The 112,281-nt window shown below is 70.2% G+C and carries 107 protein-coding genes and 4 tRNA genes (1 of these 111 cut by a window edge); 47 read left to right on the top strand and 64 right to left on the bottom strand.

Translation table 11 applies throughout. The features are described from left to right. A protein-coding gene (locus tag DEJ28_RS01330) for a helix-turn-helix transcriptional regulator (RefSeq protein ID WP_111114184.1) crosses the window boundary here: on the top strand, positions 1 to 264 show its final stretch. Its footprint begins 591 nt before the window's first position; the window shows 264 of its 855 coding nt (coding positions 592–855); the start codon falls outside the window, past its left edge; it ends in the stop codon at positions 262 to 264. A gap of 53 nt (positions 265 to 317) precedes the next feature. Here the strand turns inward: DEJ28_RS01330 and DEJ28_RS01325 are convergent, their stop codons facing one another. Beyond that, positions 318 to 1,262 (bottom strand): NADP-dependent oxidoreductase, encoded by a 945-nt coding sequence (locus DEJ28_RS01325; RefSeq protein WP_111114183.1) that lies wholly within the window; start codon positions 1,260 to 1,262, stop codon positions 318 to 320. Between the two features lie 95 nt (positions 1,263 to 1,357). On the opposite strand from DEJ28_RS01325, the gene DEJ28_RS01320 reads away from it, so the two are divergent. Further along, on the top strand, positions 1,358 to 1,861 hold the full coding sequence (locus tag DEJ28_RS01320) for a MarR family winged helix-turn-helix transcriptional regulator (RefSeq protein ID WP_111114182.1): 504 nt from the start codon (positions 1,358 to 1,360) through the stop codon (positions 1,859 to 1,861). Positions 1,862 to 1,882: 21 nt separating this feature from the next. Here DEJ28_RS01320 and DEJ28_RS01315 read toward each other — a convergent pair whose 3' ends face one another. Beyond that, on the bottom strand, positions 1,883 to 2,179 hold the full coding sequence (locus tag DEJ28_RS01315; RefSeq protein WP_181433583.1) for a Dabb family protein: 297 nt from the start codon (positions 2,177 to 2,179) through the stop codon (positions 1,883 to 1,885). A 164-nt stretch (positions 2,180 to 2,343) separates the two neighbouring features. Between DEJ28_RS01315 and DEJ28_RS01310 the strand changes: the two genes are divergently transcribed. Beyond that, on the top strand, positions 2,344 to 2,697 hold the full coding sequence (locus DEJ28_RS01310) for a VOC family protein (protein WP_111114180.1): 354 nt from the start codon (positions 2,344 to 2,346) through the stop codon (positions 2,695 to 2,697). Between the two features lie 9 nt (positions 2,698 to 2,706). On the opposite strand, the gene DEJ28_RS01305 is transcribed toward DEJ28_RS01310, so the two are convergent. Further along, entirely contained in the window at positions 2,707 to 3,594 is an 888-nt protein-coding gene (locus tag DEJ28_RS01305; RefSeq protein ID WP_111114179.1) for an SDR family oxidoreductase, read from the bottom strand. A gap of 179 nt (positions 3,595 to 3,773) precedes the next feature. Here DEJ28_RS01305 and DEJ28_RS01300 point away from each other — a divergent pair, with 179 nt between their 5' ends. After that, positions 3,774 to 4,232, top strand: coding sequence for a DUF4383 domain-containing protein (locus DEJ28_RS01300; protein WP_111114178.1), 459 nt, complete (start codon positions 3,774 to 3,776; stop codon positions 4,230 to 4,232). Positions 4,233 to 4,409: 177 nt separating this feature from the next. On the opposite strand, the gene DEJ28_RS01295 is transcribed toward DEJ28_RS01300, so the two are convergent. From DEJ28_RS01295 to DEJ28_RS01275, 5 genes are all read right to left on the bottom strand, one after another. After that, positions 4,410 to 5,375 carry an ROK family protein gene (locus tag DEJ28_RS01295; RefSeq protein ID WP_258367860.1) on the bottom strand — a complete coding sequence of 322 codons (966 nt, stop codon included), beginning with the start codon at positions 5,373 to 5,375 and terminating at the stop codon, positions 4,410 to 4,412. Continuing rightward, positions 5,372 to 7,066 carry a dipeptide ABC transporter ATP-binding protein gene (locus DEJ28_RS01290; RefSeq protein WP_111114177.1) on the bottom strand — a complete coding sequence of 565 codons (1,695 nt, stop codon included), beginning with the start codon at positions 7,064 to 7,066 and terminating at the stop codon, positions 5,372 to 5,374. Before DEJ28_RS01290 ends, DEJ28_RS01295 begins: the two co-directional genes overlap by 4 nt. Beyond that, positions 7,066 to 7,965 (bottom strand): ABC transporter permease, encoded by a 900-nt coding sequence (locus DEJ28_RS01285; RefSeq protein WP_111114176.1) that lies wholly within the window; start codon positions 7,963 to 7,965, stop codon positions 7,066 to 7,068. Before DEJ28_RS01285 ends, DEJ28_RS01290 begins: the two co-directional genes overlap by 1 nt. Further along, positions 7,962 to 8,921 carry an ABC transporter permease gene (locus tag DEJ28_RS01280; protein ID WP_111114175.1) on the bottom strand — a complete coding sequence of 320 codons (960 nt, stop codon included), beginning with the start codon at positions 8,919 to 8,921 and terminating at the stop codon, positions 7,962 to 7,964. Before DEJ28_RS01280 ends, DEJ28_RS01285 begins: the two co-directional genes overlap by 4 nt. Before the next feature lie 91 nt (positions 8,922 to 9,012). Then, entirely contained in the window at positions 9,013 to 10,809 is a 1,797-nt protein-coding gene (locus tag DEJ28_RS01275; protein WP_111114174.1) for a peptide ABC transporter substrate-binding protein, read from the bottom strand. Between the two features lie 217 nt (positions 10,810 to 11,026). On the opposite strand from DEJ28_RS01275, the gene DEJ28_RS01270 reads away from it, so the two are divergent. From DEJ28_RS01270 to DEJ28_RS01260, 3 genes are read left to right on the top strand one after another with little or no spacing between them, the layout of a single operon-like run. Continuing rightward, on the top strand, positions 11,027 to 12,211 hold the full coding sequence (locus DEJ28_RS01270) for an ROK family protein (RefSeq protein ID WP_111114173.1): 1,185 nt from the start codon (positions 11,027 to 11,029) through the stop codon (positions 12,209 to 12,211). Further along, positions 12,204 to 13,748: a M81 family metallopeptidase gene (locus DEJ28_RS01265; protein ID WP_111114172.1), complete on the top strand. Its 1,545-nt coding sequence runs from the start codon at positions 12,204 to 12,206 to the stop codon at positions 13,746 to 13,748. Before DEJ28_RS01270 ends, DEJ28_RS01265 begins: the two co-directional genes overlap by 8 nt. Next, a complete protein-coding gene (locus DEJ28_RS01260) occupies positions 13,745 to 14,485 on the top strand; it encodes a copper homeostasis protein CutC (RefSeq protein WP_111114171.1) in 741 nt (246 codons plus the stop codon). The genes DEJ28_RS01265 and DEJ28_RS01260 overlap by 4 nt, the downstream gene beginning before the upstream one ends. 13 nt (positions 14,486 to 14,498) lie before the next feature. On the opposite strand, the gene DEJ28_RS01255 is transcribed toward DEJ28_RS01260, so the two are convergent. Then, positions 14,499 to 15,158, bottom strand: a complete 660-nt coding sequence (locus DEJ28_RS01255; RefSeq protein WP_111114170.1) for a TetR/AcrR family transcriptional regulator — start codon at positions 15,156 to 15,158, stop codon at positions 14,499 to 14,501. Between the two features lie 262 nt (positions 15,159 to 15,420). Between DEJ28_RS01255 and DEJ28_RS01250 the strand changes: the two genes are divergently transcribed. Then, positions 15,421 to 16,851, top strand: a complete 1,431-nt coding sequence (locus DEJ28_RS01250) for a M20/M25/M40 family metallo-hydrolase (protein WP_258367859.1) — start codon at positions 15,421 to 15,423, stop codon at positions 16,849 to 16,851. Positions 16,852 to 16,858: 7 nt separating this feature from the next. Continuing rightward, a complete protein-coding gene (locus tag DEJ28_RS01245) occupies positions 16,859 to 18,091 on the top strand; it encodes an MFS transporter (protein WP_111114169.1) in 1,233 nt (410 codons plus the stop codon). Between the two features lie 31 nt (positions 18,092 to 18,122). Here DEJ28_RS01245 and DEJ28_RS01240 read toward each other — a convergent pair whose 3' ends face one another. From DEJ28_RS01240 to DEJ28_RS01225, 4 genes are all read right to left on the bottom strand, one after another. Further along, entirely contained in the window at positions 18,123 to 18,350 is a 228-nt protein-coding gene (locus tag DEJ28_RS01240) for a hypothetical protein (protein ID WP_111114168.1), read from the bottom strand. Positions 18,351 to 18,524: 174 nt separating this feature from the next. Further along, positions 18,525 to 19,379, bottom strand: coding sequence for a LamG domain-containing protein (locus tag DEJ28_RS01235; protein ID WP_111114167.1), 855 nt, complete (start codon positions 19,377 to 19,379; stop codon positions 18,525 to 18,527). Further along, positions 19,376 to 20,260, bottom strand: a complete 885-nt coding sequence (locus DEJ28_RS01230; protein WP_111114166.1) for a S26 family signal peptidase — start codon at positions 20,258 to 20,260, stop codon at positions 19,376 to 19,378. Before DEJ28_RS01230 ends, DEJ28_RS01235 begins: the two co-directional genes overlap by 4 nt. A gap of 106 nt (positions 20,261 to 20,366) precedes the next feature. Further along, entirely contained in the window at positions 20,367 to 21,020 is a 654-nt protein-coding gene (locus tag DEJ28_RS01225) for a COG1361 family protein (protein ID WP_111114165.1), read from the bottom strand. A gap of 208 nt (positions 21,021 to 21,228) precedes the next feature. On the opposite strand from DEJ28_RS01225, the gene DEJ28_RS01220 reads away from it, so the two are divergent. After that, entirely contained in the window at positions 21,229 to 21,675 is a 447-nt protein-coding gene (locus tag DEJ28_RS01220; protein WP_111114164.1) for a MarR family winged helix-turn-helix transcriptional regulator, read from the top strand. A 27-nt stretch (positions 21,676 to 21,702) separates the two neighbouring features. Here the strand turns inward: DEJ28_RS01220 and DEJ28_RS01215 are convergent, their stop codons facing one another. Beyond that, positions 21,703 to 22,434, bottom strand: coding sequence for an OBAP family protein (locus DEJ28_RS01215; RefSeq protein ID WP_111114163.1), 732 nt, complete (start codon positions 22,432 to 22,434; stop codon positions 21,703 to 21,705). A gap of 85 nt (positions 22,435 to 22,519) precedes the next feature. On the opposite strand from DEJ28_RS01215, the gene DEJ28_RS01210 reads away from it, so the two are divergent. Both DEJ28_RS01210 and msrA read left to right on the top strand, forming a co-directional pair. Then, positions 22,520 to 23,341: an aldo/keto reductase gene (locus DEJ28_RS01210; RefSeq protein WP_111114162.1), complete on the top strand. Its 822-nt coding sequence runs from the start codon at positions 22,520 to 22,522 to the stop codon at positions 23,339 to 23,341. A 134-nt stretch (positions 23,342 to 23,475) separates the two neighbouring features. Continuing rightward, positions 23,476 to 24,000 (top strand): peptide-methionine (S)-S-oxide reductase MsrA, encoded by a 525-nt coding sequence (msrA, locus tag DEJ28_RS01205; RefSeq protein WP_111114161.1) that lies wholly within the window; start codon positions 23,476 to 23,478, stop codon positions 23,998 to 24,000. A 27-nt stretch (positions 24,001 to 24,027) separates the two neighbouring features. On the opposite strand, the gene DEJ28_RS01200 is transcribed toward msrA, so the two are convergent. The 3 genes from DEJ28_RS01200 to DEJ28_RS01190 form a co-directional block, all read right to left on the bottom strand. Continuing rightward, positions 24,028 to 24,387 (bottom strand): UBP-type zinc finger domain-containing protein, encoded by a 360-nt coding sequence (locus DEJ28_RS01200; RefSeq protein ID WP_111114160.1) that lies wholly within the window; start codon positions 24,385 to 24,387, stop codon positions 24,028 to 24,030. Between the two features lie 21 nt (positions 24,388 to 24,408). After that, the gene (locus DEJ28_RS01195; protein ID WP_111114159.1) at positions 24,409 to 25,410 is read right to left on the bottom strand and encodes an aldo/keto reductase; all 1,002 of its coding nucleotides are present in this window, start codon (positions 25,408 to 25,410) and stop codon (positions 24,409 to 24,411) included. 107 nt (positions 25,411 to 25,517) lie between these two features. Beyond that, positions 25,518 to 26,630 (bottom strand): 5-methyltetrahydropteroyltriglutamate--homocysteine S-methyltransferase, encoded by a 1,113-nt coding sequence (locus DEJ28_RS01190; RefSeq protein WP_111114158.1) that lies wholly within the window; start codon positions 26,628 to 26,630, stop codon positions 25,518 to 25,520. A gap of 63 nt (positions 26,631 to 26,693) precedes the next feature. On the opposite strand from DEJ28_RS01190, the gene DEJ28_RS01185 reads away from it, so the two are divergent. Then, complete coding sequence (locus tag DEJ28_RS01185; RefSeq protein WP_181433582.1) at positions 26,694 to 27,500, top strand: alpha/beta fold hydrolase; 807 nt, start codon at positions 26,694 to 26,696, stop codon at positions 27,498 to 27,500. 140 nt (positions 27,501 to 27,640) lie between these two features. Here DEJ28_RS01185 and DEJ28_RS01180 read toward each other — a convergent pair whose 3' ends face one another. After that, entirely contained in the window at positions 27,641 to 28,639 is a 999-nt protein-coding gene (locus DEJ28_RS01180) for a GNAT family N-acetyltransferase (RefSeq protein WP_111114156.1), read from the bottom strand. Between the two features lie 246 nt (positions 28,640 to 28,885). On the opposite strand from DEJ28_RS01180, the gene DEJ28_RS01175 reads away from it, so the two are divergent. Then, on the top strand, positions 28,886 to 29,248 hold the full coding sequence (locus DEJ28_RS01175) for a cupin domain-containing protein (RefSeq protein WP_111114155.1): 363 nt from the start codon (positions 28,886 to 28,888) through the stop codon (positions 29,246 to 29,248). An 18-nt stretch (positions 29,249 to 29,266) separates the two neighbouring features. Here DEJ28_RS01175 and DEJ28_RS01170 read toward each other — a convergent pair whose 3' ends face one another. Next, positions 29,267 to 30,022 carry an SDR family NAD(P)-dependent oxidoreductase gene (locus DEJ28_RS01170; RefSeq protein WP_181433581.1) on the bottom strand — a complete coding sequence of 252 codons (756 nt, stop codon included), beginning with the start codon at positions 30,020 to 30,022 and terminating at the stop codon, positions 29,267 to 29,269. Between the two features lie 81 nt (positions 30,023 to 30,103). Here DEJ28_RS01170 and DEJ28_RS01165 point away from each other — a divergent pair, with 81 nt between their 5' ends. The 5 genes from DEJ28_RS01165 (at position 30,104) to DEJ28_RS01145 (ending at position 36,382) form a co-directional block, all read left to right on the top strand. After that, a complete protein-coding gene (locus DEJ28_RS01165; protein WP_111114153.1) occupies positions 30,104 to 30,553 on the top strand; it encodes a MarR family winged helix-turn-helix transcriptional regulator in 450 nt (149 codons plus the stop codon). 168 nt (positions 30,554 to 30,721) lie between these two features. Further along, positions 30,722 to 32,029: an ABC transporter substrate-binding protein gene (locus DEJ28_RS01160; protein WP_111114152.1), complete on the top strand. Its 1,308-nt coding sequence runs from the start codon at positions 30,722 to 30,724 to the stop codon at positions 32,027 to 32,029. Between the two features lie 29 nt (positions 32,030 to 32,058). After that, positions 32,059 to 33,021 carry a carbohydrate ABC transporter permease gene (locus DEJ28_RS01155; protein WP_111114151.1) on the top strand — a complete coding sequence of 321 codons (963 nt, stop codon included), beginning with the start codon at positions 32,059 to 32,061 and terminating at the stop codon, positions 33,019 to 33,021. Next, a complete protein-coding gene (locus DEJ28_RS01150; RefSeq protein ID WP_111114150.1) occupies positions 33,018 to 33,920 on the top strand; it encodes a carbohydrate ABC transporter permease in 903 nt (300 codons plus the stop codon). The genes DEJ28_RS01155 and DEJ28_RS01150 overlap by 4 nt, the downstream gene beginning before the upstream one ends. Then, complete coding sequence (locus tag DEJ28_RS01145; RefSeq protein ID WP_111114149.1) at positions 33,920 to 36,382, top strand: glycoside hydrolase family 31 protein; 2,463 nt, start codon at positions 33,920 to 33,922, stop codon at positions 36,380 to 36,382. Before DEJ28_RS01150 ends, DEJ28_RS01145 begins: the two co-directional genes overlap by 1 nt. 48 nt (positions 36,383 to 36,430) lie before the next feature. On the opposite strand, the gene DEJ28_RS01140 is transcribed toward DEJ28_RS01145, so the two are convergent. The 7 genes from DEJ28_RS01140 to DEJ28_RS01110 all read right to left on the bottom strand — a co-directional run bounded on the left by DEJ28_RS01140 (position 36,431) and on the right by DEJ28_RS01110 (position 44,690). After that, a complete protein-coding gene (locus tag DEJ28_RS01140; RefSeq protein ID WP_258367856.1) occupies positions 36,431 to 37,456 on the bottom strand; it encodes a LacI family DNA-binding transcriptional regulator in 1,026 nt (341 codons plus the stop codon). A gap of 70 nt (positions 37,457 to 37,526) precedes the next feature. Further along, positions 37,527 to 38,756: an MFS transporter gene (locus DEJ28_RS01135; RefSeq protein ID WP_284180764.1), complete on the bottom strand. Its 1,230-nt coding sequence runs from the start codon at positions 38,754 to 38,756 to the stop codon at positions 37,527 to 37,529. Between the two features lie 144 nt (positions 38,757 to 38,900). After that, the gene (locus tag DEJ28_RS01130; protein ID WP_146248774.1) at positions 38,901 to 39,305 is read right to left on the bottom strand and encodes a helix-turn-helix domain-containing protein; all 405 of its coding nucleotides are present in this window, start codon (positions 39,303 to 39,305) and stop codon (positions 38,901 to 38,903) included. A 219-nt stretch (positions 39,306 to 39,524) separates the two neighbouring features. Next, positions 39,525 to 41,459 carry a beta-L-arabinofuranosidase domain-containing protein gene (locus DEJ28_RS01125; RefSeq protein ID WP_111114145.1) on the bottom strand — a complete coding sequence of 645 codons (1,935 nt, stop codon included), beginning with the start codon at positions 41,457 to 41,459 and terminating at the stop codon, positions 39,525 to 39,527. Further along, positions 41,456 to 42,448 (bottom strand): carbohydrate ABC transporter permease, encoded by a 993-nt coding sequence (locus tag DEJ28_RS01120; protein WP_111114144.1) that lies wholly within the window; start codon positions 42,446 to 42,448, stop codon positions 41,456 to 41,458. The genes DEJ28_RS01125 and DEJ28_RS01120 overlap by 4 nt, the downstream gene beginning before the upstream one ends. Further along, on the bottom strand, positions 42,445 to 43,395 hold the full coding sequence (locus DEJ28_RS01115; RefSeq protein WP_111114143.1) for a carbohydrate ABC transporter permease: 951 nt from the start codon (positions 43,393 to 43,395) through the stop codon (positions 42,445 to 42,447). The genes DEJ28_RS01120 and DEJ28_RS01115 overlap by 4 nt, the downstream gene beginning before the upstream one ends. After that, positions 43,392 to 44,690 carry an ABC transporter substrate-binding protein gene (locus tag DEJ28_RS01110; protein ID WP_181433580.1) on the bottom strand — a complete coding sequence of 433 codons (1,299 nt, stop codon included), beginning with the start codon at positions 44,688 to 44,690 and terminating at the stop codon, positions 43,392 to 43,394. Before DEJ28_RS01110 ends, DEJ28_RS01115 begins: the two co-directional genes overlap by 4 nt. A gap of 176 nt (positions 44,691 to 44,866) precedes the next feature. Between DEJ28_RS01110 and DEJ28_RS01105 the strand changes: the two genes are divergently transcribed. Both DEJ28_RS01105 and DEJ28_RS01100 read left to right on the top strand, forming a co-directional pair. Next, entirely contained in the window at positions 44,867 to 45,847 is a 981-nt protein-coding gene (locus DEJ28_RS01105) for a LacI family DNA-binding transcriptional regulator (protein ID WP_220034580.1), read from the top strand. Between the two features lie 45 nt (positions 45,848 to 45,892). Further along, positions 45,893 to 47,059 (top strand): N(5)-(carboxyethyl)ornithine synthase, encoded by a 1,167-nt coding sequence (locus DEJ28_RS01100; RefSeq protein ID WP_111114140.1) that lies wholly within the window; start codon positions 45,893 to 45,895, stop codon positions 47,057 to 47,059. 152 nt (positions 47,060 to 47,211) lie between these two features. Here DEJ28_RS01100 and DEJ28_RS01095 read toward each other — a convergent pair whose 3' ends face one another. Genes DEJ28_RS01095 through DEJ28_RS01080 form a run of 4 tightly spaced genes read right to left on the bottom strand, consistent with a single transcriptional unit; the run spans position 47,212 to position 52,377 of the window. Further along, positions 47,212 to 48,678: a glyceraldehyde-3-phosphate dehydrogenase gene (locus DEJ28_RS01095; RefSeq protein WP_111114139.1), complete on the bottom strand. Its 1,467-nt coding sequence runs from the start codon at positions 48,676 to 48,678 to the stop codon at positions 47,212 to 47,214. Continuing rightward, positions 48,675 to 50,537: a phosphoenolpyruvate carboxykinase (GTP) gene (locus DEJ28_RS01090; RefSeq protein ID WP_111114138.1), complete on the bottom strand. Its 1,863-nt coding sequence runs from the start codon at positions 50,535 to 50,537 to the stop codon at positions 48,675 to 48,677. The genes DEJ28_RS01095 and DEJ28_RS01090 overlap by 4 nt, the downstream gene beginning before the upstream one ends. Next, positions 50,534 to 51,490 (bottom strand): transketolase family protein, encoded by a 957-nt coding sequence (locus DEJ28_RS01085; RefSeq protein ID WP_111114137.1) that lies wholly within the window; start codon positions 51,488 to 51,490, stop codon positions 50,534 to 50,536. Before DEJ28_RS01085 ends, DEJ28_RS01090 begins: the two co-directional genes overlap by 4 nt. Continuing rightward, positions 51,487 to 52,377, bottom strand: a complete 891-nt coding sequence (locus DEJ28_RS01080) for a transketolase (RefSeq protein WP_258367855.1) — start codon at positions 52,375 to 52,377, stop codon at positions 51,487 to 51,489. The genes DEJ28_RS01085 and DEJ28_RS01080 overlap by 4 nt, the downstream gene beginning before the upstream one ends. A gap of 106 nt (positions 52,378 to 52,483) precedes the next feature. On the opposite strand from DEJ28_RS01080, the gene DEJ28_RS01075 reads away from it, so the two are divergent. Beyond that, positions 52,484 to 53,269, top strand: a complete 786-nt coding sequence (locus DEJ28_RS01075; protein WP_111114135.1) for an IclR family transcriptional regulator — start codon at positions 52,484 to 52,486, stop codon at positions 53,267 to 53,269. After that, entirely contained in the window at positions 53,262 to 54,032 is a 771-nt protein-coding gene (locus DEJ28_RS01070) for an IclR family transcriptional regulator (RefSeq protein ID WP_111114134.1), read from the top strand. The genes DEJ28_RS01075 and DEJ28_RS01070 overlap by 8 nt, the downstream gene beginning before the upstream one ends. A gap of 15 nt (positions 54,033 to 54,047) precedes the next feature. Here the strand turns inward: DEJ28_RS01070 and DEJ28_RS01065 are convergent, their stop codons facing one another. The 10 genes from DEJ28_RS01065 to DEJ28_RS01020 form a co-directional block, all read right to left on the bottom strand. After that, positions 54,048 to 55,535, bottom strand: a complete 1,488-nt coding sequence (locus DEJ28_RS01065) for an NAD-dependent succinate-semialdehyde dehydrogenase (RefSeq protein ID WP_111114133.1) — start codon at positions 55,533 to 55,535, stop codon at positions 54,048 to 54,050. Continuing rightward, a complete protein-coding gene (iolD, locus tag DEJ28_RS01060) occupies positions 55,532 to 57,448 on the bottom strand; it encodes a 3D-(3,5/4)-trihydroxycyclohexane-1,2-dione acylhydrolase (decyclizing) (RefSeq protein WP_111114132.1) in 1,917 nt (638 codons plus the stop codon). The genes DEJ28_RS01065 and iolD overlap by 4 nt, the downstream gene beginning before the upstream one ends. A gap of 23 nt (positions 57,449 to 57,471) precedes the next feature. Continuing rightward, positions 57,472 to 58,311, bottom strand: coding sequence for a 5-deoxy-glucuronate isomerase (gene iolB / locus DEJ28_RS01055; RefSeq protein ID WP_181433579.1), 840 nt, complete (start codon positions 58,309 to 58,311; stop codon positions 57,472 to 57,474). A 91-nt stretch (positions 58,312 to 58,402) separates the two neighbouring features. Next, the gene (locus DEJ28_RS01050; RefSeq protein ID WP_111114130.1) at positions 58,403 to 59,290 is read right to left on the bottom strand and encodes a sugar phosphate isomerase/epimerase family protein; all 888 of its coding nucleotides are present in this window, start codon (positions 59,288 to 59,290) and stop codon (positions 58,403 to 58,405) included. Continuing rightward, complete coding sequence (gene iolG, locus DEJ28_RS01045; RefSeq protein WP_111114129.1) at positions 59,287 to 60,297, bottom strand: inositol 2-dehydrogenase; 1,011 nt, start codon at positions 60,295 to 60,297, stop codon at positions 59,287 to 59,289. The genes DEJ28_RS01050 and iolG overlap by 4 nt, the downstream gene beginning before the upstream one ends. 86 nt (positions 60,298 to 60,383) lie before the next feature. Beyond that, positions 60,384 to 61,412, bottom strand: coding sequence for a Gfo/Idh/MocA family protein (locus DEJ28_RS01040; RefSeq protein ID WP_111114128.1), 1,029 nt, complete (start codon positions 61,410 to 61,412; stop codon positions 60,384 to 60,386). Next, positions 61,409 to 62,311, bottom strand: a complete 903-nt coding sequence (locus DEJ28_RS01035; protein WP_111114127.1) for a sugar phosphate isomerase/epimerase family protein — start codon at positions 62,309 to 62,311, stop codon at positions 61,409 to 61,411. Before DEJ28_RS01035 ends, DEJ28_RS01040 begins: the two co-directional genes overlap by 4 nt. Beyond that, positions 62,308 to 63,525 carry a Gfo/Idh/MocA family protein gene (locus DEJ28_RS01030; RefSeq protein ID WP_258367853.1) on the bottom strand — a complete coding sequence of 406 codons (1,218 nt, stop codon included), beginning with the start codon at positions 63,523 to 63,525 and terminating at the stop codon, positions 62,308 to 62,310. Before DEJ28_RS01030 ends, DEJ28_RS01035 begins: the two co-directional genes overlap by 4 nt. An 85-nt stretch (positions 63,526 to 63,610) precedes the next feature. Beyond that, positions 63,611 to 64,633 (bottom strand): LacI family DNA-binding transcriptional regulator, encoded by a 1,023-nt coding sequence (locus DEJ28_RS01025; RefSeq protein ID WP_258367852.1) that lies wholly within the window; start codon positions 64,631 to 64,633, stop codon positions 63,611 to 63,613. Positions 64,634 to 64,654: 21 nt separating this feature from the next. Continuing rightward, positions 64,655 to 66,133, bottom strand: coding sequence for a sugar porter family MFS transporter (locus tag DEJ28_RS01020; protein ID WP_111114125.1), 1,479 nt, complete (start codon positions 66,131 to 66,133; stop codon positions 64,655 to 64,657). A 254-nt stretch (positions 66,134 to 66,387) separates the two neighbouring features. On the opposite strand from DEJ28_RS01020, the gene DEJ28_RS01015 reads away from it, so the two are divergent. Genes DEJ28_RS01015 through DEJ28_RS01005 form a run of 3 tightly spaced genes read left to right on the top strand, consistent with a single transcriptional unit; the run spans position 66,388 to position 69,313 of the window. Next, on the top strand, positions 66,388 to 67,380 hold the full coding sequence (locus tag DEJ28_RS01015) for a substrate-binding domain-containing protein (RefSeq protein ID WP_502866939.1): 993 nt from the start codon (positions 66,388 to 66,390) through the stop codon (positions 67,378 to 67,380). Beyond that, complete coding sequence (locus DEJ28_RS01010) at positions 67,377 to 68,417, top strand: ABC transporter permease (RefSeq protein ID WP_258367851.1); 1,041 nt, start codon at positions 67,377 to 67,379, stop codon at positions 68,415 to 68,417. Before DEJ28_RS01015 ends, DEJ28_RS01010 begins: the two co-directional genes overlap by 4 nt. Next, entirely contained in the window at positions 68,417 to 69,313 is an 897-nt protein-coding gene (locus tag DEJ28_RS01005) for an ATP-binding cassette domain-containing protein (RefSeq protein WP_111114123.1), read from the top strand. Before DEJ28_RS01010 ends, DEJ28_RS01005 begins: the two co-directional genes overlap by 1 nt. A gap of 120 nt (positions 69,314 to 69,433) precedes the next feature. On the opposite strand, the gene DEJ28_RS01000 is transcribed toward DEJ28_RS01005, so the two are convergent. Beyond that, the gene (locus DEJ28_RS01000) at positions 69,434 to 70,711 is read right to left on the bottom strand and encodes an MFS transporter (RefSeq protein WP_111114122.1); all 1,278 of its coding nucleotides are present in this window, start codon (positions 70,709 to 70,711) and stop codon (positions 69,434 to 69,436) included. Positions 70,712 to 70,978: 267 nt separating this feature from the next. Here DEJ28_RS01000 and DEJ28_RS00995 point away from each other — a divergent pair, with 267 nt between their 5' ends. Both DEJ28_RS00995 and DEJ28_RS00990 read left to right on the top strand, forming a co-directional pair. After that, positions 70,979 to 73,951 (top strand): glycosyl hydrolase, encoded by a 2,973-nt coding sequence (locus DEJ28_RS00995; protein ID WP_111114121.1) that lies wholly within the window; start codon positions 70,979 to 70,981, stop codon positions 73,949 to 73,951. A 47-nt stretch (positions 73,952 to 73,998) separates the two neighbouring features. Further along, positions 73,999 to 74,499 (top strand): MarR family winged helix-turn-helix transcriptional regulator, encoded by a 501-nt coding sequence (locus DEJ28_RS00990; RefSeq protein ID WP_111114120.1) that lies wholly within the window; start codon positions 73,999 to 74,001, stop codon positions 74,497 to 74,499. A gap of 123 nt (positions 74,500 to 74,622) precedes the next feature. Here the strand turns inward: DEJ28_RS00990 and DEJ28_RS00985 are convergent. After that, positions 74,623 to 74,712: transfer RNA gene (locus DEJ28_RS00985), tRNA-Ser, on the bottom strand. A 142-nt stretch (positions 74,713 to 74,854) separates the two neighbouring features. Here DEJ28_RS00985 and DEJ28_RS00980 point away from each other — a divergent pair. Next, positions 74,855 to 75,832 (top strand): SGNH/GDSL hydrolase family protein, encoded by a 978-nt coding sequence (locus tag DEJ28_RS00980; protein WP_111114119.1) that lies wholly within the window; start codon positions 74,855 to 74,857, stop codon positions 75,830 to 75,832. 10 nt (positions 75,833 to 75,842) lie between these two features. Continuing rightward, positions 75,843 to 77,204 (top strand): DNA repair protein RadA, encoded by a 1,362-nt coding sequence (radA, locus tag DEJ28_RS00975; RefSeq protein ID WP_111114118.1) that lies wholly within the window; start codon positions 75,843 to 75,845, stop codon positions 77,202 to 77,204. A 59-nt stretch (positions 77,205 to 77,263) separates the two neighbouring features. Here radA and DEJ28_RS00970 read toward each other — a convergent pair whose 3' ends face one another. Then, positions 77,264 to 77,647: an SseB family protein gene (locus DEJ28_RS00970; RefSeq protein ID WP_111114117.1), complete on the bottom strand. Its 384-nt coding sequence runs from the start codon at positions 77,645 to 77,647 to the stop codon at positions 77,264 to 77,266. A gap of 303 nt (positions 77,648 to 77,950) precedes the next feature. On the opposite strand from DEJ28_RS00970, the gene cspE reads away from it, so the two are divergent. Continuing rightward, positions 77,951 to 78,157 (top strand): transcription antiterminator/RNA stability regulator CspE, encoded by a 207-nt coding sequence (cspE, locus tag DEJ28_RS00965; protein ID WP_065963953.1) that lies wholly within the window; start codon positions 77,951 to 77,953, stop codon positions 78,155 to 78,157. 119 nt (positions 78,158 to 78,276) lie between these two features. Beyond that, complete coding sequence (locus DEJ28_RS00960; RefSeq protein ID WP_111114116.1) at positions 78,277 to 79,008, top strand: DUF3800 domain-containing protein; 732 nt, start codon at positions 78,277 to 78,279, stop codon at positions 79,006 to 79,008. Positions 79,009 to 79,100: 92 nt separating this feature from the next. Here the strand turns inward: DEJ28_RS00960 and DEJ28_RS00955 are convergent, their stop codons facing one another. Next, the gene (locus DEJ28_RS00955; RefSeq protein ID WP_181433578.1) at positions 79,101 to 79,820 is read right to left on the bottom strand and encodes a hypothetical protein; all 720 of its coding nucleotides are present in this window, start codon (positions 79,818 to 79,820) and stop codon (positions 79,101 to 79,103) included. A gap of 64 nt (positions 79,821 to 79,884) precedes the next feature. Further along, the gene (locus DEJ28_RS00950; protein ID WP_181433577.1) at positions 79,885 to 80,427 is read right to left on the bottom strand and encodes an amino-acid N-acetyltransferase; all 543 of its coding nucleotides are present in this window, start codon (positions 80,425 to 80,427) and stop codon (positions 79,885 to 79,887) included. A 56-nt stretch (positions 80,428 to 80,483) separates the two neighbouring features. Between DEJ28_RS00950 and DEJ28_RS00945 the strand changes: the two genes are divergently transcribed. The 6 genes from DEJ28_RS00945 to DEJ28_RS00920 all read left to right on the top strand — a co-directional run bounded on the left by DEJ28_RS00945 (position 80,484) and on the right by DEJ28_RS00920 (position 85,094). Next, positions 80,484 to 81,482: a phosphotransferase family protein gene (locus DEJ28_RS00945; RefSeq protein WP_111114372.1), complete on the top strand. Its 999-nt coding sequence runs from the start codon at positions 80,484 to 80,486 to the stop codon at positions 81,480 to 81,482. 82 nt (positions 81,483 to 81,564) lie between these two features. Further along, positions 81,565 to 82,017 (top strand): SRPBCC family protein, encoded by a 453-nt coding sequence (locus DEJ28_RS00940; RefSeq protein WP_111114113.1) that lies wholly within the window; start codon positions 81,565 to 81,567, stop codon positions 82,015 to 82,017. Positions 82,018 to 82,241: 224 nt separating this feature from the next. Beyond that, on the top strand, positions 82,242 to 82,685 hold the full coding sequence (locus DEJ28_RS00935) for a hypothetical protein (RefSeq protein ID WP_111114112.1): 444 nt from the start codon (positions 82,242 to 82,244) through the stop codon (positions 82,683 to 82,685). Then, entirely contained in the window at positions 82,682 to 83,140 is a 459-nt protein-coding gene (locus DEJ28_RS00930; RefSeq protein WP_111114111.1) for an SGNH/GDSL hydrolase family protein, read from the top strand. The genes DEJ28_RS00935 and DEJ28_RS00930 overlap by 4 nt, the downstream gene beginning before the upstream one ends. Further along, entirely contained in the window at positions 83,137 to 84,087 is a 951-nt protein-coding gene (locus DEJ28_RS00925) for a hypothetical protein (protein ID WP_111114110.1), read from the top strand. The genes DEJ28_RS00930 and DEJ28_RS00925 overlap by 4 nt, the downstream gene beginning before the upstream one ends. Next, positions 84,084 to 85,094 (top strand): alpha/beta fold hydrolase, encoded by a 1,011-nt coding sequence (locus DEJ28_RS00920; RefSeq protein ID WP_111114109.1) that lies wholly within the window; start codon positions 84,084 to 84,086, stop codon positions 85,092 to 85,094. Before DEJ28_RS00925 ends, DEJ28_RS00920 begins: the two co-directional genes overlap by 4 nt. A gap of 278 nt (positions 85,095 to 85,372) precedes the next feature. Here DEJ28_RS00920 and DEJ28_RS00915 read toward each other — a convergent pair whose 3' ends face one another. Further along, on the bottom strand, positions 85,373 to 87,889 hold the full coding sequence (locus DEJ28_RS00915) for an ATP-dependent Clp protease ATP-binding subunit (protein WP_111114108.1): 2,517 nt from the start codon (positions 87,887 to 87,889) through the stop codon (positions 85,373 to 85,375). A gap of 225 nt (positions 87,890 to 88,114) precedes the next feature. Then, entirely contained in the window at positions 88,115 to 88,591 is a 477-nt protein-coding gene (locus tag DEJ28_RS00910; protein WP_111114107.1) for a Clp protease N-terminal domain-containing protein, read from the bottom strand. A 69-nt stretch (positions 88,592 to 88,660) separates the two neighbouring features. Between DEJ28_RS00910 and DEJ28_RS00905 the strand changes: the two genes are divergently transcribed. Both DEJ28_RS00905 and DEJ28_RS00900 read left to right on the top strand, forming a co-directional pair. Continuing rightward, positions 88,661 to 89,605 carry an NAD(+)/NADH kinase gene (locus DEJ28_RS00905; protein ID WP_111114106.1) on the top strand — a complete coding sequence of 315 codons (945 nt, stop codon included), beginning with the start codon at positions 88,661 to 88,663 and terminating at the stop codon, positions 89,603 to 89,605. Between the two features lie 48 nt (positions 89,606 to 89,653). Further along, positions 89,654 to 90,625, top strand: coding sequence for an SLAC1 family transporter (locus tag DEJ28_RS00900; protein ID WP_111114105.1), 972 nt, complete (start codon positions 89,654 to 89,656; stop codon positions 90,623 to 90,625). 201 nt (positions 90,626 to 90,826) lie between these two features. On the opposite strand, the gene DEJ28_RS00895 is transcribed toward DEJ28_RS00900, so the two are convergent. The 14 genes from DEJ28_RS00895 to tilS all read right to left on the bottom strand — a co-directional run bounded on the left by DEJ28_RS00895 (position 90,827) and on the right by tilS (position 103,542). Beyond that, positions 90,827 to 91,900, bottom strand: coding sequence for a sigma-70 family RNA polymerase sigma factor (locus DEJ28_RS00895; RefSeq protein WP_111114104.1), 1,074 nt, complete (start codon positions 91,898 to 91,900; stop codon positions 90,827 to 90,829). A gap of 341 nt (positions 91,901 to 92,241) precedes the next feature. Continuing rightward, on the bottom strand, positions 92,242 to 92,439 hold the full coding sequence (locus DEJ28_RS00890; protein WP_146248772.1) for a hypothetical protein: 198 nt from the start codon (positions 92,437 to 92,439) through the stop codon (positions 92,242 to 92,244). Positions 92,440 to 92,528: 89 nt separating this feature from the next. Continuing rightward, on the bottom strand, positions 92,529 to 92,732 hold the full coding sequence (locus tag DEJ28_RS00885) for a hypothetical protein (RefSeq protein WP_111114102.1): 204 nt from the start codon (positions 92,730 to 92,732) through the stop codon (positions 92,529 to 92,531). A gap of 42 nt (positions 92,733 to 92,774) precedes the next feature. Next, entirely contained in the window at positions 92,775 to 94,277 is a 1,503-nt protein-coding gene (lysS, locus tag DEJ28_RS00880) for a lysine--tRNA ligase (protein ID WP_111114101.1), read from the bottom strand. Positions 94,278 to 94,332: 55 nt separating this feature from the next. Beyond that, complete coding sequence (locus DEJ28_RS00875) at positions 94,333 to 95,025, bottom strand: Rossmann-like and DUF2520 domain-containing protein (protein ID WP_111114100.1); 693 nt, start codon at positions 95,023 to 95,025, stop codon at positions 94,333 to 94,335. Beyond that, positions 95,022 to 96,809, bottom strand: a complete 1,788-nt coding sequence (locus tag DEJ28_RS00870) for a PH domain-containing protein (RefSeq protein WP_111114099.1) — start codon at positions 96,807 to 96,809, stop codon at positions 95,022 to 95,024. Before DEJ28_RS00870 ends, DEJ28_RS00875 begins: the two co-directional genes overlap by 4 nt. Before the next feature lie 8 nt (positions 96,810 to 96,817). After that, positions 96,818 to 97,339, bottom strand: a complete 522-nt coding sequence (locus tag DEJ28_RS00865) for a PH domain-containing protein (protein ID WP_111114098.1) — start codon at positions 97,337 to 97,339, stop codon at positions 96,818 to 96,820. A 76-nt stretch (positions 97,340 to 97,415) separates the two neighbouring features. Then, positions 97,416 to 97,907, bottom strand: coding sequence for a DUF3180 domain-containing protein (locus tag DEJ28_RS00860; RefSeq protein WP_111114097.1), 492 nt, complete (start codon positions 97,905 to 97,907; stop codon positions 97,416 to 97,418). Further along, complete coding sequence (gene folK / locus DEJ28_RS00855; protein WP_111114096.1) at positions 97,904 to 98,464, bottom strand: 2-amino-4-hydroxy-6-hydroxymethyldihydropteridine diphosphokinase; 561 nt, start codon at positions 98,462 to 98,464, stop codon at positions 97,904 to 97,906. The genes DEJ28_RS00860 and folK overlap by 4 nt, the downstream gene beginning before the upstream one ends. Continuing rightward, positions 98,461 to 98,859, bottom strand: coding sequence for a dihydroneopterin aldolase (folB, locus tag DEJ28_RS00850; protein ID WP_111114095.1), 399 nt, complete (start codon positions 98,857 to 98,859; stop codon positions 98,461 to 98,463). The genes folK and folB overlap by 4 nt, the downstream gene beginning before the upstream one ends. Continuing rightward, on the bottom strand, positions 98,856 to 99,830 hold the full coding sequence (gene folP, locus DEJ28_RS00845; RefSeq protein WP_111114094.1) for a dihydropteroate synthase: 975 nt from the start codon (positions 99,828 to 99,830) through the stop codon (positions 98,856 to 98,858). The genes folB and folP overlap by 4 nt, the downstream gene beginning before the upstream one ends. A 6-nt stretch (positions 99,831 to 99,836) precedes the next feature. Next, a complete protein-coding gene (ftsH, locus tag DEJ28_RS00840; protein ID WP_111114093.1) occupies positions 99,837 to 101,822 on the bottom strand; it encodes an ATP-dependent zinc metalloprotease FtsH in 1,986 nt (661 codons plus the stop codon). A 121-nt stretch (positions 101,823 to 101,943) separates the two neighbouring features. Continuing rightward, the gene (gene hpt, locus DEJ28_RS00835) at positions 101,944 to 102,495 is read right to left on the bottom strand and encodes a hypoxanthine phosphoribosyltransferase (RefSeq protein ID WP_111114092.1); all 552 of its coding nucleotides are present in this window, start codon (positions 102,493 to 102,495) and stop codon (positions 101,944 to 101,946) included. A 24-nt stretch (positions 102,496 to 102,519) separates the two neighbouring features. Continuing rightward, entirely contained in the window at positions 102,520 to 103,542 is a 1,023-nt protein-coding gene (gene tilS / locus DEJ28_RS00830; protein ID WP_111114091.1) for a tRNA lysidine(34) synthetase TilS, read from the bottom strand. Between the two features lie 50 nt (positions 103,543 to 103,592). On the opposite strand from tilS, the gene DEJ28_RS00825 reads away from it, so the two are divergent. Continuing rightward, positions 103,593 to 104,084 (top strand): inorganic diphosphatase, encoded by a 492-nt coding sequence (locus DEJ28_RS00825; protein ID WP_111114090.1) that lies wholly within the window; start codon positions 103,593 to 103,595, stop codon positions 104,082 to 104,084. A gap of 91 nt (positions 104,085 to 104,175) precedes the next feature. Here DEJ28_RS00825 and DEJ28_RS00820 read toward each other — a convergent pair whose 3' ends face one another. Both DEJ28_RS00820 and DEJ28_RS00815 read right to left on the bottom strand, forming a co-directional pair. Beyond that, positions 104,176 to 105,606 (bottom strand): C40 family peptidase, encoded by a 1,431-nt coding sequence (locus DEJ28_RS00820; RefSeq protein WP_111114089.1) that lies wholly within the window; start codon positions 105,604 to 105,606, stop codon positions 104,176 to 104,178. 32 nt (positions 105,607 to 105,638) lie between these two features. Continuing rightward, positions 105,639 to 106,904, bottom strand: coding sequence for a M23 family metallopeptidase (locus DEJ28_RS00815; RefSeq protein ID WP_111114088.1), 1,266 nt, complete (start codon positions 106,902 to 106,904; stop codon positions 105,639 to 105,641). 301 nt (positions 106,905 to 107,205) lie between these two features. On the opposite strand from DEJ28_RS00815, the gene DEJ28_RS00810 reads away from it, so the two are divergent. From DEJ28_RS00810 to DEJ28_RS00800, 3 genes are all read left to right on the top strand, one after another. Then, positions 107,206 to 107,278, top strand: a tRNA-Glu gene (locus DEJ28_RS00810). Positions 107,279 to 107,375: 97 nt separating this feature from the next. Continuing rightward, positions 107,376 to 107,452 (top strand) — tRNA-Asp (locus DEJ28_RS00805). Position 107,453: 1 nt separating this feature from the next. Continuing rightward, a tRNA-Phe gene (locus DEJ28_RS00800) sits at positions 107,454 to 107,526 on the top strand. Between the two features lie 206 nt (positions 107,527 to 107,732). On the opposite strand, the gene DEJ28_RS00795 is transcribed toward DEJ28_RS00800, so the two are convergent. After that, a complete protein-coding gene (locus DEJ28_RS00795) occupies positions 107,733 to 108,743 on the bottom strand; it encodes an aldo/keto reductase family protein (protein ID WP_111114087.1) in 1,011 nt (336 codons plus the stop codon). Positions 108,744 to 109,067: 324 nt separating this feature from the next. On the opposite strand from DEJ28_RS00795, the gene DEJ28_RS00790 reads away from it, so the two are divergent. From DEJ28_RS00790 to DEJ28_RS00780, 3 genes are all read left to right on the top strand, one after another. Then, positions 109,068 to 110,120, top strand: a complete 1,053-nt coding sequence (locus tag DEJ28_RS00790; protein ID WP_111114086.1) for a DUF262 domain-containing protein — start codon at positions 109,068 to 109,070, stop codon at positions 110,118 to 110,120. Then, complete coding sequence (locus DEJ28_RS00785) at positions 110,107 to 111,114, top strand: nucleotidyltransferase family protein (RefSeq protein ID WP_146248771.1); 1,008 nt, start codon at positions 110,107 to 110,109, stop codon at positions 111,112 to 111,114. Before DEJ28_RS00790 ends, DEJ28_RS00785 begins: the two co-directional genes overlap by 14 nt. A 122-nt stretch (positions 111,115 to 111,236) precedes the next feature. Then, on the top strand, positions 111,237 to 112,229 hold the full coding sequence (locus DEJ28_RS00780) for an SDR family oxidoreductase (protein WP_111114084.1): 993 nt from the start codon (positions 111,237 to 111,239) through the stop codon (positions 112,227 to 112,229). Positions 112,230 to 112,281: the final 52 nt, after the last annotated feature.

Here is a 112,281-nt window from a genome sequence, read left to right as displayed (position 1 = left end):
GTGGCGGGGCTCGTCGACGACCTGCGGACCGGCAACACCCGGTTCGCCGAGCTGTGGGAGCGGCACGACGTCCAGACGGCGCCGATGCTCACGAAGACGTTCCGGCACCCGGCGGTCGGCCCGGTGACGGTGGACTGCGACAGCCTCGCCCTCACCGACCGCGACCAGTCCCTCGTGCTGTACACCGCGCCGTCGGGGTCACCGGATGCCGACGCGCTCGCGCTCCTCGGGGTCCTCGGCGTGGAGCAGGCCCACAGCCGCTGAGGCAGGTCCGAACCGGACGCCGGCCACCCTGGCGCCGGCTGCGCGTCCCGCCGTCACGACGCGGCGACGGTCACGACGACCTTGCCGGAGACCCCGCCGGTGGCGGCCTCGGCGTGCAGGGCGGGCAGCTCCTCGAGCGTGATCCGGCGGCTCACGTCGATGCGCAGCTCGCCCCGGTCGACGGCGGACACCAGCTCGGCGAGCTGCGCGGCGTCGCTCCGCACGAAGACGTTCTCACCGCGGACCCCGCGCGCCTCGTCGCTCGGCGCCTGCTGCCACACGGTCGTGTTCACGACGACCCCGCCGTCACGGACGAGTGCGGCCTGTGCGACGAACTCGACCGGGTCGATCGGTGCGAGGTTGAGCAGCAGGTCGACCGGCTCGTGGACGGCGTCCGTGACCGGGGTGACGGTGTGGTCGACGACCTCGTCCCCGCCGGCGGCACGGACCCGGTCGGCACTGCGCGGGCTCGCGGTGGCGATGACGTGCGCTCCGGCCCGCTTCGCGAGCTGCACGGCGTAGCCGCCGACCGCTCCCCCGGCGCCGGTGACGAGGACGCGCTGCCCGGCGGTCAGGCCGCCGAGCTCGAACAGCGCCTGCCACGCGGTCAGCCCCACGATCGGCATCGCGGCGGCGTCGGCGAGCGGCACCGTGGTCGGTGCTGCGGCCAGGGCGTCCGCCGGGGCGATCGCGTACTCGGCCGAGGCTCCGTCGCCGACCATCGGCAGGAACCCGATCACGGCGTCACCGACCGCGACGCCGTCGACCCCGTCCCCGAGTGCGTCCACCGTGCCGGCGACGTCGATGCCCGGGGTGTGCGGGAACGCGATCGGGAACGGCTGCTGCAGGCCGCCGGAGCGGATGCCGGCGTCGACCGGGTTGAACGAGGTCGCGGCGACGCGGACGCGGACCTCGCCCGCGCCGGGGGTGGGGACCTCGACGTCCTCGAGGCGGAGGACGTCGGCGTCGCCGTACTGGTGGAAGCGGATGCTCTGCATGGTGTGCTCCTGTTCGGGATGGCAAGTGCTTCGAATTCGAAGCACTTGCCATGACCGTAACACTGCTTCGAATTCGTAGCAAGTAGGATGGGCACATGACCGCAGACGAGTCCGCACCGCCGCTCGACCCCGCCGAGCTCGGCGCGTACTTCGCCCTCATCGAGGTGAGCAGCCTGCTCCGGCACACCGTCGAGCAGCAGCTCCGCGACGCCGGCGACCTCAGCTACGTGCAGTTCCAGCTCCTCGCCACCCTCGGTGACGCGGCGGACGGCAGCCGGCGGATGACCGACCTGGCCGACGGCGTGGTCTACAGCCGGAGCGGTCTCACCTACCAGGTCGGGCTGCTCGAACAGGCCGGACTCGTGGCGCGGAGCCAGTCGGCCGACGACGAGCGCGGCGTGACGGTCACGATCACCGACGCCGGGCGCGACGTGCTGGCACGGGTGTTCCCCGGGCACGTCGACGTGCTCCGGAAGCTGTTCCTCGAGCCGCTCTCCCACGACGACGTGCAGGGGCTCGCGACGGTGCTCACCCGGGTCCGCGACCACATGCGGACGATCCCGCCCCGGTCGGCCCGCCCGCGGCGGAAGCAGGCCTGAACCGGTCTGAGCAGCGCCGGCTCAGTCCCCGAGGTCGAAGACCACCACGCGTTCGCTCCCCGCGCCGATGAACTCGGCGACCGGCCGGTGTTCGGGGTGGGGCAGGTAGCCCTCGAGCGCCGCACGGTCTCGGAAGCGGACGACGAGCATCCAGTCGAAGCCGTCCTCGAGGCCCTCCGTGCTCACGCTCGTCCCGGAGCGCACCGACTCCACGCCGCCGATCCGGGCGAGGTGCTGCTCCACGACCGCGTCGGCCTCGGCGGACCGATCCGTCCCCGGCTCCCACGCCACCAGGACCACGTGCGTCACGCCTGCCATCTGCTGCTCCCGTCGCGCTCCGGACCCCGCGTCGGGCCCGCGCCTCGATCGTGCCAGCTGCGGGCGTTCCGCGTTCGGGGACACCACCACCCCTGTGTCCCGGCACATCCCCGGCCCCTAGCGTCGCTGGTCACGACGAAACGGCACGACGGAGAGGAATCACCATGGCAAGCGGAGTGGCAGCGGTCTGGGTCCCGGTCAGCGACATGCAGCGAGCGGTCGCGTTCTACCGCGACACGTTGGGGCTGACGGTGGCGAGCGAGTCCGACGACTGGAGCGAGATCGACGCGAACGGCCTGCGCATCGGCCTGAACGGCCGGGAGTCCGCATCACCGTCGAGCGGCGGGGCAGTGGTCTCGTTCCAGCCGGACGGCTCGATCGAGGACGAGGTTGCCGATCTGCGGTCCCGCGGTGCCGACTTCCAGGGCGAGGTCAGCGAGCACCCGTGGGGGAAGATCGTCCCCTTCAAGGACAGTGAGGGCAACGACCTGCAGCTCTACTCGCCCCCGCAGGGCTGACGCGGCCGTCTAGAACGCGGGAGTCCCGCCCGCGATGGTGATGGTCGAACCGGACTGGTAGCTCGACTCCGGGCTGACGAGGTGCACGTAGGCGGCACCGAGCTCGGCCGGTTGTCCGGGACGGCCGAACGGCGAGCTCTCCCCGAAGTGCGACACCGTCTCGGCGTCGTCGGAGCCCGGCTGGAGCGGCGTCCACACCGGCCCCGGAGCGACCGAGTTCACCCGGATCCCCTTCGGGGCGAGCTGCTGGGCGACCGCCTCGGTGAAGAGCTTGATCGCCCCCTTCGAGACGGCGTAGTCGATCTTGTCCGGCGACGGCGTCGAGGCCTGGATCGAGCCGGTGGTGACGATGGTCGAACCCGGCTCCATGTGCGGCACCGCGGCCTTCGTCAGCCAGAACAGCGAGTAGATGTTCGTCTTGAACGTGGAGTCGAACATCGAGGTGTCGAGCGTCAGGATGTCGTCGTTGCTGTCCATCCGGCCGGCGACCATCACGAGGGTGTCCAGACCGCCGAACTCGTCGACCGCCTTCTGCACGAGGTCGCCGCAGTACTGCTCGTCGGAGATGTCGCCCGGGAAGAGCACCGCACGGTGCCCCTCGCCCTCGAGCAGGTCGCGCACCTGTTCGGCGTCCTCCTGCTCGTCGGGCAGGTACGACAGCACGAGGTCGGCGCCCTCGCGGGAGAGCGCGATCGCCGCAGCACGGCCGATGCCCGAGTCGGCGCCGGTGACGATGCCGCGGAAGCCGGTCAGGCGCTCCTTGCCGACGTAGCTCTGTTCGCCGTGGTCGGGCTCCGGGTCCATCTTCCACGCGGCTCCGGGCAGCGACTGCTCCTGCTTCGGGAACGGCGGCTTCGGGTAGAGGGTGTTCGGGTCGCGCTTCTCGTACTGGCTCATGTCCCCACAGTGCTCGCGCACTCCTCCCCGTCGGCACAGCCCACCCGGTGCGCAGATCGGATACGAGCGGCACGCACCTGCGAACCAGCACGAGGACTGCTCCGAATGCGCTGTGGGCGACACGAGCGCCTGGATCGACGCAGTGGTGCGGCGGTCCCGTCGAGAGAGAGGTCGCGATCATGACCACCAGCGCAGCGAACAACCGCATCGGGTACGGCTCGACCTGGACGCAGAAGGGTGCCGTCGTCTTCGGCGTCGTCTTCCTCCTCGTCGGCATCGCGGGCTTCGTCCCGGGGCTGACGATGGACATGGGCACGATGTCGATGGCCGGACACGGATCGATGGCGATGCTCGTCGGCCTGTTCCAGGTGTCGGTCCTCCACAACATCGTGCACCTGCTGTTCGGCGTCGTCGGACTGCTGGCCGCACGCAGCGCACGCGGTGCCCGGCTCTACCTGGTCGTCGGCGGCATCGTGTACGCCGTCCTGTTCGTCTACGGCCTGTTCACCGCGGGCATGGCCGACCCGGCGAACTTCGTCCCGCTGAACAGCGCCGACAACGTGCTGCACCTCGTGCTCGCCGTCGCGATGATCGTCCTCGGCCTGCTGCTGCCGCGGATCGGCGCACGCCGGGCCTAGTCCGCACGACGTCCGGCGCCCGTCACGGGTACCGGCGCACAACGCAAGTCGGTCCGAACCGCGAGATCAGGCGGTTCGGGCCGACTTGTGTTGTGCGGAGCGCACGCACGGCGTTCGCCCGGCACGTGCCCGGCACGCACGGTGCACGGCACGCCCGACACGCACGGTGCACGCGCGTCAGCGCGCCGGGGCCCCGCCGAGCACGAGGTCGCGCACCTGTGCGGCCGCGCCGAGCGCCACGGCGTCTGACCCGAGGGTCGACTGCGCCAGGCGGATCGACGCCCCGCTCACCGGGGGCTCCAGCGCGATGGCGGCGCTGATGGCCGGTTCGAGCAGGTCCCACGACCGCGCGATCCCCCCGCCGACGACCATGGTCGTCACGTCGAGGATCCCCGCCGTCAGCAGAGCCGCGCGGGAGAGTCCCCACCCGGCGATCTCGAACACCCGGGCGGCGTCGGTGTCCCCGGCGCGCGCTGCCTCGGCGACCTCGCGGACGGACAGGCGACGGCCGGTCCGTTCGGCGTAGCGGTCCGCGATGCCACGGGCCCCGGCGATGGTCTCGAGGTGTCCGATCTGTCCGCAGGTGCACAGCGCGTCGCCGAAGCCCGGCACGTGGCCGATCTCCCCGGCAGCACCACGCGGCCCGGCGAACAGGCTGCCGCCGAGCACGAACGCACCACCGACACCGGTGCCGAGGGTCATCCCGAGCACGTCGGGCTCCCCCGCGACCGCTCCGGTCGCGACCTCGCCGAGGAGGAACGCGTTCACGTCGTTGTCGAGCGTCGCGGGCACCCCGAGGGCCGCGGTCACCGCGTCGGTCACGCCGTACCCGGCCCAGCCGGTGAACGAGTTGCCCGTCACGAGCACCGTCCCCGTGGCCCGGTCGACGACGCCGGCCGCGCCCACCCCGACACCCGCCAAGGAGGCCCGGTGCCGGTCGAGCAGTTCGCGCACCGCGCCGAGGGCGGCCGTCACGATCGCGGCGCCGCCCGCGTGGGCGGGCGTCGGCAGGTCGATCCGGTCGATCACGTCGAGGGTCGGCGTCGCCAGGAGCACCTTCGTGTTCGTCCCGCCGACGTCGACGCCCGCGACGACGGTGCCGGTGTCCACGGCGGCGGTCGCCGCGGTCTCGGCGGCGATCACGCGGTCACCGCCGCGAGGGTCGCGAGCCGCTCGGCCCGGCGTTGCCGCTGCACGATCGGGTCGGGGACGGGGACCGCCGCCAGCAGCCGACGGGTGTAGTCGGTCGTGGGGTGCAGGAGGGTCGTGCCCGTGGTGCCCTGCTCCTCGATGACGCCCTGGCGCATCACGACGACGCGTTCGGCGAACTGCTGCACGACGGCGAGGTCGTGCGAGACGAACAGGCACGCGAACCCGAGCTCGCCCTGCAGTTCACCGAGGACCTCGAGCACGGTCTCCTGCACGCTGACGTCGAGCGCACTCGTCGGCTCGTCGGCCACGAGCAGCCGCGGCGAGAGCACGAGCGCCCGGGCGAGGGAGACACGCTGCCGCTGGCCGCCGGAGAGTTCCCGCGGCGCACGCGACGCCAGGGTCCGGGGCAGGCGGACGGCGTCGAGCACCTCGTCGATGCGACGACGGCGGTCGGCGGAGGACATCCCGCGACGGTGCACGGCGAGCGGCTCGGCGATGCACTCGGCGACCGACATCCGCGCGTCGAGCGACGCCACCGGGTCCTGCAGCACGACGCCGATGCCCGAGCGGAGGGCCCGACGGTCGCGGCCCTTCGCGGTGCGGAGGTCGGACCCGAACAGCCGCACGCTGCCGGAGGTCGGCTTGACGAGACCGAGCGCGACCCGTGCCGCGGTGGACTTGCCGGAGCCGGACTCGCCGACCAGGCCGACCGTCTCGCCCGCATGCACGGCGATGTCGATCCCGCTCAGGGCGTGGACGGCGCGCGCCCCGCGCCCGAACATCACCGAGACGTCCCGCAGGTCGACCACCGGGGGTGCGTCGCGCCTCCCGTCCGGTTCGTCGGTGCCCGTGGACGTGACCCGGGCTGCCGGAGCCGGAACGACCGGGGCCGCTCCCGCGACGGCGAGGCGCGGCACCGCGGCGAGCAGCCGCTTCGTGTAGTCGTGCTGCGGCCGGAGCAGGACGTCCTCGACGCCCCCGGTCTCCACGATCTCGCCCTGCAGCATCACCGCGACCCGGTCCGCGAAGTCCGCGACGACGCCCATGTTGTGGGTGACGAGCAGGACGCCGGTGCCGGTGTCGGCGGCGAGCTTTCGGAGCAGCTCGAGGATCTCGGCCTGCACCGTCACGTCGAGCGCGGTCGTCGGCTCGTCGGCGATGAGGAGGGCCGGCGAGTTCGCGATCGCCATCGCGATGACGACGCGCTGCCGCTGCCCGCCGGACAGCTGGAACGGGAAGGCCTTCGCCCGTGTCTCCGGCGAGGGGATGCCGACCCGGCGGAGCAGCTCGACGGCCTCGGCGTGCGCGTCCGATGCGCTGAGGGTCCGGTGGTTCCGGATGACCTCGGCGATCTGGGCACCGATGCGCGTGAGCGGGTCGAGGGCCGTCGCCGGTTCCTGGAAGACCATCGAGACGGTCTTCCCGCGGAGGCCGCGCAACGACTCCTCGGACGTGCCGACGATCTCGTGCCCGTCGACGATCGCGCTGCCGGTCGCGGTCGCGTTGCCGGACAGCAGCCCCATCGCGGCGAGCGCCACGGTCGACTTGCCGGAGCCGGACTCGCCGACGAGCGCCAGGGTCTCGCCCGGCTCGACGTGCAGGGAGACGCCGCGGACGGCGTCGACGGTGCCGGACTCGGTGCGGAAGGTGACCCCGAGGTCGGTGGTGGTCAGGATGGACATCAACGGCCCCTCACGTCGAAGGCGTCCCGGAGCCCGTCGCCGACCGCGTTGAACGCGCAGACGACGAGGATCACGGCGAGACCCGGCGGCACGATGAGCCACCAGCGTCCCGAGTAGGCGGCGGTGAGTCCCGCCGAGAGCATGCCGCCCCAGTCCGTCGCGGGCGCCTGCACGCCGAGCCCGAGGTACGAGACGTAGGCGACGAGGAGGATCGCGTCGGCGACCTGGAACGTGGCGGCGACGACGATCGTCGACACCGAGTTCGGCAGCAGGTGCTTGCCGATCGCGCGGGCGTGGGAACCGCCGATCGCACGGAGGGTGAGCACGTAGTCGCGGTTCTTCAGCGTCAGCGTCTCGGCGCGGATGAGTCGGGAGGGCACGAGCCACGACACGAAGCCGAGGATCACGATGAGTCCCCACACGCCCGGTGTCGTGATCGCCGAGATGACGAGCAGGATGAAGAGTGCGGGGATCGCGATGCCGGCGTCGACCACGCGCATCATGACGGCGTCGACCCAGCCGCCCAGGTACCCGGCGACGGAGCCCCAGAGCGTGCCGACGACGGTGGCGAGGACACCCGCCGCGATGCCGACCATGAGCGACACCTTGCCGCCGAACATCAGGCGGCCGAGGACGTCGTGTCCGACCGCGTCGGTGCCGAACCAGTGCGCGGCGCTCGGGCCGAGGTTCGCCTGGGACAGCTGCGTGTGCGTCTGGTCGGTCGGGTACACGAACGGGCCGACGAAGCAGAACAGCACGATGACGACGATGACGACGAGGCCGATCACCGCGAGGGTGTTGTGGCGGAAGCGGCGGACGGCGAGCTTCCAGCCGGTGGCCGCGACCGGCTGGACCAGGGACGCGGCGCCGGGGGCTTCGGGAGCGAGCTGTGCGGTCATGCGCGGTCTGCCTTCACACGAGGGTCGATCAGTGACTGTGCGACGTCCGCGAGCAGGGTGCCGACGACGGTCGCGATCGAGATGACGAGGACGCACCCGAGCAACGTCGGGTAGTCCGAGGTCTGCGCGGCGTTCCAGAACAGGAGCCCCATGCCGGGGTAGTTGAACAGCTGCTCGGTGACGAGCGCCCCGCCGAAGAGCACCGGCAGGTAGTACCCGAGCATCGCCACCACGGGGGTGAGCGAGTTCCGGAACACGTGCCGCCGCAGGATCGTCGCGGTCGACGCCCCACCCGCGCGGGCGGTGCGGACGTAGTCCTCGTGCAGGTTCTCGAGTGTCGAGGCCCGCATGTACCGGCTGAACACGGCGATCATCGCGAGCGCACCGGTGACGACGGGGAGCACGAGTCCGGCGGGATCCTGGAAGACCTCGGCGAGGGTGTTGCCGCTCGGTGCCTGGGACGGCAGCCACGGCAGCTGCTGGCTGAACACGATGATGAGGATGAGCCCGAGGAAGAACGCCGGCGTCGAGTAGAAGACGAACGCCAGGGCGGTGGCCGCGTAGTCGACCGCGCCGTTGCGACGGACCGCCTGCCACATGCCGACCGGGATCGCGATGACGATGCCGAGCACGGCGGACATCCCGGTGAGGACGAGGGTCTTCGGGAGTCGCTCGGCGATGAGCTGCGAGACCGCTTCGTTGAGCGTGTACGAGGTGCCGAGGTCGCCGGTGAGCAGCCGTCCGAGGAACCGGAGGTACTGCACGGGCAGCGGCTGGTCGAGCCCCTGCGCCTGGTTGAACGCCGTGATCTGCGCGGGCGTCGCCGAGACGCCGAGGACGCCGCGGGCGGGTCCGCCCGGCAGGGCGTGCAGCAGGCAGAACACGACGATCGTGACGATGAGGATCACCGCGAGCGCCTGGAGCACCCGCCGGGTGAGGTAGAGGGCAGTGGTCATGCTGCTTCCGTTGGTCGGATGGGGACGTGAGCCGGACTGGAGGCGCGGTGCGCGTCGGACGCGCGCCGCGCCTCCAGGCGGTGTCATCTGGTTACTTCGACCACTTCCACTGGGCGGGGTGGAAGTTGGCGAGCGAGTCCTGGTCGAACCCGGTCAGGCCCTTCTTGACCACCGAGATCTGGTAGTCGGGGCTCGGCAGCCAGATCACCGGCAGGTCCTTCGCGACCGCGGCGCTGTAGTCCTGCACGGCGCTGGCGTCGGGCGAGGTGGTCGTCGCGTCGATGAGGGCGTCGACCTCCTTGTTGGAGTAGCTGCCGAAGTTCGCCGAACCCGCGGTCGAGAAGAGCGACTCACCGGTCGGGTAGGCCGGGAAGTACCAGCTGCCCGCGGTGCCGAAGAAGGACAGGTCCCAGTCGCAGCTCGCTTCGTCCGAGGTGCAGGTCGGGGTCTGCGAGAGGACGCTCGACACCGGCGCGGTCTTGATGGTGAAGCCGATCCCCGTCTTCTGGAGCGAGGACTGGATGGCGCTCATCATGTTGTCGGTGACGGTCGAGCCGGACTGCGAGAGCACCTGCATGGTGAACTTCGTGCCCTGCTCGACTCCCTCGCCGCACTGGCTGGCCGACGTGCCCGGGTCGGTGCAGACCATCGTGCCGCCCTGCTCGGCCCAGCCGTGGCTGGTGAGCAGGTCCTTCGCCTTCGAGGTGCTGAACGGGTAGGGGTTCGACTTCTGCACGTCGGAGACGTAGTCGGACTCCTGCGCCTGCGGGATCGGCCCGTAGGTCGAGGTGGCGGTGCCGTTGAAGACGACCTTCGACAGCGACTTCTGGTCGATCGACATCTGGACGGCCTGGCGGGCGTACAGCTGCTTGAAGACGGCGCCCATGTCCGGGTTGTTGAAGTTGTAGGGCATGTACGTGATCGCCCACCCGGTCCACGGCTCGACGGAGTACCCCTTCGACGTGAACGACGACTTCTGGTCCATGTCGGTGGCGTTGATGTAGCCGTAGTCGACCTCGCCGGAGCGGACCGCGTTGACCTCGGCGTCGCTCGTGGTGAACGGCAGCAGGTTGACGGTCGTGATCGACGGCTTCTCCCCGCCGTCGTACTTCTTGTTGGCCGTCAGGGTGACCTTGCCGGCGGTGGTGAAGGACTGCACGCCGTACGGGCCGGAGATCGTCTTCCACAGGTCGTCGCTCGCGTAGTCCGAGATCTTGCCGGCCGCGGTGTTGAGGTACTTCCAGACCTTCTTCGCACCGTCGGCGGTCTCGTCGGCGTCGGAGACCTTGGCGCTCGCGCTCGTCTTGTCCCAGGTGTGCTGGGGCAGCGGGATGATGTGGCTCAGCTGGTTGGCGAGCATCCAGTCCGAGTTGTAGGCCTTGTCGAACGTGATCGTGAAGTGCGTGTCGTCGACCGTCTTGAACGAGGTCCAGTTGTCGGGAGCCTTGCCCTCGGAGTACGAGCCCCACTGGTCCTTGTTCGCCTTGATCAGGTTGAACCAGAACTCGACGTCGCGGCTCGTGATCGGCTTGCCGTCCGACCAGTGCCGGTCACCCAGGGTGACCGTGGCGCTCTTGCTGTCCGAGGCGAAGGAGACGTCGGTGGCGACGGAGCCGTCCTTGTTCCACGCGATCTTGCCGGTGGAGCCGTCGTACGCGATGAGCGGCTCGTACAGCGACTGCGCGATCGAGCCGTTGTTCGTGTTGAGGTGCGCCGCCGTGCCGATCGGCAGGATCCAGTTCGGCGTGAAGTTGGCGGGCAGTGCGTAGTTGATCTCGTCGGAGTCGGAACCGGACGCGGTCGAGCCGCCTCCGGAACATCCGGCGAGCAGGGCACTCACGGCGATCGCCGCTCCGGTGAGGAGCGCCCAGCGACGGGGCTTGGACATGCGGTGTCTCCTTGTGCGAGGGACTTCGGGGAGGTGGAGCACGCGTGCCGGATCGGCACGAGGACAGTCAAGGACCAAAGCGATTGGAAAAACAAACATCTCGATGTAAAAACTGCGTTACTGCGGAACGGACGAAAGGGTCGACCGCCCGTTCCGCCCCGTAGGCTCGCCGCAGATCGGGACCGCCGGTCGCCTTCCGCCCGGATTGGAGAAAGTCGTGCCGGACCTCAGCGCCCGCGTCCTCGAACTCGTCGCGTCCGGGCAGGCGACCAGTCGCACCGAGATTGCCAGCCTGCTCGGCGCCGCCCCGTCGACGGTGTCGCACGTGGTCGCCCAGCTCCTGTCGCACGGGCTGCTGGCCGAGGAGGGCACCGACGTCTCCACCGGCGGTCGCCCCCGCAAGGTGCTCCGCATCGGCGGGGTCGACGAGTACGCGGTCGCCGCGGACGTCGGTGGCGGGCACGCGCGCATCGGCATCGTGCTGCCAGGAGGCGCGCTCGAGTCGGTCGCGAACGTCCCGTTCGCGCTCTCCGACGGTCCGACCGCGGGGCTCCAGCGCCTGGCCGCGTTGCTCGAGCGGCTCGCCGACGACCGTGGTCGCGACGGCCTCCGGGGCGTCGGGCTCAGCCTCCCCGGACCCGTCGACGTCGAGGCCGGCGTCGTCGACCTGCCGAGCCGGATGCCCGGGTGGAACGGCTTCCCCGTGGCCTCGTGGCTGTCCGAGCGCTTCGGGCTGCCCGCGATCGTCGACAACGACGCGAACTGCATGGCCGCAGGCGAGCAGACCGTGCAGGACCCGAGCCGCCGGCAGACCATCACGATCAAGGCCGGGTCGGCGATCGGGGCCGGGATCGTCATCGACGGCCGCCTGTACCGCGGCTCGACCGGCGCCGCCGGGGACATCACCCACGTCCGGATCGACGCCGCCGGGGACACCCCGTGCTCGTGCGGCAACACCGGGTGCCTCGAGACCGTGGCCTCCGGTGCCGCCCTCGTGCGGATCCTGTCGACCGCCGGTGTCGACGTGTCCTCGACCGCCGACGTCGTCCGGCTCGCGTCCGACGCGCACCCCGAGACCACCAGGGCCGTCCGGCTGGCCGGCCGGTACCTCGGCGAGGTGCTCGCCGCCAACGTCAACTTCTTCAACCCGGATGCCGTGTACCTCGGCGGCATCCTGTCCACCCTCGACCCGTTCATCGCCGCCGTGCGCAGCCAGCTGTACGAGAGCTGCCACCCGCTCATGACGCAGCACCTCGCCATCGAGCCGGTGTCGCTCGGCGCCGACGCGGGCCTCGTCGGGGCCGGACAGTTCGCACTGCAGCGGGGCCTCGCCGCCTCGCTCGAGGAACTGTCCGCCCCCATCCCGCAGTCCACCACCAGGAACAGGAGCGTCCGTGTCTGACACCGAGTCCGCCGTCCCCACCACCCGCCGCCCGGTCATCGCGATCGCGGGCCTCGCCATCGAGACGTCCACCTTCACGCCGACCAGGACCCTCGCAGCGGCGTTCCACCCCGACCGCGGGGACGACGTGGTGGCGCGGTACGACTTCCTCGGGCCGCTGTCGTCGCGCGCGGACTTCCGCGGGGCGCTCATCGGTCACGCGCTGCCCGGCGGCATCGTCGATCGCGGCTCGTACGAGGAGCTCGCGTCCGAGATCGTCGCGCGCCTGCGTTCGATCGTCGAGGCCGAGCACGTCGACGGCCTCTGGTACGACATCCACGGGGCGATGGTCGTCGAGGGGCTGGACGACGCCGAAGCCGACCTCCTCGGCCGCATCCGTGCGGTGATCGGCCCGGACGTGATCGTGTCGGCGTCGATGGACCTGCACGGCAACGTCACCGCCGAGCTCGCCCACCAGGTCGACCTCGTCACCTGCTACCGGATGGCACCGCACGAGGACGCCCTCGAGACGAAGGAGCGCGCCGTCCGGAACCTGGTCGACGTGCTCACCACCCGGCCGGTCGGGGCGCAACGCCCGGTCAAGGCGTGGATCCCGATCCCGGTACTGCTGCCCGGCGAACAGACCTCCACCCGCATCGAGCCGGCGGCGTCGCTGTACGCGCAGGTGCCACTCGTCGAGCAGACCGCCGGCGTGCTCGACGCCGCGATCTGGGTCGGCTACGCCTGGGCGGACCAGCCGCGCGACCGCGCCGTCACGGTCGTCACCGGCTGGGACCAGGCCGCCGTCGCGGCCGGCGCCGCGCGACTTGCCCGGTCGTTCTGGGACGTCCGCGAGGACTTCGTGTTCGTCGCACCGACGGGAACGTTCGACGAGTGCCTCGCCGCCGCGCTCGCACCGGGTGCCGCGAAGCCGTACTTCATCTCCGACTCGGGCGACAACCCCACCGCGGGCGGCTCGGGCGACATGACGTGGGGTCTGACCCAGGTGCTCGCGCGTCCGGAGTTCCAGGACCCGACCGGTCCGATCGTCATCTACGCGAGTGTCCCGGGCGCCGCCGCCGTGGCGACCGCGGTCGAGGCCGGCGTGGGCGCGACCGTCACGGTGACCGCAGGTGCGTCGGTCGATGCCGTGCACGCGGGACCGATCACGATGACCGGCCGGGTGCACGCGATCAAGCACGGCGACCGCGACGCCGAGACCGAGGTGGTGCTGCAGGTCGGCAGCGTGTTCGCGATCCTCACGAAGCTCCGGAAGCCGTACCACCACGAGCACGACTTCACCGACCTCGACCTCGCGCCGCGGCAGGCCGACGTCGTCATCGTGAAGATCGGGTACCTCGAGCCGGAGCTCTTCGACATGTCCGCTGACTGGATGCTCGCGCTGACGCCGGGTGGTGTCGACCAGGACCTCGAGCGACTCGGGCACCACAGGATCGAGCGGCCGATGTTCCCCTACGATCGGGAGTTCCCGTCGGCGCCGGACCTCCGCGCCCGGATCATCCCCGCCTCCAACGAACCGCTCGGAGCCACTGCATGAGCCACACCCCCGTCAGCCTCGAGATCGCCGTCACCTCGCCCGCCGGGGCGATGGTCGCGCGCGACGGCGGCGCGGACCGGGTCGAGCTCTGCGTCGGACTCGAGCTGGGCGGCCTCACCCCCTCGCAGGCGCTCGTCGAGATGACCCACGAGACCGGCATCCCGGCGCACGCGCTCGTCCGGTGCCGTCCCGGTGGCTTCGTGCACGACCGCGACGAGGTCGAGCTGATGGAACGGGAGGTCCGCACGGTCCTCCGCTCGGGCGCCGCCGGCGTCGTGGTCGGGGCCCTGCGTCCGGACCGCACCCTCGACGTCGAGGCCCTCCGCCGCTTCGTGGACGCTGCCCGCTCGGTGAGCGCGACCGCCGAGGTCACCCTGCACCGGGCGATCGACCACGCGGTGGACCCCGTCGCCGCCGCCGCGTCGCTGGCCGACCTCGGGTTCACCCGCGTGCTGACGTCCGGCGCTGCGCCGACCGCACTGACGGGCGCGGCGACGATCGCCCGCATGGTCGAGGCCGCCGGGCCCGTGCAGGTGATGGCCGGCGCCGGGGTCATCCCCGCGGACGTCCCCGCACTCGTCGCCACGGGGGCCGCCGCGGTGCACCTCTCCGCGAAGCGCCCCGCTGCGGACAGCGCGCACGCCGGGGTGCCGATGGGCGGCGCGGACGACGGTTCCGCGCACTTCGTCACGGACGCCGAGGTGGTCGCGGCGGCGCGCGCAGCACTCGACGCCTGATCTCCGGCTCGACCTACTCGACGGGGTGGGACACCTCGTACCGGAAGACGCGGTGGAGGTCGTCCGTCCCGATCGGACCACCCGGGAGCGGTCGCCGCGCCCCATCGGCTCGCAGGCCGTCGAGCACGATCCCGACCTGGCGTCCGATGATCCGGTCGGCCTCGTCCGGGGGCAGGTTCGAGTAGCTCCCGATGCGGAACGCGGCGAAGGTGACGTCGTTCGACGTGACGTCCGGGCGGAGGGATCCCTCGGCCTGTGCGACCGCGATGAGCGCGTCGAGCTGCGCGGCCCACCCCGTGCTGAGCTGCTGGTCGTCGTCGAGCGCCACCATCTTCCGGTTCAGCCGGGGGATCGCGGGGTGCGCCTGCAGGACGTCGATGATCGTGGTGACGAGGGCGACGACGCCGTCCCAGCCGGAGGTCTGGGCGGCGACGGCCGCCTCGACGCGCCCGAACTCGGCGATGAGTCGAGCGTGGAGTGCCCGGACCACGTCGTCGATGCCGGGGAAGCGGCGGTAGAGGGTCGCCGTCCCGACGTCGGCCAGGTGCGCGAGCTGCACCATCGTGGGATCGGCGTCGTGCGCGGCGTAGTGCCGTTCGGCCGCCGCGAGGATCGCTTCGCGGCTGCGGCGCACCTCGACCCGCTCGGCGCGGACGCGCTCGCCTGGGGACATGAGAGAACCCTAATGCGGCCCCTTAAGTGGTCGCTTGACTCCACATAACGATCTGCCTAGGTTCGTGGATGCGGCCGTGGGGGCCGCTCGCGGTCTGGACCCTAGCCAGATCGCCCAGCAGTGCGGTGATGCCGGCGAACCCGAACGACGGCATCACCGGCACCGCGGGGCGGAGCCGCGCCGCGCCTCCAGGCCAATCCCCGACCACTCGGAGGGGCGTGCTCCTACCGTCCTCGGTACCACGCCACCGAGAGGAGCCCCCGTGCCCGCCGTGAACTCCGAGCCGGACCGCCGCCGCGCAGTCGAACGTTTCCTCGACGAGGAACGGGACCAACTGGTGCGGCACCTCTCCGAGTGGGTGCGGATCCCGTCCGTCGCGTCCCAGCCGGAACGCGCCGTCGACGTCGACCGGTCCGCGCACTGGCTGGCCGGAGCGATGCGCGACGTCGGCCTCTCCACCGAGATCCTGCACGCCGGTCCCGCACCCGCCGTCTACGGCGAGCTCCTCGTCGATCCCGAGCTGCCGACGGTCCTCGTCTACAGCCACCACGACGTCCGGCACGCGAAGCCCGAGGAGTGGGTCGAGACCTCGCCGTGGGAGCCGGCGCTCCGGGACGGACGACTGTACGGACGGGGGGCGTCCGACGCCAAGGGACAGGTGCTCGCCCACCTCTGGGGTCTCCGCGCGCACCTCGCGACCCGGCCCGACGGCACGCCGGCGGTGAACCTCAAGTTCCTCGTCGAGGGCGAGGAGGAGCTCGGGTCCAGCCACTTCGCCGACCTGCTCGACGCCGAGGGCGAGCGACTGGCGTGCGACGTGGTCGTGTTCTCCGACACGCTGCAGTGGAAGGCCGGGAACCCCGCCGTCGTCACCTCGATGCGCGGGATGACCGGCGCGACGCTCACCGTCACCGGGCCGGCCAGGGACGTGCACAGCGGAGCGGTCTCCGGACCGGCACCGAACCCGGTGCACGCGCTCGTCACCGTGCTCGCGGCGATCCACGACGACACCGGCCGCATCACGATCCCGGGCTTCCTCGACGACGTCGACGAACTCTCCGACGAGCGGCGTGAGCAACTGCACGCGCTCGACTTCGACCCGGACGTCTGGGTCGAACGCACCGAGACCCGGTCGACCACCGGGGAAGCCGGGTACTCCGTCGAGGAACGCCTCTGGGCGCGCCCCTCGATCGAGGTGCTCACCCTGCTGGCCGGGGACCCGACCGGGTACCCCCGAGCCGTCATCCCCCGCGAGGCCACGGCGGAGATCAGCATCCGGACCGTCCCGGGCCAGCGGGTGCAGGCCGTCGCCGAACAGCTGCGCCGGTTCGTGGCGGACACGATGCCCGACGGGGTGACGTACGAGCTCGAGATCCCGGAGGAGACCGGGCAGGACCCGTACGTGACGCCGAACGGACCCGCACTGGAAGCCCTCGTGCGGGCGATGGAGCTCGGCCACGGCACGGAGACGTCGGGGCGGATGGGCAACGCCGGCGGTGGCCCGGCGGAGTTGCTCGGCCGGGTGTTCGACGCACCGGTGCTGTTCGTCGGCACGGGGCTGCCGGAGGACCACTGGCACGCGAGCGACGAGAGCGTCGACCTGCGGACGCTGCTCGACGGCGCCGCGTCGATCGCGCACCTCTGGCACGAACTCGGAGCCGACGGGAATGGAACGGAGCACGACGGGGCTTGACGTCCCCATGACCTCGTCAGCAGAGCGCCGCGGGTGGCTCAGTGTCACATCCGTCGCACTCGGATCGTTCGTCCTCGTCCTGTCCGAGTTCCTCCCGATCGGCCTGCTCCCGGCGATCGCCTCCGACCTCGACGTCGGCATCGGCACCGCCGGCCTGATGGTCGTCGCCACCGGTCTCGTCGGCGCGGTCGCCGCGCCCGTCGTCACGGTCCTGACCTCCAGGATCGACCGCCGCGTCGTCCTCGTGTCGCTGACCGTCCTGCTCGTGCTCGCCGACGGACTCGCCGCCATCGCACCGTCGTTCTGGGTCCTGCTCGTCGCCCGGATGCTCCTCGGTGTCGGCATCGGCGGGTTCTGGGCGATCGGCGCCGGGATCGCCGGCCGTCTCGTCCGGTCCGACGCCGTGATCCGGGCGACATCGCTCATCACGGCGGGTGTCTCCGTGGCCACCGTCGTCAGCCTGCCCCTCGGTGCCCTGGTGTCTTCGCTCGCGAGCTGGCGTCTGGCGTTCGTGATCGGCGGCGTGCTCGGCCTCGTCGCGCTCGGCCTGCAGCTCGCGATGCTCCCGAAGATCCCGGCGCTGCAGCAGGTCCGGTTCGCGACCCTCGGGTCGCTGCTCCGGGTCCCCCGCGCCCGCGTCGGCCTCATCGCCGCCGCGTTCCTCTTCGCGGCGCAGTTCGCCGCCTACACCTACATCGCGCCGTACCTGCAGGAGCTCGTCGGCGTGAGCCCCGAGACCATCACCCTCGCCCTGCTCGTCTTCGGCATCGCCGGGATCGTCGGCAACTTCGCCGCCGGCGCCACGCTCGGTCGGAGTGTCCTCGGCACCATCGGCACCGCGAAGTTCGTGCTCGCCGGAGCCGTCGTCCTGCTGCCGCTGCTCGCGCACTCGGTCGTGGGGGTCTTCATCCTGCTCGTGGTGTGGGGCCTCGTCTGGGGTGCGCTGCCGCTCGGGATGCAGACGTGGATGTCCACCGCGTCCCCCGGTGGTTCGGAGACCGGACTGGCGCTGTTCGTCACCACGATCCAGCTCGCCATCGCTGCCGGATCCGTCCTCGGTGGCGCAGCGGTGTCGTCCTTCGGTCTCGCGGCGGACTTCTGGCTGGCCGGGGCGGTCGCCGTCGTCGGTGCCGTCGTGCTGGTGTCGATGGGGCTGCGGCGGTCGAACGCCGCGCCGAGCAGCGAGCCCGTGGCGGTCGAGACGACGGCCACCGGATCGGTCGCGGTCGCCTGCCCCTGAGGTCGGTGCGGGCTCGCCCTCGATCGCACCATCAGCCCCGGCGTCCGGCGCGCACCGCAAAGGCGTCGAGTGCCTGCAGGACGTCGTCATTCTGGTACAGCACACCGTGGCGGTACTCGTTCTTCGACACGAGGACGCCCGCTTCGACGAGCTTGACGATGTGCGGGTAGGCGTTCCGTGGCTCGACGCCCATCTCGTTGGCCAGGACCATCGCGTTGAGGACCGGCTGACGAGCGACGACGTCGAGCGCCCGCCACACTCCGGAGTCCGCGCGCGCCGTGACCTCATCGCGCCAGCGCTGGCGGATCTGGCGGATGTCCGCGATGAGTTCGCGAAAATCCTGGAAAACGCTTCTGATCTGGACCGCGGAAGACAGAGGACTGGAGGCGCGGTGCCAACTGGCACCGCGCCTCCAGTCCGCGAGCGGGTGCGGTCAGCGCCCCGCCGCGGCGTGGTTCGCGACCTGCGTCGCGGACAGGACCGTGCTGTACACGGCCGCGTACCGCATCGATCCGGTGAAGGCGAAGTTCGCCGGCTGCCCCGGCCACCCGGAGACGGTGTCGTACCCGACGCGGAAGTAGCCGGTGTAGGGCTCCGCGGCGGTGAACGCGGTGTTCGACGCGACGAGCGACCCGTCGACGTAGAGGCGCATCCCGGTGCCGGCGGACTGCGTCGCGACGACGTGGTGCCAGGTGCCGTCGGTGTACGCCTTCGGCGAGGTCACGACCTGCGTCGTCCCGCTGTAGGTGCCGAAGACGAGCTGGCCCCCGGTGTTGAGGTACACCTGGCGGTCGTGCTGACCGGAGGCGGTGACCTGGTTGCTCCCGAAGCCGATGAGCATGCCGCCCGCGACGGTGGTCTTGAACCAGACCTCTTCGCTGTAGGTGGCGGGGCTCGCGTACGACCGAGGCGTGCTGACGAAGTTCGTCGAACCGTTGAGCAGCCAGGAGCTCCCGGTGTCCCGCGGGCAGGCGTTGGGGCTCGGCGTCGTGGCCGCCATCGTCCCCTGGTAGGTGCCGTTCAGCCCCTTGCCGGACCAGTCCACGGCAGTCGACGCGCCGGATGCCTCGGTCAGACGGTACGCGAAGAGCGCGTTCGCGGTGTCGGCCCCGACCGCCGCCGTGCACGTGAAGTACGGGGCGGTGGCGGCGGTGTTGCCGCTGGTCGCGATGCGGGCGCTGTAGGCGGAGCGGGTCGGCGAGAACGCGTTGAGGAGGGCCACGACGACGAGCCCGACGATGAGGACGAGGGCGATCACGCGGCCGTCGCGGAGGTGCTGCAGTCTCACGAGGGACGCACCGCCTCGACCCGGCCGACGGCCAGGCAGAGCACGAGCGGGACGAGGCACGCCGCGATGAGCAGCGCCCACCCGACCGGGCCGAGGTCGATGTTCGACGTCAGCTGGTAGTGGCCGTTCTTCGCCAGCTCGTGGATGACCATGTGCCCGACCTGGCCGTCGACCAGGTGCACGCTCGCCGCGCCGTCGGACTCGACCCGGACGGGGAAGATGCCGGAGGACACGATCGTGACGTCGACGCCGGACGGGCTCGAGGTGTTCGTGATGGTGGTGACGTCGACGAACGGCTTGAGGATGAAGGCGGCGTAGGCGACGGTGAGTGCGCCGCCCGCGATGCGGAGACAGGTGCGGGTGACCCGGTCGGTGAAGACGCTGGTGAGCGTCAGGATGACCAGGGTGCCGATGAGCAGGAGCGGGGCGGCGCGGAAGAGCCAGCCCAGGTGCGGGACGAGGAGCGCCGGCGTGCCGGCCACATCGTCCTGCGTGAGCGTCCAGGGGTCGGTCGCCCCGTTGATGTCGCCGCGGGTGTGCAGGCCGCCGTCGGCGTCGATGTCGATGATGCGGTGCGTGTAGACGACGCCCGGGTTCGCGGCGGTCTCGAAGGAGACGATCTCGCCGACGTGCAGGGTCGACACGTCGACGGGGAGGTCGAGGACCAGCGTCCCGACCGGAGCGGCTTCGCCCATGGACGGGGTCTCGACGACGAACCATCGACCGCCGGCGGAGAGGAACAGCACGGCACCGGTCAGGAGCACGGCGGCGACCAGCGCGACCGACCAGGCGAGGACGGTCTCGAAGCGGGTGGCGGTGTGTCCGCCGAGCAACGGGCGGTCGAGCGTGCCGCTGAGCGGGATCGCTGCGGTCTGGCTCATGTGCTGCTCCGCTCGTGTCAGGCGTGATCAGGGTGGGGGACGGGGTGGAACGGGAGGCGACGCTCGGCCGGAAGGGGGTCGGTCGAGCGTCGCCGGTCTGGGCGGATCAGGCCGTGAAGGTCCAGGTCATCGGCACCGATGCGGCGAGGCCCTGGTAGGTGTTGCCGGCCGAGGAGTCGAGCGTCACGGCGAAGTTGAACGGGACGCTGGCACCGGCGGCGGGGGCGGTGGGCATCGTGAAGGCCGAGGCGGCGGCGCCCTTGAAGCTCGCGAGGGTGCCGTTGAAGACGGTCGTCGCACCGGAGGTGATGACGAGGTTCATCTTGGCGCAGAGGTCGGTCGCGGTGCCGTTCGCCGAGCCGTTCACCGACTGGGTGCAGGTCGCGCCCGGGGTCAGGGTGAAGGTCGCGGCGTTCGCGGTGCCGGTGTTCTTGATCGAGATCGCGGTGTTGACCGTGTTGCCCGGGGTCATCGTGGTGCTGCCACCGAACTTGTTGATGGTCGAGCAGGTCGCGGCGTTGGTGGAGACCGAGCCGCCGTCGGTGCTGAGACAGGTCACCGTGGCTCCGGCGTTCTGCTCCTGCATGATCAGCGTGCCGCTCGCGGCGGTGTTGCTGCTGTTGGTGATGCTCGCGGCGAACCCGGACAGGGTGCCGGTCAGCGAGAGGGAGAGCAGGACGGCCGCGAAGATGCCCGCGAGGAGCGCGACGGGGGCGAAGCGGATCCGCTTCAGTGCGGAGGTGCGGAGCTTGTCGGACACGGGGTACCTCTTCGGTCAGGGATTGTGGGGGTGGAGCGGAGCAAGAGATTCGGGCTCACTTGCTTCACTGATTAAGATAGTTAATGCTTGACCAAGTTGACCACTCATACACTTACCCCAGTGCGAGGGGTACTCACCCACGCGGCTCGCTCACACGCCGTCGACACGGGATCATGAGACGGAACACCGAAGCGGAAGAGGACCACCTGTGACCCGGACCGGGCAGACCGACCCAGCGGACATGCTGACGGCCTTCGACGCGGTCGTGCGCGCGAACGCGAGCCTGGTGCGCCAGCTCAGCGCCCGCGCCGGGGTGCACGAGAACGCCCTCCGTGCGCTCGTGCTCGTGCGGGACACGGGGTACTCCACCCCGACGGAGGTCGCCGGGTTCCTCGGGCTGACGTCGGGCGCCGTCACGAACATGATCGACCGGATGACGAGCGCCGAACTGCTCGAGCGCGCGCCGAACCCGAACGACCGACGTGGATCGCTGCTGCGCTTGCTCCCCGCTGGCGAAGCGGTCGTCGAGGACTACCGACAGCGTTACGCCGCGGTGCTCAGCGCGGTCGACACGTCCCACGGGGGCGACCTGCTCGCGGTGCTCGACGAACTGGCGACGGGCCTCTACGGATCTGCCGGCGAGGCGATGGCCTGACCGACGCCGCGGCAGCAGACGCCGCCGTCAGGGGCGCCCGTCGTCCGCGTCGACCACCCCCGGCGTCGGCGTCGTCCCGCTGAACGCGTCCCGCATCGCGCCGACGCCGTACTGCGGGTGCGCCTCCGGCAGGTACTTCGCCCGCGACGCCTTCCGCGGCTCCGGATCGGTGTGCATCGACCGGTTCCGGTCCTGCTGCAGGGCGCTGTCCACCTCGCCCTCCCGGTTGAACGACCACATGAGCATCGGGTCACCGAGGGGCAGCTCGTCGGCCGGCTGCGACCCCATCGGCGTGCTGTGCCAGGTGTGCCACGTCTTGCCGTAGGAGTTCACGAGGTGGCCCATCAGCTCGGTCTCGATCGCGATGGGCAGGCCCGGCGCGACGAGCTCCCCGGAGAAGACCTCGTGGTTGTGCGGGTGCCAGGACCCGCGTTCGTCCTCGGGGAGCGACGCGTACAGCCGCTCCGACACGATGTACTCGATCCCGATGAGGTTCGCGTCCGCGGTGTTGCCGTCGAACAGGACGCACTGCAGCATCTCCGCGTTGACCACCTTGCAGAAGTGGTGCGCCTCCATCTGCACGTCGGGCTCCCCCTGCACGCAGTGGAAGCCGACCACGTAGACGTCGAAGCCCCGGAGTGGTGCCGTGGTCTGCAGGAGGTCGGCACCGCGGTCGAGGAGCGCGAGTCGGAACCCACCGGCCTCGCCCGGCGGGGTGACGCCGGTCTTCCGGTCGTGCACGGTCGGGTTGAGGGGCATGGTCGCGTCCTTCCGCTCGGTGTGCGCGTCATGCAACCCGCGCCCCGCTGGGTCGCCGTGGAGGCACCGGCGTACTGTCCGGGTCATGCCCGCTCTCATCGACACGTTCACCCTGTCCAACGGCCTGCACATCCCGAAGATCGGTTTCGGCACCTGGCAGATCCCGTCCGGCAGCGACGCCTACGACGCCACGAAGACCGCGCTCGACCTCGGGTACCGGCACATCGACACCGCCCTGGCCTACGGCAACGAGGCCAGTGTCGGCGAGGCCGTCCGCGACAGCGGCGTCCCTCGCGACGAGGTCTTCATCACCACGAAGCTCCCGGCCGAGGTGAAGACCGCGGCCGGCGCACGCGACGCCTTCGAGGAGTCGTCGCGGAACCTCGACCTCGGCGTCGTCGACCTGTACCTCATCCACGCGCCGTGGCCGTGGGGCGACATCGGCTCCGACCACCGGGACGGCAACGTCGAGGTGTGGAAGGTCTTCGAGGAGCTCTACGACGCAGGCCGCACGAAGAGCATCGGTGTCTCGAACTTCGCCGTCGCCGACCTCGAGGACCTGCTCGGCCGCACCGACGTCGTCCCGCACGCGAACCAGATCCGCTGGTTCATCGGCAACACGCAGGACGAGACGACCGCGTTCGACCGCGAGCACGACATCCTCACCGAGGGGTACTCCCCGCTCGCCACGGGTGGTCTGCTCGAGAACGCCGAGATCCGCGACATCGCAGCGAAGTACGACAAGAGCGTCGCGCAGGTCGCGATCCGCTACCTCCTCGAGAAGGACGTGCTGCCGCTGCCGAAGTCGACGACCCCGTCGCGCATCGCGGAGAACGCCGACGTGGACTTCGTCCTGTCGGCCGACGACGTGGCCGCGCTGGACGCGCTGCAGGACACGACCAACTGACGGCCTGGAGGCGCGGTGCCAGCCCGCACCGCGCCTCCCGTCCGTCTGCCGGTTCCGTCGGGAACAGGACGACCCCGTCACCGGTTGCACAGAACGGTGCCGCAGCCAGCGGCACGAGAGCCCAGGAGGCCACCATGACCACCACCACCGAGACCGCCATCCTCGCCGGCGGCTGCTTCTGGGGAGCGCAGCAGCTCCTCCGCCGTCGCCCGGGCGTCATCAGCACCCGCGTCGGGTACTCCGGCGGCGAGGTCGCGAACGCGACCTACCGCAACCACGGCGACCACGCGGAGTCCGTCGAGATCGTCTTCGACCCGTCCGTGATCTCGTACCGTGACCTGCTCGAGTTCTTCTTCCAGATCCACGACCCGTCGACGAAGAACCGCCAGGGCAACGACGTCGGTCGCAGCTACCGCTCGGCGATCTTCTTCACCTCGGACGAGCAGAAGCAGGTCGCCTTCGACACGATCGACGACGTCGACGCCTCGGGCATCTGGCCGGGCAAGGTCGTGACCGAGGTCACCGCCGCGGGCCCGTTCTGGGAGGCCGAGGAGGAGCACCAGGACTACCTGGAGAAGTACCCGGCCGGGTACACCTGCCACTTCGTGCGTCCGGGCTGGAAGCTCCCGCACCGCGACGAGGCGACCGCGGCCGTCTGATCCCGGTGGTCGCGCTGACCGCTCCGGTCAGCGCGACCCGCCGAGCAGTTCCAACCAGTCCCCGGGCAGGCGTTCAGCCGGCCCGGGGACTGTCTGCGTGGTCGGGTGACTCGTCGGGGCAGCGAGTTCGACACCCTCGAAGGTGGTGCTGTCCCGGTAGTCCCACGCCCAGGTCTCACCCGGCTCGAAGCTCTGGATGACGGCGTGGCCGGTGTCCTCCCAGTGCCGTGTCGCGTGCGTGTTCAGGGAGTCGTCGCAGCAGCCCACGTGACCGCACGCGGCGCACCGGCGCAGGTGCACCCACCACGAGCCGGTCGCGTCGCACTCGACGCAGCCGTTCCCGCTCGGAGCGACCTCGGGGTGGATCATCTCGTCCTGGTCCGTCATGGCACCATCATGGCCTGCGGTTCAGCCCCGCGGCACCAGCGCGTCGATCGCCGCGAGCTCCTCGTCGGAGAGCGGCGCACCGGCCAGGGCGTCGAGCGTGCCGTCGAGCTGCCGGACGCTCGACGCCCCGACGAGCGCGGACGTGACGGCCGGCTGCCGGAGCACCCACGTGATCGCGAGCTGCGCGAGCGTCTGACCGCGAGCCGCCGCGATGTCGTTGAGCGCCCGAGCGGTCGTCAGGTACTCGTCGTCGATCCGGTCCGCGCCGAACCAGCGACCCTCCGCCGCGCGGGACCCGACCGGCACCGACCCGTCGAGGTAGCGGTCCGTCAGGAGCCCGCCGGCCAGCGGCGAGAACACGATCGCCCCGGTCCCCAGACGGAGCAGCTCGTCGAAGAGCCCGTCCTCGGGGACCCGGTCGAACATGTTGTAGCGCGGCTGGTGGATGAGCAGGTGGATGTTCTCGGCGGCGAGCGCCTCGGCCGCCGCCGCGGTCTGCTCCGGGTCGTAGTTCGAGATGCCCGCGTAGAGCGCCTTGCCCGAGCGGACAGCGGTCACGAGGGCGCTGACCGTCTCCTCGATGGGGGTTTCGGGGTCCGGGCGGTGGGAGTAGAAGACGTCGACGTAGTCGAGCCCGAGGCGGCCGAGCGACTGGTCGAGCGACGCGAGCATGTACTTGCGCGATCCCCAGTTGCCGTACGGGCCCGGCCACATGTCGTAGCCCGCCTTCGTGGACACCACGAGCTCGTCGCGGTACGGGCGGAGGTCCGACTCGAGGATGCGGCCGAACTGCTCCTCGGCGGCGCCGTACGGCGGGCCGTAGTTGTTCGCCAGGTCGATGTGCGTGATCCCACGGTCGAAGGCGTGCAGCACGATGTCGCGCTGCGTCGTGAGCGCACGGTCGGCGCCGAAGTTGTTCCACAGCCCGAGGGAGATCCGCGGCAGCAGGAGGCCGCTCCTCCCCACGCGCTGGTACGGGAGCCGCTCGTAGCGGTCGTCGGCAGGGAGGTGGACGTCAGGCATCGTTGCTCGATCCGGGTCGGGGACAGGCCGTCGAGAACGCTACCGGACGGCGGACGGGAGGCGCGGGTCGGGCCCGCCCCGCGCCTCCCGTCCGCCCGCTGGTGGTTCTAGGACCACACGCGGCTCGCGATGTCGACCACACTCCGGACCTTCGCCCACTGCTCGTCCTCGGACAGGACGTTGCCCTCCTCGGTGGACGCGAACCCGCACTGCGGGCTGAGCGCGAGCTGCCCCAGCGGGGCGAACGCCGCGGCGTCGCGGATGCGCTGCTCGACCACGGCCGGGTCCTCGAGCTCCCCGGTCTTCGAGGTGACGAGGCCGAGCACGACGACCTGGTCGCCCTCGGGCAGGAACCGGAGCGGCTCGAAGCCGCCCGCCCGGTCGCTGTCGTACTCCAGGAAGTACCCGTCGTAGCCGGTGTTGCCGAGCAGTTCCTCGGCGACGGGCTCGTACCCGCCCGACGTGATCCACGTCGACCGGAAGTTCCCACGGCACACGTGCGTGGTGACGACGAGGTCCTCCGGACGGCCGTCGAGCACACGCCGGATGATCGACGAGAACCGGGCCGCGATGCCGTCCGTCTCGATGCCCCGCTCGCGTGCCTTCACCATCTCGGCCTCCGAGCAGGCGTACGCCCACGCGGTGTCGTCGATCTGCAGGTACCGCACTCCGACGGCGTACAGGGCTGCGATCGCGTCGCGGTACGCCTGCACCAGGTCGTCGGTGATCGCGTCGCGGTCGGCGTAGTGGTCCGTGCGGATCTGGTCGGCGTCGAGCCGGAAGTCGAACACGGTCGGCGACGGGATCGTGAACTTCGCGGTGACCCCGCGCGCCGCGGCCTCGGCGACGACGAACGCGGCGTCGGCGACGAAGGGGTGGTCCGCCGGGAACGAGACGGGACCGGTGACCCGCATGCCCTTCGGAGTGGTGGTCACACCGTGGAACGCGATGCCGTGGTCGAGTTCGACCACCTCGACGCCGTCCAGACCACCCCAGAAGTCGAGGTGCCACCAGGCACGGCGGGCCTCACCGTCGGTGGCGAGCTGCAGACCCGCTGCCTGCTGCGCGTCCATGAGGTCGCGGATCGCGTCGTCCTCGACCGCGCGGAGCGCCACGGCGTCGACGGTGCCGTCGGCGTGGGCGATGCGCGCCGCCTGCACAGCGGCGGGGCGGAGGAAGCTGCCGACGACGTCGGCTCGGAACGGCGGGTGCTGGCGCATCCGTCGATGGTACCGGGGCGGAATCACCGGGACCGGGAGCGCGACGGGGAGGACCATGGCGGCATGACCAGCCACGTCCACGTCGGCCCGTCCGCGTCGCTCGCGTACGAGACCGCGAGGAGCGGCATCCCGCTCCTCGCCGTCCACGGCGCGTACTCCTCGCGCGTCGAGGTGCGCGGGTTCCTCGAGCCCATGCTCGGCGAGCGGGACGTCCGCCGGGTCTACCTCGACCTGCCGGGACACGGTGGCTCCCGCCCGTCGAGCGGGTTCCGGTCCCCCGACGACGTGCTCGACGCCGTCGACCGGTTGCTCGCCACCGAGGTCCCCGAGGGACCGTTCCTGCTCCTCGGGCACTCGTACGGCGGACACTTCGCCCGCGCCGTCGCCGCCAGGCACCCGGACCGGGTCGCCGGCCTCGCCCTGATCTGCCCCGTGGTGCCCGGCGAGCTCCGTCCGGCGGCCTTCGAGGTCGTCCGCGACGACGGCGTCTCCGCAGCGCTCGACGACGACCAGCGCGCCGAGTACGAGGGGTACTTCGTGGTGCGGACGTCGGCGACGCTCGAGCGGTTCCGGCGCGTGGTGGTGCCCGCGGGCGGCGACGTCGACGACGAGACCCTCGAGCGGGCGATCGGCACCGGCCCGCAGGCGGTCGATCCGGACGACGTGCGGATCGACGCACCCGTGGTCGTGCTCTCCGGGCGACGCGACCACTGGGTCGGCTGGGAGCTGCAGGAGCGACTCGGCGACGGTGCCGCCTACCCGCACGCCACCGTCGTGACGGTCGCCGACGCCGGACACGCGCTCCCCCACGAGCGACCGGAGCTCGTGGCTGCCCTGCTCGGCGACTGGCTCGACCGCGTCGGGGTGTGACTCGGCCGCCGCCGTTCCTGCCGCTCGGTCGATTGTCATTGCCCACGTTGACCGGAGGGGTGCGCAATGACGCACCGCTTCGCGATTCCTCGGACGGACGATCGGAGTCGGCTGTCGCGCCCTGTCGGCCCCTTGCAGGCCTAGCTGGCTGCGTTGTGGTGCTGTGTCGTCTGCCAGAGACGCACCGCGACGTCGCGCGCGGCGCGCGGGAGCGGAGACGACGTGATCCTGGTGTAAGGCTTCTCGATGCCGCCGAGCGCGGTCTTGAACCGGGCGATCCCGTCGTCGACCCGGCCGACGAGGTCGGCGGCAGTGTGTCCGCGATCCAGCGACCAGCGCAGGACGTCGTGGTAGAGGGAGGTGCTGGGGTTCGCGGCGCGGTGCTCGCGGAGCGTGCCGCCGGCCCAGACCGACACGACCGGGTGGCTCCCCAGTGCCACGATCACCCCCGAGGTCTGACCGGCAACGACCGCGGCGGCGATGTAGACGTCATCGCGGTCCACTGCCCACCGCTCGATGCGTTCGCCGATGTCCTGCGGGTAGGGCGAGGGCACGCCGCGGCTCGTGTACGACTCGCTGAGCACGCGGGGCAGGAACGTGGTGGTCTCTCCGGGTCGTGCCGGTCGAACCTCGACTCCGTTCGCCGCGGCCGCTCGGAGGGATCGCTTCGCGTTGCGGTGCATGCCGGCGACGAGCTGCTCGGAGGAGGAGTCGGCGAGGTCGACGACGTACGTCCGGTCACCGGACCACTCCACACCGGCGTCCGTCAGTTCGGCGCCGCTCACGGCCACTGCGGGTCCGAGGTCGAACCGACTGATCGGGACACCGTGACGGAGCTGCCAGGAACGGAACGCCCGGAGGGTGTCGACCAGGAGGTCGTCGGGCACGAGTGGTCCGACGTACGGGAACGGCGGGTCGGCCGGTCGCGGGATCCGGCCCGGCCGCACGAGCACCGGGAAGACGCCGACTGACGTGCTGCCGTGGCTGATGATCAGCGGGATGAACCGCCAGCCGAAGAGTTCGCTCTGCAGCTGCAGCCAGGACCAGTCGTGGAAGCCCGTCGCGCCGGGGCTCGAGGCAACGAGCGCATCCCACTCCCGCGCTTCACTCGTCGCGCTGAACCGAATGGATGCACCCACGCTGGTCTCCCGCCCGAAGCGCTCCGAGACGCTTTCCTCGTCAGACTAATGAGCATCCGAGGAGGGTCGCGCGCCCGGCGACGCACTTTGCGGGATACCGCTGCGGGCTGAAACACGTCGTCATGCGGCGCGAGCAGGACGATCCCGATGATGAGCTGCGGGTAACGGTTGACCGGTACTCGTCCGAGCCGCGGGGACCGGAGCATCATGGTGGCCACACGCTCCCTCGACGAAAGCGAGTACTTGATGCCCACGGACGACCCACTGACGACGGACCCTCGGCACTACCGGCTGCTGTGGGAGAACGAGCACGTCCGCGTCCTGGACTACACCGATGCGCCCGGCGACGAGACCCACCTGCATCACCACCCGAACAGCGTGATGGTCACGCTCACCGACTTCGAACGTCGGCTGACCGTGGACGACCGGAGCCGTGACGTCGCGCTCCCCGCCGGCACCGCCGTGTGGCTCGCAGCGCAGCGGCACTCCGGTCGGAACACGGGCACGACACCGACCCACACGATCCTCATCGAGCTCAAGGACGCGCCCGGCGAGGCCGACCAGCCCGGCACGCTGGGCCCCACCGGTCACCGAGCAGGCGGGCTCTGACCGGCGGGTCCGGTCGCCCTAGCGGCCCGCTGCAGCGACGGGTGTGACGAGGGAGGCGAGGAGCGACTTCGCGTCGTCGGGCGTCGCGAGTGTGATCGTCCGGCTCGTGAACGTCTCGGCGGTCGAGGTCGCGACGGCCACAGCGCCGATGTCATCGCTCGACACCCAGTCCTCGGTGCCGGCTGACCGCGTGCGCACCGGGCCGAGGACCATCGCGTGGATGCGCTTGTCGGGCTCCTCGGCGGCGAGGACCCGCTGCATCATGAGCACCGCCGCCTGCTCCATGCTCACCAGGCCGCTCCCCGGGACCGGGTACTCGGCCGACTGCCCCACGACCACGGTGTAGGCGCCGGCCCCGCTCAGCCGTGGCACGATCGCCCGGGCGAGCGCCATGTGCGTCGTGGCGAGGTCGGTGAAGGCGGTGGACCAGTCGGCGTCGGTGATTTCCGTGAGCGTCCTGCCCTGCCACCAACCGCCGACCGGGGCGACCACGTCGTCGATGCCGCCCATGCGTTCGGTCATCTCCTGCCCGAGCGCTTCGGCGCCGGCGAAGGACGTGTAGTCGTGGGTCGGCAGGTGCAGCAACGGGGAGTGTCCGAGGGCGCCGAGCGCGTCTCGCAGTTCAGCGCCGCGGGCGTCCGAGCGCGTGGGGACGACGACGTCCGCGCCGGCGTCGAGGAACGCACGCACGACGCCTTCTCCGACTCCGCCGGTCCCGCCGGGGACGAGGACGCGACGTCCGGACAGACGAGTGTGGGCACTGATGGTGGTCATGATGACTCCTTGTCGAGGTAAACGTTGGTGATGCCAACGATAACATCGTTCGTTGGTTCTGCCAACCGTTAGACTCATCGCATGACGGAATCCAGGCGCCCACCGGCCGCACTGCGGCACCTCGTGAGCTGGCAGGCCGGACGAGTGGCGACGATCGGTGCGCGTCTCACCGCGCAGCAGATGCCGCTCGAGGCCCGTTCCGACTTCGCCGTCCTGGCAAGCCTCGACGAACACGGGTCGCTCAGTCAGGCCGACCTCGGCCGCCTCCTCGGTCTCGACCGGAACAACGTCAACGCCATCGCGGTCCGGCTGGACGCCGATCGCCTGGTCACGCGGACGCCCGACCCGGAGGACCGTCGCCGGAACATCGTGACGATCACCGCCGCCGGGGACGCCCGGCTGCGCGACCTCCGGGAGCGCGCAGCCGTCGTGCAGCGCGAACTCCTCGCCGGGCTCACTCCCGCAGAGCGGGACGAGCTCGTCCGGCTGCTCGACACGGTCCTCGCGAACCACCCGGCGCAGCCCGCCTGACGGCCGGCCGGCCCCTCCGGCGCACCGCGGGATCGAGACGTGACCGCACCGCGGACGAGAGTCGCGGGGCGGGGCTGCACCGCGCCTCCAGTCTGATTACAACGTTGACTTGCGGTTTCCAGCGCTGTAAACATGACCACGCGCGAGGGAGCGCACGAGGGAGCAGCAATGGTCGGTAGCAGGACAGGGATCAGCGGGACAACGCTCGGACGGCGGGGGTTCCTCGCCGGTGCGGCGGGCGGGATCGCACTCGGGACGTTGGCGTTGGCGGGGTGTGCGACACCCGGCCAAGCCGCGACGGGCGGCACGACACTCCGCTTCTACGAGCAGAAACAAGAGGTGATCGCCTACTTCGACAAGCTGCTCCGACGGTTCGAGCGGGAGCACGGCGGCACCTCGGTGGTGCACGACAGCACGACGGCCATCGCGCCGCAGTTCGTCCGCGGGCAACCGGCCGACGTCGGGTGCTTCAACGACAACCTCGAACTCGCCCGCTACGTCGAACGCGGCGTCCTCCGTGACCTGAGCGGACTGCCGTCGGCGGGGCGGATCCGGCCGAGCATCGCCGAACTCGGTGACCAGTACGCGAAGTACCCCGGGCGCGTCAGCGTCCTGCCGTACTCGCTGGCCGCCGCTGGTGTGATCTACAACAAGAAGATCTTCGCCGACCACGGCCTGCCGGTCCCGACGACGTGGCACGAGTTCGTCGACGTCTGCACGGAGCTCGACAAGGCCGGCATCACGCCCGTCTACGCCACCGACCGCGACACGTGGACGCTCTGGCAGGGCCTGTTCGACTACTCCGTCGGCAGCCTCGTCGACACCGGGGACTTCTTCCGGAAGATGAAGACCATCGGCGCCGACGTCGGACCGGACTCCGAGGTGTCGTTCGAGAAGACCTTCGCCGTGCCGATGGAACGCGCGAAGACGATCTCGACGTTCTTCAACCCGGACCACGCCACCCGGTCCTACGCCGACGGCAACCTCGCCTTCGGCCAGGGCAAGGCGGCGATGTACCTGCAGGGGCCGTGGGCGCTCAGCCAGATCGCGCTCATCGACGAGAAGCTCGAGGTCGGCACCTTCGCGCTCCCGGTGTCGAACGACCCCGCCGACCGGAAGGCCCGCGTGAACGTCGACCTCGGCCTCTGGATCCCGGAGGCCAGCACGCACGTCGACCAGGCGCAGGAGCTCGTCGAGTTCCTCATGCAGGACGAGGTCATCGACGCGTACAACCGCGACAACCTCGCCTACTCCACCCGGAAGAACGCGCCGGCGCAGACCGACGAGCGACTCGCGGGCCTGCAGCAGTACGTCGACGACGCCGCGTTCTACCAGGGCGCCGGCACCTTCATCCCGACCTCCATCCCGCTCGGCAACTACCTGCAGTCGGCGATCCGGAGCGGTGACTTCACCTCGATGCTGCGGCGACTCGACGCGGACTGGCGGCGTCTCGCCGGCCGGTCGGCGACCGTCTGAGCCGGGCGACCAGGACCCCAGGAGCGATCATGACCATGCAGACCCCACTCGCCCGCGCGACCGAGACGGATCCGGCCTCGCCCGGCCCTGTCACGGCGGCCGCCCGGGTGCACCGCCGCGTCGGCTCGTTGCGCCGCACCGAGCGGATGTACTACTTCTTCGTCGTGCCGGCCCTCGTGCTGTTCACCGCGTTCGTCGTCGCCCCCGCGTGCGTCGGCATCTTCTACAGCTTCACCGACTACCTCGGCTTCGGGTCGTGGCACTTCCTCGGACTCGAGAACTACAAGGCCCTGGTGTCCGACCCGTCGATCCTCGCCTCGTACGGGTTCACGCTCGGCTTCGCGCTCGTCACGGTCGTCGTCACCCAGGTCATCGCGCTCGCCCTGGCGATCGGCCTGACGAAGAAGGTCAAGTACGCCGCCGGCCTCCGCTCGGTGTTCGTCATCCCGATGGTCGTGTCCGGGATCGTCGTCGCGTACGTCTTCAACTACCTGTTCTCCAACACGCTCCCGGCGCTCGCCACCTCGGTCGGCTTCGGGCCGCTCGAGCAGAGCATCCTCGGTGACCCGAACCTCGCCTGGCTGTCCATCGTGATCGTGTCCGCCTGGCAGACCGTGCCCGGGGCGCTCCTCGTCTACACGGCGGGGCTCACCTCGATCCCGAACGACCTGTACGAGGCGAGCGCGCTCGACGGCGCGGGCGCCTGGAAGCAGCTCCGCTCGATCACGCTCCCGCTCATCAGCGGGTTCATCGTCATCAACACGGTGCTCGGCGTGAAGGGCTACCTCGGCGCGTACGACGTCATCGTCGGCCTCACCGGCGGCGGCCCCGGCACCGCGACGAGCAGTGTCGCGATGACGATCTTCGGTGGCTTCACCGGCGGCGACTACGCGTACCAGATGGCCAACGCGACCGTCTTCTTCATCATCACCGTCCTCATCTCCGTGCTGCAGCTCGCGGCGACCCGTGGAAGGAACCTGCGACTCGCATGACCACCGTCGACACCCGCACCCCAGCACCCCGCACCACGCCCACGGGGCCCGATCAGCCGCCCCGTCGACGTGGACGCCTCGGACGGGTCAACTGGCCGCTGACGATCCTGCTCGCCGTCGCGTCCCTGACCGTCCTCGTCCCGCTCTACGTGACCGTCGCGATGGCGTTCAAGACGAGCGCGCAGTCGGTCGACGGCAACGCCCTGTCGCTGCCGGCGCCGTTCAACCCGGCGAGCTTCGTCGAGGCGTGGCAGCTGACACGCTTCCCGGTCTCGTTCTCGGTGTCCGTCGGCGTCGCCGCACTCACGGTGGTCGCGACGCTCCTGCTCAGCTCGTTCGCCTCGTACGCGATCGTGCGGAACTGGCACAAGCGGTTCTTCCGCTTCTCGTTCGTCTACCTGCTCGCCGCGATGTTCCTGCCGTTCCCGGTCATCGCGCTCCCGCAGATCAAGCTCACCGCGCAGCTCGGGCTCGACAACCCGATCGGCGTCGGCATCCTGCACGCCATGTTCCAGCTGTCGTTCAGCGTGCTCCTCTACTCGGCGTACCTCCGGTCCATCCCGGTCGAACTCGAGGAGAGCGCCCGCATCGACGGAGCGAGCACGTGGCAGATCTTCTGGCGGATCATCCTGCCGCTGCTCGCGCCGATGAACGCCACGGTCGGCATCTTCGCGTTCCTGGCCTCGTGGAACGACTTCATGCTGCCGTCGCTCATCACGGCCGACCCGACCATGCAGACGCTGCCGGTGGTGCAGAACATCTTCCAGAGCAAGTTCGGCACGAACTACAACGTGGCGTTCGCGTCGTACCTGATGGCGATGGCGCCGACGATCATCGTGTACCTGTTCGCCCAGCGCTGGGTGATCTCCGGTGTGACGCAGGGAGCGGTGAAGAACTGATGGCGTCGACCGAGACCCACACCACCGCGGACGTCATCCGCCCGTTCCCCGGCACCGCGCCCCGCGCCGACCCGGCAGCCACGATCACCGGCGACCACTGGCGCGTGACCGTCCTCGCCGACGGGGTGTTCCGCGTCGAGTGGAGCGATGACGGCGGGTTCGAGGACCGCGCGTCGACGTTCGCGCTGCGCCGCGACCTGCCGGTGCCGTCGTACACGGCGGAGCGCACCGGCGGCACCGGCACCGCCGGCCCCGCCGACAGCACCGCCGACCCCGGCACCGCCGGCGGCGGCGTCGTGGTCACCACCGCCCGCGCCCGCCTGCACTACGACGGCCGTCCGTTCTCCCCCGGCGGCTTCACCGTCGAGACGTTCGGCCCGGACGCCAACCGGTGGCGCTGGGGACAGGAGCCGCGCGACCTCGGCGGCACCGGTCGCACCCTCGACGACGTCGACGGTCGGATGCCCCTGGAGCCCGGCATCCTCGCCCGCGACGGCATCACCGTCCTCGACGACTCGGAGTCCTTCCTGTTCGAGGGCGACGGCTGGATCGGCACGCGCGTCCCCGGTCGCCGCGACGTCACGGTGTTCGCGTACGGCCGCGACTACGACGCCGCGCTCCACGCCTACCACGCCGTCTCCGGGGCGCCGTCGCTCCTGCCGCGGTGGGCGCTCGGCAACTGGTGGAGCCGCTACCACCCCTACACGGACACCGAGTACCTGGCCCTGGTGGACCGGTTCGCCGACGAACGTCTGCCGTTCTCGGTCGCCGTGATCGACATGGACTGGCACCGCGTCGGGTCCGTCCCGGAGCGGTTCGGCAACGGCTGGACCGGGTACTCGTGGGAGCCGTCGCTCTTCCCCGACCCGGCCGCGTTCCTCGCCGAGCTGCACCGCCGCGGCATGCGCACGACGCTCAACCTGCACCCGGCTGACGGGGTGCGCGCGTTCGAGGACGCCTACCCGGCGATGGCCGAGGCGATGGCCATCGACCCCACGACCGGCACACCGGTGCCGTTCGACCCCACCGACCCGCGGTTCCTCGAGGCGTACTTCGCCGTGCTGCACCGTCCGCTCGAGGAACAGGGCGTCGACTTCTGGTGGATCGACTGGCAGCAGGGCCGGACCACGAGCCTGCCCGGTGTCGACCCGCTCTGGCTCCTCAACCACTTCCACCACCTCGACTCGGCGCGGGACGGCGGCGCGGGCATGACGTTCTCGCGGTACGCCGGCCCCGGCAGCCACCGCTACGCCGTCGGGTTCTCCGGCGACGCGGTCGTGTCGTGGGCGTCGCTGGCGTTCCAGCCGGAGTTCACCGCGACCGCGGCGAACATCGGCTACGGCTGGTGGAGTCACGACATCGGCGGCCACACGCGTGGAGTCCGCGACGACGAGCTGGCGACGCGGTGGGTGCAGTTCGGCGTCTTCTCGCCGATCATGCGCCTGCACTCGGCGAACAATCCGTTCATCCGGAAGGAGCCGTGGGCGTTCCCGGCCGAGTCCCGCGCGGCGATGGGCGATGCCCTGCGCTTCCGGCACCGCCTGGTCCCCTACCTGCACACGATGAACCACCGTGCCGCCGCGGGCACCGCGCTGGTCCGGCCCGTCTACCACCTCGAGCCGCACCGCGAGGAGGCCTACGGCGTCCCGAACGAGTACGCGTTCGGCAGCGAACTGATCGTCGCGCCGATCGTGGAGCCGCGGGACCCGGAGTCGCTCCTCGGTCGCGCCCGGGCCTGGCTGCCGCCCGGCACCTGGACCGACGTGTTCACCGGCACGACCTACGCCGGGGACCGCCGGGTCGAGCTGCACCGCGGCATCGAGGGCATCCCGGTGCTCCTCCGCGCCGGCGGGATCCTGCCGCTCGCCGCCGAGGACGAGGTCGACGCCACCGTGAACCCGACGTCGCTCGAGGTGCTCGTCGCGCCCGGGTCCTCCGGCTCGTTCACCCTCGTCGAGGACCGCGAGGACGACCCGGACTCGGTCTGCACCACGCACCTGTCGTGGGACGCCGACGGAGCCGCCTTCCGCATCGGCGCCGCCGAGGGCGACCACACCTCGGTGCCGGAGCGTCGGCACTGGCGGGTCACCTTCCTCGCCGCACCGGCAGCCGGACAGCGGGTCGCCGAGCAGTCGACCGACCGTTTCTCGGTCGACCTGTCGGTCGACTCCGCCGACGGTGCCGTGCTCACCCTCGCCGGCCCACCGCGCGTGGGCGTCGACGCACGCGGCGGCGCGCGCCGCCTGCTCGAGCGCGCGCAGACCGGCAACCCCGAGAAGCTGGAGGCGTGGACCGTCGTGGCGCGGGACGCGTCCCGAGCGGACCGCATCGCGGAACTCGAGAGCGTCGACCTGCCGGTCGCGGTCCGCTCCGCACTGGTCGAGCTGCTCGGTGCTGTCCACCCCAGCGCCGTCCAGCCCAGCGACGTTCGCCCCGGGAGCGTCCAGCCCGGTACGGACTGACGGTGTGACGGCCTGGAGGCGCGGGGCGGGTCCGCCCCGCGCCTCCAGTCAGTCGACGGAACCGTCCGCGTACGGTGCGCTCTCCCCCACCACGAGACGGTGGCCCACCGTGACCAGGCGGCCGGCCGCGTCGTCACCGTCGATGCGACCGAGGAGGAGGTCGAGCGCGGACTCGGCGAGGGCGACCGTGTCCGGTGCGACGGACGTGAGACTCGGGGCGAGGCTCGCGGCGAGCCCGAAGCCGTCCCACCCGACGACGGCGACGTCACCAGGGGCCTCCAGTCCGCGCAACCGCATCGCGCGGAGGGCGCCGATGGCTGCGAGGTCGTCGCGACAGAGCAGGGCGTCGATGTCGAGTCCGGCGTCGAGGGCCGCCCCGAAGGCGGTCTCCGCACCCGCCGCGTCGCCGACCTCGCGCGCGACGAGGAGTGCGTCGTCCGCGACGAGACCCGCTCGCTCGAGCCCGGCACGGTAGCCCTCCAGCCGGAACGTCGACGTGCGCGACGCCGGACCGACCTCGTGCCCGAGGAACCCGATGCGCCGGCGACCGAGTGCGACGAGGTGCCCGACCGCCTCGGCCGCGGCGCCGACGTTGTCGATCATCACCTGGTCGGAGCACTCCGGCCGGACGTCCTCACCGAGGAACACCACCACGGTGTCGCCCCGGATGCCGTCGATGTACTCCGGGGTGAGCACCTGCGGGTGGATCACCACACCGTCGACCACGCCGGCCTCGCGCCCCCGCACCGCCGAGCGCTCCCCATCAGCCGTGCCGCCGGTCTCCTCGAGGAGCAACTGGTAGCCGCGGTCCGCGCAGACGCGGGAGAACACATGGGCGAGCTCCGCGAAGTAGGGCCGGCGGAGGTCCGGGAACGCGAAGGCGAGCATGTTCGATCGGCCCGTGGCGAGGCTGCGGCCGGAGACGTTCGGGCGGTAGCCGAGCTCGTCGACCGCGGCCTGCACGCGGTCGCGCATGCCCACGCTGACGTGCCGGTAGCCGCGGACCACGTTGGACACGGTCTTCATCGACACACCGGCGTGATCCGCGACGTCCTGCAGTGTGACCTTGCCCACGTGGCCACCGTACCGGGCCGGGCAGGTGATTCCGGGTTCTGTCACGCCCTGCCCTCCTGCGCTCCGGCCGTCATGCACAGTCCGCGGACGTGGCGAGCGTACGGGCGCTCCGTCTGGACACATCGGCGACGACGCTCACGACCGTGAGGACCAGCATCACGGCGATTCCAGCCCCGATCGCCGCTGGGGCGCCCGCGCCATCGAGCACAGCAGAAGCCAGGACCGCGCTCGCCGCATAGCCGGCCCCCTGCACGGAGTACATGAAGGTGAACCCGCTGGTGTGCAGTGCGGGTGGCAGTTCGTCACGGAGCGAAAGGTTCCTCGTGATCATCACGACCGATTGGCACACGCCGGCGAGCACGAGCGCGATCCCGATGAAGGCCATTCCCGTCGACAACGCCATCGCCCCGAGTGCGACAGCCGTCGCGATGAGGAACACCGTCGATTGCGCGCGAACGCTTCCGAACCACGTCCGCAACCCGTAGACGATGGACGCGAGCGCGCTTGCACCCGCGAACACCGCCAGGAGCAACCCGGACCACTCAGCCCGGAAGCCGCGCTGTTCGAGCAACGACGGCAGCACGAGTTCGGCGACCGCGAGCAACGACAGAGCAGCCGCGCTCGTCAGGTAGATGGGCCAGGCGTGGATCAGCGGGCGTCTCGAGGTCGAGATCTGCGCACCTTCGGTCGACGACCCTGCGGCGAGGAGCTCCCCTCCTGCCGTCGCGGCGAGAACCGTCCCGACGACCAGGAGCGCAGCGCTGAGGGCGAGTACCGCGTACGGCGACACGATCACGGCGGCGGCGACGACCAGCGCCGGTGCGATGAGCCAGACGAGCTCGCTGATGAGGGAATCGACACTGTAGGCACGCGCGAGGTCCTTGTCTTCGACGATCCGACCGAGCGCAGCGCGCAGGGCGCCCCCGCTCTGCGCGGGTCCGGCGCCGGCAAGGACGGCGGCACCGACCAGCAGCCAGTACGGGATGACGCCACCAACGGCGAGGAGGCCGAACGCGACGGCGCCGACCGCGAGACCGATCGACACGTCGCGCCGGACGTTCTTCTCTCGACCGAGCCAACCGAGGAGAGCGGCTCCACCGACTTCGCCGACGACGAAGGCAGCAGCGAGTGTTCCCCCGGAGGCGTACGAACCTGTGGCGCCGTGGCCGAGGAACACCATCGCCAGCGGAGCACTTGCGTTCGGGATCCGGACCACGACCGCGAAGAGCGCCCAGACCGTGAAGCGTTTCCGGACCAGGAAGCGGTATCTGTTCGTCATGTCGTATTCAGGTCCTCTCACGTCGGCTCACCGTGGCCAGGTGAGCGCTCGGGACGGCGGGAGACGCTCCGAGCGCGCCATCGCATGCAAGGTCGCGCAACGAGCGCCGCGAACACCCACATCACAGCAGCAATCGGAGCGTGGATGCGCCCGAGGGAGAACGGACTAGATGATCTTCTCAACCTGGACGAATGCAGCGGCCGTGACGGCAGCAGACCGGGCGGAGTGATCAGGCGCGAAGTGGGTGGGATCCGCTTGATCGGCACCGGCCAGCGCATGGGGCGTCCACAGCGGCGACGCGCGGTCCCATGACTGCTCGCTCGGCGCCACATCGAGGCGCCCCGTGCCCTGAACCGGGAGCTGATCGCTCGTCAGGATCCCCGCCACGGACGCCGCTGCGACCAGTGACGGCAGAGACTGTGCGCCGAAGATCCGCCGGAGACGCCCGAGGTGGTAGTTCACCGTCGCAGCGCTCAGGTACAGCTCCTTCGCGATGCAACGAACCGGTTCGCCCCACGCGAGCAACACCAGGATCTCGACCTGCCGTTCAGTCAGAAGTACGCGATCCATCCTCGATGCCCCCTCCGCCGCCTGGTCAGAAGCGTAGGTCCTCTCCGACTCCCCACCCCGTGCACGCTGCAACGCTGAACGATCCGCGCGGCCGGAGTACACCGCACCCGCTCCTCGAGATCCGTTCGGACGACGTGCAACCGAGCCCTACGCTGCACTGCACGAACGGCACGAGCCGGAAGCGCATGTGCCTCCGGCTCGTGCTGGGACATCCCGCCCTCAGTGCCTCGCCGGCTCGTCCGGGTCGTCGACGTCGCCCCAGCTCCCGATCACCGGGAACTCCGTCACCCGCACCCGCGCCGATCCGTACGGCACCAGCCGCAGGTCGTCGTCGGGCCCGTGGTCGAGCACCGGACTCGGCGGCGGCACGTCTGCCTGGGCGCCCGCCTTCCGCCACTCGGTCGCCCGGGCACCGCTGGCGTGGAGGACCACCGGAGCACTCCGCCCCGTGAGCGACCACGGTGCATCCGGCACCCGTCGGCGGTCGATCCGCCACCCGGGTGCCGAGTCCACCTCGGCGAGCGCTACGTTCCACGACCCGCGGGGGTGGACCTCCCACTCCCCGATTCCGGGGGCGCCCTCGTGCTCGATCCACCGTTCGCCGGAGGTGTGCACCATCGTGAGCGGTCCCAGCCGGACGCTCGCAGCTTGACGGTCGCGGCGGATCACCCGTGCCTGCATGGGCAGCACGAGGACCACGTCGCCGGCCGTCGACCAGTCCCGTTCGACCGTGACGTACCCGTCGACGGGGACCAGCCCGTCGGCTGCACCGCCGGACGCGATCGCCACGGGTGCACCGCCGACCGTGAGCGTCACCCCGGCCGCCCCGGCAGCCCACTCCGGGATCCGCAGCCGGATCGCGAAGGGCTCGGTGCGGTCGGTGTCGACGCGGATCGTGACGGTCTCGTCGAAGGGGTACTCGGTGTCGACGACGAGCGAGACGGGGTCGCCGTCCACGTCGGACTCGATCGCGGCCGGTGCGTACGCGACCACGCGGAGCCCGTCGTCGTCGCGGAGCCACAGGTGCGACACGAACTTCGGCCACCCCTGGTGCAGGTTCGCGGTGCAGCAGCCGAAGTGCGGCTCGAGGCCGAAGAGGTTCGCGTCGTCGGACGAGAACGACCACTCGCGGCGGGCGACGGACACCTCGACCTGGTTGGCCTGCTGGTGGTACTGGTGTCCGCGCATCGTCGGGTCGCTCGAGGCGGGCAGCAGGTTGTAGGCGAGCGACTCGAGCCGGTCGCCGTCGATCCCGCGGCCGTACACCTGGGCGTGCACCTCGGTGGTGAACATCATCTCGACGACCTGGCAGGTCTCGATGCCGGCGGTGGCTTCGCGGCCGCCGAGCCACTCGTCGCCGGAGAACCAGCCGTGCGCCTGTCCGTGCCAACGGTCGAGGTTGCCGAACGAGGACTCCGTCCGGCGTCCGTGCCGCTCGAACTGCTCGTCGCGGAGGGCGTCGACCGCGCCGGTCTTGAGCCCCATCGCCACGTTGGGGCCGTGCGTCCGGTGCGAGAATACCCGCGCGGCGCCGGTGATGAGGCCGCCTGCCAGGTAGTCGTCCCAGTCGGTGGTCTGCGATGCGATGAGGTCGACGAGCTCCAGCAGCCAGTCCTCCCCCGTGCGCTCGTACAGCCACCACACCGACAGGGCGTTGTCGGCGCCACGGGCACGGCCCCACGACGTCAGCGGCCGCGTCGGCAGGTGCTCGAGCTGGTGGCGGAAGTACCGCTCGGCGAAGGGCTCGACGCGCTCGTCGCCGGTCGCGTCCGCGTGCTGCGTCAGGACCTTGAGTGCGACCATCCGCGGCCACCAGTCGTCGTTCGCGGCGGGACCGAAGAACCCGTCGTCCCGCTGGGAGCCGAGGATCCACTCGATCCACGGCGTCGCGAGGCCCTGCAGCCGCTCGTCGTGCAGGACGTGGGCGAGCGGGACGAGCCCGTCGAGGTAGTACGGCCCGCGTTCCCAGTTCTCCCCCGGGCCGCCCAGCCAGCCGCTGTCCGGTCCGACGTCGGACCAGACTGCCTCGAGCTGCCCGGTGATCCCGTCTGCCTGCAGCCGGAGTTGGTCCAGCAGCCACCCGCGTGGTGTGATCCTGCCGAGCGGGATCGGCCGGTGCTTCCGGCCCTGCGCCGTGGTGGTGTACTCGATCATTTGATTGACCCTCCGATCAGGCCTTTTGTGTAGTAGCGCTGCAGCGCGAGGAACAGCACGACCACCGGGACCGTCGCGACGCACGCCACGGCGGTGAGGAGTCCGGGGTCGATCACGGGGACGCCCGGGATCTTGAACGAGGTGCTGATGCTCGAGAGTGCGAGCGGGAGTGTGTACTTGCTGTCGGTCGACAGGAAGACGACCGAGCTGAGCAGGTCGTTCCAGCCGGCCATGAAGCCGAACAGGCAGACGGTCACGAGACCGGGCCACGAGAGCGGGAGCATGACTGACCGCAGGATCCGGCCGGTGCCGGCCCCGTCGATCTGCGCCGCGTCCTCGAGCTCCGGCGGGATGCCGTCGAACGTGTTCCGCATCACGAACACCGAGAACGGGAGTTGCAGGGTGACGAGCACGAGGACCACGCCGGCGAGCGAGTCGAGCAGTCCGAGCTTGCCGAGCACGATCGACAGCGGCGTGAGCAGACCCTGGAACGGCACGACGAGCGGCGCGAGCAGGAGCACGAACACGATCGTCGAGCCGCGGAACCGGATCTTCGAGAGCGCGTAGGCCGCCAGGGTCGACACGATGCCGACGAGGACCGCGACCGAGATCGCGACGACGAACGAGTTGACGACGTTCTGCCGGAGGTCGACGGACGGGTCGAACACCTTCGTGTAGTTCCGGAGCGTCAGTGTCGCGATGGAGTCGAGGCCGATGCCGTCCGCGTCCGCGGACGGCGGCAGGAACGACCGCAGCAGGATGTAGAGCACCGGTGCGATGAAGAGGAGCGCCAGCACCGTCCCGACGACGACGTAGGCGATGCCGGCGATGCTCGGCCGTCGACGGCGGGTCCGGCGGGGGCGCACGTCCGGTGCATCGGTCCGGTCGTCGTGCTCCGGCCTGGAGGCGCGCCCCGCGTCGCGTCGACCGGCTGCGGTCGTGCTGCGCGCCGGCTCCACCCCGCTCCGGCGCACGTCCGTCCCGCTCATCGGTCGTCCTCCGCGCCCGTGGAGCGGAGCGCCCGGAGCTGCACGACGGCGATGGCGAGGATGACCACGGTGAGGATCATCGAGAGCGCGGCACCGTAGCCGAGGTCGTACCGGACGAACGACTGCTGGTACGTGTACATCACCGTCGTCGTGGTCGACCCGCTCGGGCCGCCCTTGGTGAGGACGTAGAACTGGTCGAACACCAGGATCGACCCGGACACCGCGAGCAGCAGGCAGAGCGCGAACTGCCGTCGGACGAGCGGGAAGACCACGGAGGCCTCGCGCCGCCACCACCCGGCCCCGTCGATCTTCGACGCCTCGATGACCTCGGTCGGCACCGACTGCATGCCGGCCATGAGCAGGATCATCGCGACGCCCATCGACTTCCACACGGTGAGGACGACGACCGCCCAGAACGCCGTCGTCGGGCCGGTGAACCAGGCGGTGTCTCCGTCGGTGATGCCCACGGCGTGGAGCAGGACGTTGATGATGCCGGTCCCGGGGACGAGCAGCACGTTCGCCATGTACGCCGCCGCGGTGAACCCGATGACGACGGGCATGAAGAACGACGTCCGGACGAAGGACACGAACCGGCCCTCACCGCGGACCATCGTCGCCGCCGCGTAGCTCACGGCGATGCCGAGCGGGACGGACACCACGGTGAAGAGCAGCGAGAACCAGAGCGAGCGCCAGAACGCGGCGTCCTGGAACGCCTGCACGTAGTTCGCGATCCCGGCCGGCGTGACCCGGCCGAGCAGCGGCCAGTTCGCGAACGACATCCCGACGAGCAGGACCATCGGCACCACGAAGAAGACGAGGGCGAGCACGAGCGCGGGTGCGACGAGCAGCCACGCGAGGAGCTGGCGGCGGCGCGCGCCGGGCCGCGGCCGGGAGCGAGTGCTCCTGACCGCGGCACCGGCGAGCACCGCGGGTGCGGCGACGGTCACTGTCCGACCTGGCTGTACGCCTGCTCGATGAGGCCGTCCGCCTGCTTCTGCGCGGACTGCAGTGCGGCCTCGGGGTCGGCGCCCTGGAAGATGACCTTCTGGGACTGCTGCGCCCACGGCCCGTTCGGGTCGTTGATCACCGCGTTGTAGGCGATGCTCTTCGGGAGCTTGCCGATCGCGAGCGTCGCGACGATGTCCTTCGACCAGTCGTCGGTGGCGAGTTCCTTCGCGATCGCGAGGTCCGGCGCGATCCACCCCTGCGAGAGGTCGATCTTCGCGGCGTCCTCGGAGCTGACGAGCCACTTCATGAGCTTCCAGCCGCCGTCGGGGTTCTTCGCCCCGGCGGTCATGCCGATCTCGTCGCCGCCGAGGAACGACCCAGAGCCGCCGTCCACGCCCGGGATCCCGACGTTGCTGCCGAACTGGTCCTTCTTCGCCGTGAGCACGTTCGCCCCGCTGAAGACGATCCCGACCTTGCCGTTGAGCGCGTTCTCGGAGCCGACGTTGCCCGGGTCCTGGTTCGGCTCGTCGGTCTTCTGCATGAGGCCCGACTTCCACATGTCCTGGTACCAGCCGACCATGCCGACCAGTTCGGAACTCGTGAAGTCCGCCTTCTGCTTCTTCCCCGCGGCGGTGAGGACGCTGCCGCCCTTCGCCCACGCGCTCGGGAACCCGGTCCACGCCTGCCCGACGCCGCCGATGGTGGAGAACCCGCTGACACCGCCGCCGAGCGCCTGGATCTTCTGCGCCGCGGCCTTGACCTCGGCGAGGGTCGTCGGCGGCTTCTCGGGGTCGAGCCCCGCCTTCGTGAAGAGCGACTTGTTCCAGAACATCTGCGAGCCGGTCAGCGCCACGGGCAGGCCGTAGTTCTTGCCGTCGAGCGTCCCGATCTCCACGCCGGCCGGTGCGAGGTCGCCCTTGTCGGACAAGCTCTTGACCTTGCTCGTCACGTCGGCGAGCAGCCCCTGGGTGGCGAGGAGCGGGGTGTTCACGATGTCGAAGCTGACGAGGTCCGGCACGGAGCCCGCCCGGGCCGAGTTCGCGAGCTTGGTGAGGTACTGGTCCGCCTGGATGGTCGAGACCTTCACGGTGACGCCGGGGTTCGCCTTCTCGTAGGCCTTCACCTGGTCGGTGAGGTCGACGCCGCCGTCCCGCTGCCAGAGCGTGATCGTGCCCTTGCCGGAGCCGCCACCGTCGTCGGCGGTCCCGCTGGACGAACAGCCGGCGAGCGCCAGCGCGGCGATCGTCAGTCCGGCGGTCGCGACCGCGACCCGCCGCATGGTCGATGTCTTCATCGTCATCTCCTCGACGTCCTTGCCGCATCGTTGCGGCAAGTTTTGCTGTTGTTGCCGACCATACGTGCGCCGGGAAGCGCGTGTCAATGCTGGACATGGCGACCGCGGTACGGCAAGGTTTGCCGAATGGAACACACAGCGCTGCGGAGGCGACCCCGATGGTGATGCGGCGGCAGGTGACACTCGCGGACGTCGCGGCCCAGGTGGGCGTGTCCGTCGGCACGGTGTCGAAGGTCCTCAACGGCCGGGGCCAGATCGCCGAGGACACGCGACGGCGCGTCGCCGCAGCGGCGACCGAGCTGGGACTGGCCGTGCGCACCGGGACGCGGGGCGCGCCTCCAGGCCGGTCCTTCCTCGTCGGCGTGCTCTCCACCGACGCCTACGGCCGGTTCACCATCCCGATCCTCACCGGAGCCGAGGACACCTTCGGGCCCGGCGAGGTCTCGATGCTGCTCGCCGAGAGCCGTGGCGACCCGATCCGCGAGCAGCACTACGTGCAGACGTTCCTCAACCAGCACGTCGACGGCATCGTCGTGACCGGGCGCTCCAGCGACCCGCGCACCTCGATCACCGAGCTCCTCAAGGTGCCGGCCGTCTACGCGCTCTCCCCCTCGACCGACCCGGACGACGTCTCGATCGTCCCCGACGACGAAGCCGGGGCCGCGCGCGCGATCGACCACCTCGTCGGCTCCGGGCGACGCTCCATCGCCGTGATCGCCGGAGCGCGCCGGCACACGGCGACCAGGCACCGCGTCGACAGCGCGAAGCGCGCGATCGCCGCCGCCGGCGCCACCCTCGCCGGTGGCGACGCACTGTACGGCGAGTGGAGCGAACGCTGGGGGTACGAAGCCGCCGCGCGCCTGCTCGGGACCGAGTTCGACGGGGTCTTCTGCGCGAGCGACCAGATCGCCCGCGGCGTCGTGGACTGCCTGCGCGACAACGGGATCGTCGTGCCGACCCAGGTCGGCGTCGTCGGCGTCGACAACTGGAGCGTCATCACGGACGCGGCGCGGCCGAGCATCACCTCGGTGGACCTCAACCTGCGGGAGGTCGGGCGCCAGGCTGCCGACCTGATGATGCGGATCATCCAGGGCGAACACGTCGAGGGCGGCGTCCGGACCGTGGACTGCTTCCTGGTGCCGCGGCAGTCCACGTGAGCTGAGCGGGACTCGGACACGGATCGTCCCGCCGTAGAGTGCACCATGACCGAAACTGCACCAGCACGCGACCTGCTCCACCTCGGCGTGCTGGCGGACTCCCGGAAGGCCGACGAACGTCGCCTGCCGATCCACCCCGCGCACCTCGAGCGCATCGACCCGGACCTGCGGGCGGCGATGACCTTCGAGCGCGGGTACGGCCGCCACTTCGGCCTCACCGACGACCAGCTCGAACCACTCGTCGGCCCCCTGGCCGGGCGTGACGAGATCATCGCCAGGTCCGACGTCGTCCTCTTCCCGAAGCCCCAGACCGAGGACCTCGCCGAGCTGCGCGACGGGCAGGTGCTCTGGGGCTGGCCGCACTGCGTGCAGAACCCCGACCTGACGCAACTCGCCATCGACAAGCGCCTGACCCTGATCGCGTGGGAGTCGATGAACCACTGGCGCGAGGACGGCGGGTTCGGACTGCACGTGTTCCACAAGAACAACGAGATGGCCGGCTACTGCTCCGTCATCCACGGCCTGCAGCTCTGCGGGTCGACCGGTGACTACGGCCGTCGACTCACCGCCGTCGTCATCGGCTTCGGCGCCACCGCCCGCGGCGCCGTCACCGCGTTGAACGCGCACGGGATCCACGACGTGCGCGTCCTGACCAACCGCGACATCGCGGCCGTCGGTTCTCCCATCCCGTCCGTCGACATCCTGCAGTTCGGGCACGACGACCACGAGCCGTTCGACTCCACGGTCAAGACGGAGGACGGCCCGGTACCGCTGGCGCCGTACCTGGCCGAGAACGACATCGTCGTGAACTGCACCCTGCAGGACCCGAACGCACCCCTGACCTACCTCCGCACCGAGGACCTCGGCGCGTTCCGGCCCGGCAGCCTCATCGTCGACGTCTCCATCGACGAGGGGATGGGCTTCGAGTGGGCGCGACCCACGTCGTTCGCCGAGCCGATGATCACCGTCGGGGACTCCACCAACTACTACGCGGTCGACCACAGCCCGTCGTTGCTCTGGAACTCCGCCACGTGGGAGATCAGCGAGGCGCTGATGCCGTTCCTCCGCACCGTGATGGCGGGCCCGTCGTCGTGGGCTGACTCCGACACGATCCGGCGAGCGATCGAGATCGAGGACGGTCACGTCCACAACCGCGCGATCCTCGAGTTCCAGGGACGGGCTGCCGAGTACCCGCACCCGTTGGGCGCCTGAGGCGGAGCCCGCCGGAGCGCGTCGCCGTCGGTGCGCGTCGCCGTCGCTGGTGGGTGTGAGGGAGGAGGCGGACTGCGGGGCGCTGCCCCCTCCCTCGGAGCGCGCCCTTCCCCCACCACAGGAGACTCCGCAGAGGGACGCGCTCGTCGCGATCAGGTCGTGATCGCGAGCTCTCGTGGCCCGGGCACGGGCACCGGACGCGCGCGGCTCATCGTCTCCAGCACCCGGACCACCTGGTAGGAGTACCCGAACTCGTTGTCGTACCAGACGTAGAGGACGACGTCCTCGTCGTTCGCCTGCGTCGCGAGACCGTCGACCACGCCGGCGAACCGCGACCCCAGGACGTCGGACGACACGAACTCCGGTGACTCGACGTAGTCGACCTGCGAGCGGAGCGCCGACGTCAGCGACACGCTCCGGAGGAAGGCGTTGACGCCGTCACGATCGGCCGGACGCCCGAGGCGCAGGTTCAGGATCGCGAGCGACACGTCCGGCGTCGGCACACGGATGGCGCTCGCGGTCAGCTTGCCGTCCAGTGCCGGGACCGCCTCCGCGACGGCCCGCGCGGCACCGGTCTCGGTGATCACCATGTTGAGCGGCGCGGCGCGACCGCGTCGGTCTGCCTTGTGGAAGTTGTCGGTCAGGTTCTGGTCGTTCGTGAACGAGTGCACGGTCTCGATGTGCCCGCGCACGATCCCGTACTCGGCGTCGAGCGCCGCGAGGACGGGTGCGACGGCGTTCGTCGTGCACGAGGCCGCCGCGACGACGTCCGCGTCCTCGGCTGCGGCGCCGTTGATCCCCTGGACGACGTTCGGGACGGATCCCGTGCCGGGTGCGGTGAGGAGCACGCGCGATGCGCCCGGCGACACGAGGTGTCGTCGGAGCTGCTCGTCGGTCCGCCAGCGGCCGGTGTTGTCCACGATGACGGCGTCGTCGATGCCGTACGCGGTGTAGTCGATCTCCGCTGGGTCGGACGCCCGGATCACGACGATCCTGGTGCCGTTGGCGATGATCGCCTGGGCGGCCTCGTCCACGGTGATCGTCCCGTCGAAGGGACCGTGCACCGAGTCCCGGCGGAGCAGGCTCGCACGCTTGACGAGGTCGTCCGGCCCGGTCGCCTCGCGCACCACGATCGCACGGAGCCGGAGGCCGCTCGCCTGGGACCGGTGCGAGATGAGGATGCGGGCGAGCAGCCGGCCGATGCGCCCGAAGCCGTAGAGCACGACGTCCGTCACCGGCAGCGGACCGCCCTCGCCTGCTGCTCGCAGCTGGGCCGCGATCCGATCGGCCGTGGGCGCTCCCGACGGCGTCCGGACGTGCGCCGCCAGCGCGCCGAGGTCCAGTGCCGCCGGCCCGCTGCCGAGGGCGTCGATCACCCGCAGGATCGCGAGCGACTCCGTCAGGGGCAGCGGTTCGCCGTCGACGTGCCGGGCGAACCGGTGGGCCTTGACGATCTCGATGGCGGAGCGGTTGACGAGTCGGCGGCCGTGGATGCCGGCGACCACGCCGTCCCGGCGGTGCAGTCGGCCGATGATCGGGATCATCTCCTCGGCGAGCTCGAGCTGCGCGTTCCAGTCGTCCCAGAGCTCGGCGTCGGTGTGTTCGGCCTCGGTGCTCACGCCGCGTCCTCGAGTCGCCGGACGAGCTGGTCGAGTCGGGCACGCAGCCGGGCCGGGACGCGGTCCCCGAACCGGTCGTAGTGCGCCCGGAGCTGCTCGGCCTCTGCGGACCAGGCGGCCGGGTCGACCGCGAAGAGCTGGTCGAGTGCGAACCCGTCGAGGTCGAGCCCCGTGAGGTCGAGCTCACCCACACCCGGCAGACCCCCGACGGGACTCCACCGGACGTCGGCGTCACCGTCGAGACGAGCGGCGATCCACTCGAGCACGCGGACGTTCTCACCGAAGCCCGGCCAGAGGTAGCGGCCGTCGGACGACTTCCGGAACCAGTTCACCCGGAACACGCGGGGCGCCTTCGATCCCAGGCGGTCGCCGATCTCCAGCCAGTGCGCCCAGTGGTCCGCCATGTTGTACCCGCAGAACGGCTGCATGGCGAAGGGATCGAGCCGGAGTTCGCCGACGGGCCCCTCGGCGGCAGCGGTCTGCTCGCTCGAGATCGTCGAGCCGAAGAACACGCCGTGTTCCCAGTCCTCCGCCTCGGCGACGAGCGGCACGTTGGTGGCTCGTCGTCCGCCGAACACGATCGCGTCGATCGGCACGCCGTCCGGGCTGTCCCAGTCGTCGGAGATCGTCGGGCACTGGTCGGCCGCCACCGTGAAGCGTGCGTTCGGGTGCGCCGCCGGCGTCGCGCTGTCCGGCGTCCAGGGCTGCCCGCGCCAGTCGATGAGGTGGGCGGGCGGCTCGTCGGAGGCGCCTTCCCACCAGACGTCGCCGTCCAGCGTCATCGCGACGTTCGTGAAGACCGTGTTCGACCGGACCGTCGTCATCGCGGCCGGGTTGGTGTCGGGTCCGGTGCCGGGAGCGACCCCGAAGAAGCCGGCCTCGGGGTTGATCGCCCAGAGGCGACCGTCCGCACCGGGGCGGAGCCACGCGATGTCGTCGCCGATGGTCTCGACCTTCCAGCCGGGCAGGGTCGGGGTCATCATCGCGAAGTTCGTCTTGCCGCACGCCGACGGGAACGCGGCCGCGACGTGCAGCACCTTGCCCGCCGGTGTCGTGACGCGGATGAGCAGCATGTGCTCGGCGAGCCAGCCGTCCTCGCGGGCCATGGCCGAGGCGATGCGCAGCGCGAAGCACTTCTTCGCGAGCAGCGCGTTGCCGCCGTAGCCGGACCCGTACGACCAGATCTCCCGCGTCTCCGGGAAGTGCGCGATGACCTTCGTCGCGTTGGACGGCCACGGCACGTCCTCGATCCGGGTGTCGGCACCGGTGACCAACGGCATCCCCACTGTGTGCAGCGCCGGGACCCAGACGGAGTCGGGCCCGATCTGCGCGAGCGCGTCGGCGCCCATGCGGGTCATGATCCGCGTCGAGACGACGACGTACGGCGAGTCCGTGACCTGTACGCCGACCTGGGAGATCGCACCGCCGACGGGACCCATCGAGAACGGTACGACGTACATCGTGCGACCGCGCATCGAGCCCTCGAACCGTGTCGTGAGCTCCTCGCGCATGGCGGAGGGATCGCGCCAGTTGTTGGTGGGCCCGGCGTCCTGCTCCGTGGCGGAGCAGATGAACGTGCGGTCCTCGACGCGGGCGACGTCGGCCGGGTCGCTCCGCGCGAGGTAGCTGGCCGGCCGCAACCCGCTGTCGAGGGCGACGATCGAGCCGGAGGCGACCATCTCGTCGAGCAGCCTGCGGTTCTCGGCGTCACTGCCGGAGCACCAGACGACCTGGTCCGGTTCCGTCAGGGACGCGACCTGACCCACCCACCGGTGCAGGGCCTCCAGGCCGGGTCCCGGGGCGACCACCGGGCGGGCCGACGCAGCGTGGGCGGCGGTGTCCGCGTCGACGATGCTCATGACGGCACCCGCTCCCCCAGGACGTCACGGATGCGTCCGGCGACGCGTTCGGCCGACAGGCCGTACTTGTCGAGCAGGAAGTCGTTCGAGCCGGACTCGGCCCACGCGTCGGCCAGGCCGACCTTCGTCAGTCGGGCACCGCTCGCGTGGCCGGCGAGGACCGCGGCGACGACGTCACCGAGTCCGCCGACGACCGAGTGCTCCTCGACCGTGACGACCTCGGACGCGCCGTCGAGGGACGCCCAGAGCGCGTCCTCGTCGAGCGGTTTGATCGTCGGCAGGTGCACGTGCCGGACACGGCGACCATCGGCTTCCACCGCGGCCACGGCCTCGACGGTCCGTGAGGTCTGCACGCCGGTCGACACGACGGTCACGTCCGCGGTGCCCGCTCCGTCACCGTCCCGCAGCAGCACCGGCGCGCCGAGCGTGAACTCGTACGTGCTGTCGAAGACGTCCGCGACCGGGTCCCGTGCGATCCGGAGGTAGACCGGTCCGTCGTGGTCGGCGGCCCAGCGGATGACCGCCACCGCCTCGGTCTCGTCGGCCGGTGCGAGCACCGTCATGTTCGGCAGTGCACGCATCACCGACAGGTCCTCGATGTCCTGGTGCGTCTTGCCGCTCGCGCCGTTGAGGAGACCGCTGTAGGAAGCCGCGAGCCGGACGGGGGCCTTCGTCTGCGAGACCAGCATCCGGACCTGGTCGAGCGCCCGGTTCGTCAGGAACACGCCGAAGGACGACAGCCACGGTCGGTACCCGAGCGTCGACATCCCGAAGGCGATGCCGACCATGTTCTGCTCGGCGATGCCGGCCTGGATGAAGCGCTCGGGGTGCGCGTTCGCGAAGGTCACCGCCATGGTCGAGGTGGCGAGGTCGCCGTCGACCACGACGATGCGGTCGTCGGTGCCGGCGAGTTCGGTGAGGGTGTCGCCCCACACTGCGCGCTGAGCCTTCATGCGAGGGCCTCCGTCTTCTGCTCGATGAGGAGTTCCGTGCGAGCGAGGTCGAGCTGCTCGTCGGTCGGGACCCCGTTGTGCCACTTGAAGGTGCCGCGGGTGAAGGAGACGCCGTTGCCCTTCACCGTGTGGGCGATGATCGCGGTCGGCTTGCCGCTCGTGCCGCGGGCGGCGTCGACCCGGCCGTAGGCGTCGAGGATCTCCTCGTAGTCGTGGCCGTTGATCTCGATCACGTCCCAGCCGAACCCGCGGAACACCGCAGGCAGGTTGACGTGCCCCATCGGCTCGCTGCGGTCGTACCGGTCGTGGTCGCCCGACGGCCACCCGTACTGCTGCAGGCCGTTCAGGTCGATGATCGCAGTGAGGTTGTCGAGGCCGTACCGGGGAGCGCAGATCACGGTCTCCCAGACCATGCCCTCCTCGATCTCCCCGTCTCCGAGCACGACCCAGGTGTGGAAGTCCTTGCCCTGCATCTTCGCTGCGATGGCCATGCCGGAGCCGGCGGAGAGCCCCTGCCCGAGCGAGCCCGTCGACGAATCGACGCCGGGGGTGAGCTTCATGTCCGGGTGGCCCTGCAGCCGGGAGTCGCCGTGGTCGAACGTGGCGAGCTCCTCGACCGGGAAGTAGCCCCGGAGCGCGAGGACGGAGTACAACCCGATGGCCGAGTGCCCCTTCGACAGGATGAACCGGTCACGGTCCGGGTCCTGGGGCTGTTCCGGGTCGATCCGGAGCTGGTGGAAGTAGAGGGCCACCATGAGGTCCATCGCGGACATCGGCCCACCGATGTGTCCCGCCTTGCTGGTGGCGACCGTCTCGAGGACCCGCCACCGCCCCTCTCGGGCAACGGTCTCCAGGTGCTCGACATCTCTCGCGTCGTTGCGTGTCACGGCCGACTCCTTCGTTCTGCGGTGGAGTTCACAAACTATCACTCCGTGAACGAGGTGTCTACTGAGTGAGATTCTGGGAACACTGCCGACATGGAAGGATGGCTCCATGGCAGACGAGGCCGCCGACGACGGCGGGATCGAGATCCTCAGCAAGGCGGGTGCGATCATCGACGCGCTCACGGAGACGAAGGTCTTGACCGTGAGCGCGATCGCCGATGCGGTCGAGGAGCCGACGAGCTCGACGTACCGCCTCCTGCAGAGCCTCATCGCGATGGGCTGGGTCGACCCCGCCCCGGCACGCGGCACCTACCGCCTCGGACTGGCGTGCATGCAGATCGGCGGCGTCCTCGAGGACTCGCTCGACGTGCGCGGGCTGGCGCTCCCGCGCATGCGCGCGCTCCGCTCCACGGCCGGCGTGGCGGCACTCCTCTGCTACCGCCGCGGCACCCGTGCCGTCTGCGTCGAACGCATCGAGGGACACGACGTCCGGTCCGTCGCCATGCAGGTGGGCGACTCGCTCCCGCTGCACGTGGGTGGCGCGCCACGGGCACTCCTCGCGTCCCTGCCGACGGGGGAACGGCGCGCCGTGGTCGACGAACTCCTCGCCGGCGGCGATCAGCAGTACCCGGTGCCGCCCGCGGCAGACCTGGACGCCGAACTGCGCGCGACGCGGGACCGCGGGTACGCACGTTCCGACCAGGACGTGACGATCGGCATCGCGGCCTTCGGCAGCCCGGTGTTCAACCACCGGGGCGAGCTCGTCGCGGCGGTCTCGATCAGCGGGCTCCGGGAACGACTCGTCGGGCGCGAGGACGAGCTCGCCGCCCTCGTCGTGGCGACCGCAGCGGACATCAGCGCCGACCTGGGGTTCGAAGGAGCAGGACGTGGCTGACCGCAAGCCGATGCGGGTGCTCGCGAACTCGATGGCCGTCGTCGAGGCGCTGGCCGAACGCGGCGACCTGTCCCCGGCGGAGCTCGCCGAGGCGACGGGGCTCCCCCGGCCGAGCGTCTACCGGTTCATCGACGGGTTGAAGGCGGTCGGCATGGCGACCACCACGGACGAGAACCGCGCGCGCCTGAGCGTGAAGTGGCTGCACCTCGCCGATGCGGCCCGCGATGCCATGACCGAGTGGTCGTCGGCACGCCGGGTCCTCGACGACCTCGCCGAGCGCACCGAGCAGACGGCCTTCCTCACCGTGCCGCGCGGCGACGAGGCGGTCTGCATCGACTGGGCGCCAGGACGCGGGATCGGGGTCCTGACGCTGGCACCGGGTCGCTCGCTGCCGCTGTACGCCGGCGGAGCCGGTCGCCTCGTGCTCGCGTTCGCCCGGGACGTCGACGACTACCTCGCGAACGGGCCGGATCGTCGGCCGCTCACGACCGAGACGATCGTCGAGGCCGACGCACTGCGGGCCGACGTCGAGCGGACACGCGAGCAGGGACACACCCTCTCGCTCGACGACGCCACGATCGGCATCGGAGCCCTCGCGTTCCCCGTGCTCGGCACCGACGGGACACTGCTCGGGTGCCTGTCCGTGGCGGGACGGTCGGTCGACATCCGCGAGCGCCGGCGGGAGTTCACCGATGCCGCACGCGCCGCCGTGGCGGAACTGACGAGCGGGGCCACCAGCGAACTGGCGACCCCGCTCACCTAGCGGCCCCGTCCCGCGCTACCAGGTCACCGCGATGTACTGCGACTCCATGTACTCGAGGAGTCCCTCGGCACCGCCTTCACGGCCGATCCCGGACTCCTTCATGCCGCCGAACGGTGCCGCCGGGTCGGACACGAGCCCGCGGTTGAGCCCGACCATGCCCGAATCGATCCGCTCGCTGATCCGGAGCCCTCGTCCGATGTCCCGCGTGTAGACGTACGACACGAGCCCGTACGGGGTGCCGTTCGCAAGACGGACGGCGTCGTCGTCCGTCCGGAACGTCACGATCGGCGCCACCGGACCGAAGATCTCCTCCCGGAGGATCCGGGCGTGCTCCGGGACGTCACCGAGCACCGTCGCCGGGTAGAACCACCCCGGACGGTCCGGCGTCGCACCCCCGGTCAGGACCGTGGCACCCTCAGCCCTCGCGCCGTCGACGAGCGCCGCGATGTCGTCCCGGGCCCGCTCGTTGACCATCGGGCCGAGCTGGACGTCCGGGTCGAGCCCGTCACCGGTCCGGAGCGCCCCCATCGCCTCGGCGAGGCGGCGCGAGAACTCCGCCGCGATGCCCTCCTGCACGTAGAAGCGGTTCGCGGCGGTGCACGCCTCGCCTCCGTTCCGCATCTTGGCGATCATCGCGCCGGCGATGGCGGTGTCGAGGTCGGCGTCGTCGAAGACCACGAACGGGGCGTTGCCGCCGAGCTCCATGGACGTGTTCACGACGGACTCCGCGGCGAGCTTCATGAGCGTCACACCCACCTCGGTCGATCCGGTGAACGAGAGCTTCCGCACACGCGGGTCCCGCACCATCTGCTCGACGACGGTGCCGGAGGAACGGCTCGGCAACACGTTGAGGACGCCGGCGGGCAGACCCGCCTCCTCGAACAGCTTCCCGATTGCGAGGGCGGTGAGCGGAGTGTCGCTCGCGGGCTTGAGGACCGCGGTGCACCCCGCGGCGAGCGCCGGTCCGATCTTCCGGGTCGCCATCGCCGCGGGGAAGTTCCACGGGGTGACGAGGACGGCGATGCCGATCGGCCGGTGCTCGACCAGGATCTTGTTCGCACCGCCCGGCGCCGTCTGCAGCGTCCCGGGGATCCGGACCGCCTCCTCGGCGTACCAGCGGAGGAACTCGGCGGCGTAGAGCACCTCGCCGCGAGCGTCGGCGACGACCTTGCCGTTCTCCGCCGTGATGAGCCGGGCGAACCAGTCGGCGCGCTCGACCATCAGGTCGTACGCACGCGACAGGATCTCCGACCGCTTGCGGGGCGGGGTCGACGCCCATCCGGTGGCGGCGTCCGCGGCTGCGTCCACCGCCGCCTGTGCGTCGTTGCGCGTTCCGCTCGCGACGGTCGCGAGGACGCTGCCGTCGACGGGGTCGTGGACGTCGAAGGTCGCGCCGTTGGACGCCGCACGTTCCACCCCGCCGATCAGGAGGCCCGTGGGGACCCCGTCGGTGAGGCCCGCCCGGTCGGTCGCCGCGTCGCGGACGTCGGTCACGTCGGTCATGAGTGCTCCAGTTCTCGGACGCGGGGCGCGGACTGCGCCAGGTAGAGACGCTGCTCCTGCTTGTGCTCGTCGTAGGCGGCGCGGGCGTCCTTCGTGCTGTCGAGGGTCGAGACCTCGGCGACCGGCACGTCCCACCAGGCGCCGGAGCCACCGAAGCGCCCCTGCGCGTCCACCCGCACGTAGACGACGCTCGTGCCGTCGTACGCGCGGGCCTGGTCCAGGGCCGACCGGAACGTGCCGGCGGTGTCCGCGGAGAACACCTCGGCGCCGTAGCTCGCCGCGTTCGCGACGAAGTCGACCTCGAGGCGGCGGCCGTCGTGACGGAGCGCCTCGCCGCGCTCGTTGAACCGCGTCCCGAAGGTCTGCGAGCCCAGCGTCTCGGACAGCGCCGCGATCGACCCGTACCCGAAGTTGTCCACGATCACGATCGTCATGCGGAGGTGCTCCTGCACCGCCGTCATGATCTCCTGCGACATCATCAGGTACGACCCGTCACCGACGAGCACGTGGACGCGCCGCTCCGGCGCAGCGAGCTGCGCCCCGACCCCGCCCGCGATCTCGTAGCCCATGCACGAGTTGCCGTACTCGATGTCGTAGCCCTTCGGGCTGCCGGGACGCCACAGGCGGTGGAGGTCTCCCGGCATCGAGCCGGCGGCGTTGACGACGACGTCGTCGGCCTCGGCAGAGGCGTTGAGGAGTCCGAGCATCTCGGCCTGGGACAGCGTCGGGCTGTCCTGCACCTCGATGATGCGGTCGACCTCGGCGCGCCAGTCGGCGGCGGCACGCTCGTTCGACGCGACGACGTCATCCGGCAGCGCGAACCCGTCGAGGGCAGCGCGGAGCTCGGCGAGTGTCTCGCGGGCATCGCCGACGAGCGGGACCCCGGACTCCTTGAAGGCGTCGATCTCCGCGACGTTGATGTTCACGAACGCGACGTCCGGGTTCTTGAACATGGTGTTCGACGCCGTCGTGAAGTCGGTGTAGCGGGTGCCGATGCCGATGACCACGTCGGCGTCGTTCGCGATGGCGTTGGCGTACGCGGAGCCGGACGACCCGAGTGCACCGAGTGCGAGCGGGTGTTCCCAGGGCATGCCCGCCTTGCCCGCCTGCGTCACGCCGACGCCGATGCCCGTGGCCTCGGCGAAGCGGACGAGCTCGTCCGTCGCGTCGGAGTAGACGACGCCACCGCCCGCGATGACCACCGCGGTGCGCGCGGAGCGGATGAGCTCGGCGGCGCGCTGGATGGCCGCACGGTCGGGCCGGTTGCGAGCGATGTGCCAGGTCCGGTCCGAGAACAGCGCCTCGGGGAAGTCGAAGGCCTCGGCCTGCACGTCCTGCGGGACGGCGATGGTCACGGCTCCGGTGTCGGCCGGGCTCGTGAGGACGCGCATCGCCTCGAGGAGTGCCGAGGCGAGCTGTTCCGGACGACTGACCCGGTCGAAGTACCGCGAGACCGCACGGAACGAGTCGTTCGCGGTGACGTCCGTGGCGTACGGGTGCTCCTGCTGCTGCAGGACCGCACCGGTGGACCGGGTGGCGAAGGCGTCCGACGGGAAGAGCAGGACCGGGATGTGGTTGACCGTGGCCGTCCCGGCGCCGGTCACCATGTTGGTCGCCCCCGGGCCGATCGACGTCGAGACGGCGAGCGCCCCGAGACGGTTCCGCATCTTCGCGTACCCGGTGGCGATGTGGACCATGCCCTGCTCGTTGCGGCCCTGGTAGTACGGGAACTCGTCCTGGTACTGCAGCAGGGCCTGACCGAGGCCGGCGACGTTGCCGTGGCCGAAGATGCCGAACGCGCCGCCGAAGAACGGGACCGTGGTCCCGTCGCGCTCGACGTGCTGGGCCTGCATGAACTCGACGATCGCCTGGCCCACCGTGAGGCGGCGGGTCGGCTGAGGGTGTTGCGCCATTGCGAACTTCCTTCTGTGGTGGGTCAGGGGCGGACGGGGACGAACGGGACTCGAGGGTCGGCGCCGAGGTCGTCCCACTTGGCACGAGCGGGTGCGAGCGCCGGGTCCTCGGCTGCCTGCAGGGTGCGCTTCGACGCGGGCCCGGCGAGGACGTTGAGGTAGTAGAGGTCCTGGTCGTGGGCCGCGACGGTGGTGTGGTACCCCCACGGGATCAGGCAGATGTCGCCGTCACGGACCGGGACGTCGAGGTCGAAGTCGCGCTCGGGGCTGTACACCCGCTGCAGCGCCCACCCGTTCTCCGGATCGCGGAGGCGGTAGTAGTAGACCTCTTCGAGCTGCGACTCGCCGTCGACGTCGTGCTCGTGCTTGTGCGGCGGGAAGCTGGACCAGTTCCCGCCGGGCGTCCACACCTCGACGATGTGGAGGCGGTCGGCGGGGAAGTCGGGCGACATCGGCGTCGAGACCTGCCGCGTCGCGTTCCCGCCACCGCGCGTCGCGGACCCGACGTCGTCGGGCGTGACGAGGACGACCTCGTGCTGCTCCGTCGCCGGTGCCGTCGCGATGGCGAGCTCGGCACCCGGTGTCGCGGTGATCGTCACCGCGGTGTCGCGCGGGACGTACAGCGTGTGCCCGAGCCCGTCGAAGACGGTGTCCCGGCCACCGATCCGGTGCTCGGCGCCACCGACGGTCAGGACGAGGTCACCGTGCAGGTTCACGAACGCCCGCTCGTTGCCGTCGGCCGGCAGCTCGACCGTCTCGCCGTCGCCGAAGGTCTTCACCTGGAAGGTGACGAACTGCCACCCGGCGATCTCCGGGGTGATGACGTCCCATGCGCCGTGCTTGAGCACCTGCGGGTCGACCATGTTGTGATCCTCTCTGCGTCGTTGCGTTCGGATTGGTTGAGCATACCGCTTTTCTCGCTTGCTGGACGAGATGTCCGCTGTGAGAAAGCGCTCAAACCGGTTGGAGGCCCGCCTCGGCGAGTCGGATGCACCGGAGCGTCGTGTCGCGTGCTGCGTCCAGGGCATCGGCGAGCGACTTGGCGCGGTGCTCGATCGACAGCATCTCCACGCCCCACGGCCCCGACCAGCCGATCTCCGCCATGGTGCGGAGGAACCCGACGACGTCCTGCGCCCCCTCGCCGGGGTAGCGCCGGTTGTCCCGCGTGTCCTCGAAGAGGGTCCGGTCGGCCTGCGGCAGCGCGTCGGCGTCGTTCACCTCGACCCCGACCACGGTCGACGGGTCGAGCGTGCGGCGGAGCTCGTCGAGCGAGGTCCCGGCGCGGAAGACGTGCCAGGAGTCGACGACCAGGCCGGCATGCGGGTGATCGACCGCACGGACGAGTTCCGACCCCTGCGGCAACGAGGAGATCCCCGCGAACGGCAGCGGCTCGAGCGCGAGTCGCGTGCCGATCGCCGCGGCCTCGTCGGCGAGCCGACGGAACGGCTCGACGTAGGGTTCGATCGATGCGACCGTCGGTGCCGGTGGCGGCGCGATCTTCACCATCGGGGCATCGAACGCCCGGGCGGCCTCGCGGAGCAGGTCCCAACGGCCACGCCACGGAGCAGCCTGCGGATCGCGCCACCAGTCCTTGACCAGCTCGACCTCGAGGTGGCGGATGCCCACGCGGTCCGCGTGGGTGCGGAGCGCGTCGAGACCGATGGTGTCGCGCACCACCTCGAGGTCGTCGACGACGAACCCGAGGCCGACGAAGCCCGCGCCGGCAGCGGCACTGATCCGCTCACGCGCCGAGAACGAGCTCCGCTCGGACGGCCCGTCGGGTTGCGCCGTTCCCGCCGTCGTCCAGCACGTGGCGACGAGGTCCCGGCTGATCGAGCTCATCGCGACAGGTCCACCGCGACGGACTCGCCCGTGCGGGCCGAGCGGTCGGCGGCGTCGGCGAGCACCAGCGCGGCGCGGCCGTCCTCGAACCCGGGGCTGCGCGACGGCTCGCCCCGGACCGCCTTGAGGAACTCGACGACCTCGAGCCGGTAGGCCTCGGCGTAGCGCTGCAGGAAGAAGTTCTGGTACGGCTCGAGCGACTCGACGGCATCGGCGCCCCAGTGGCGGACGAGGGTGTCGGTCTGGTTGCCCACCTGCAGCAGACCCTCGGAGCCGAAGACCTCGAACCGCTGGTCGTACCCGTACGCCGCGTGCCGTGAGTTCGTGATGCTGACGAGTTCGTCGTTCGCTCCGCGCAGCGTGACGACCGCGGAGTCGAAGTCGCCGAGCTCACGGGCGGTCGCACTGAACGCGTTCGCACCCCGCGCGGTGACCTCGACGATGTCCGGCACGAAGAAGCGCGCCATGTCGAGGTCGTGGATGGTCATGTCGCGGAAGATGCCCCCGGACGACGCGAGGTACGCCGCCGGCGGCTCGGCGGGGTCGCGGCTGGTGATGAGCACCTGCTCGAGCGTGCCGATCTCCCCCGCCGCCACCCGACGGTGCAGTTCGGTGAAGTGCCGGTCGAACCGCCGGTTGAAGCCGAGCACGATGGGCACCGTCGCGGCCGCGGCCTTCGCGCGGAGCCGGTCGACCCGGGCCAGGTCGAGGTCGATCGGCTTCTCGCAGAGCACGGGGACGCCGGCGTCGATCGCGGCGTCGATGAGGTCGACGTGGGTGGCCGTCGGCGCAGCGATGATCACCGCGTCGACCGCACCGGAGGCGAAGACCTCGGTCGGGTCCGTGCTGACCGTGCCGCCGTACTCGGCTGCCGTTCGCTCGGCACCCTCGACGAACGGGTCGCAGACCCACGAGAGTTCCGCGCCGTCGATGGCGGCCACGCTCATGGCGTGGACCTGTCCGATGCGCCCGGTGCCGAAGAGGCCGATCCGGATCTGTTGCGTCATTGCAATCTCCAGGTGGTGGGTTGTGGTTGCTCGCGTGGTCGACGCGGGCTGTGTTCGTCCCCGCGGTCGACGCGGGCTGTGTTCGTCTACGCGGTCGTGCGTGGCCGGACGGGGCGTCCGGTGTGGAACGACTCGGCAGCCGCCTCGGCGAGCGCCGTGGCGACGAGTCCGGCAGCCGGAGGGGTGAGGCTCTCCGACTCTCCGCGGATCATCCGCACGAAGTGGGCGATCTCCTCCTCGAACGCCGGCACGAACCGGTCGCCGAAGGTGTCGTACGGATCCGCGGGCGCACTGCCACCCGGCTCCGTGGACGTGATCGGGGTGCGCGGACCGGAGCCCGCCCCGAACGCACCGTTCGTCCCGGTGACCTCGAGCCGGACGTCCTGACCCGCGTCGCTGCGACGGAGGGCACCGATGCTGCCGACGGCACCCGAGGCGAACCGGAGGGTCACCATGGCGGTGTCCGTGTCGTGGTGGTCGCCGTAGACCGGCTCGTCGAGGACGGACCCGATCATGGAGACCTCGACGACGGGGTCGCCGACGACCCACGGGATGATGTCGAAGTCGTGGATCAGGAGGTCGAGCCACATGCCGTGCGACTGCGGGATGTAGTCCACCGGCAGTGCGTAGTGGTCGTTCTCGGTCGCCTGGACGAGGCGCAGCGTGCCGACGTCGCCGTCGAGGACGTGCTGCCGCAGGCGCTGGTAGCCGGGGTCGTACCGCCGGTGGAACGCCACCATGATCGGGGTCCCGGTCGCCTCGAGGTCGCGGGAGAGGTCGGTGAGCTCGTCGACGCCGAGTGCGAGGGGCTTCTCGATGAGCAGCGGCGTGCGCGATCCGGCGACGACGCGCGCCAGGTCGGCGTGCGTGTCCGTCGCCGATGCCACGAGGATGCCGTCCAGCGACGGCAGGACGTCGGCGAGCGGGTCGACGGTGCTCGACACGGACGCCCAACCGCTCTCGGTGGCACGCTGCTCGTCGAGACGCGTGCGGACGGCCTCGGTCCTGCCGGCGTCGCGGCCGATGAGCACGACCTCGTCGACGCCGCCGGTCCTGGCGAGGTTCCGGGCGTGCATGGCTCCGATGCGTCCGAGGCCGGCGACCCCGACCCTCATCGGGCGACCTCGGCGGCTTCGAGTTCGGCCACGAGGGCGCGGACGAACTCGACGCTCGCGCGCGCGTCCTCGATCGGGCCGGAACCCGGAGCGGGCTCCTCGAGCACGACCTTGTCCTGCTCGAGCACGATCCACCCGTCGAACCCGGCGCGCACCATGCTGGTCAGGATCGCGCGGATGTCGACGTCGCCCTGGCCGACCGGGCGGTAGAGCAGGTCTGCCTTGATCGCGTCGAAGTAGCTGATCTCGCCGTCCGCGACGCGGCGCATGCCGTCGAGGGACACGTCCTTGAGGTGCATGTAGGCGATGCGGTCGGTGTGCTCGGCGGCGAAGCGGACCGGGTCGGTCCCGCCGAGGAACAGGTGTCCGGTGTCGAAGCAGAACGGGATGGTCGATCCGGCGAGCACCGCGTCGACGTCCTCCTTCGTCTCGACGACCGTCCCGACGTGTGGGTGCAGCGTCGCCGTGACGCCCACTGCCGCCGCCGCTTCGGTGATCCGGTCGAGGTTCGTGAACAGCGTCGCCCACTGCTCGTCCGTGAGCGGCTCGCGCTGGGCGTCGTACCCGGTCTGCTCACTGTCGGCACAGACGACGAGGACGCTCGCTCCCGAGGCCGCGTAGTCCGCGAGTTCGCGTTCGATCCGGGGTAGCGGGTCGGTGCCGGGCTGGTGTGCGATGACCGGCACGAAGCTGCCGATCGCCGTCATGCCGAACTCGGCGAGCCGGGCCGCCTTGTCCTCGGGGGCGGGCGGCAGGAATCCCTGGGCACCGAGTTCCGTGGCTGCGAAGCCGAGCGACGTCATCTCGGCGAGGACGCGCTCGGGCGGCAGCTGGTGCCCCCAGCCCTCGACCTCGCTGACTCCCCAGGAGATCGGTGCGGTGGCGATGCGGAGACTCATGCGTGCGCTCCCTCGGCGGTGCGCGTGTTGGCGGTGGTGCCCGCTTCGACGGGCAGGTCGACCCACTGGCCGGACTCGGCGGACTCCTCGGCGGCGCTCAGCACCCGGGCCGAGGCGACGGCGTCGTGGATGTTCGAGCCGGTCGCCTCGCCACCGGTGGCCGCGGTGAGGAACTTCGCTGCCTCGATGACCTTGAGGTCGTCGTAGCCCATGCTCGTGCCGGAGCTCGGCTGGAAGCGGGAGTAGTCGGGGAAGTAGCCGTCGGCGAACGCACGGGTGTAGCCGACGTGCGGCCCGGTGCGGGCGAGGGCGACCTCGAGCTCGTTGAGCCGTTCGAAGTCCCACCGGAGCGAGCCCTCGGTGCCGAACACCTCGAACGCGTACTCGGACCGGGGCCCCACCGCGATGCGGGATGCTTCGAGGTTGCCGATCGCTCCGGCGCCCACCGCGGAGTCACCGAACCGGACGAGCATGGTGGCGTAGTCCTCGTTCTCGACCGCGAGCATCTTGCCCGCGTCCGGCGTGCCGGGGAGGCCCGGCCGCTCGGTGAGGTACGTGCCGGTCGCGGCCGATATGGAGCCGATCGGCCCGAGGACGTAGTGCATGAGGTCGACGAGGTGACCCATCAGGTCGCCGAGGACGCCGCTGCCCGAGGTGGCGCGGACGAAGCGCCAGGTCAGCGGGTCGTCCGGGTTCGAGGAGAACCCGCCGAAGAAGCGGCCACGGACGTTGGTGATCCGTCCGAGCGACCCGTCGAGGATGAGCTGGCGTGCGTGCTGGACCGCCGGGACGTGACGGTAGTTGAAGCCGATCGTCGTCGCGACACCGGCCGCATCGGCGGCGGCGGCGACCGCCTCGGTCTCCTCGGCGCCACGGCCGACCGGCTTCTCGATCCAGAACGGCTTGCCGGCTTCGGCAGCCGCGATGCCGATCTCGGCGTGCAGCGAGTTCGGGGCGCAGATCGACACGACGTCGACCTCTGGGTCGTTCAGCACGTCCCGGTAGTCCGAGACGACCTTCTCGTACCCGAGGACGTCCTTCGCGTGGTCGCGGCCGGCCGGTGCGACGTCGGCGGCGACCACGAGGCGGGGGCGGATCCCGAGCTCCGGGTACACGAGCGGGAGGAGGGCGTAGGAGCGCGAGTGCAGGCGCCCCATCCAGCCGACACTGATGAGCCCGACTCCGACCGAGCGGGGCGCGCTGTTCTCTGCCACGGGTGCTCCTTTGCTTCCTGGCGAGGATTTTGAACCGGTCCAAAATCTTGGACCGGTTCAATGTACGACCGCGATCTCGTCGGTGTCAACCGCTGGGCGGCACCGAGGAGGACCGGACACGCAGCGTCGGCGCGATGAGCACCTCGCCGGGGTCCTGGTCCGAGAGCAGGAGTTCGGCGGCGCGTCGTCCGATGGCCGCGTTGTCCGGGTCGACCGACGTCAGGTCGACCGCACCGAGGGCAGCCAGGTACGTGTTGTCGTACCCGGTGACCGCGACGGAGGCAGCGCGGCCCCGCTGCCGGACGGCCGCCATCACACCGATCGCGGACAGGTCGTTCACGGCGGTGATCGCCGTCGGCGGGTCGTCCCGGTCGAGCAGCTCCTGCGCCGCACGGAAACCCGCCGCTTCCGAGAAGTCGCTCTCCGCGACCACGCTGCCGTCGAGTCCGCGCTCCCGCATGGCCGCGCCGAAGGCCGACGCACGGCCGGTGGCCACGCGTCCCCCGGCGCCGCCGACGTGCCCGATCCGCTGGTGCCCGAGCCCGACGAGGTGCTCGATGACGAGCCGGATCCCCACCTCGTCGTCGCCCCGGACCGTGGCGGCCCCGGCGAGCCGGCCGGGGCGCGCGCTGGCGATCACGATGCGCGCGGCCCCCATCGCCTGGACCACGCGGTCCATGCTCGGCACCGAGCCCACGACGATGAGTCCGGAGGGCTGCAGGTCGCCGAGCATCGCCACCGCGTCGAGGTCCAGACGAGGGCGAGACGAACCGTCGGGCAGTACCGCACTGGTCATCAGCCCGAGTCGGCCACCCGCGGCCAGCGACACCCGAGCGGCGTCCACGACCTCGGCCAGCACGGGGTTCCGGGAGTCCGCGACCAGGATGCCGACGAAGTCGTCCCGTGCGCCGTTCAACGACCGGGCGACCCGGTTCGGTCGGAAGCCCAGGGCCTCCGCCGCTTCCAGGATGCGGCGGAGGCGCTCCGGACCCACCGAACCCGGTGAGCTGAACGCGAGGGAGACCAGGGACTTGGAGACGGCCGCGCGGTCGGCGACGTCGCGCATGGTCGCTCGACGCGTCGCCGTGGTGGACCCGTCGTCAGCCATGCTCCACATCTTGCAGCACGGTCAGCGCTCGACGCGACCGGCCCGCTTCGCCTTGCCCTTGATGGTGTCGATGTAGATCGCGCCCGTCGTGACCTCTTCCTCGAGCTTCTCGAGCGACCATCCGCGGGTCTCGGGGACCTGCGTCACGATGAACACCAGGGCGATGGCTCCGATCAGGGCGAAGAGGAAGAACGTCCCCGTGATGCCGACACCCTCGATGAGCGACGGCACGTAGAGGGCGAGGACGCCGTTCATGAGCCAGCCGGCGAACGCCGCGATGCCGGTGCCGAGACCGCGCATGTTCAGCGGGAAGATCTCGGCGAGCCAGACCCAGACGGCGATGTTGAGGCACGACTGCATGGACAGCACGAACGCGCAGATCAGGAAGAGCAGCACGTACGGACGGATCGGGCTGCCGTCCGGGATGACGACCGACGACACCCCGATCAGGATGTGACACGTGGTCGTGAGGGAGAGGCCGAGGATGAACGTCTTCCGACGGTCGACCCGGTCCATGTTCCGGAGCGCGATCAGTCCACCGACCACCGCGAGGATCCCCGGTGCGATGTTCGCGATCAGGGCAGCGTTGGCACCGAACCCGGACTCGATGAGGATGCGCTGGCCGTAGTACATGATCGAGTTGATCCCGGTCACCTGCTGCGCGACGGCGACACCGCACCCGATCAACACGATCCGGATCAACCAGCGGCTCGACAGCAGGGCCTTCAGGCCGTTGAGCCGCGTCTCGCTCGGCTCCTCGGACGTGACGCGACGGATCTCGGCGAGCTCGGCCTCGGCACGGTCCTCGTTCCGGACGGTCTTGAGGATCTCGAGCGCGCGCGCCTCGTGACCGTGCTCGACCAGCCAGCGCGGCGACTCCGGCATCCGGAGCATGCCGATGAACAGTGCGGCGGCGGGGATGGCGCAGATGAAGAACATCACTCGCCAGACGCCGCCCTCGTCACCGAGCACGATGCCGATGACCGCGTTGACGACGAACGCGGCGAGCTGGCCGCTCACGATCGCGAGCTCGTTCCGACCGGTGATCATCCCGCGGATCTCGAGCGGAGCGAGCTCGGCCAGGTAGACGGGCACGACGATCGACGCGGCTCCCACCGCGAGCCCGACGGTGATGCGTCCGGCGAGCAGGACCTCGAAGTTCGGGGAGAACACCGCCAGCAGGGTGCCGCAGAAGAAGAACACCGCCATCGCGATGATGGTCGATCGACGTCCGATGCGATCGGACACCGGACCGCCGACGAGGCCGCCGACCGCCGCCGCGAAGACGAGCGACGAGATCACCACCCCGAGGCCGATGTCGTCGAGTCCGAGCTGCGACTGGATCGAGATCTCGGCGCCGTTGCTGACGCCGGTGTCGTACCCGAACAGCAGACCGCCGAGGCAGGCCACGACCGAGATCAGGCCGATGCGCTTGCGATGGGGTCCGCTCGTGAGGCGCGGGAGCTCGGTGGCTTCGCGCGATGGGATCTGTCCGGACATCAAGACTCCTTCGTCATGGTCGGGAACGTCTGGCGCTTCTTCTCACACACCGGACGAACTGTTCAGAGTGTAACAGAGGGCACGCAATTCGTTCCAGATCGGTCCCATCCTTGTGGTGCGCGGAGATCCGCTATACCGTCAGCCGGACAGACACGCCATCAGGTGAGAATTGACGCGGATGTTGATACTCGTCAACCTGACCGGCCCCTGCAACCCGAGCACCACAGCGGAACCACTGGACAAAGGAGTCTTCCGTGAAGCGCATCTCTGCAGTCATGGGCATCACCGCCGCACTCGCGGCCAGTGCCCTCGTCCTCGCCGGTTGTTCCTCGCAGGGGGGTCGTGTCGCGTCGAGTGACGACGACTCGGCCGGCGGGACCAGCAAGGACTCCGGCCTCACCATCGCCCTCGTCACGCACGCCGCCCCCGGGGACACCTTCTGGGACATCGTCCGGAAGGGTGCCGAGGACGCCGCGAAGAAGGACGGCGTCAAGCTCCTCTACGCCTCCGACCCGGACGGCTCGAAGCAAGCGCAGCTCGTCCAGCAGTACACGGACCAGAAGGTGGACGGCATCGCGGTCTCCCTCGCGAAGCCCGACGCCCTGAAGAGCTCGGTGCAGGCAGCCGAGAAGGCCGGCATCCCCGTCGTCTCCTTCAACTCCGGCAGCGACGCCTACTCGGCGCTCGGGATCCTGGCGCACTTCGGTCAGGACGAGTCCGTCGCCGGCGAGGCGGTCGGCAACGAGCTCAAGGCGCAGGGGCTCTCGAAGCCCGTCTGCGTCATCCAGGAGCAGGGCAACGTCGCACTCGAAGCCCGCTGCGGCGGCATCAAGAAGATCCTCCCCGACACCGAGACCCTCTACGTCAACGGCACAGACAACAGCGCCGTGCAGTCGACCGTGACCGCGAAGCTCCAGGCGGACAGCAGCGCCGACGTGATCGTCGGACTCGGCGCCCCGTACACCGCGGTGATCCTCAAGGCGGTGAAGGCCGCAGGCAGTGACATCAAGGTCGCGTCCTTCGACCTCAACGCCACCCTCGCGAAGAGCATCAAGTCCGGCGACGTCCTGTTCACGGTCGACCAGCAGCCGTTCATGCAGGGCTACGAGTCGATCGACTCGATCGTCCTCTACAAGCAGGGCGGGTTCGTCCTCGGCGGCGGCAAGCCGACGCTCACCGGGCCCGCGATCGTCGACAAGTCGAACATCGGCAAGGTCCTGCAGTACGCCGAGGACGGTCTCCGGTGACGGCCGCCAGCATCGTCCCCGCCGGGGACGAGCGACTCGCTGCACGAAGCCCCGTCCGGAAGCTCCTCGGCCGCCCGGAGGTCGGTGCGGTCGTCGGTGCGATCGCGATGTTCGCGTTCTTCGCGATCATCGCCCCCGTCTTCGTCCAGCCCGACTCGATCTCGACGATCCTGTACGGCTCGTCGACCATCGGGATCATGGCCGTCGGTGTCGCACTCCTCATGATCGGCGGCGAGTTCGACCTGTCCGCCGGTGTGGCCGTGATCTCCTCCTCCCTCACCGCGAGCCTGTTCGCCTGGTACTTCTCCACGAACGTCTGGGTGGGCGTCTTCCTCGGCCTGGTCTTCTCGCTCGGCGTCGGGTTCGTCAACGGGTGGATCCTCGTCCGCACGAAGCTGCCGTCGTTCATCGTCACCCTCGCCACGTTCCTCATGCTCACCGGTCTCAACCTCGCGGTGACGCGCCTGGTGTCCGGCTCGGTCTCGACGCTCGACGTGTCCCAGCTCGACGGGTTCTCGGTGGCCGAGCAGATCTTCGCCGCGGACGTCCCGGTCTTCGGCATCACCGTGAAGATCACCGTCTTCATCTGGATCGCACTCGTGATCGTCGCGTCCTGGATCCTCCTCCGGACCCGGGTGGGCAACTGGATCTTCGCGGTGGGCGGAGACGAGAACGCGGCCCGCGCCGTCGGGGTCCCCGTCACGAAGACGAAGATCGGCCTGTTCATGGGCGTCGGGTTCTGCGCGTGGATCGGCGGCATGCACAACCTCTTCGCCTTCAACGTCGTGCAGTCCGGCGAAGGTGTGGGGAACGAGTTCCTCTACATCATCGCCGCGGTGATCGGCGGCTGCCTGCTCACCGGCGGGTACGGCTCCGCGGTGGGCGGCGCGATCGGCGCCCTCATCTTCGGGATGGCGAACAAGGGCATCGTCTACGCGCAGTGGAACCCGGACTGGTTCAAGTTCTTCCTCGGACTCATGCTGCTGCTCGCCACGATCATCAACCTCATCGTCAAGAAGCGAGCGGAGCAGAAGTGATGTCGGACATCGCGAACCCCACCACACAGGTCGTCGAGGTACCGGTGTCGGAGACCTCCGAGACCGTCGTCGGAGCACCGCACCTCATCGCCCTCCGCGACGTCGGGAAGCACTACGGCAACGTCATCGCGCTGTCCGACATCACCATGGACGTCGACGCCGGCCGCGTCACGTGCGTCCTCGGCGACAACGGCGCCGGCAAGTCGACCCTGATCAAGATCATCGCCGGGCTCCACCAGCACGATGCCGGCACGTTCTCGATCATGGGCGAGGACCGGAAGCTCTCGTCCCCGCGCGACGCCCTCGACGCGGGCATCGCGGCCGTCTACCAGGACCTCGCCGTCGTGCCGCTGATGCCGATCTGGCGGAACTTCTTCCTCGGTTCGGAGCTCCGCAACAAGCTGGGCATGCTCGACGTCACCGCGATGAAGCGCATCACCAAGCAGGAGCTCCTCGACATGGGCATCGACCTGCGTGACGTCGACCAGCCCATCGGGACGCTGTCGGGTGGTGAGAAGCAGTGCGTCGCGATCGCCCGCGCGGTGTACTTCGGTGCCAAGGCACTCATCCTCGACGAGCCGACCGCCGCCCTCGGCGTGAAGCAGTCCGGTGTCGTGCTGAAGTACATCCTCCGTGCCCGGGACCGTGGACTCGGGGTCATCTTCATCACCCACAACCCGCACCACGCGTACCCGGTGGGCGACCGCTTCCTGCTCCTCCGGCGGGGGAAGAGCATCGGGTACTTCGAGAAGAGCAGCATCACCCTTCCCGAGCTCACGGGGATGATGGCCGGCGGCGCCGAACTCGAGGAGCTCGCGCACGAGCTCGAGCAGGTCGGTGGTCAGTCCGAACGGATCGAGGAGATCCGCGCAGCAGAGGTCGTCCCGGGCGCCTGACGGGCCGTCGGCCGACGGCCCGAGAACGTGGGACAGGCGGACTGGAGGCCCGTGGCGACGCCGCCACGGGCCTCCCGTCGTCGTCCGCCCACGACGAGAGCCGCACTGACGGACCGCGGATCAGCGCCGGTCGCGTCGGGCTGCCGCAGCCGGGGCGTCATCGCGCAGTCCGGCGGCGAAGAGCGCCTCCTGAGCGTCAGCGAGGTCCTTGCCCTCGATCGTGAACGCGTTGAACACCGCACGGTGGAACGCGAGCCAACCGACGACGACGCCAACGGCGACGAGCGCGGTCAGGATGCCGTACATCACCTCAGGATGGTCGAGGAGCAGCGGCGTCACGAGGGCGAGGAGGGCCGCAGCGACACGAGCGACCGCGATGACGGTGCCCTGGACCGAGCCTCGGAGCAGCGTCGGGAACGACTCCTGCGACCAGATCTTCATGATCGCCTCGAAGGCGAACGCATTGCCCACCGCGCCGAACGCCAGCATCGCAACGAGGGTGGGGAGCGAGAACCCGAAGACGAGCGGCAGCCCGTAGCTCACGACCAGGCAGACCGCTCCGACCACGTAGAACGGCATGCGGAGACGACTGTCGACGACCCGCATGAACCAGAACGCGAGGAGCATGCCGACCGGCACGCTGACGAGGTTCATCGTCGAGAAGAACGGGACCGAGAGTCCGACCACGTTCACCGCGACGTAGGCGCCGAACTGTCCGCCGGTGTTCGCGCCCAGGTTCGTGAACGTGTAGAAGACGAGCAGCGCGAGGAACGGGACCAGGAAGATCCGCTGCGTGAGGACGTCGCGGAGGCCGTGGCGAGATGCGCGGACGGTCGTGACGCCGGCGGCCTTCTCGTCCCGCGCGTCAGACCAGGCCGCAGACTCCGGGATCGTGAACCGGAGGACGAGGACCACGAGAGCGACCACGCCGACGTGGGCGAACATGATCTGGCCCCCGACCCGACCGAGGTCGCCGACAGCGGTGGAGATCGCGTAGGTCGCGAGGATGCCCGCGAACCAGAGCACCTGCGAGAACCCGACGAGCTTGCCCCGGTTCTCGTCGGTGGCCGCTTCGGCGATCGTCGCGAGTGAGACCGGGAGGTCGGCTCCGGTCCCGAGTCCGACCAGGATCGTCCCGATGAGCAGCCCGGTGAAGCCGGGGCTCGCCACCAGCACTGACGCCCCGATCACGGTCATCGCCATCGTCACGATGAAGACCGCTCGACGACCGAAGAGGTCTCCGAGGCGGCCACCCGTGAGCGCTCCGATCGCGATGCAGAACGTGAGCGCACCGGAGAGGACTCCGATCTGCGCGCCGGTGACGCCGATGGACTGCTGGTAGAGCACGAGCGCGGTGCCCGAACTCACGATGGCGGCGGCGTCGATGTACGACGCCATGCCCGAGACGGTGGCGACCCACCACGGGCGGGGGTGCTGAAGTCAGTTCACTGCGTTCTCCCTTGAACGTCTGGCCGGCACTGGTGAAACGGTTCAACCAGTCGGCGGAACTGTAGCCCGGAGCCCGACGCGGCCACAAGGGAACGGGCAGGATTCTTGCTGCTTACGGAACGTTGTTGATTTCCTGAGGAAATTGACGTCGATGAGCTCGGAGGCCTACGGTCGTCGCAGCAGCACTGTCGCTGCCCCCGTTCGAAGGAGAACACCATGTCGATCGACGACCTCGCCCGCGGCGTCGCCCGTCCCACCATCGAGTACCGGCCGGAACTGCGCTGGTGGCTCGCAGAGGGCCTGCACACGGACGTCACACTCCGCCGCGAGGTCGAGACCGCGCACGGACTCGGGTTCGGCGGCATGGAGTTCCTCGCGATGGACGAGAGCGCGATCGATCACAGCCGGTACGGGTGGGGCTCCGAGGAGTGGGTGCACGACTCGCAGATCGTCGTCGAGGAGACCACGTCCCGCGGGATGTCGGTCAGCTTCACCTCCGGCACGAACTGGTCGAACGCGAACGTGCCCACCATCGACGCCGACCACCCCGCCGCCGCCCAGGAGCTCGACGTCGTGCACGAAGAACTCGTGGGTGGGACGTCCCGTTCCGGCCGGCTGCGGCGGATCGACCTCGACGCTCCGATCGCGCACACGGCACTGCCCGGCGAGCGCGGACCGGTCCGGGTGCAGACCCTCGTCGCGGTCGTCGCCACACGGATCGTCGAGGGGCAGGAGACGTCGGACGACGGCTCCACCGCCGTCGTGCTCGACGCCGGCTCCGTCATCGACCTGACGGCAGCGGTCGACGACGAGTCCCTCGACTGGACGGCGCCAGATGACGGCACGTGGCGGCTCTCCACGTTCTGGAGCCACGGCACCGGACAGACGGCGTCCCCGTCGGCGACCGTGAACTGGACCGTCAACTACCTCGAGCGGGCAGGGGTCGACGCGGTCATCGACTACTGGGAGCACGTCGTCCTGACACCGGAGCTCCGCGCCGAGGTCGCCCGGAACCCACGCGCGCAGATGTACATGGACTCCCTCGAACTGTCGACCCACGGAGCCGGGGGGCTCTTCTGGGGTGCGCACGTCGCCGAGGAGTTCCGGACCCGTCGGGGCTACGACATCACGCCGTGGCTGCCGTTCCTCACCAGGAGCGCGCCCTTCATGGCGTCGAGCACGACGTACCACGCCCAGCCGGAACCCGAGCAAGCCGTCGACGTCGAGAAGGTGCGCTTCGACTACGTCAAGACCCTCACCGACCTCTACATCGAGAACATGCTCCGGCCGTTCGCCGCGTTCCTGCACCAGAACGGCATGACGCTCCGTTCCGAGATCAGTTACGGGCTGCCGTTCGAACTCACCCGACCGGGCCCGGAGGTCGACGGGATCGAGACCGAGTCGCTCGAGTTCGCGTCCCAGATCGACGCGTACCGGCTGCTCGGTGGACCGGCGCACCTGTTCGGGAAGCAGTACTCCTCGGAGACCGGTGCGACCACGCGGAACCACATGCTCGACCACCGGTTCTACGACCAGATCATCGCGACGCAGCTCGCTGCCGGGATCACGAAGACCGTCCTGCACGGCTGGGCGAGCACCACCGGGGCGGAAGGCGTGACGCGCTGGCCGGGCCACGAGGGCATGTGGAGCATGTTCTCCGAGCGATTCGACACACGACAGCCCGCATCGGAGTTCTACCCCCTCTGGAACGATGCCATCGGCCGCTACCAGTACGTCCTCCGCCAGGGACGTCCCCGGATCGACGTCGGCGTCCTGCACACCGACCACTTCACGGACAACGCCTCCGGGATGGTCTTCCGCGATCACGACGGGTCCCGCCTGGCGGACGAGGTGGCCTACGGGCAGCGGTGGATGCGGGACCGCGAGAACCACTGGTGGCGTGACCTCGGCATGCAGGACGCCGGCTGGACGTACGAGTTCTTCGACGGGTCGCTGCTGCTCCGTGACGACGTCCGGATGGACGACCGCCTCGTACAGCCGGACGGTCCCGGGTACCAGGCGCTCGTCGTGTTCCAGAGCGCGCTCGACGCCGACGTCGCCACCAGGCTCGTCGACTGGGCCGAGAAAGGCCTCCCCGTGCTCGTGGTGCACGGCACGAGTGAACTGAAGTCCCTGGTCGCCGGCACCGACACGCACCACCCCCGCGCCGCCGATCGCACGCCGGGCCTCGACGGACGGGACGCTGAGCTCGCCGCGACGATGGAACGGCTCGTGGCCCTCCCCTCGGTGACGGAGATCGACGACGCTGCACGGACGGTCGAAGCGCTCCGCGGCCTCGGCGTCACCGGTCGGGCCGAGTTCCTCGCCGACGACCGGAACGTGCTCTCGCACCTCCGCGAGGACGGCGACCTGCTGCACGTGTACCTCTACCACTTCCTCTACGAGACCGCGGGGCCGACGACCGTCGAGGTCGCCCTGCCGGGCATCGGGGCCGTACACCGCATCGACGCGTGGTCGGGCACGGTGCTTCCGCACGGAGCATCCCGACAGGCCGGCGGACGCACGATCGTCACGGTGGACCTGGCACCTGGCGAGACAGCACTGCTGACCCTCGACCGGAGCGAGCCCGCCGACACCGCGTCCACTGCGGGCAACTCGGTTCGTACGGCCGATGTCGTCGCCGAACTCGCCGAATGGCACCTCGTCGTCGAGAGCTGGGACGCTGGCGGCGAGGAGCTGCTGACGGAGGACCGCGGTCTCGGCTACGAGACCCGTGAGGTCCGTCCGCTCACCGACGTCCAGCGCCTCGACGCCGGCGTCGGACCGTTGCGACCGTGGAAGGACGTGTCCGCCGTCGGTCCGGACGTGTCTGGTGTCGGTGAGTACTCCACCACGTTCAGCGTCGAGCGCGGGACGGAAGTCGGTCGTTTCCTGCTCGACCTCGGGTCGACGTCCGGCGGACTCGGCTCCGTCGTGCTCAACGACGGGCCGGCGCGGGGTTTCGACACCTCGCACCCCGTGGTCGACGTGACCGAAGACCTGCGCAGCGGGCGGAACGAAGTGGTCGTCCGCATCGCCAGCTCACTCAACAACCGCCTGCTCGCGCGCGGCTACTACGACGACGTGCCGGACGTGATCAGTCAGCTCATCGGTGACACCGAGGCGATGCAGACCACCCATGTCCGCGATCACGGGCTGCTCGGTCCTGTCCGCCTCCTGCGACGGTGACCAGCGCGACGGCTCGGTACAGTGTCGGTGACCTGAGGAGGTGGACGATGGCGCGACGGACCGACACCGGTGACGACGTGGACCTCCGCCCCGTCATCGACCCCGACCCGTTCGACATCCGGGTGGCCCTCGCCGGCATCGTGCACTGGGCGGACAGTCAGCAGGTCCGTCAGCGGATGATGGCTGCGATCGACTTCCCGGTCGCGGACCTGTCCATGTTCCTCGTCGTCAACCAGCTGACGTACCGAGGAGCGACCAAACCGAGTGTGCTCGCAGCGGCACTCGGAACAGGACGGGCCAACCTCACGAAGATCGCGAATCGGCTCGAGGACATCGGGCTCGTCGTCCGGGTGCCGGCGCCGGCCGACGATCGAAGCGTGCTCGTGGCCCTCACCAGGACGGGCCGGGAGTACGGCGAGCGGATCAGCGCGCAACTCCGCGAGGACCTCGACATCGTCCTCGCGCACTGGAGCGCAAAGGACGTCGAAGCGCTCCGACGGGTCCTCGCTCGCCTCCGCCACGATGCGATGAGCGCTGCCCGGAACTGACGCGACGCCGCTCCGTTGGTGCGGAACCGCGTCAGGAACGAGAAGAGCCCCCGGCCGAAGCCGGGGGCTCTCTCTTCGAGGTCGTCGTGCAGGTCGTGGCGAGACGTCCCACAGACGATCCAGTGGCGGTACCGGTGGGATTTGAACCCACGGTGGAGTTGCCCCCACACATGTTTTCGAGACATGATCCTTCGGCCGCTCGGACACGGTACCGGGAAAGAGTTTACACGATCCGGGAGGCCCGTCACGCCACCGCGAGCCGCCTCGCCCTCCACAGGCGGCCGGGTACAAACCCTCGTCCACAGCTCAGCAACGCATGACCTGGTCTCGAAGACGGCCGCGTAACGTCCACCGCATGAGATCGCGCACCTTCGTCGCACTGCTCACGTCGGTCGTCGGCGGACTGACCGTCCTCGGCGGCGCGGCCTTCGGCGCCCGCGCCGGCGTCCGCGGGCAGCGCGCCGCCGCACGTCGTGTCGTCGACATGCTCCCGGTGCACGCCGACTGGTGGCGCGAGCGTCTGCAGCACGAGGGGCAGATCACGTACCTGGCGATCGGAGACTCCGCAGCGCAGGGCGTCGGCGCGACCGAACCGCACCGGGGCTACGTGGGACTGCTCGCACGACGGATCCGGCACCGCTCCCGCACGTCCGTCCGCGTCGTGAACCTCAGCGTCTCCGGCTCGACGACGTGGGGCGCCCGGAAGGACCAGCTCCCGAAGCTGCGCCACTACTCTCCGGACATCTGCACGGTCTCGATCGGCGCGAACGACATCGCCGACTTCCACCCGGACAAGTTCGAACGGAACATCCGTGAGATCTACGGTGCGGTGCCGTCGCACGCGATCGTCGCCGAGCTGCCGTGCATGTTCGTGCCGGACCGTGAACGCAAGGTCGCCGTGGCGAACGAGATCGTGCACCGGGTGGCGGCCGAGTACGGCCTGACGGTGGCTCCGCTGCACACCATCACGAAGCGGGTCGGGCTGCGCCGGACCTTCTTCAACAGCTACGGGGACCTGTTCCACCCGAACGACCGCGGGTACGAGATCTGGGCGAGCGCGTTCGAACCGGCGGTCGATGCCCGGGTGGACGTGGTGGCGGCGATCCGGCACTACCTCTCCGCACGCGAGGCAGAGGACCTCGGTGCTGACGCCGGTGCCGTGGCTGCGGCGCGGGCGGAGCAGGACGTGGACGGCGCCGAGGCCCTCGACCACGCCGACCGTCCGGGGCGCATCGAGCGACTCCGCCACCGGATGACGGGCTCCGTGCCGATCCCGGAGACACTGCACGACGGCCCGGACGACCAGCCGGGTGATGTCGGCGGCACGCCCTAGCCTGACGATCATGGCGCGCGCTCAGTCTCTCTACCGTTGCACCGAGTGCGGCTGGACGTCCATCAAGTGGGTCGGGCGCTGCGCCGAGTGCCAGGCGTGGGGCACGGTCGAGGACACCGCCGCTGCAACGGTCAGCGCACGCGGGACGAGTGCGGTCGCCGTCGCCGGCAACCGGGTCGCGCGCCCCATCACCGAAGCCCGCGGCACCACCGTCCAGCGCTGGCAGACCGGCATCGGCGAGTTCGACCGCGTCCTCGGCGGCGGCGTGGTGCCGGGTGCAGCGGTCCTGCTCTCCGGCGAGCCCGGCGTCGGCAAGTCCACGCTGCTGCTCGAGGTCGCGTCGCGTGCGGCAGCGACCGGCAAACGGGTGCTCTACGTGAGCGCCGAAGAGTCCGTCGACCAGGTCCGACTCCGCGCCGAGCGCACCGGTGCGATGCACGACGACCTCTACCTGGCGAGCGAGGTCGACCTCGGCGTCATCCTCGGCCAGATCGACCAAGTGCAGCCGGACCTCCTCATCGCGGACTCCGTGCAGACGATCTCGTCGAGCTCGATCGACGGCATCGCCGGCGGCACGTCCCAGGTCCGCGAAGTGGCGTCCACCCTCATCCGGATCGCGAAGGACCGCGCGCTCCCCGTCCTCATCGTCGGCCACGTGACGAAGGACGGCACGATCGCCGGCCCGCGTCTGCTCGAGCACCTCGTCGACGTCGTGTGCCACTTCGAGGGCGACCGGCAGACGGCGCTCCGCTTCGTCCGGGCCCTCAAGAACCGCTTCGGCCCCACGGACGAGGTCGGCTGCTTCGACATGGCCGGCGACGGCATCCACGAAGTCCCCGACCCGAGCGGGTTGTTCATGTCGAAGAACACCGCTCCGGTCTCCGGCACGTGCGTCACGGTCGCGCTCGAGGGACGCCGTGCGCTCCCGGTCGAGGTGCAGGCCCTCGTCGTCCCGAGCTCGGCGCCGCAGCCCCGCCGTGTCGTGAACGGCGTCGACGCCTCACGAGTGGCGATGCTCCTCGCCGTGCTCGAGCGCCGCGCGGGGCTGAAGCTCTCCGATGCCGACGTCTACGTGTCCACGGTCGGCGGAATGAAGCTCACCGAGCCGGGCGCTGACCTCGCGATCGCCCTCGCGCTGGCGAGCGCAGCACGAGACCGCCCGTTCCCGCACACCCTGGCCGCGGTCGGTGAGATCAGCCTCGCCGGTGAGATCCGGCCGACCACGGGCACGAAGCAGCGCGCGAGTGAGGCAGCACGTCTCGGGTTCACGACCGTGCTCGGGTCGGACTCGCAGCACCTGCGGGAAGCCCTGCGCGTCGCGTTCTCACTGGCGAGCAACGAGCGGGAACGCGAGCTCGACCGCGCTTTCTGACCGAAACACGTGGAGCCCGAAACACGCGGAGCGGGACGCGCCGACACGCGCAGAACGACTCAGGCGCGCAACGCGGCCAACAGGTCCTCGGGCGTCGCCTGCATGGTGTTCGGTCCGGCGATGTCGAAGAACACGCCCTCGAGCGAGTCGACGTGCGCCGCGAGGAACTCCTCGAGCCGTGGTCCGTCGTAGACCATGACCTGCCGGATCTTCTCGTCCGGCACCATCGCGGTGTAGGCGTCCGCCGACGAGAACAGCAGCAGGATGCGCTTCTCGGAGCCTTCGCGCCCGAACACCCGCACCTGCATGTCCTTCTTGCCGGTGACGAGCCGGGGGACGATCACGATGTCGTTGCGCAGCGCGAACGCCACCGCTGCGACGTCCTGCTTCGCGAGGGCTTCCTCGAGCTGCTCGCTCCGGAAGCGCTGTTCCTTGTCTGCCATCAGCCCTAGTCCACCAGATTCATGGCCGTTCAGCGACTTCGGGTCTTCCCTTGTGGCTCGGACCCTGTAAGTTGGTACCAACCGCTTCGGCGGGAGTCCATCGTTCTTCCGGTGCCCTGCACCTCGAGCGCCATCGGTCACTGGCCTTCCCCGGCCGCCTGGCCCCGAACCCGTTCCGCCGGCCCAATGCCCGCGGGGCGCATCGATTCGACGACAATCGGTCGTTGGATCGGCGGTAGCAAGTACCGCTTCGCAAGACAGGCAGTGAAAACCTCGCCTGGCAAGAAAGTAAGGAACGCCATCATGGCAACTGGAACCGTCAAGTGGTTCAACAACGAAAAGGGCTTCGGCTTCATTGCGCCGGACGACGGCAGCGCTGACGTCTTCGCCCACTTCTCCGCGATCGGTGGCAACGGCTACAAGTCGCTCGAGGAGAACCAGAAGGTGGAGTTCGAGATCACCGAAGGCCGTAAGGGCCCGCAGGCGGAGAACATCACCGTCATCGGCTGATCACCTCAGCTTCGAACGGCCCCGTCGTCCTCTGGACGACGGGGCCGTTCTTTATGTCAGGCCCGTCATCCTCCGGACGCCGGGCCCATTTTCTTGGTATTCGCTGATATGTTGTACCTGTGCGGAGCGGATACATCGTCTACGTCGACGAAAGCGGGGACCACAGTCTCACGAGCATCAACCCGGACTACCCGATGTTCGTCCTCGCGTTCTGCATCTTCCCTGTCGATGTGTACGTCGACCGGGTCGTCCCGCTCGTCCAACGAATCAAGTTCGATTTCTTCAACCACGACATGGTCGTCCTGCATGAGCGCGAGATGCGGCAGTCGGCCCCGCCGTTCGACATCCTCCTGAACGCGGCGGTTCGCGGCCGGTTCATGGAGCGGATCGACGCGGTCTTCGATGAACGTTTTGGTGTGATCGCATCCGCGATCCGGAAGCACGAGTTCCTCCGACGCGTCGGCGAGGACACGAGCCCGTACCACGTGGCACTGGAGTTCGGGCTCGAGCGGGTCTTCCTGCAGCTCCAGGATCGCGGAGCATCGAGGCGTGAGACCTTCGTGGTGTTCGAGAGCCGGGGGCGGATGGAGGACCGTGAACTCGAGGCGGAGTTCGGCCGGATCATGATGACGACGAAGATGCGCGGGATGGCGGAGACGTTCCGCTTCAAGATCGCCAGCAAACAGACGAACAGCGCCGGTCTGCAGATCGCTGATCTCGTCGCCCGGCCGATCGGTACGCATCTCTTGCGACCGGAGCAGCCGAACCGCGCCTGGGATCGAATCCTCGAGCGCATGCCGAAGTCGCCGGCTGGGTCGGAGACGGGTTGGGGCCTGAAGGTGTACCCCTGAAAAAGCGAGAACCCCCGGTTACCGGGGGTTCGACGCCGATCGGGCATTCCCAATCCACTTGCCGTGATGGTACCAGCCTCCGCTGAACCGGGCTAGTCGAGGATGAACTGCACCGAGTCCTTCGACTCGAGGTTCCCCACCGCCACCTGCAGGTGGTAGCTCGCTCCCCCGCCGGTCACCGACGGCCGCGACGAGTCGCACGTCGACGTCGACGAGCGGGTGCGGTCCCACTCGATCGCCGGCGTGGTCAGGGTCTGTCCGGCCTTCACCGTGACGTCCTGGTTGGTGCCGCCGGTCTGGCAGTCCTTCGACGACCAGTACTGTTCCTCGCCCGAGCTGATGGTGAGCAGCTGCTGTGACGATCCGAGGTCCATGTGGCACGACGCCGACCCGGTGTTCTTGATCGCCATCGCGATCTTCGGGTCCTCGGTGGGGCCGTAGGCGGTCTTGTCGATGACCGGGGTGAGCTGGATCTGGTCCTTCGAGCACGTCGACCCGGCAGCGGCCGATGCCCCCGCAGCAGATGACGCGGACGCGGACGGCGTCGCACGGGGCGTCGCCGCAGCCGATGAGCCAGACGCCCCCGACGACGCAGACGCCCCAGACGACGCAGCAGACGACCCGGACGCCCCAGACGCCCCAGACGCAGTCGCGGTCGCAGACGGCTCCGCCGAGCTCGCCCCGCTGCCCCGTCCGACGACGATGAGCACGACGACGACCACGATGAGCAGGAGCACCCCGACGACGGTCGCGCGACGGCGCCAGTAGACGCCCGGCTGCTCGGGCCCGACGGGGTGACGGAACGACGACATGCGCACAGGGTAGACAACGGCGCCCGCACCACGAGGCCACCCCGCCGCGCAGGACCGGAAAGCGTCAGAGGATCTTCAGCATGCGGGTGTTGCCGAGCGTGTTCGGCTTGACCCGGGCGAGGTCGAGGAACTCGGCGACCCCTTCGTCCGACGACCGCACGAGTTCGGCGTAGACGTCGGGCGAGACGACCCGCTCGCCGATCTCGAGGTAGCCGTGCTTGGCGAAGAACTCGACCTCGAACGTGAGGCAGAAGATGCGTGCGACACCGAGCTCGCGGGCGTCGTGTTCGAGGGCCTCGAGCATCCGGTGTCCGACGCGCTTGTGGATCCACTCGGGGTCGAGCGCGAGCGTGCGGACCTCGGCGATGTCGTCCCAGAACACGGCGAGCGCGCCGCACCCGATGGGGACACCGTCGGGTCCCTCGGCGATCCGGAACTGCTGGATCGAGCCGTAGAGCGCGACGTTCTCCTTGCCGAGCAGGATCCGACGGTCGACGTACGGCGCGATGAGCCGTTGGATGTGCGGGACGTCGGAGGCGAGTGCGGGACGCACCAGGATGCCGTGGTCGTCCCGTTCGTGGAACGCGTGCTTCCCGTGCTCAGTCATCCCCATCACCCTAGTGCGCAGTGCACCAGGACCTGCGTGTGTGCGAGGCTCACTCCGTGTCCGATGGAGGAACGTCCCGAAGCGAGGAGCCGGCGAGCAGCCCGCTGCTCCGACGGAGCCTCACGGCCGCCGGCCTGCCGACGACGGGCCGCTTCACCGCGAAGGGCGGCTGGGTCAGTCGCGCCTGGGTCGGCGACGAGTACGTCGTCCGGCTGAGCAACGGACCGGCGCGCGACGCGTACCGCCACGAGGCCGCCGTCGTCGACCTCCTCAGCGGCAGTGACGTCCCGCACGCCCGGCACATCGCCCACGGCGACGGCCCGGACGGCTCCTGGTACGTCTCGGAGCGCCTCCCCGGCCGGACCCTGCACGAGGCGTGGCCGACCGCCGACGAGTCGACGCGGCGGTCGCTGATCGAGAGCCTCGGCACAGCACTCAGCGCACTGCACCGCGTCCCCGTCCCGTCCGACCTGCTGCCGCCCTGGCTGTCCGACGCGCTCGCGGGCGCTCCGTGGCCGGCGTACCACCCGCCCGTCGTGCAGGCGACCCTGCAGCAGGTCGAGGCCGCCGGTCGGATGCCCGGCCGTGACGCCGGCCTGCTCGCCGAGATCGCGAACTGGGTCGAGGAACGGCTCCCGTTGTTCGCCGACGACGACCCGGTCCTGGTGCACGGCGACCTGCACGGCTCGAACGTGATGGTCGACGACGGGCGCGTCACCGGGCTCATCGACTTCGCCGAGGCGGTCGCGCAACCCGCCGACGCCGAGCTCGACACGATCCTGCGCTGGTGTGCGCGGTCGCGGGAGTTCCCGCCGACGCCCGCCCACCAGGGGCTCGACCCGTCGACGCTCGCCGAGGTGCCGGGATGGCTGCGCGGTGCGTACCCCGGGTTGTTCGAGCGGGAGCACCTCCGCGAGCGGCTGCAGTTCTACGACATGTACGTCGAGCTGGCGATCGCGGCGCACCACCCCGAGGCGGACGTCCGGTCGGCGTCGTGGGACCGCGTCGCCCGCCTGCTGTCCGGTCACGACCACCTGGACGCACTCACCTGGTAGCGAGGCGCCGACAGCGGAGACCACGGCCCCGGGGGACACCGGCCTGGACGCCGTCCAGCCCGAGCCGCCTACCGTCCAGTCCATGCCTCAGATCATCGAAACCGTCGACGTCAACGTCCCCGTCCGTCAGGCCTACGACCAGTGGACCCGCTTCGAGGAGTTCCCGCACTTCCTCGACGAGGTCGAGAAGATCGTGCAGATCGACGACACGACCACCGACTGGACCGTGAAGGTCGCCGGCCAGCAGCGCGAGTTCCGCGCCGTCATCACCGAGCAGCACCCCGACGAGCGGGTCGCCTGGACCGTCAAGGACGGCGAGACCGACCACGCCGGTGTCGTCACCTTCCACAAGCTCTCCGACAGCGAGACCCGCGTGACCGCGCAGATCGACTGGGAGCCGTCCGGCATCCTCGAGAAGCTCGGCTCCGCAGTCGGTGTCGGCGGCCACGCCGTCAAGAAGGACCTGCAGAACTACAAGGAGCGGGTCGAGAACGCCCCGACCCAGCCGGGCTGGCGAGGCGACGTCCAGGCCTAGGACGCAACCCCGGTACGGACTGGAGGCGCGGTGCCAGCTGGCACCGCGCCTCCAGTCCGTCATCTGGTCACGGCCGGAGCGCCCGGATCGCGCACCCGGATTCGGCATCCCCCCACGAAATGCCGACCTGACGGGTGGGCCGGACCCTGGCAGAGTAGTCGGGACTGGCCGTTGCGCTGGTCCAGTTTTATCATGTCTGAGACAGATGTAAAGGGTGGGACGACGTGATCGAGTACAACGACGACGACGCGCACCGGCGCGAACTCTCCCGGAAGCTCCAGCTCCTGATGGACGTCGTCGAGGCGAACTCGGGCCAGCGTCCCTCGTACAAGGAGATCGCGGCCGAGATCGAGACGCAGGGCGCCTCGATGAGCCGGCCGCGCTGGGGCTACATGCTCGGCGGCAACGGCCCGGCCGTGCGGGACCAGCGCCTGCTCGCCGCCCTGGCCGGGTACTTCGGCGTCCCACCCGAGTACCTGACCGACCCCGCGGGGAGCACCGACGTCCCCGAGCGCGTGCAGGCGCAGCTCGAGCTCGTGCTCGAACTCCGCAAGCGCGAGGTCGTCGCGTTCGCCACCCGCCGGCTCGGGGAGTTCGCCTCCGCCGACGAGATCCGCGACTTCACCGAGCAGGTGCGGCGCCTCGACGAGTCCGGGGGCGCATCGTGACCGGGTACCGCGACCGCCTCGGCGCACTCCGCCGCCAGACCGAGGCCCGCCGTCGGGTGCAGCGGCTCGGACTCCCCCGTCGGCTGTCGCTGCCGGAGCTCGTCGAGCGTGCGGAGTCGGCACTCGGCAAGCCGATCGAGGTGCGCACCGCCGACCTGCCGGGCGACCTGTCGGCGCGCCTCATCCAGCGCACCGACCGGGCCCTGCTCGAGACCCGTCCCGACCTGTCCGAACGCTCCCGGGTGGCGTGCGTCCTGCACGAGCTCGCACACGTCTTCATGGACGACCGCGGCTGCGACCACCAGGCCTACACGGGGCTCCTCACCGGACGGACCGCGTTCACCCGGTCGCTCGACACCCCGCACGAGCACGAGGTCGAGCTCGTCGCCGACCAGCTCGCACTCCGGATCGGCCTGCTCGACCCGGACGGCCAGCAGCACGGGATCTTCCGGTGACCCTGCACGTCTGGGGGTCGCTCCCGGTCTGGTGCATCCTCGTCGTGCTCGTCGCCCGGCTGTGGCTCGTGCGCACGCAGTCGGCGAGCGTCACCTGGCTCATGGTGTGCTGCGCGTTCGTCGCGGTGGGCCTGACGATCAACCAGGCGGACATCCTCGCGTTCCTCGCCGGCGTCACCCACGAACCGAACGTCGCCGACCTGCTCGGCCGCTGCCTGATGGTGTGCGGACTCTTCGCACTCGCGCAGTCGGTGGAGGCCGCGGCGCGCTCGGCGAACCTGCTCCGTCCGAGCCGGCTCATCGGCTGCGTCGCGGTCCTCGTCGCGCTCGTGGTGCTGTTCTCGTTCATCGATGCGCCGACCCCGACGTCGTCGTTCATGGCGGAGTACGGCGACCAGCTGCCCACGGCCCTGTACTCGGCCGTCGAGATGACGTACATCGCGGTCGTCATCGGCCGCTCCGCCGTCGCCGTCGTCCGGGGGTTCCGCACGAGCGACGCCCTCGGCCGGATGTACTGGCTGTTCGTGGTCGGAGCGGCCGCGATGGTGCTCCTCGCCGTGATCGCGATCGCCCTCGACGCCGTGCACGTGTTCGGCGTCACCGGTGCCGTCGGGGTCCTGTCGGCGGTCTACGCGCCGGTCTTCCTCACCTCGATGGTGCTGCTCGCCCTCGGTGCCGCCGGTGGGGTCCTGCCCGACGCCGCACGCGAGTTCCGCGACTGGCGCCGGACGCGTCGGCGCTTCCGTGCCCTCGAGCCGGAGCTCCGCCGCCTCGAGACCCAGTCGGGCAACCACGGGCTCTACTTCACGATCGTCTGGCAGCGTCGCCAGTGGCGGACCCGGTTGCACCGACTGTCCGTCGAGATCGAGGACCGTGCACGCGAGGCGGGACAGGACGTCCCCGCCGCTGCGGCAGCCATCACCGGACGCACCAGGGAGACCACATGACCGGCGGACGCATCGCCACGATCGGTACCGCGGCGGGCGCGGTCGGCACACTCGGCCTCGGGGCCTTCGTCGCACGGCGGCTGTTGTTCCCCACGCCGTACACGGCGACCGCCACGGTGCGGAGCGCCTCGGCGACCGAGGCCGAGTTCGTCGCCACACGGGACACCCGCCTGCCGGGCACGTACCGGCTCACGCACGACGGCCGCCACGTGCGCGTGGGCGAGGTCCTGAGCGCCGGCACCGGCACCGGCACCGGCACCGACACCGTCCGGCGGAGGACCGACGCCCTGGCCCCCGTCGGCGAGTGGGCGTGGGACGCGATGCTGTACGACGCCGAGCAGGACGTGCCCGGCGAGGAACCCGACGCCGCGGACACCCACGTCGTGCACGTGCACGGGCAGTCCCTCGGGCCACGGCAGGTGCTCCGGGGTCTCGCGGTGTGGCGGACACTCGGGGCGACGTCCGAGGTGATCGACACCACCGACCTCGCGCTGCGCTCGCTCGACCCCGCCGCGGTGGACCGCATCGTCGCCGCGGTCCGGGCAGCCCGTGCCCGCGGCGTCTCGCGCGTCGTGCTGCAGGGCTGGTCGGCGGGAGCGCTCGCGTGCTCCGTCGCCGCCGGCCGCGAGCCCGTCGACGGCATCGTGGGGGTCTCGCCGCTCCTCGACGTCCGGTCGGCGCTGCGCGGCGCGGTGGGTGCCGCGCGCCTCCCCCGGATCGTCGGCACCGTGGCGGCACGGATCGCCACGACAGCGGTCCTCTCACGGCTCGCCGGTGCACCCACCCCGATCGGTGTCACGCGCTGGCTGGACCGGAGCACCCCGACGCTCCTGCTGCACTCCGACGCCGACGTCCTCGTCGCGTCGGACGACGTCGCCGCACTCGCACGCCGGCAGGACGTCCGAGCCGTGGCGTTCCGCACGGCGGCGCACACGCTGGAGTGGAACGAGGACCCGGAGCGCTGGGACGCCGCCGTCCGCGACTTCGCGGCGACGATCACCCGTTGACCCCCCGGACGCTGCTCCGCCGATCGAGCACCGGCCCGGACGACCACCGCCCCGGGACGAGCAACGGCCCCGGTCTGCGAACAGACCGGGGCCGGCCGCGTCTCGGCCTGTTGGGGGGAACCGGCCGATCGCTGTGCGCGAGGTGTTGGGGGGAACGCCTCACGCAGTCCTCACCGTACCCCCGGAAGGGGGCCGAAGGACACACGACGCGCACACGGGACGACAGGAGGCGCGGTGCCAGCCGGCACCGCGCCTCCTGTTCGAGGTGTGGTCGGGTCCTAGGACTCGATCTCGCCCTGCGGGACATCAGCGGTCTCGACCGCTGCAGCCCCGGCGAGGACCTCTTCGCGACCCGGCTGACGCCCGGTCTCGAAGGTGAACTTGCCCTCGGCGAAGTCGACCTTCACGTGGTCGCCGGCGTTGAGCTCACCCTGCAGGATGTGCTCGGACAGCTGGTCCTCGACCTCGTGCTGCATCGCGCGGCGGAGCGGGCGTGCACCGAGGGACGGGTCGAACCCGACCTTGATGAGCTGCTCCTTGGCGGGGAGCGTGAGCTCCACCGTCATGTCGCGGTCGAGCAGACGGTCCGACAGACGCTTCACGAAGAGGTCCACGATCTGCAGCAGCTCGGGCTGCGACAGCTGCGGGAACACGATCGTGTCGTCGACGCGGTTGAGGAACTCGGGCTTGAAGTGCTTCTTCAGCTCCTCGTTGACCTTGCCACGCATCCGGTCGTAGCCGACGGCCGAGTCACCCTCGACCTGGAAGCCCACCGGGCCACCGGCGATGCCCTGCGAACCGAGGTTCGTGGTCATGATGATGACGGTGTTCTTGAAGTCGACCACGCGGCCCTGACCATCGGTCAGACGGCCTTCCTCGAGGACCTGCAGCAGCGAATTGAAGATGTCCGGGTGGGCCTTCTCGATCTCGTCGAAGAGGACCACGGAGAACGGCTTGCGACGCACCTTCTCGGTGAGCTGGCCGCCCTCCTCGAACCCGACGAACCCGGGAGGGGCACCGAACAGGCGCGAGACGGTGTGCTTCTCGCCGAACTCCGACATGTCGAGGGAGATCAGTGCGCCCTCGTCGTCGAACAGGAACTCCGCGAGCGCCTTGGCGAGCTCGGTCTTGCCGACGCCCGTGGGGCCGGCGAAGATGAACGAGCCCGAGGGGCGGTTCGGGTCCTTGAGGCCGGCGCGGGTGCGGCGGATGGTCTTGGAGAGGGCCGAGATGGCCTCTTCCTGACCGATGACGCGCTGGTGCAGGGCCTTCTCCATGAAGACGAGACGCGAGGTCTCCTCTTCGGTGAGCTTGAAGACCGGGATGCCCGTGGCCTGTGCCAGGACCTCGGCGATGATGCCCTCGTCGACGGTGCCGGACGCGGCGACGTCACCCGCACGCCACTGCTTCTCGAGGCGGAGACGCTCGCCGAGGAGCTTCTTCTCCTCGTCACGGAGCGACGCGGCCTTCTCGAAGTCCTGCTCCTCGATGGCGGCTTCCTTCTGCCCGCGGACCGTCGAGATCTTCTCGTCGAACTCGCGGAGCTCCGGCGGCGCCGACAGGATCGACAGGCGGAGGCGTGCGCCGGCCTCGTCGATCAGGTCGATGGCCTTGTCCGGCAGGAAGCGGTCCTGCACGTAGCGGTCCGCCAGGTTCGCCGCGGAGACGATCGCGCCGTCGGTGATGGACACCTTGTGGAACGCCTCGTACTTGTCGCGGAGACCCTTGAGGATGTTGATCGTGTGCGGCAGCGACGGCTCGTTGACCTGCACCGACTGGAAGCGGCGCTCGAGTGCGGCGTCCTTCTCGAAGTGCTTGCGGTACTCGTCGAGCGTGGTGGCACCGATGGTCTGGAGCTCACCGCGGGCGAGGAGCGGCTTGAGGATCGACGCGGCGTCGATCGCGCCCTCGGCAGCACCGGCACCGACGAGGGTGTGGATCTCGTCGATGAAGACGATGATGTCGCCGCGGGTGCGGATCTCCTTCGTGACCTTCTTGAGGCGCTCCTCGAAGTCACCGCGGTAGCGGGACCCGGCGATGAGCGACCCGAGGTCGAGCGAGTAGAGCTGCTTGTCCTTGAGCGTCTCGGGCACGTCGCCCTTGACGATCGCCTGGGCGAGGCCTTCGACGACCGCGGTCTTGCCGACACCGGGCTCACCGATCAGGACGGGGTTGTTCTTGGAGCGGCGGGAGAGGATCTGCATGACCCGCTCCATCTCCTTCTCGCGCCCGATGACGGGGTCGAGCTTGCCGTCGCGCGCGGCCTGGGTGAGGTTCCGACCGAACTGGTCGAGGACCTGCGAACCCTGCTGCGCGTTCTGCTGCTGCTCGCCGCCGACGGCGACCGCTTCCTTGCCCTGGTAGCCGGACAGGAGCTGGATGACCTGCTGGCGGACCCGGTTGAGGTCGGCGCCGAGCTTCACGAGGACCTGGGCTGCGACACCCTCGCCCTCGCGGATGAGGCCGAGCAGGATGTGCTCGGTCCCGATGTAGTTGTGGCCGAGCTGCAGCGCCTCGCGCAGGGACAGCTCGAGCACCTTCTTGGCGCGCGGCGTGAACGGGATGTGCCCGGTCGGCTGCTGCTGGCCCTGCCCGATGATGTCCTGGACCTGCTCGCGGACGGCATCGAGCGAGATGCCGAGCGACTCCAGCGCCTTCGCGGCGACGCCCTCGCCCTCGTGGATGAGGCCGAGGAGGATGTGCTCGGTGCCGATGTAGTTGTGGTTGAGCATCTTCGCTTCTTCTTGAGCGAGGACGACAACACGACGGGCTCGGTCGGTGAATCTCTCGAACATGTGCTCTCCCTTGGCCCCTTGTGACGGAGCCGACAGCTGCACCGGACTCGTGTGAATCCGGTCACGTACATCGAGAATAACCAGCGCTCCGCCCCGTGGCTGCCCCTGTTCGCCGTGGGCGTGACCTCGCTGCGCCGGGCGGGCAGGCGGCCCGGACCGGACGGCGGACGGGAGGCGCGGTGCCAGCTGGCACGGCGCCTCCCGGCCCGTCTCGCGGTGCGTCGACTACGCCTGCCGCACCGCGCGACGGAGGGCTCGCCGGAACCGGCGCGGGTCGACGCCGAGCTGGTCGAGGACGTCGTGGGCGGCGCCCGTGAACGGGTCGTCGATGCCGTCCAGGACGGCGAGGACCACGTGGTGGGGTCGGACGCGTCCCGCGGGGCCGGCGAGGCGTGCGGCACGGGCCAGGACGCGGGCCGCGGCGGGGGTGCAGGCGACCTGGTCAGCGGCGTGCGGGGCTGCTGTCCGGGCGCCGACGAAGACGCTGCTCGCGACGCGGACCCGCTCCGGGGTGACGCCGTGCGTCTCGAGCACCTGCCGGAACCGCGGCATCCCGTTGCAGAGGGTGACGGCGGCGAGGAGCAGGTGCTCGGCGTCGAGGAACCCGAAACCGGTCTCGCGGGACTCCTGCTCGGCAAGGAGCACGATCTCGCGGCCGTGCCGCAGGGTGGGCACCGGAACGGAGAGCGAGGCAGTCTGCATACATGCAGAATATCTCACATCTGTCGGGAGGGCCAGGGGCGTCCGGGGACGGATCGGTACGATTCGGGCATGGAGCAGCCCGTCGTCGGCCTCGTCGTCCACCCGACCAAGAACGTGCAGGAGTCCGTCCGCACCCTGCAGCGCTGGAATGCCTCCGGGCGGGGGCGACTCGTCGCCCGGCGCGCCGACGCCCAGCGCATCGGTGGGGGCGTCGACGTGATCGGGGACGAGGACTTCACCGAAGAGGTCGACCTCGTCGTCGCGCTCGGTGGCGACGGCACGATGCTCGGCGCCATGCGGCTCGTGGCGAAGCGGCCGGTACCGGTGCTCGGCGTCAACTACGGCAACGTCGGGTTCCTCGTGGAGATCGAGCCACCCGAGCTCGAAGCAGCACTCGAACGCCTCTCCGCCGGGCAGTACCAGCTCGAGCCGCACCACGCCCTCGAGGCCCGCCTCTTCTGGAGCGGCGCCCGCACGGACTACCTCGCGTTCAACGACCTCACGATCGTGCGACGGCCCGGTGCCGGGCAGGTGTCGGCGGACCTCAGCGTCGGCGGACTCGGCTACGGCTACTACCGCGCGGACGCCATCGTCGCCGCCACCCCCGCCGGGTCCACCGCGTACAACTACGCCGCCGGCGGTCCCGTGCTCTCCCCCGCACTGTCCGGCTCCGTCGTGACCCCGGTCGCACCGATGGCCGGGATCGACCGCGCCGTGGTGCTCGCCGCTCGTGAGCGCTACCGCTTCGACATCGCCGAGGGCACCAGGAGCGCCGCGCTCGAGGTCGACGGACTCGTCGTCGGCGAGGTCGCCACCGGGGCGCAGATCGACGTCCGGCTCCGGAAGGACGCCGGCAGCGTCGTGCGGCTCGACGCCGAGCGGCACGGACGGACCGGTCGGGTGAAGCTCAGCCTGCTGGACCTGCCGGTGCGTCCCGACCAGCTCATCGAGCTCATCCCGCAGGACCTGCGGCAGAAACTCGGGCGCGAGGTCGAGGAGCAGCACCGGGAATAACCGCCCTGGGTGGTTTGGTTCCTCGGACACACGCCCGAGGAGGCACCCATGGACAGCAACGGCCGCACGGCCCGTCCGAGACTCGCCCTGAACACCTTCGGCATCGCGTTCGGGACGGCCGGCATCGCCGGTACCTGGACCGCGGCCGGCACCGAACTCCACGCCCCCGCGGTGGTCGGCGAGGTGCTCTGGGGCATCGCCGCGCTCGTGTGGGTGCTCACGATCGTGCGGTACCTCGTCGGCGCGGGCGGCCTCGGCGCCGTCCGCGCCGACCTCCGGCACCCCGTGTTCGGGCCCTTCGCGGCGCTCGTCCCCGCTGTCGGGTCCTTGCTCAGCGCACACCTGGCCGGGTGGCTGCCGGTCGTCGGTGCCGTCGGGGTGTGGACCACCGCCGCCGTCTCGACCGCGTTCGGCGCCTGGTTCGTCGCGTCGCTGCTCACCGAACCACGGGAACCGGGCACGCTGCACGGCGGGTACCTGCTGCCGACGGTGGCGGCCTCGCTCCTCACCGCGCAGTCCTTCGCGGTCATCGGCCACCGGACACTCGCGCTCGGGTTCTTCGCCGCCGGCATCCTGTTCTGGCTGCTCATCGGCGCCGTCCTGCTCGCCCGGCTCACCTCGGGACCCGCGCTCCCGCCGCCGCTCTTCCCCACCCTGGCGATCCTGTCCGCACCACCGGCCGTCGCCGGGAACGCCTGGTGGACGATCACCGGCGGCACCTGGTCGACGGTGGACACGGTGCTCGTCGGCACGATGGTGGCGTTCCTGCTGCCGCACGTCCCCCTCGTGCGGAGGTACCTGCGCACCGGGTTCGCCGTCGGGTTCTGGGCGATGACGTTCACGGTGGCGGCCAGTGCGACCTACGGCGTGCGGGTCCTCACGGCCACTGGGCTCGGAGCCACCGGCACCGTCCTGGCCTGGGTCGTCGTCGCGGTCGCGACGCTGTTCGTCGGCACGATCGCCGTCCGCTCCCTCGGGCTGCTGAGCGCCAGACGGGTGCCCGCGCGGCCGGCCGCATGACGGCGTCGGGAGACCGCGCCCGCAGACGGCGTGCGGCGACGCCGTCCGGCGACGGCGGCCGGAAACGGCTCCCGGAGACGTGGACGGCCCGCTCAGGCAGATGCCTGAGCGGGCCTTCCCATCACCCCACCGGACCGCCTTCCCACGGAACGACCCGGTTCCCCGTGCCGGCGCTCACGCACCGGCCGAAGCCTTCTGACCTCAGTCGGTCAGGTACAGCTGCATGTCCTGCGAGACCGCCTTGGCGAACAGGCGGAGCTTCGCACGGGACTCCACACGGCTGACCGCCTGGCGGGTCGTGTGGACGATCTTCGAGATCTCGTCGAGCGTCATCGGCTTGTCGTCGTCGAGGCCGTAGCGCATGCGGATCACGTTCGCCTCGTCGCTCGGGAGCTCGGCGACGATGGAGCGGATGTCGCGGTGCAGGAGCGTCGTCTCGGTGAGCTCGTTCGGGCTCGCGGCGTCCTCGTCCTCGATGAAGTCGCCCAGCTCGCTGTCGTCCGAGTCGCCGACCACGGTGTGGATCGACACCGGCTCGTGCGAACGGCCCTTGAGGTCGACGAGTTCCTCGACGCTCATGCTCAGCTCGGCAGCGACCTCGTCGGGCATCGGCGCGCGGCCGAGGTCCACCGTCAGGTCACGCTCGGTGCGCGAGATCTTGTTGATCAGCTCGACGGTGTGGACCGGGATGCGGATCGTGCGGGCCTTGTCGGCGAGACCACGCGAGATCGCCTGGCGGATCCACCAGGTGGCGTAGGTCGAGAACTTGTAGCCCTGCGTGAAGTCGAACTTCTCGACGGCACGGACCAGGCCGAGGTTGCCCTCCTGGATGACGTCCATGAACGGCAGCCCGCGCTGCGAGTACCGCTTCGCGATGCTCACGACGAGGCGGAGGTTCGAGGTGATCATCCGCTCCTTGGCGCGCTCACCGTCGCGGACGAGCCAGCGGAGTTCACGCTGCAGGGTCTTGGGGAGGTCCTTCTCGGTGTTGAGCTTCTCCTCGGCGAAGAGGCCGACCTCGATGCGGCGGGCGATCTGCGCTTCTTCCTCGGCGGTGAGGAGGGCGAGGCGGCCGATGTGACGGAGGTAGTCGCCGACCTGGTCGACCGAGGCGCCGCGGACACCGGCGAGCTGCTCGTCGGCCTCGACGTCGGTGTCGAGCGTGGTGGTCTCGTTCGTGGCGACGGAGGTCTTCGCTGCGGCCGTCTTCTTCGTGGTGCGGCGCGCGGTGGTGCCAGTGGTCGTCGTCTTCGGTGCTGCTGTCGCGATCGTCATGATGACTCTCCCTGCGTTCGACGGTGTTGGCCTCGGTGGGGTGTTCACGAGTAAAGCGGTCGTGAGGTGTACCCCACAAACCGATCGGATCGATTCCCAGGGATCTCCGTGCTTCATCATCGGAACCGTCCCCCACGGGGTACAGCTCCCCACCAGTCTGGTCCCCCTTCTCGCCGCAGATCAAGGGGAAGACGCCGTGTTTCCGGCGTTGCATCGATGTTTCATGCTCGTTTCCGATGCTGTACCCCACGATCGTGCGTCCTCTGGACACAAGAAAGGGGTACGGCTGGCGGGATCTGAGCGATCCGGCCGTCGTACCCCGAAATCCGAACGGGTGGGGGTCACCAGGAGGGTTCGAGCCACCCCTCGCGTCGCTTGGAGACCTCGAGATCGGCGTCGCGGTCGAACTCGTCGTACTCGCTCTCGATGTCGCCGACGAGGCTGCGGCCGGTGAAGGCGGTGCCCCGTGCGGTGATGACGGCGCTCCGGCTGCCGGCGACGGCGCGCGTGCCGCCGGCGAGGATCTGTGTGGTGGGCATGCCGACGATGCTCACCCCGGGACACGTCGTCCGGGTGAACGGCCGGTGACGGGGCGCGGACGCTCAGACGTCGATGTCGCCCGGTGGCGCTACTCGGCCGAGGCCGGTGCCGGCGCGGGGACGCCGTGCTCGCGCTCGAACCGGGCGCGCTCCTCGGCCTCGACCTTGGCGTAGGCGGAACGCTCCGTGCGGTCAGCCCGCATGATGGCGCGCATCACGAACCAGAAGATGAGGCCGACGACGACGGTCGGCGTCAGGGCGAAGATGATCCCGGTCACGACTCCATGCGGCACCGGAGCATCGTACCTCGCCCGGCTGGGGTCCCCCGCCGCGCGCTACTTGACCAGCGGGAAGAGGATCGTCTCGCGGATGCCGAGCCCGGTGATCGCCATGAGCAGGCGGTCGATGCCCATGCCCATGCCACCCGACGGCGGCATCGCGTGCTCGAGTGCCCGCAGGAACTCCTCGTCGACGCGCATCGCCTCCGGATCGCCCCCGGCCGCGAGCCGCGCCTGGTCGACGAAGCGTTCGCGCTGCACGACGGGGTCGACGAGCTCCGAGTACGCGGTCGCGAGTTCGAAGCCGCGGACGTAGAGGTCCCACTTCTCGACGATGCCCGGACGGGTCCGGTGCTCGCGGGTGAGCGGCGAGGTGTCGACCGGGAAGTTCATCACGAACGTCGGACGGTCGAGCGAGTCGATGACGAAGTGCTCCCAGAGCTCCTCGACGTACTTGCCGTGCGTGGCGTGTGCGACCTCGACCCCCTCGGCCGCGGCCAGCTCCTGCAGTTCCGCGAGCGGGGTCGACGGCGTGATCTCACGGCCGGCCGCCTCGGACAGCGAGCCGTACATGTCGATGCGCGGCCACTCGCCACCGAGGTCGTACTCGGAGCCGTCCGTCAGCGTCACGAGCAGGGGACCGCCGGTCACCGCGCGGGCGGCGTTCTGCACGAGCTCCTGCGTGAGGTCGGCCATCTGCTCGTAGTTGCCGTACGCCTGGTAGGCCTCGAGCATCGCGAACTCGGGCGAGTGCGTCGAGTCGGCGCCCTCGTTGCGGAAGTTCCGGTTCACCTCGAACACCCGGTCGATGCCGCCGACGACGGCACGCTTGAGGAAGAGCTCGGGCGCGATGCGCAGGTACAACTCGGTGTCGAACGCGTTCGAGTGGGTGACGAACGGACGCGCCGAGGCCCCACCGTGCTGGGTCTGCAGCATCGGGGTCTCGACCTCGAGGTACTCGTGGCCGGCGAACGTCTGGCGGAGCGACGCCATCACGGCGGCACGGGCGCGGACCGTGGCGCGCGCTTCCTCGCGCACGATGAGGTCGAGGTAGCGCTGGCGGACCCGCGTCTCCTCGTTGAGTTCGTTGTGGAGGTTCGGCAGCGGCAGGATCGCCTTCGCCGCGATGGCCCACTCGTCGACCATGATCGACAGTTCGCCGCGACGCGAGGAGATCACCCGGCCGTGCACGAACACGTGGTCGCCGAGGTCGACGAACTCCTTCCAGCGCGCGAGGGACTCGTCGCCCACCTCGGCGAGGGACACCATCGCCTGGACGCGCGATCCGTCGCCGGACTGCAGGGTCGCGAAGCAGAGCTTGCCGGTGTTGCGCGAGAACACGATGCGGCCGGCGACGCCCACGACGTCCTGGGTCTCCTCGCCGGTCTCGAGGTGCGCGTACTGCGCCCGCACGGCGGGGATCGTCGTGGTGATCGGGAGCTCGGCCGGGTAGGGCTCGATGCCGGACTCGAGGAGCTTCGCCCGCTTGTCGAGCCGGACCTGGCGCTGCTCGCTGGTCTCCTCGGCTGACAGGACGTCTGCGGCGGTCTCTTCGCTCATGCTGGTGCGGCTCCGATGGTCGTGGGGGTCCCCGAAATCGTACAGCGCGCCCCGGCTACAGCGTCGCCTGCCCGTCCACCGCGGCCAGTGCGTTCTCGACGGCCGACCGCACGAGCGCCCCGAGGACCCGCCCGGGGTGCTCCACCCCGATGCCCTCGAGCGTGCCCGCGGACTGGTCGACGATCGCCGTCGAGAAGCTCACCGCGGCACGCACGGCATCGGCGTACGCGGGGCGGTCCTGCTCGCTGACGACGAACGGCTCCGCACCCATCTCCACCACGAGCGCCTGTGCGATCGGGAGCACCGGCGACGGAGCGGTGACCGCGCAGTACGCCTCTCGGAGGCGGCTCAGGTCGACGCTCGTCCCGGTGAACGCCATCGCCGGGTGGATCGCGAGCGGGATGGCGCCGGCAGCCATCGCCGGTGCGAGGATCCCGACGCCGTGGTCCGGGCTGGTGTGCACGACGAGCTGGCCGGGCTGCCAGATCCCCGCGTCGGCGAGGCCCTGCACGAGTCCGGCGAGCTGGTCGTCCGGCACGGCGAGGAGCACGAGCTCGCTCCGCTCGACGAGGTCCGGCGTCGCGAGGACGGGGGCGCCCGGCAGCATGGCCTCGGCGCGGTCGCGCCCCTCGGCGGACACGGCGGTCACCCCGACGACGGCGTGCTCGGCGTTCGCCAGTGCGGCCCCGAGCACGGGTCCGACGCGTCCGGCGCCGACCACGCCGACGCCCAGCCGTCCCGCCCTCATCGTGCGGGTCCCGGTGGTGGGACCGCACCCCAGGGCGAGTCGGGAGGCACGGTGCCGGTCGACGGCGCCGTCTCCGGACCGCGGGTGGTCCAGTCCGACCCGTGTGGCGCGGTGGACGCGTCCGCCTGCGTGGCCGCCGCGTGCGTACCGGGCTGGTGCCGGGCCTCCCGTTCGCGCCATCGGTGGGACGTGTCGGCCGCAGCCGCCTCGACCGCGCGCTCCGCGGTCTCCGCCCACAGCCGCTGGGCGTCCCGCGCGTCCAGCGCGCCGACGCTCGCGGAGACCGGTCCCTGGACCGTCTGCACGTGCACCGAGGCGAGCCGCAGCACCCGCTCGAGCGGGCCCTGCGAGACCTTGATGCTCTGCACCCGGGGCAGCGGGACGATGACGAGCGACCGCCACACGGCACCGAGCCGGAGCAGCACCGCTCCCGGCACGAAGCGGTACCCGTTGCGGCGGAAGGCGAACGGCCGGAGCCAGGCACCACGCCGCGGGGAGTGCACGAAACCGCCGCGGTCGCCCGTCGTGGTGAGGCTGTCGTCGACGACGTTCACGGCTTCGGACGAACCCTCGCGGAGCTGCTCCTGCGACGCCGCCGGTCCCATCACCGCCGTGCCGACGAGGCCGGGGAGGATGATGTCCAACACGTCCCGGACGTCGGTCGCGGTGCCCACGGGCAGGACGATCGAGGACACCTGCTGGTTGTTCGACGCACCGTTGCCGGCGTTCGTCGCCCGGTTGATCCGCACGTCCCACCAGCCGAACGGCCGCCACAGCAGCGGCTGCGCGACGCTCACGGCGTGGATGCGCCCGGGCGGCAGCGTCTCGTTCGAGGTGGACACGAGCCCGAAGCCGATCCGGATGCCGTCCCGGGTCTCGGCGATCGTGTACTGCAGCGAGCGGGAGAACTTCCGGACGTAGTAGCCGCCGGCACCGATCACGGCGGGGAAGAGCCCGAAGAGGATCCCGTACTCGCCGGTGAGGGACACGCTGACGATCATGGCCGCGACGGCGAGCAGGATGAACACTGTCGTGCCGGAGAGCAGCATCGACGCGATGAGCCGGCCGGGGTGCACCTTCACGATGCGCGTCGCGTGCACGGCGGCGGGGTCGAGCTCGGGCGCGAACACCTCGTCGACACGGTCCTGCAGCCGGCCGTTCGACGCCCGTGCCGGGCCGCTGCCGACCTCGTCGTCCTTCGCGCCGGACGCGAGCACGAGGATCCGCTGCCGCAGGTCGTCCGCGGCCTTCGTGCCGAGGTAGGCGAGCTGCACGTTCGCGTCGTTTCCGGCCTGCGCGATCTCGAGCTTCGCGGTGCCGAACACGCGCGGCACCAGGGGCCGCGAGATGTTGATGCCCTGGATCCGGTCCAACCGCGCCTTGCGGTTCGTCCGGAAGAGCACGCCGGACCGGACCTCGACGATCTCGCCGGTGACGCGGAACTCGTGCATCCGCCACGACAGGTAGAACAAGCCGATGAGCACGACGAGCAGCACCACGATGCCGAGCAGCACCCAGCCGACCACGCCGTGCTCGTACACGTAGCGGACCGGGTCGCCGTCGTCCTGCCGGCCGCCGCCGCCGGGGATGAACAACTCGACGACCTGGTCCCGCAGGCTGTTGAGCACGTAACCGAGGATCACGATGAGGAAGATGCCGCCCTTGAGGAGCGGCGTCAGCGGGTGCAGACGGTGCCACTCGCCGTCGGTGAGCGGCGCGGCCGCAGCGGCGTTCCCGCGCGACGACGGCGGTGTCGGCGGCGGCGGACCGGGTCGGAAGGTCACGGCAGCCCCTACAGTCCGGCGCGACGGGACTCGGCGAGCTCGACGAGCCGGTCGCGCAGGTCGTCGGCGTCCACGAACGGGATGCCGGGGATGCGGACGTTCGTCGACGCAGCGGCCGTCACGAACTTCAGCTCACTCATGCCGAGCACGCGGTCGAGCGGCCCGCGGTTGACGTCGACCAGCTGCATCCGGCCGTACGGCACGGCGGTGAAGCGCTGCCACATCAGGCCGCGACGGAGCACGAGGTCGTCGTCGCGCAGCGCGTACCCGATCGCCCGGACCCGGCGCGGGGTCAGTGCGGCGGTGATGCCGGCGATCACGAACACGACGATCGCGATCGACAACCAGACGGCGCCGGCCGTGCGTCCGAAGCCGCCGCTGACGATCCCGATGAGGACACAGCCGGCGGTGACGACGACCCCGATGACCACGGTCGTGATGAGCTCGGTCCAGACGAGCTTCGGGGACACCCGGGTCCAGGTGGTGCCCGTCAGGCCGAGGCCCGGCTCGTCGAGTCGTTCACGCGGCATCGCGGGTCTCCTGCGGTCTGGTCGGTCAGGCACCGGATCGGCACACCGGGGCGGTGCACCGTGTCGGCGCACCGGGTCAGTGCGCCTGCGTCGTGCCACCCCGGGGGAGGTCCTCGTCGTCATCGTCACCGGGCGGTGCGATGCACATCCGCTCCGCCACGATGGCGCACACCGTCAGCACGAGCCCACCCCCGACCGCCACGGCGTTCGGCAGGGTCGAGCCTAGCGAAGGGAACGCGGACCGGGTCAGGAGGTACACCAGCAGCCCGGCCGCGAACCCGCCGAAGAGCGAGCCGGCGATGCTCGACGCCTTCGCGAGGACGACGACGCGGATGGCGTAGAGCGGGTCCACCGGGCGCTGCCGAGCGGCACCGTCGCGGACGTGCCGACGGACGGGGCGGGCCATCAGGACGACCGCGATGCCGATGAACGCGAGGGTGACGCCGAGCGGCGTCGCGAGGAAGAGCGTCGGTGCCTGGCGGGACGCGAGGACGGCGTCGAGGGCGAAGCCGGCCACCGCCGCGACGACGGCGACGCTGATGAGGGTGGAGGCGCGGGTCGGCTTCACGGGCGGGCCCCGGTCGCGTCCGTGGCGGCGGGCCGGGAGGCGCGGTCCGGGTCGTCGAAGAGGCGCGGCTCGTCGACGCGCTCGGTGTCGTCGCCGAGGGCGGCGAGCAGGTCGGCCACCGGTCCGACACCGGGCAGCACCGCCTCCGGGTCCGCGTCGAGCCACGGTGCGAGCACGAACGCCCGCTGCCCGGCGCGCGGGTGCGGGACCGTCAGCGTCTCGGTGTCGACGGAGAGCTCGTCGAACGCCACCAGGTCGAGGTCCAGTGTGCGGTCACCCCAGCGCACCTCGCGGGTGCGGCCGTGGGTGTCCTCGATGCGGTGCAGGGCGTCCAGGAGCCCCTGCGGCTCGAGTTCGGTGTCGACGACCACGACGGCGTTCCGGTACCGCGGCTTCGCCTCGTCGGGGCCGTCCAGGGTGACGGCGATCGACTCGACCTCGCGGCTGGAGGACACCGGCCGCACCCCGGGCAGCGCGGCGATCGCCGACGCCGCGGCGCGCAGGGCGCTGCCCCGGTCGCCGAGGTTGGCGCCGAGGGCGACGACGGCCCGGCTCACTCTTCTTCCTCGCCGGTGCCGGCAGGGAGCGCTCCGCCTCGGGTGCGCCGGATCGTGATGGACACGTCCGTGAACGGCACCGTGATGGGCGCCTGCGGCTTGTGCACCGTGACCTCGGTCGCCAGGGCCGCACGGTGCGTGAGCACGGCGGCGGCGATGCGTTCGGCGAGGGTCTCGATGAGGTCCACCGGGTCGCGTTCGATCTCGGCCACGACCTGCTCGGCGAGGACCCCGTAGTGCACGGTGTTCTCGAGGTCGTCGGTGCCGGAGGCCGCACGTGCGTCGACCTCGACCGCGACGTCGACGACGAAGTCCTGGCCGTCGGCGCGTTCGTGGTCGAAGACGCCGTGGTGTCCCCGGGCACGGACCCCGGTCAGTCGGATGGTGTCGTTCACGATCGAGCTGCCCTCCAGGCGTCCCAGACGTCGAGCACGGCACGGGTCGGCGCCGGGTCGTGCACGCGCACCCCCCACGCACCGCGTTCGGCGGCGAGCAGGCTGATGGCGGCGGTGGCGAGGTCGCGGTCCTTCGGCGGGGCGCCGGCAGCGCTGCCGACCCCCTCGAGGAACCGCTTGCGTGAGGCGGCGACGAGGACCGGCAGCCCGATGGACGCGAAGCGCTCGTAGCCGGCCAGGATCTCCCAGTTCTGCGCGCCCTGCTTGGCGAAGCCGAGGCCCGGGTCGATCACGACCTGTTCCTGGCGGACGCCGACCACGATGAGTTCGGCGACGCGGAGTTCGACCTCGCGCCGGACCTCGTCGACGGCGTGCACGTACTCGGCGTTCCGGTACATGCGGTCACTGTGCCCGCGCCAGTGCATCACCACGAAGCCGGCGCCGGTGTCCCGCACGACCCGGGCCATGTCGTCGTCGGCCAGCCCGCCGGACACGTCGTTGACGATCGCGGCGCCGAGGTCCACCGCGCGTTCGGCGGTGGCGGCGTTCATCGTGTCGACGCTCACCGGGATGCCCTCGGCGACGAGCTGCTGCACGACCGGCAGGACCCGCTGCTGCTCGACCTCGACGGGGACGCGGTCGGCACCGGGACGGGTGGACTCACCGCCGACGTCGACGATGTCGGCGCCCGCCGCGACGAGTTCCCGCGCGTGCTCGACCGCGGCGTCGTAGGCCTGGTGCAACCCGCCGTCGCTGAACGAGTCCGGCGTGACGTTGAGGATGCCCATCACGCGGGTGCCGTCGGGCGCCGGCGTCGCACGGCCGCGGTCCCGCCGCCGGCCGGTCACGATCTCCGGCACCGGTGCTGGTGCGCGGAGGTCGATCGCGACCGTCGGCGGTTCGGCGGCTGCGGCGCGCGCCTGGCTCACCTCGGCGAGCCGACGCGACCGCCTCGTCGGCAGGTCGGTCATGCCGGCCTACGCGGGGGCGATACCCGGGTTGCCGAAGGGACGGCGCCGGGGCTTCGACGACTCGGTGTCCGACTGCTCGGCCGCGGTCGACGCGGCCTTGCCGGGGACGCCGATCGCGGGCAGGTCGCTGACCGGACGCTTGTCGCTCGACAGCCACTGCGGGCGCTCCGGCAGCTTGCGGACGTCCTTGAAGATCTCCACGAGCTCCGGGGCGTCGAGCGTCTCCTTCTCGAGGAGCTCGCCGGCCAGACGGTCGAGGATGTCGCGGTTGTCGTTGAGCACCTGGTACGCCTCGTCGTGCGCGGACTCGAGCAGGGCGCGGGTCTCGGCGTCGACGGTCTCGGCGATGTTCTCCGAGTAGTCGCGGCTCGTGCCGCCGCTCATGTCGCGGCCGACGAACGGCTCGCTCGACCCGGAACCGAGCTTGACGGAACCGACCGCACGGCTCATTCCGTACTCGGTCACCATCTTGCGTGCGGTGCCGGTCGCCTTCTCGATGTCGTTCGACGCACCGGTGGTCGGGTCGTGGAAGACGATCTCCTCGGCGACGCGACCACCCATGGCGTAGGCGAGCTGGTCGAGCAGTTCGTTGCGGGTGACGGAGTACTTGTCCTCGAGCGGGAGCACCATCGTGTAACCGAGGGCACGGCCGCGCGGCAGGATCGTGATCTTGGTCACCGGGTCGGTGTGGCGCATCGCCGCCGCCGCGAGCGCGTGGCCGCCCTCGTGGTAGGCGGTGATGAGGCGCTCCTGGTCGGACATGATCCGGGTCCGGCGCTGCGGGCCGGCCATCACGCGGTCGACCGCCTCGTCGAGGGCACGGTTGTCGATGAGCTGCGCGTTCGAACGGGCCGTCAGCAGCGCGGCCTCGTTGAGGACGTTCGCCAGGTCGGCACCGGTGAACCCGGGCGTCTTGCGGGCGAGGAGCTCGAGGTCGACGCTCGCCGCGAGCGGCTTGCCCTTCGCGTGCACCTCGAGGATCTGCTTGCGGCCCTGCAGACCCGGCGCGTCCACGCCGATCTGACGGTCGAAGCGGCCCGGTCGGAGGAGCGCGGGGTCGAGCACGTCGGGACGGTTCGTCGCGGCGATGAGGATGACGTTCGTCTTGCCGTCGAAGCCGTCCATCTCGACGAGGAGCTGGTTCAGCGTCTGCTCGCGCTCGTCGTTGCCACCGCCGATGCCGGCACCACGGTGACGACCGACGGCGTCGATCTCGTCGATGAAGACGATCGCCGGGGAGTTCTGCTTGGCCTGCTCGAAGAGGTCACGGACACGGCTGGCACCGACACCGACGAACATCTCGACGAAGTCAGAACCGGAGATCGAGTAGAACGGCACGCCTGCTTCGCCGGCGACGGCGCGGGCGAGCAGGGTCTTGCCGGTTCCGGGAGGGCCGTAGAGCAGCACGCCCTTCGGGATCTTCGCGCCGACGGCCTGGAACTTCGCCGGCTCCTTGAGGAACTCCTTGATCTCCTGGAGCTCCTCGATCGCCTCGTCAGCACCCGCGACGTCCGAGAAGGAGACCTGCGGGTTCTCCTTGTTGTTCATCTTCGCGCGGGACTTGCCGAACTGCATGACCTTCGAGCCGCCGCCCTGGGCGTTCGAGAGGAGGAACCAGAACAGCGCACCGATGATGAGGAACGGCAGGAGGATGCCGAGCAGCGACAAGAACCAGTTGGACTGCTGGACCGTGTCGTTGTAGCCCTTCGGCAGGTTCGCGTCGTTGACGGCCTGGATGACCTCTTCACCACGGGGCGTCGAGTAGTAGAACTGCTCGTGCGCGTCGCCGTCCTTCAGGGTCAGGTCGACGCGCTGCTCGGTGGAGTTCACCACCACCGACGAGACCTTGCCGTCAGAGAGCTGCTCGAGGCCCTTCTGGGTGTTGATCTGCTGCGTGCCGGACTGGCTGATCACGCTCCAGCCGATGAAGATGCCCGCCAGCGCGATCAACACGTAGAAGTACGGGCCGCGGAAGATGCGCTTGAAGTTCATGTGATCCGGGCAGAGTGCCCGACACCTTTCTCTGCCGAAGTTGCGTGCTGATCAGCATACGACCGCGATTCTGTGGCGAGAATGGGTGTCCTCTGCGGGCGAACTCCGCCCGCGCCCCCCGTCAGGAGTACACGTGCGGGGCGAGGACGCCGACGCCGCGCAGGTTGCGGTAGCGCTCGTCGTAGTCGAGGCCGTAGCCGACCACGAACTCGTCCGGGATGTCGAAGCCCACGTACTTCACGTCGACCTCGACCTTGGCGGCCTCGGGCTTCCGCAGCAGGGCCACGATCTCGACGCTCGCGGCGCCGCGCGACTCGAGGTTCTGCTTGAGCCAGGACAGCGTCAGGCCGGAGTCGATGATGTCCTCGACGATGAGGACGTCGCGGCCGTGCAGGTCGGTGTCGAGGTCCTTGAGGATCCGGACCACGCCGGACGACTTCGTGCCGGAGCCGTAGGACGACACCGCCATCCAGTCCATCCGCGCCTGCATCTTGAGGTGCCGGGAGAAGTCCGCCATCACCATGACCGCGCCCTTGAGGACCCCGACGAGGAGCGGGTCGCGGCCCGCGTAGTCGGTGTCGACCACCGCGGCGAGCTCGGCGAGCTTCTCGTCGAGCTGCTCGGGGGTGAAGAGCACTTCGGACAGGTCTGCCTGGACGTCGGAGAGTTCCACCACCCCAGCCTAACTGCCCGGACGTCACTGCTCGGCGGAGAACTCCAGCCGGTCCCCGTTGCGCGACGCCCGGACGCCCGGCAGGTCGATCGGGCCCTGTCCGCTCCAGTCGGTGACGAGCCGGCACACCTCGAGCGTCTGCACGCGCGACAGCGTCACCCCGAACTCGCTCTCCACAGCGAGCCGCACGAGCCGCTGCCGGAGCGCGGGCGGGTTGGCCGCGAGCCCGCGGACCGTCAGTGCGATGCCGGCCTCGGAGTGCTCCGCGAAGTCCTCCGCGATCTCCTCGGCGAAGTGGTCGAGCGCCGCGGAGTCCTCGCGCAGCTGGTCCGCCGTCCGGGCGAGGGCCTCCGGGACCCCGGCGCCGAGCTCTCGTTCGAGCGCGGGCAGGAGCGTCCGCCGGACCCGCACACGGGCGAACGCCGGGTCGTCGTTCTGCGGGTCGTCCCACGGTGCGAGGCCCGCAGCCGAGCACGCCTGCCGCGTCGTGTGCCGCCGGACCGCGAGGAGCGGCCGTCCGTACGCCGGACCGGCGGCGCGACGCGCGAGCGGCGCCATGCCGGACAGCGAGTCCGGCCCGCTCCCGCGGGCGAGGCCCAGCAGGACCGACTCGGCCTGGTCGTCGAGCGTGTGCCCGAAGAGCACGAGTGGTGACCCCGTCTCGGAGGCGACGTCCGCGATCGACGCGTGACGCGCCTCCCGGGCCGCCCCTTCGGGACCCCCTGCGGAACCGACGGCGACACGACGGACCGTCACCGGTGCGAGTCCCAGCTCTGCTGCCTGCCTGGAGGCGCGGCTCGCCACCGCCTCGGATCCCGCCTGGAGCGCGTGGTCGACGACCACGGCACCGGCCCGGAGTCCCTGCTTGGGTGCCTCGAACGTGGTGGCCGCAGCGAGGGCGAGCGAATCCGGTCCGCCGCTCAGCGCGACGAGGACGAGGTCGCCGTCACGGACGACGGACTCGTCGAGGGCCTGGGCGAGGAGGGTCCGGACCGCGCGACGGGTGTCGGCGACCGCGGGATCCAGCCGGGGACGCGGAGAGTTCACCCGGTAACGTTAGCCGCGCTTTCCGTTCAACCGACAGACCAGGAGCACACATGGCCGCGTACGACGTCGTCGTCGAGATCCCCAAGGGCAGCCGCAACAAGTACGAGGTGGACCACGAGACGGGTCGCGTCTACCTCGACCGCGTGCTGTTCACGTCGTTCGTCTACCCGACGGACTACGGCTTCTTCGAGCAGACCCTCGCGGACGACGGCGACCCCGTGGACGCGCTGCTTCTCCTCGAGTACCCGACTTTCCCCGGTGTGGGCGTCAAGGTCCGTCCCGTCGGCGTCTTCAAGATGAGCGACGAGGCCGGCATCGACGCGAAGGTCCTCGTGGTCCCCGCGAAGGACCCGCGCTGGGCGCACATCCAGGACATCTCGGACGTCGACGAGCAGACGAAGGCCGAGATCGCGCACTTCTTCGAGCGCTACAAGGACCTCGAGCCGAACAAGTGGGTCAAGGCCGAGGGCTGGGGCGACGCCGCCGAGGCCGAGGCGATCGTCACGGCCGGCCAGGCCGCGTACGTGCCGACCGGTCACTGACCCTCCCCGCCGCTCGGCGTTCGCGCCCCGGTACGGACAATGCGCCCCGTCGTGACGGGGCGCATTGTCCGTACCGGGGTGCGGTGTCTGCCTACAGCGAGCCGCTCGGGCGTGCGACGTACGGCAGCAGCTGGTTCGGCAGCCACACCGCGCGTTCGACGACGCCGACGCCGGGGCGCGCGGCCTCGACCATGCGCCCACCACCGGTGTAGATCGAGTCGTGGTAGCCGCCGGATGCGGTTCCGTTGCTCGAGTAGAAGAGGATGTCGCCGGGCTGCCGCTGCGACATCGGGACGAGGCGCCCGATCGACTTGAAGTAGTTGTACTGCCAGACGACGTTGTGTCCACCGGTCGCGATGCCCTGCGAGCTGTAGGCCATCATCACGAGGCCGGAGCAGTCCCAGGTGCTCGGCCCCGCGCCCCCCATGAGGTACGGCTTCCCGAGCTGGGCGCGCGCGTACGCGATGGCACCGGCGGCCTTCGACGGGCTGCTCGGAGCGGGGGCCGGCGGCGGAGCGGGTGCCGGTGCCGGTGCGGCCGGGGTGCTCGGCTTCGCAGGGGCGACGGGCGTCGTCGCGGGCGTGCTCGGCTTCGCCGGGGCGACGGGCGTCGTCGCGGGCTTGCTCGGCGTGGACGTCCCCGTGTTCGGCGTGGTCGTGCCGGTGTTCGGCGCGGTCGTGCCCGTGTTCGGCGTGGTCGCCGTCCCGCTGCCGCTCGGTGTGGTCGTCGTGGCGCCGCTCGCCGCTGCGGCCAGTTGCGCCTCGGCCTGCTGTGCGTGCTGCTCGGTGTAGTACGCGCTCTCGGCCGCGACGGTCGAGCCCTTGAGGAACGCGAGCTGCTCGAGCACCTCGTTCTGCTGGCTCTGCGCGTCGGCGAGCGCGCCGTTCGCCTTGGCCGCGGTGTCGTTCGCCGCTTCCAGGGACGTCTTCGTCGTCGCGGCGGCCTTCGCGAGGGCCTTCGTGGCCTGGCGCTTCTGCGCGGCGAGCGAGTCGACCGTCTTCTGGTCGGCCTGTGCCTGCGCCAGGACGCTCGCCGACCGCTCGGACAGGTGCGTCATCGTGCCGACCTGGTAGAGCAGGTCCTTCGCGTCGGAGGCGTCGACGAGCATGCTCGTCGAGAGGTCACCACCGCCGGAGCGCGAGAGCTCGACCACGAGGGCGGCGACCTGGCCGGCCGACTCGTCCGCCGACGCCTTGGCGCGCTTCGACTGGGCCCCGAGGTCGTCGAGCGTGGACTGCGCCTCCTGCTGCTCCGACGCCGCGAGGGCGTAGGTCTGTCCGGCCTGCTGGACCACGATGCCGGCTTGGTCGGCACCGTCCTGCAGTGACGACAGGCGCGAGGCGAGCTCGTCGACCGTCTGCTGCGTCTCCGCCTGGTCGGCCTTCGCCGCCTGCACGTCCGCCCACGACGGGGCCTTCGCGGGGGTCGCCCCTGCCGGTCCGGCGATCCCCACCGAGAGCCCGATGCCGAGCAACGAGACGGTGACGATGCCGCAGGCGAGGGAACGTGCAGGCTTCTTCATGTGGTGTCAGGGCCTCTCGGGCGCGCACACGGTCATACCGAGATCCCCCGCGCTGCCATGAAGGGGACCGGGTCGACGGCGGAACCGTTGATCCGGGTCTCGAAGTGGAGGTGGCACCCGGTCGACCAGCCGGTCGAACCGATCTTCGCGATCTGCTGGCCCGCACTGACGTGCTGACCGACCGACACGAGGATGCCGCCGTCGACGATGTGCCCGTAGGCGGTGGAGATCCCGCCGCCGTTGTCGAGCACGACCTCGTTGCCGTAGCCGCCACCGTTCGCCGCGAACGTCACGGTGCCGGAGTGGGCGGCGTAGATCGGGGCGTAGCAGGCGGGAGCGAGGTCCACACCGGCGTGCAGCGCGCGGTAGTGCGTGTAGGGGTCGACGCGGTAGCCGTAGGCGCTCGTCTGGTACCCGCCGGCAGGGCGTACCCAGCCGGTGGAGTTCGGCGTCCCGCCGCCGGTGCCGCCGGAGCTCGTCGCCGCGGCCTTGGCTGCTGCCGCCGCGAGGGCCGCCTGCCGTGCCTTCTCGGCCTGGACGCCCTTGTTGTAGCGCGACTCGACGTTCGCCTCGTTCGTGGTGAGGAGCGTCAGCTGGGATTCGAGTCGGGCCTGGTTGTCGCTCTGCGCGTCGACGGCCGTCTGTGCGTCGTCGGCTGCCTGCTGGGCGGCCTGCATCTTCTGCTGGGCCGCGTCGGCGAGCTTGCCGAGGGCGTTCTTCGCGAGGTCGGCGCGGTCGGCGAGGCCCTGCGCGACGCCCCGGTCCTGCGTCGCCTGGGAGTAGATGCCGTCCGCCTGCTCGCTGAGCTTCGACATCGCGCCGAGCTCGTAGAGGAGGTCACCAGACTTCGACGGGTGCGTGAGGATGTCCGTCGTCACGTCGTTCGCGCTCGCCCGTCCGAGCTGCGCGGCGAGCTGGCCGGCCTGCTCCTCGGACTCCGCTGCGGTCTTCTCGGCGTCGTCCGCCTGCTTCTGCAGCGTCTGCTGCTTGAGCGTCGCGTCGTCGTACTTCGTCTGCGCCGTCTGGTAGGCGGTGCCAGCGGCCTCGGCGGACTGCTTCGCCGCCGTCGCCTTCGTGGACAGGTCGGCGATGAGCGCCTTGATCTCGGCGACCTTGGCCTGCTGCGCCGACTTCGATGCCTTCGCCTTCTCGACGTCCGACCAGCTCGGGTACGACGCCGCACTCGCCGACGTCGCCGGGGCCAGCGCCACGAGGGTGCCGACCGCGAGCGCGACGGCGACCGCGGCGGCGGTGAAGCGGCGGCGGGGGCTGAGGGAGAGCGATGGTGAGGTCGACATACATCTCGATTTCGTAACAGCGCGGCAAGGCTCACGCACGTAACACTGTTAACAAACGCAACAGTAACAACAGGTGTCGCACCCGGACAGCCCCTCGCACGAGGGGTACGGGACCAACGACGATGGTCGCACTCGATCATCGACAGCGCGAATCGGGGCCTGGTGCCCCACGGTGAGTGAAGCCCCGCACCCCTGGCTCCACACCGCGACACGCCGGGCGTTCCGCGCTCGCGGCCCTCGATTTGTGAAACCCGCGGACCATCCGTATGCTTGTCCATCGGTAGCGCGAAGCACCGCTTGCGGCCCTATCGTTTAGTGGCCTAGGACACCGCCCTTTCACGGCGGCAGCACGGGTTCGAATCCCGTTGGGGTCACTCTTCGGAGTGAGCAAGCAAGCAGAGCACCACCGGCAAGACACGCAGTACCGATAAAAGGCAGTACCGATAACACGCAGTACCGATAACACAATATGGCCCTGTAGCGCAGTTGGTTAGCGTGCCGCCCTGTCACGGCGGAGGTCGCGGGTTCAAGTCCCGTCAGGGTCGCCACGGCTGGATAGCTCAGTTGGTAGAGCGTTCGACTGAAAATCGAAAGGTCCACGGATCGATGCCGTGTCCAGCCACGGTGAAAGGCCCCCTGCTTCGGCAGGGGGCCTTTTTCCGTGGTGCGGTGCGTCGGGGCGAGCGTGTCGGTCGCCGCGCACAACCGAAGTCACCCCGAACCACGCGATTGCGCAGTGCAGGGTGACTTTGGTGGTGCGGCTCGCCTTCACGCCGGGTTGCCCACAGCCTGGAGGCGCGGGTCGCGCCCGCCAGCTGGCGTCCGGACTCAGGCCTCGCGGGTCTTCGGGCTGCTGTCGTTCGTCTTCGCCGGGTCGCGCTCGACCACGGAGCCGAGGGCGTCGTCGATGCGGGTCAGCAGCTCGGCGGGGATCTCCACCCCGGCAGCGCCGGCGTTGTCGTGGACCTGCTCCGGCCGGGACGCACCGATGATCGCGGACGCCACGTTCCGGTTCTGCAGCACCCACGCCACCGCGAGCTGTGCCATCGAGAGGTTCAGTTCGTCCGCGATCGGCTTGAGGTCCTGCACCGCGCTGAGGACTTCGTCGCGCATGAACCGCTTGATCATGTTCGCGCCGCCCTTGTCGTCGGTGGCACGGGAACCCTCCGGCAGCGGCTGACCGGGCTGGTACTTGCCGGTGAGCACACCCTGCGCGATCGGGGACCAGACGATCTGCGAGATGCCGAGCTCCTCGGACGTCGGCACGACCTCGCCCTCGATGACCCGCCAGAGCGCCGAGTACTGCGGCTGGTTCGAGATGAGCTGGACGCCGAGGTCGTCGGCGAGCTCGTGCCCGGCGCGGAGCTGCTCCGCCGTCCACTCGCTGACGCCGATGTACAGCGCCTTGCCCTGCCGGACGACGTCGGCGAAGGCGAGCATCGTCTCCTCGAGCGGGGTCTCGTAGTCGAACCGGTGCGCCTGGTAGAGGTCGACGTAGTCGGTCTGCAGCCGCTCGAGCGACCCGTTGATCGACTCGAGGATGTGCTTCCGGCTGAGCCCGGTGTCGTTGTGGCCCTTCGGACCGGTCGGCCCGAACACCTTCGTCGCGATCTCGAGCGACTGACGCCGCTCCCCCTTGAGCGCCTCGCCGAGGACGGTCTCGGCACCGGTGTTCGCGTAGACGTCGGCGGTGTCGAACGTCGAGATGCCGACGTCGAGGGCGGCCCGGACGCAGGCGATCGCCGCGTCGTTCTCCACCTGGGAGGCGTGGGTCAGCCAGTTGCCGTAGGTGATCTCGGAGACCTTGAGGCCTGAGTTGCCGAGGTAGCGGTACTCCATGTGCGTCTCACTCCTGTCGTGGCCGCGTCGATGCGGCTCGGATCGTGACGGTAGTCGCTCAATGCCGCACGCCTTGGAACCTTCGACGCCGACGCGAACCGGGACGATCGGTCGCCGGATCGCAGCACCGAGGACCGTCCAGCCGCCAACCTAAACCCGGCTCAAGCCCAAGCCACGCCATCCCGCCGAGCTCGCCTTTCCCGCACCAGGACGCCGCCGACCATCTCGCGCCAACTGACGTTCAGCTCGCCGCGGCCAAAGTTGCCGCTTGCGACCAATCAGTGGCCCGGATAACTTGAACCTACCTCACCAAGGAGACACATCGTGCCCGACGAACGCCGACAGACCACTCAATCGATCGCATGGTTCTGGGACCTCTATAACCGAGGCTTACTGGAGATGGACCCGCCTTATCAGAGGCGAAGCGTTTGGTCGCAGGGATATAAGGACTATTTTATCGACACAGTGCTACTTAACTACCCCGCGCCCGCGGTATTCCTCTTTGAGGACATCGATGAAGCAGGTGTAGCTAGATACTCGGTGGTGGACGGCAAGCAGCGCCTCTCGACAATCTTTGAATTTCTAAGCGGGGAGTTCCCCGTCGGTTCTGCTGCGACCTCCAGCCGGTTCCGGGGGTTAAGCTTCGATGAGCTCCCTTCTGACACTAAAAAGCAAGCATATCGATACCAATTCAGCATCGAGTTCCTCCCTACTACGGACGAGGCCGCACTCGCCAACATCTTCGACCGCATCAATCGAAACGTTGCGCGACTGACCGCCCAAGAGCTTCGCCACGCTCGATTCTCCGGGGATTTCGCCGGCCGGGTCGAGGCCATCGCGAACTTCCTCGAGGAAAGCATGCCGAACTTCCCGAGAATCGCACCTAGCTCCCGTCGGCAGATGAAAGATACTGAGCTAGTTGCACAGCTCTTCCTCGCGACCGAATCCGGCGTCGGAAGCTATTCCCAGGAGGAACTCGATTCCGCCTACAGCGCGCGAGAAGAAGACTGGGAAGAGGGACCAGCTGTCGAGCAGAGAGTCCGGTCTACTTTGGAGGTGCTCCGAACCTGGTCCGACAGCCTTTCCGGAACCCAGCCCACTCGTCGCCTTCGCAATCAAGCCGACTATTACTCGCTCTTCGTCGCCGTGCTTAGCTTGATTGAAGACGACGAACTCCCGCCCACGGATGAGGCGATTGCGAACCTCACACTGGCAATGAGTCGCGTGATAGACGAAGATCAACGACAGCAGTTTGAGGACGCAAAAACGTACTATGAGGCTGCCCGATCTGCCTCGAATGACCTCGCGCAGCGCCAGAAGCGCGTGAAATTCCTCCGGGACTCGATTCTCAGGGAGACCCCAAGTGCCCGAGCCTGAGAGCGTGCGCGCGGCGTTCGAAAAAGCATCGGCACCGTTGGCCGACGTCGAGCGTTATGTGAAGTCAACGCTCGAATCCTATTGCAATGATCGTAACTATATGTTTAAGGGACGATCAAAGACGGCTGCCTCCCTCGCCGAGAAGCTCGAAGGCGGCCGGTACGGTAAATGGTCGCGGCTCGACGATCTCTACGCCTGCACAATCGTGATTCCTGTCGCTGCACATCAGCCTGGCGTCCTTCGAGACCTGGATCGTCTTTTCGTAAAGAAGCGCGTGCGAGGACGAACGGATACACACAAGGCCCCCGACGTCTTCCGATTTGATGGGACGCGCTGGTACGGCTCTATAAAGCCGGAGGCAGCCGCAGAACGCCAGGTAGGTGCGGGTAATATCATTTTCGAAGTCCAGATTGCGACTGCTTTCGAAAATGCGTGGTCTACCGTCACGCATGATATCGTCTACAAAGCAGATGTCGTCGACTGGCGGCAGCTTAGGCTTGCGGCGCAGCTGAAGGCCGCCGTTGAGCAGGTCGAAGTTCTGATATCAGCCTTTGAGACAGCAGCGGGGGCGATCGAGTCGTCTCCTTGGTCTGAAACAAGCACGAAGGCTGAGATCGTGGCCACCTTCAAGACGCTTCATTCCGACGGCCATATTCCCGAAATGCTTGTTCCGGCGAGTTGGAGACGTTTCGCAGACAACGTCTATGGACTAGTAGCGTCTTATACGCCGGAGCAACGGAAGGTACCTCAGGCGGTCACGGCTCTACTCTCGGCCACCGAGGACAAAGTTCGCGGTTCAGGAGATTTCAGGCTGCCAACGTCCGGAAGTCTGTTTCAGCTCGTCACAACTATTGTCGCTTCAGACGGCGGTCCAGGGTCTCTCGAAGAGTTTGTTGTCGTTGACTCTGCCGAGCTTCACGACTTCTATGGCATGCAAAGCGCTCCGAAAGTATTCGAGTTCGATGGGACATCTGCTGATCTGGCGGCCCCCTGATGCGGAGGTGGCCCGCCTGACATCCTTCTGGAGGCTCGGTTCGTGACGCTACGCGGGGTTGGCGGTGCAGGATCGACAGGAGTGCGGTGCGCAGGTGCACCGCCGGGAGCGAAGGAGCATCCATGTCGGGATCGAGCGTGCTGTTCATCGGCGGCAGCGGGGTCATCAGCGCCTCGTGTGTCCGCGAAGCCGTCGAGCAGGGGTTCGACGTGACCGTGCTCAACCGGGGGACCACCGGGGGCAGGCCGATCCCGGAGGGTGTGACGCGCCTCCAGGCAGACGTGTCGGACCGCAGCGCGCTGGCGGACGCACTCGGCGACCGCCACTACGACGTCGTCGTCAACTGGATCGCCTTCACGCCGGACCAGGTGCAGGCCGACGTGGAGTTCTTCGCGGGGCGGACGCGGCAGTACGTCTTCATCAGCTCGGCCTCGGCGTACCAGACGCCGGCCACGCACCTGCCGATCACCGAGTCGACGCCGCTGAAGAACCCGTACTGGCAGTACTCGCGGGACAAGATCGCGTGCGAGGAACTGCTCATGCAGGCGTACCGGGAGCAGGACTTCCCGGTGACGATCGTGCGGCCGTCGCACACCTACGACGAGACGAAGCTGCCGCTCACCGGTGGGTGGACGGCGGTGGCACGGATGCGTGCCGGCAAGCCGATCATCATCACCGGCGACGGCTCCTCGCTGTGGACCATCACGCACAGCCGCGACTTCGCCGTCGGGTTCACGGGGCTGCTCGACCGGGCCGAGGCCATCGGCGAGCCGTTCACGATCACGAGCGACGAGGCACCGACCTGGAACACCATCGCGCAGGAGATCGCCGCGGCGGCAGGGGTCGACGACCTGCGGATCGTGCACGTGCCGGCCGACGCGATCAACGCGGTCGACCCGGAGTGGGGCGCGGCGCTCCTCGGCGACAAGGCGAACAGCTCCGTGTTCGACAACAGCAAGGTCCGGTCGCTCGTGCCCTGGTACCGGCCGCGGACGCCGTACCGGCACGGGGTGCGCGAGGTCATCGCCTGGTACGAGGCGCACCCCGAGGAGCAGGTGGTCGACGAACGGCTCGACGCCCTGATGGACGAGCTGGCGGAGCGCTGGGCGGTGTGAGGGTCGGCGGCGGTCGGACGATCGCTTGGTGAGCAGGAATGGTCGGGTGCCG

It is taken from the genome of Curtobacterium sp. MCPF17_002, assembly GCF_003234115.2.
GTDB lineage: Bacteria > Actinomycetota > Actinomycetes > Actinomycetales > Microbacteriaceae > Curtobacterium.
This window is presented reverse-complemented; position numbering and strand designations above follow the sequence as displayed.

Bases quoted from the DNA above. Each gene is read 5' to 3' on its own strand.
- DEJ28_RS01325 (WP_111114183.1), bottom strand. From the start codon at position 1,262: ATGCAGAGCATCCGCTTCCACCAGTACGGCGACGCCGACGTCCTCCGC.
- DEJ28_RS01320 (WP_111114182.1), top strand. From the start codon at position 1,358: ATGACCGCAGACGAGTCCGCACCGCCGCTCGACCCCGCCGAGCTCGGC.
- DEJ28_RS01315 (WP_181433583.1), bottom strand. From the start codon at position 2,179: ATGGCAGGCGTGACGCACGTGGTCCTGGTGGCGTGGGAGCCGGGGACG.
- DEJ28_RS01310 (WP_111114180.1), top strand. From the start codon at position 2,344: ATGGCAAGCGGAGTGGCAGCGGTCTGGGTCCCGGTCAGCGACATGCAG.
- DEJ28_RS01305 (WP_111114179.1), bottom strand. From the start codon at position 3,594: ATGAGCCAGTACGAGAAGCGCGACCCGAACACCCTCTACCCGAAGCCG.
- DEJ28_RS01300 (WP_111114178.1), top strand. From the start codon at position 3,774: ATGACCACCAGCGCAGCGAACAACCGCATCGGGTACGGCTCGACCTGG.
- DEJ28_RS01290 (WP_111114177.1), bottom strand. From the start codon at position 7,066: ATGTCCATCCTGACCACCACCGACCTCGGGGTCACCTTCCGCACCGAG.
- DEJ28_RS01285 (WP_111114176.1), bottom strand. From the start codon at position 7,965: ATGACCGCACAGCTCGCTCCCGAAGCCCCCGGCGCCGCGTCCCTGGTC.
- DEJ28_RS01280 (WP_111114175.1), bottom strand. From the start codon at position 8,921: ATGACCACTGCCCTCTACCTCACCCGGCGGGTGCTCCAGGCGCTCGCG.
- DEJ28_RS01275 (WP_111114174.1), bottom strand. From the start codon at position 10,809: ATGTCCAAGCCCCGTCGCTGGGCGCTCCTCACCGGAGCGGCGATCGCC.
- DEJ28_RS01260 (WP_111114171.1), top strand. From the start codon at position 13,745: ATGAGCCACACCCCCGTCAGCCTCGAGATCGCCGTCACCTCGCCCGCC.
- DEJ28_RS01255 (WP_111114170.1), bottom strand. From the start codon at position 15,158: ATGTCCCCAGGCGAGCGCGTCCGCGCCGAGCGGGTCGAGGTGCGCCGC.
- DEJ28_RS01245 (WP_111114169.1), top strand. From the start codon at position 16,859: ATGACCTCGTCAGCAGAGCGCCGCGGGTGGCTCAGTGTCACATCCGTC.
- DEJ28_RS01230 (WP_111114166.1), bottom strand. From the start codon at position 20,260: ATGAGCCAGACCGCAGCGATCCCGCTCAGCGGCACGCTCGACCGCCCG.
- DEJ28_RS01215 (WP_111114163.1), bottom strand. From the start codon at position 22,434: ATGCCCCTCAACCCGACCGTGCACGACCGGAAGACCGGCGTCACCCCG.
- DEJ28_RS01210 (WP_111114162.1), top strand. From the start codon at position 22,520: ATGCCCGCTCTCATCGACACGTTCACCCTGTCCAACGGCCTGCACATC.
- msrA (WP_111114161.1), top strand. From the start codon at position 23,476: ATGACCACCACCACCGAGACCGCCATCCTCGCCGGCGGCTGCTTCTGG.
- DEJ28_RS01200 (WP_111114160.1), bottom strand. From the start codon at position 24,387: ATGACGGACCAGGACGAGATGATCCACCCCGAGGTCGCTCCGAGCGGG.
- DEJ28_RS01195 (WP_111114159.1), bottom strand. From the start codon at position 25,410: ATGCCTGACGTCCACCTCCCTGCCGACGACCGCTACGAGCGGCTCCCG.
- DEJ28_RS01190 (WP_111114158.1), bottom strand. From the start codon at position 26,630: ATGCGCCAGCACCCGCCGTTCCGAGCCGACGTCGTCGGCAGCTTCCTC.
- DEJ28_RS01185 (WP_181433582.1), top strand. From the start codon at position 26,694: ATGACCAGCCACGTCCACGTCGGCCCGTCCGCGTCGCTCGCGTACGAG.
- DEJ28_RS01175 (WP_111114155.1), top strand. From the start codon at position 28,886: ATGCCCACGGACGACCCACTGACGACGGACCCTCGGCACTACCGGCTG.
- DEJ28_RS01170 (WP_181433581.1), bottom strand. From the start codon at position 30,022: ATGACCACCATCAGTGCCCACACTCGTCTGTCCGGACGTCGCGTCCTC.
- DEJ28_RS01165 (WP_111114153.1), top strand. From the start codon at position 30,104: ATGACGGAATCCAGGCGCCCACCGGCCGCACTGCGGCACCTCGTGAGC.
- DEJ28_RS01160 (WP_111114152.1), top strand. From the start codon at position 30,722: ATGGTCGGTAGCAGGACAGGGATCAGCGGGACAACGCTCGGACGGCGG.
- DEJ28_RS01155 (WP_111114151.1), top strand. From the start codon at position 32,059: ATGACCATGCAGACCCCACTCGCCCGCGCGACCGAGACGGATCCGGCC.
- DEJ28_RS01150 (WP_111114150.1), top strand. From the start codon at position 33,018: ATGACCACCGTCGACACCCGCACCCCAGCACCCCGCACCACGCCCACG.
- DEJ28_RS01145 (WP_111114149.1), top strand. From the start codon at position 33,920: ATGGCGTCGACCGAGACCCACACCACCGCGGACGTCATCCGCCCGTTC.
- DEJ28_RS01130 (WP_146248774.1), bottom strand. From the start codon at position 39,305: ATGGATCGCGTACTTCTGACTGAACGGCAGGTCGAGATCCTGGTGTTG.
- DEJ28_RS01125 (WP_111114145.1), bottom strand. From the start codon at position 41,459: ATGATCGAGTACACCACCACGGCGCAGGGCCGGAAGCACCGGCCGATC.
- DEJ28_RS01120 (WP_111114144.1), bottom strand. From the start codon at position 42,448: ATGAGCGGGACGGACGTGCGCCGGAGCGGGGTGGAGCCGGCGCGCAGC.
- DEJ28_RS01110 (WP_181433580.1), bottom strand. From the start codon at position 44,690: ATGAAGACATCGACCATGCGGCGGGTCGCGGTCGCGACCGCCGGACTG.
- DEJ28_RS01100 (WP_111114140.1), top strand. From the start codon at position 45,893: ATGACCGAAACTGCACCAGCACGCGACCTGCTCCACCTCGGCGTGCTG.
- DEJ28_RS01090 (WP_111114138.1), bottom strand. From the start codon at position 50,537: ATGAGCATCGTCGACGCGGACACCGCCGCCCACGCTGCGTCGGCCCGC.
- DEJ28_RS01085 (WP_111114137.1), bottom strand. From the start codon at position 51,490: ATGAAGGCTCAGCGCGCAGTGTGGGGCGACACCCTCACCGAACTCGCC.
- DEJ28_RS01075 (WP_111114135.1), top strand. From the start codon at position 52,484: ATGGCAGACGAGGCCGCCGACGACGGCGGGATCGAGATCCTCAGCAAG.
- DEJ28_RS01065 (WP_111114133.1), bottom strand. From the start codon at position 55,535: ATGACCGACGTGACCGACGTCCGCGACGCGGCGACCGACCGGGCGGGC.
- iolD (WP_111114132.1), bottom strand. From the start codon at position 57,448: ATGGCGCAACACCCTCAGCCGACCCGCCGCCTCACGGTGGGCCAGGCG.
- iolB (WP_181433579.1), bottom strand. From the start codon at position 58,311: ATGGTCGACCCGCAGGTGCTCAAGCACGGCGCATGGGACGTCATCACC.
- DEJ28_RS01050 (WP_111114130.1), bottom strand. From the start codon at position 59,290: ATGAGCTCGATCAGCCGGGACCTCGTCGCCACGTGCTGGACGACGGCG.
- iolG (WP_111114129.1), bottom strand. From the start codon at position 60,297: ATGACGCAACAGATCCGGATCGGCCTCTTCGGCACCGGGCGCATCGGA.
- DEJ28_RS01040 (WP_111114128.1), bottom strand. From the start codon at position 61,412: ATGAGGGTCGGGGTCGCCGGCCTCGGACGCATCGGAGCCATGCACGCC.
- DEJ28_RS01035 (WP_111114127.1), bottom strand. From the start codon at position 62,311: ATGAGTCTCCGCATCGCCACCGCACCGATCTCCTGGGGAGTCAGCGAG.
- DEJ28_RS01025 (WP_258367852.1), bottom strand. From the start codon at position 64,633: ATGGCTGACGACGGGTCCACCACGGCGACGCGTCGAGCGACCATGCGC.
- DEJ28_RS01020 (WP_111114125.1), bottom strand. From the start codon at position 66,133: ATGTCCGGACAGATCCCATCGCGCGAAGCCACCGAGCTCCCGCGCCTC.
- DEJ28_RS01005 (WP_111114123.1), top strand. From the start codon at position 68,417: ATGTCGGACATCGCGAACCCCACCACACAGGTCGTCGAGGTACCGGTG.
- DEJ28_RS01000 (WP_111114122.1), bottom strand. From the start codon at position 70,711: ATGGCGTCGTACATCGACGCCGCCGCCATCGTGAGTTCGGGCACCGCG.
- DEJ28_RS00995 (WP_111114121.1), top strand. From the start codon at position 70,979: ATGTCGATCGACGACCTCGCCCGCGGCGTCGCCCGTCCCACCATCGAG.
- DEJ28_RS00990 (WP_111114120.1), top strand. From the start codon at position 73,999: ATGGCGCGACGGACCGACACCGGTGACGACGTGGACCTCCGCCCCGTC.
- DEJ28_RS00980 (WP_111114119.1), top strand. From the start codon at position 74,855: ATGAGATCGCGCACCTTCGTCGCACTGCTCACGTCGGTCGTCGGCGGA.
- radA (WP_111114118.1), top strand. From the start codon at position 75,843: ATGGCGCGCGCTCAGTCTCTCTACCGTTGCACCGAGTGCGGCTGGACG.
- DEJ28_RS00970 (WP_111114117.1), bottom strand. From the start codon at position 77,647: ATGGCAGACAAGGAACAGCGCTTCCGGAGCGAGCAGCTCGAGGAAGCC.
- cspE (WP_065963953.1), top strand. From the start codon at position 77,951: ATGGCAACTGGAACCGTCAAGTGGTTCAACAACGAAAAGGGCTTCGGC.
- DEJ28_RS00955 (WP_181433578.1), bottom strand. From the start codon at position 79,820: ATGTCGTCGTTCCGTCACCCCGTCGGGCCCGAGCAGCCGGGCGTCTAC.
- DEJ28_RS00950 (WP_181433577.1), bottom strand. From the start codon at position 80,427: ATGACTGAGCACGGGAAGCACGCGTTCCACGAACGGGACGACCACGGC.
- DEJ28_RS00940 (WP_111114113.1), top strand. From the start codon at position 81,565: ATGCCTCAGATCATCGAAACCGTCGACGTCAACGTCCCCGTCCGTCAG.
- DEJ28_RS00920 (WP_111114109.1), top strand. From the start codon at position 84,084: ATGACCGGCGGACGCATCGCCACGATCGGTACCGCGGCGGGCGCGGTC.
- DEJ28_RS00915 (WP_111114108.1), bottom strand. From the start codon at position 87,889: ATGTTCGAGAGATTCACCGACCGAGCCCGTCGTGTTGTCGTCCTCGCT.
- DEJ28_RS00910 (WP_111114107.1), bottom strand. From the start codon at position 88,591: ATGCAGACTGCCTCGCTCTCCGTTCCGGTGCCCACCCTGCGGCACGGC.
- DEJ28_RS00905 (WP_111114106.1), top strand. From the start codon at position 88,661: ATGGAGCAGCCCGTCGTCGGCCTCGTCGTCCACCCGACCAAGAACGTG.
- DEJ28_RS00900 (WP_111114105.1), top strand. From the start codon at position 89,654: ATGGACAGCAACGGCCGCACGGCCCGTCCGAGACTCGCCCTGAACACC.
- DEJ28_RS00895 (WP_111114104.1), bottom strand. From the start codon at position 91,900: ATGACGATCGCGACAGCAGCACCGAAGACGACGACCACTGGCACCACC.
- DEJ28_RS00890 (WP_146248772.1), bottom strand. From the start codon at position 92,439: ATGCCCACCACACAGATCCTCGCCGGCGGCACGCGCGCCGTCGCCGGC.
- lysS (WP_111114101.1), bottom strand. From the start codon at position 94,277: ATGAGCGAAGAGACCGCCGCAGACGTCCTGTCAGCCGAGGAGACCAGC.
- DEJ28_RS00875 (WP_111114100.1), bottom strand. From the start codon at position 95,025: ATGAGGGCGGGACGGCTGGGCGTCGGCGTGGTCGGCGCCGGACGCGTC.
- DEJ28_RS00865 (WP_111114098.1), bottom strand. From the start codon at position 97,339: ATGCCGCGTGAACGACTCGACGAGCCGGGCCTCGGCCTGACGGGCACC.
- folP (WP_111114094.1), bottom strand. From the start codon at position 99,830: ATGACCGACCTGCCGACGAGGCGGTCGCGTCGGCTCGCCGAGGTGAGC.
- ftsH (WP_111114093.1), bottom strand. From the start codon at position 101,822: ATGAACTTCAAGCGCATCTTCCGCGGCCCGTACTTCTACGTGTTGATC.
- DEJ28_RS00825 (WP_111114090.1), top strand. From the start codon at position 103,593: ATGGCCGCGTACGACGTCGTCGTCGAGATCCCCAAGGGCAGCCGCAAC.
- DEJ28_RS00820 (WP_111114089.1), bottom strand. From the start codon at position 105,606: ATGAAGAAGCCTGCACGTTCCCTCGCCTGCGGCATCGTCACCGTCTCG.
- DEJ28_RS00815 (WP_111114088.1), bottom strand. From the start codon at position 106,904: ATGTCGACCTCACCATCGCTCTCCCTCAGCCCCCGCCGCCGCTTCACC.
- DEJ28_RS00795 (WP_111114087.1), bottom strand. From the start codon at position 108,743: ATGGAGTACCGCTACCTCGGCAACTCAGGCCTCAAGGTCTCCGAGATC.
- DEJ28_RS00780 (WP_111114084.1), top strand. From the start codon at position 111,237: ATGTCGGGATCGAGCGTGCTGTTCATCGGCGGCAGCGGGGTCATCAGC.